101 protein-coding genes, 3 tRNA genes, 7 pseudogenes and 2 riboswitches (2 of these 113 running past the window's edge) are annotated in these 112,752 nt (G+C 64.8%); of the genes and pseudogenes, 51 read left to right on the plus strand and 60 right to left on the minus strand.

The features are described from left to right. Nucleotides 1-663: the 5' portion of a complex I NDUFA9 subunit family protein gene (locus JHW40_RS05005; protein WP_090611530.1), read on the minus strand. It extends 324 nt beyond the left edge of the window; 663 of the gene's 987 nt are visible here — the first part of the coding sequence; it begins with the start codon at nt 661-663; its stop codon lies off the left edge, out of view. A 217-nt stretch (nt 664-880) separates the two neighbouring features. Between JHW40_RS05005 and JHW40_RS05010 the strand changes: the two genes are divergently transcribed. The 8 genes from JHW40_RS05010 (at nt 881) to JHW40_RS05045 (ending at nt 6,315) form a co-directional block, all read left to right on the plus strand. Continuing rightward, nucleotides 881-965 (plus strand) — tRNA-Leu (locus tag JHW40_RS05010). A gap of 287 nt (nt 966-1,252) precedes the next feature. Further along, on the plus strand, nt 1,253-2,737 hold the full coding sequence (locus tag JHW40_RS05015; protein WP_090611527.1) for an alkaline phosphatase: 1,485 nt from the start codon (nt 1,253-1,255) through the stop codon (nt 2,735-2,737). A gap of 78 nt (nt 2,738-2,815) precedes the next feature. Further along, the gene (locus JHW40_RS05020) at nt 2,816-3,244 is read left to right on the plus strand and encodes a hypothetical protein (protein ID WP_090611525.1); all 429 of its coding nucleotides are present in this window, start codon (nt 2,816-2,818) and stop codon (nt 3,242-3,244) included. A 1-nt stretch (nt 3,245) separates the two neighbouring features. Then, a complete protein-coding gene (locus JHW40_RS05025) occupies nt 3,246-3,926 on the plus strand; it encodes an ABC transporter ATP-binding protein (protein WP_090611524.1) in 681 nt (226 codons plus the stop codon). Then, entirely contained in the window at nt 3,923-5,206 is a 1,284-nt protein-coding gene (locus tag JHW40_RS05030; RefSeq protein ID WP_090611522.1) for an FtsX-like permease family protein, read from the plus strand. The genes JHW40_RS05025 and JHW40_RS05030 overlap by 4 nt, the downstream gene beginning before the upstream one ends. Before the next feature lie 352 nt (nt 5,207-5,558). Next, a tRNA-Asp gene (locus JHW40_RS05035) sits at nt 5,559-5,635 on the plus strand. Between the two features lie 22 nt (nt 5,636-5,657). Next, nucleotides 5,658-5,734, plus strand: a tRNA-Asp gene (locus tag JHW40_RS05040). A 458-nt stretch (nt 5,735-6,192) separates the two neighbouring features. Next, a complete protein-coding gene (locus JHW40_RS05045; RefSeq protein WP_272849072.1) occupies nt 6,193-6,315 on the plus strand; it encodes a hypothetical protein in 123 nt (40 codons plus the stop codon). A gap of 145 nt (nt 6,316-6,460) precedes the next feature. Here the strand turns inward: JHW40_RS05045 and JHW40_RS05050 are convergent, their stop codons facing one another. Together JHW40_RS05050 and lysM are read right to left on the minus strand one after the other, a co-directional pair. Beyond that, a complete protein-coding gene (locus JHW40_RS05050) occupies nt 6,461-8,374 on the minus strand; it encodes an acyl-CoA synthetase (RefSeq protein WP_090611520.1) in 1,914 nt (637 codons plus the stop codon). A gap of 132 nt (nt 8,375-8,506) precedes the next feature. Then, nucleotides 8,507-8,989, minus strand: coding sequence for a peptidoglycan-binding protein LysM (gene lysM, locus JHW40_RS05055; protein WP_090611519.1), 483 nt, complete (start codon nt 8,987-8,989; stop codon nt 8,507-8,509). A 208-nt stretch (nt 8,990-9,197) separates the two neighbouring features. On the opposite strand from lysM, the gene JHW40_RS05060 reads away from it, so the two are divergent. Further along, nucleotides 9,198-9,758, plus strand: coding sequence for a CAP domain-containing protein (locus JHW40_RS05060; RefSeq protein WP_090611623.1), 561 nt, complete (start codon nt 9,198-9,200; stop codon nt 9,756-9,758). 3 nt (nt 9,759-9,761) lie between these two features. Here JHW40_RS05060 and JHW40_RS05065 read toward each other — a convergent pair whose 3' ends face one another. Together JHW40_RS05065 and JHW40_RS05070 are read right to left on the minus strand one after the other, a co-directional pair. Further along, on the minus strand, nt 9,762-11,594 hold the full coding sequence (locus JHW40_RS05065) for an ABC transporter transmembrane domain-containing protein (RefSeq protein WP_090611517.1): 1,833 nt from the start codon (nt 11,592-11,594) through the stop codon (nt 9,762-9,764). 82 nt (nt 11,595-11,676) lie between these two features. Further along, nucleotides 11,677-12,309 carry a 5'-methylthioadenosine/S-adenosylhomocysteine nucleosidase gene (locus JHW40_RS05070; protein ID WP_090611515.1) on the minus strand — a complete coding sequence of 211 codons (633 nt, stop codon included), beginning with the start codon at nt 12,307-12,309 and terminating at the stop codon, nt 11,677-11,679. A gap of 97 nt (nt 12,310-12,406) precedes the next feature. Here JHW40_RS05070 and zapE point away from each other — a divergent pair, with 97 nt between their 5' ends. Beyond that, nucleotides 12,407-13,507: a cell division protein ZapE gene (gene zapE, locus JHW40_RS05075; RefSeq protein WP_090611621.1), complete on the plus strand. Its 1,101-nt coding sequence runs from the start codon at nt 12,407-12,409 to the stop codon at nt 13,505-13,507. Nucleotides 13,508-13,569: 62 nt separating this feature from the next. On the opposite strand, the gene JHW40_RS05080 is transcribed toward zapE, so the two are convergent. Further along, entirely contained in the window at nt 13,570-14,841 is a 1,272-nt protein-coding gene (locus tag JHW40_RS05080) for a bifunctional folylpolyglutamate synthase/dihydrofolate synthase (RefSeq protein ID WP_090611513.1), read from the minus strand. Nucleotides 14,842-14,945: 104 nt separating this feature from the next. Beyond that, complete coding sequence (gene accD / locus JHW40_RS05085; protein ID WP_090611512.1) at nt 14,946-15,881, minus strand: acetyl-CoA carboxylase, carboxyltransferase subunit beta; 936 nt, start codon at nt 15,879-15,881, stop codon at nt 14,946-14,948. Between the two features lie 89 nt (nt 15,882-15,970). On the opposite strand from accD, the gene cls reads away from it, so the two are divergent. From cls to JHW40_RS05120, 7 genes are all read left to right on the plus strand, one after another. Then, nucleotides 15,971-17,398 (plus strand): cardiolipin synthase, encoded by a 1,428-nt coding sequence (cls, locus tag JHW40_RS05090; protein WP_090611510.1) that lies wholly within the window; start codon nt 15,971-15,973, stop codon nt 17,396-17,398. Nucleotides 17,399-17,412: 14 nt separating this feature from the next. After that, nucleotides 17,413-17,751 carry a 4a-hydroxytetrahydrobiopterin dehydratase gene (locus tag JHW40_RS05095; protein ID WP_090611509.1) on the plus strand — a complete coding sequence of 113 codons (339 nt, stop codon included), beginning with the start codon at nt 17,413-17,415 and terminating at the stop codon, nt 17,749-17,751. 135 nt (nt 17,752-17,886) lie between these two features. Continuing rightward, the gene (locus JHW40_RS05100; protein WP_090611507.1) at nt 17,887-18,672 is read left to right on the plus strand and encodes a DUF6478 family protein; all 786 of its coding nucleotides are present in this window, start codon (nt 17,887-17,889) and stop codon (nt 18,670-18,672) included. A 30-nt stretch (nt 18,673-18,702) separates the two neighbouring features. Next, on the plus strand, nt 18,703-19,086 hold the full coding sequence (locus tag JHW40_RS05105; protein WP_090611506.1) for a hypothetical protein: 384 nt from the start codon (nt 18,703-18,705) through the stop codon (nt 19,084-19,086). Between the two features lie 111 nt (nt 19,087-19,197). Next, nucleotides 19,198-20,298 carry a carboxynorspermidine decarboxylase gene (locus JHW40_RS05110; RefSeq protein ID WP_090611504.1) on the plus strand — a complete coding sequence of 367 codons (1,101 nt, stop codon included), beginning with the start codon at nt 19,198-19,200 and terminating at the stop codon, nt 20,296-20,298. Between the two features lie 35 nt (nt 20,299-20,333). Beyond that, complete coding sequence (locus JHW40_RS05115; protein ID WP_090611503.1) at nt 20,334-21,560, plus strand: saccharopine dehydrogenase family protein; 1,227 nt, start codon at nt 20,334-20,336, stop codon at nt 21,558-21,560. A 384-nt stretch (nt 21,561-21,944) separates the two neighbouring features. Beyond that, on the plus strand, nt 21,945-23,036 hold the full coding sequence (locus tag JHW40_RS05120) for a Hint domain-containing protein (protein ID WP_244519162.1): 1,092 nt from the start codon (nt 21,945-21,947) through the stop codon (nt 23,034-23,036). Between the two features lie 100 nt (nt 23,037-23,136). On the opposite strand, the gene JHW40_RS05125 is transcribed toward JHW40_RS05120, so the two are convergent. The 6 genes from JHW40_RS05125 to JHW40_RS05150 all read right to left on the minus strand — a co-directional run bounded on the left by JHW40_RS05125 (nt 23,137) and on the right by JHW40_RS05150 (nt 29,170). Next, nucleotides 23,137-24,021, minus strand: coding sequence for an alpha/beta hydrolase (locus JHW40_RS05125; protein ID WP_170851790.1), 885 nt, complete (start codon nt 24,019-24,021; stop codon nt 23,137-23,139). An 84-nt stretch (nt 24,022-24,105) separates the two neighbouring features. Next, on the minus strand, nt 24,106-24,774 hold the full coding sequence (locus tag JHW40_RS05130; RefSeq protein ID WP_170851789.1) for a helix-turn-helix transcriptional regulator: 669 nt from the start codon (nt 24,772-24,774) through the stop codon (nt 24,106-24,108). A gap of 226 nt (nt 24,775-25,000) precedes the next feature. Beyond that, nucleotides 25,001-25,777, minus strand: a complete 777-nt coding sequence (locus JHW40_RS05135; protein ID WP_090611499.1) for a MetQ/NlpA family ABC transporter substrate-binding protein — start codon at nt 25,775-25,777, stop codon at nt 25,001-25,003. Nucleotides 25,778-25,810: 33 nt separating this feature from the next. Continuing rightward, complete coding sequence (locus JHW40_RS05140) at nt 25,811-26,485, minus strand: methionine ABC transporter permease (RefSeq protein WP_090611497.1); 675 nt, start codon at nt 26,483-26,485, stop codon at nt 25,811-25,813. Then, nucleotides 26,475-27,536 carry a methionine ABC transporter ATP-binding protein gene (locus JHW40_RS05145; RefSeq protein ID WP_090611496.1) on the minus strand — a complete coding sequence of 354 codons (1,062 nt, stop codon included), beginning with the start codon at nt 27,534-27,536 and terminating at the stop codon, nt 26,475-26,477. Before JHW40_RS05145 ends, JHW40_RS05140 begins: the two co-directional genes overlap by 11 nt. Before the next feature lie 263 nt (nt 27,537-27,799). Then, nucleotides 27,800-29,170: a dicarboxylate/amino acid:cation symporter gene (locus JHW40_RS05150; protein WP_090611494.1), complete on the minus strand. Its 1,371-nt coding sequence runs from the start codon at nt 29,168-29,170 to the stop codon at nt 27,800-27,802. Nucleotides 29,171-29,379: 209 nt separating this feature from the next. Between JHW40_RS05150 and JHW40_RS05155 the strand changes: the two genes are divergently transcribed. Both JHW40_RS05155 and JHW40_RS05160 read left to right on the plus strand, forming a co-directional pair. Beyond that, nucleotides 29,380-31,080: a sensor histidine kinase gene (locus tag JHW40_RS05155; protein WP_090611492.1), complete on the plus strand. Its 1,701-nt coding sequence runs from the start codon at nt 29,380-29,382 to the stop codon at nt 31,078-31,080. Further along, nucleotides 31,077-32,414: a sigma-54-dependent transcriptional regulator gene (locus JHW40_RS05160; RefSeq protein ID WP_090611491.1), complete on the plus strand. Its 1,338-nt coding sequence runs from the start codon at nt 31,077-31,079 to the stop codon at nt 32,412-32,414. Before JHW40_RS05155 ends, JHW40_RS05160 begins: the two co-directional genes overlap by 4 nt. Nucleotides 32,415-32,430: 16 nt before the next feature. Here the strand turns inward: JHW40_RS05160 and JHW40_RS05165 are convergent, their stop codons facing one another. The 6 genes from JHW40_RS05165 to gcvT all read right to left on the minus strand — a co-directional run bounded on the left by JHW40_RS05165 (nt 32,431) and on the right by gcvT (nt 40,478). Beyond that, nucleotides 32,431-33,483, minus strand: coding sequence for a quaternary amine ABC transporter ATP-binding protein (locus JHW40_RS05165; protein ID WP_090611489.1), 1,053 nt, complete (start codon nt 33,481-33,483; stop codon nt 32,431-32,433). 11 nt (nt 33,484-33,494) lie between these two features. After that, nucleotides 33,495-34,538, minus strand: coding sequence for an ABC transporter permease (locus JHW40_RS05170; protein WP_090611488.1), 1,044 nt, complete (start codon nt 34,536-34,538; stop codon nt 33,495-33,497). Nucleotides 34,539-34,636: 98 nt separating this feature from the next. Beyond that, entirely contained in the window at nt 34,637-35,623 is a 987-nt protein-coding gene (locus JHW40_RS05175; RefSeq protein ID WP_090611486.1) for an ABC transporter substrate-binding protein, read from the minus strand. Nucleotides 35,624-36,013: 390 nt separating this feature from the next. Next, on the minus strand, nt 36,014-38,851 hold the full coding sequence (gcvP, locus tag JHW40_RS05180; RefSeq protein WP_090611615.1) for an aminomethyl-transferring glycine dehydrogenase: 2,838 nt from the start codon (nt 38,849-38,851) through the stop codon (nt 36,014-36,016). A gap of 128 nt (nt 38,852-38,979) precedes the next feature. After that, entirely contained in the window at nt 38,980-39,339 is a 360-nt protein-coding gene (gene gcvH / locus JHW40_RS05185; RefSeq protein ID WP_090611484.1) for a glycine cleavage system protein GcvH, read from the minus strand. 14 nt (nt 39,340-39,353) lie between these two features. Continuing rightward, entirely contained in the window at nt 39,354-40,478 is a 1,125-nt protein-coding gene (gene gcvT, locus JHW40_RS05190) for a glycine cleavage system aminomethyltransferase GcvT (protein ID WP_090611483.1), read from the minus strand. Nucleotides 40,479-40,625: 147 nt separating this feature from the next. After that, nucleotides 40,626-40,716, minus strand: a riboswitch (glycine riboswitch). A gap of 171 nt (nt 40,717-40,887) precedes the next feature. Here gcvT and JHW40_RS05195 point away from each other — a divergent pair. After that, nucleotides 40,888-42,630, plus strand: a complete 1,743-nt coding sequence (locus JHW40_RS05195) for a glycosyl transferase family 90 (RefSeq protein WP_090611482.1) — start codon at nt 40,888-40,890, stop codon at nt 42,628-42,630. Between the two features lie 3 nt (nt 42,631-42,633). Here JHW40_RS05195 and JHW40_RS05200 read toward each other — a convergent pair whose 3' ends face one another. The 9 genes from JHW40_RS05200 to JHW40_RS05240 all read right to left on the minus strand — a co-directional run bounded on the left by JHW40_RS05200 (nt 42,634) and on the right by JHW40_RS05240 (nt 52,094). After that, nucleotides 42,634-43,413, minus strand: a complete 780-nt coding sequence (locus JHW40_RS05200; protein ID WP_090611481.1) for an SDR family oxidoreductase — start codon at nt 43,411-43,413, stop codon at nt 42,634-42,636. 54 nt (nt 43,414-43,467) lie between these two features. Then, nucleotides 43,468-44,154 (minus strand): ribulose-phosphate 3-epimerase, encoded by a 687-nt coding sequence (gene rpe / locus JHW40_RS05205; protein WP_090611480.1) that lies wholly within the window; start codon nt 44,152-44,154, stop codon nt 43,468-43,470. After that, complete coding sequence (cbbX, locus tag JHW40_RS05210; RefSeq protein ID WP_090611479.1) at nt 44,151-45,083, minus strand: CbbX protein; 933 nt, start codon at nt 45,081-45,083, stop codon at nt 44,151-44,153. The genes rpe and cbbX overlap by 4 nt, the downstream gene beginning before the upstream one ends. Nucleotides 45,084-45,219: 136 nt before the next feature. Then, the gene (locus tag JHW40_RS05215; protein ID WP_090611478.1) at nt 45,220-45,612 is read right to left on the minus strand and encodes a ribulose bisphosphate carboxylase small subunit; all 393 of its coding nucleotides are present in this window, start codon (nt 45,610-45,612) and stop codon (nt 45,220-45,222) included. Nucleotides 45,613-45,626: 14 nt separating this feature from the next. Next, entirely contained in the window at nt 45,627-47,081 is a 1,455-nt protein-coding gene (locus JHW40_RS05220; RefSeq protein ID WP_419182469.1) for a form I ribulose bisphosphate carboxylase large subunit, read from the minus strand. Nucleotides 47,082-47,105: 24 nt separating this feature from the next. Beyond that, on the minus strand, nt 47,106-48,185 hold the full coding sequence (gene fba / locus JHW40_RS05225; RefSeq protein WP_090611476.1) for a class II fructose-bisphosphate aldolase: 1,080 nt from the start codon (nt 48,183-48,185) through the stop codon (nt 47,106-47,108). Then, nucleotides 48,185-50,176 carry a transketolase gene (gene tkt, locus JHW40_RS05230; protein WP_170851793.1) on the minus strand — a complete coding sequence of 664 codons (1,992 nt, stop codon included), beginning with the start codon at nt 50,174-50,176 and terminating at the stop codon, nt 48,185-48,187. Before tkt ends, fba begins: the two co-directional genes overlap by 1 nt. 20 nt (nt 50,177-50,196) lie before the next feature. Continuing rightward, nucleotides 50,197-51,075, minus strand: a complete 879-nt coding sequence (locus JHW40_RS05235; RefSeq protein WP_090611474.1) for a phosphoribulokinase — start codon at nt 51,073-51,075, stop codon at nt 50,197-50,199. Between the two features lie 20 nt (nt 51,076-51,095). Next, complete coding sequence (locus tag JHW40_RS05240; protein WP_090611473.1) at nt 51,096-52,094, minus strand: class 1 fructose-bisphosphatase; 999 nt, start codon at nt 52,092-52,094, stop codon at nt 51,096-51,098. 101 nt (nt 52,095-52,195) lie between these two features. On the opposite strand from JHW40_RS05240, the gene cbbR reads away from it, so the two are divergent. Then, the gene (cbbR, locus tag JHW40_RS05245; protein ID WP_090611472.1) at nt 52,196-53,116 is read left to right on the plus strand and encodes a LysR family regulator CbbR; all 921 of its coding nucleotides are present in this window, start codon (nt 52,196-52,198) and stop codon (nt 53,114-53,116) included. A gap of 20 nt (nt 53,117-53,136) precedes the next feature. Here cbbR and JHW40_RS05250 read toward each other — a convergent pair whose 3' ends face one another. Further along, nucleotides 53,137-53,289, minus strand: coding sequence for a flagellar hook assembly protein FlgD (locus JHW40_RS05250; protein WP_170851788.1), 153 nt, complete (start codon nt 53,287-53,289; stop codon nt 53,137-53,139). A gap of 103 nt (nt 53,290-53,392) precedes the next feature. Beyond that, a complete protein-coding gene (locus tag JHW40_RS05255; protein ID WP_026155396.1) occupies nt 53,393-54,325 on the minus strand; it encodes an IS5-like element ISPpa3 family transposase in 933 nt (310 codons plus the stop codon). Between the two features lie 94 nt (nt 54,326-54,419). Between JHW40_RS05255 and JHW40_RS24130 the strand changes: the two genes are divergently transcribed. From JHW40_RS24130 to JHW40_RS05270, 4 genes and pseudogenes are all read left to right on the plus strand, one after another. Next, nucleotides 54,420-54,626 carry a hypothetical protein gene (locus tag JHW40_RS24130; protein WP_419182459.1) on the plus strand — a complete coding sequence of 69 codons (207 nt, stop codon included), beginning with the start codon at nt 54,420-54,422 and terminating at the stop codon, nt 54,624-54,626. Between the two features lie 3 nt (nt 54,627-54,629). Then, nucleotides 54,630-56,150: pseudogene (gene tnpC / locus JHW40_RS05260) on the plus strand (IS66 family transposase); the annotation flags it as partial. Then, nucleotides 56,150-56,446, plus strand: coding sequence for a hypothetical protein (locus JHW40_RS05265; protein ID WP_090616778.1), 297 nt, complete (start codon nt 56,150-56,152; stop codon nt 56,444-56,446). The pseudogene tnpC and the gene JHW40_RS05265, both read left to right, overlap by 1 nt. A 120-nt stretch (nt 56,447-56,566) precedes the next feature. Further along, on the plus strand, nt 56,567-57,982 hold the full coding sequence (locus JHW40_RS05270; RefSeq protein WP_272848964.1) for an IS4 family transposase: 1,416 nt from the start codon (nt 56,567-56,569) through the stop codon (nt 57,980-57,982). Here JHW40_RS05270 and JHW40_RS24135 read toward each other — a convergent pair. Further along, nucleotides 57,962-58,357: a hypothetical protein gene (locus JHW40_RS24135; protein ID WP_090618115.1), complete on the minus strand. Its 396-nt coding sequence runs from the start codon at nt 58,355-58,357 to the stop codon at nt 57,962-57,964. The genes JHW40_RS05270 and JHW40_RS24135 overlap by 21 nt on opposite strands. A 223-nt stretch (nt 58,358-58,580) precedes the next feature. On the opposite strand from JHW40_RS24135, the gene JHW40_RS05280 reads away from it, so the two are divergent. The 4 genes from JHW40_RS05280 to JHW40_RS05295 all read left to right on the plus strand — a co-directional run bounded on the left by JHW40_RS05280 (nt 58,581) and on the right by JHW40_RS05295 (nt 61,821). Next, nucleotides 58,581-60,008, plus strand: a complete 1,428-nt coding sequence (locus tag JHW40_RS05280) for a hypothetical protein (protein WP_090618113.1) — start codon at nt 58,581-58,583, stop codon at nt 60,006-60,008. 210 nt (nt 60,009-60,218) lie between these two features. Continuing rightward, the gene (locus JHW40_RS05285) at nt 60,219-60,425 is read left to right on the plus strand and encodes a cold-shock protein (RefSeq protein WP_090618111.1); all 207 of its coding nucleotides are present in this window, start codon (nt 60,219-60,221) and stop codon (nt 60,423-60,425) included. A gap of 63 nt (nt 60,426-60,488) precedes the next feature. Next, nucleotides 60,489-60,713, plus strand: a complete 225-nt coding sequence (locus JHW40_RS05290) for a hypothetical protein (RefSeq protein WP_090618109.1) — start codon at nt 60,489-60,491, stop codon at nt 60,711-60,713. A 149-nt stretch (nt 60,714-60,862) separates the two neighbouring features. Beyond that, nucleotides 60,863-61,821, plus strand: a protein-coding gene (locus JHW40_RS05295) for an IS630 family transposase (RefSeq protein ID WP_272849073.1) whose coding sequence is annotated in 2 segments (ribosomal slippage) — nt 60,863-61,204 and nt 61,207-61,821 — 957 coding nt in all. Because the reading frame shifts where the segments join, the coding sequence is not laid out codon by codon here. 12 nt (nt 61,822-61,833) lie between these two features. Here JHW40_RS05295 and JHW40_RS05300 read toward each other — a convergent pair. Next, a pseudogene (locus JHW40_RS05300) lies at nt 61,834-62,301 on the minus strand (integrase core domain-containing protein); the annotation flags it as partial. A 67-nt stretch (nt 62,302-62,368) separates the two neighbouring features. Here JHW40_RS05300 and JHW40_RS05305 point away from each other — a divergent pair. Further along, nucleotides 62,369-63,291 (plus strand): annotated as a pseudogene (locus tag JHW40_RS05305) (IS5 family transposase). 57 nt (nt 63,292-63,348) lie between these two features. On the opposite strand, the pseudogene JHW40_RS05310 reads toward JHW40_RS05305, so the two are convergent. The 5 genes and pseudogenes from JHW40_RS05310 to JHW40_RS05320 form a co-directional block, all read right to left on the minus strand. After that, nucleotides 63,349-63,636 (minus strand): annotated as a pseudogene (locus tag JHW40_RS05310) (IS481 family transposase); the annotation flags it as partial. Nucleotides 63,637-63,708: 72 nt separating this feature from the next. After that, nucleotides 63,709-63,972 (minus strand): annotated as a pseudogene (locus tag JHW40_RS24310) (IS66 family transposase); the annotation flags it as partial. Next, nucleotides 63,952-64,581: pseudogene (locus tag JHW40_RS24315) on the minus strand (IS66 family transposase); the annotation flags it as partial. The pseudogenes JHW40_RS24310 and JHW40_RS24315, both read right to left, overlap by 21 nt. A gap of 205 nt (nt 64,582-64,786) precedes the next feature. Then, nucleotides 64,787-65,041: pseudogene (tnpB, locus tag JHW40_RS24140) on the minus strand (IS66 family insertion sequence element accessory protein TnpB); the annotation flags it as partial. Then, nucleotides 65,041-65,460 carry a transposase gene (locus JHW40_RS05320; RefSeq protein ID WP_272848951.1) on the minus strand — a complete coding sequence of 140 codons (420 nt, stop codon included), beginning with the start codon at nt 65,458-65,460 and terminating at the stop codon, nt 65,041-65,043. The gene JHW40_RS05320 and the pseudogene tnpB, both read right to left, overlap by 1 nt. Here JHW40_RS05320 and JHW40_RS05325 point away from each other — a divergent pair. After that, nucleotides 65,449-65,847 (plus strand): GNAT family N-acetyltransferase, encoded by a 399-nt coding sequence (locus JHW40_RS05325; protein ID WP_090617752.1) that lies wholly within the window; start codon nt 65,449-65,451, stop codon nt 65,845-65,847. The two genes, JHW40_RS05320 and JHW40_RS05325, sit on opposite strands and share 12 nt — an antisense overlap. A gap of 85 nt (nt 65,848-65,932) precedes the next feature. Here the strand turns inward: JHW40_RS05325 and rlmN are convergent, their stop codons facing one another. Together rlmN and JHW40_RS05335 are read right to left on the minus strand one after the other, a co-directional pair. Then, the gene (gene rlmN / locus JHW40_RS05330; protein ID WP_090617750.1) at nt 65,933-67,105 is read right to left on the minus strand and encodes a dual-specificity RNA methyltransferase RlmN; all 1,173 of its coding nucleotides are present in this window, start codon (nt 67,103-67,105) and stop codon (nt 65,933-65,935) included. A gap of 175 nt (nt 67,106-67,280) precedes the next feature. After that, a complete protein-coding gene (locus JHW40_RS05335; protein ID WP_090617748.1) occupies nt 67,281-67,802 on the minus strand; it encodes an invasion associated locus B family protein in 522 nt (173 codons plus the stop codon). Between the two features lie 146 nt (nt 67,803-67,948). On the opposite strand from JHW40_RS05335, the gene JHW40_RS05340 reads away from it, so the two are divergent. After that, entirely contained in the window at nt 67,949-68,938 is a 990-nt protein-coding gene (locus JHW40_RS05340; protein ID WP_090617746.1) for an asparaginase, read from the plus strand. Nucleotides 68,939-68,941: 3 nt separating this feature from the next. Here JHW40_RS05340 and JHW40_RS05345 read toward each other — a convergent pair whose 3' ends face one another. Next, a complete protein-coding gene (locus tag JHW40_RS05345; RefSeq protein ID WP_090617744.1) occupies nt 68,942-69,700 on the minus strand; it encodes a TSUP family transporter in 759 nt (252 codons plus the stop codon). A 132-nt stretch (nt 69,701-69,832) separates the two neighbouring features. Between JHW40_RS05345 and JHW40_RS05350 the strand changes: the two genes are divergently transcribed. Genes JHW40_RS05350 through JHW40_RS05365 form a run of 4 tightly spaced genes read left to right on the plus strand, consistent with a single transcriptional unit; the run spans nt 69,833 to nt 72,824 of the window. Then, nucleotides 69,833-70,534 carry a fumarylacetoacetate hydrolase family protein gene (locus JHW40_RS05350; RefSeq protein WP_090617742.1) on the plus strand — a complete coding sequence of 234 codons (702 nt, stop codon included), beginning with the start codon at nt 69,833-69,835 and terminating at the stop codon, nt 70,532-70,534. 21 nt (nt 70,535-70,555) lie between these two features. Then, nucleotides 70,556-71,230 (plus strand): lysophospholipid acyltransferase family protein, encoded by a 675-nt coding sequence (locus JHW40_RS05355; protein ID WP_090617754.1) that lies wholly within the window; start codon nt 70,556-70,558, stop codon nt 71,228-71,230. Further along, entirely contained in the window at nt 71,227-72,177 is a 951-nt protein-coding gene (locus tag JHW40_RS05360) for a phosphatidate cytidylyltransferase (RefSeq protein ID WP_090617740.1), read from the plus strand. The genes JHW40_RS05355 and JHW40_RS05360 overlap by 4 nt, the downstream gene beginning before the upstream one ends. Beyond that, nucleotides 72,174-72,824 (plus strand): CDP-alcohol phosphatidyltransferase family protein, encoded by a 651-nt coding sequence (locus tag JHW40_RS05365; RefSeq protein WP_090617739.1) that lies wholly within the window; start codon nt 72,174-72,176, stop codon nt 72,822-72,824. Before JHW40_RS05360 ends, JHW40_RS05365 begins: the two co-directional genes overlap by 4 nt. On the opposite strand, the gene JHW40_RS05370 is transcribed toward JHW40_RS05365, so the two are convergent. Further along, the gene (locus JHW40_RS05370; RefSeq protein ID WP_090617738.1) at nt 72,763-73,707 is read right to left on the minus strand and encodes a LysR family transcriptional regulator; all 945 of its coding nucleotides are present in this window, start codon (nt 73,705-73,707) and stop codon (nt 72,763-72,765) included. The two genes, JHW40_RS05365 and JHW40_RS05370, sit on opposite strands and share 62 nt — an antisense overlap. A gap of 197 nt (nt 73,708-73,904) precedes the next feature. Here JHW40_RS05370 and JHW40_RS05375 point away from each other — a divergent pair, with 197 nt between their 5' ends. From JHW40_RS05375 to JHW40_RS05400, 6 genes are read left to right on the plus strand one after another with little or no spacing between them, the layout of a single operon-like run. Further along, nucleotides 73,905-75,107 carry an ABC transporter substrate-binding protein gene (locus JHW40_RS05375; protein WP_090617736.1) on the plus strand — a complete coding sequence of 401 codons (1,203 nt, stop codon included), beginning with the start codon at nt 73,905-73,907 and terminating at the stop codon, nt 75,105-75,107. 10 nt (nt 75,108-75,117) lie between these two features. Further along, on the plus strand, nt 75,118-75,894 hold the full coding sequence (locus JHW40_RS05380; protein WP_090617734.1) for an ABC transporter ATP-binding protein: 777 nt from the start codon (nt 75,118-75,120) through the stop codon (nt 75,892-75,894). Then, complete coding sequence (locus tag JHW40_RS05385; protein WP_090617730.1) at nt 75,891-76,595, plus strand: ABC transporter ATP-binding protein; 705 nt, start codon at nt 75,891-75,893, stop codon at nt 76,593-76,595. The genes JHW40_RS05380 and JHW40_RS05385 overlap by 4 nt, the downstream gene beginning before the upstream one ends. Nucleotide 76,596: 1 nt before the next feature. After that, nucleotides 76,597-77,484: a branched-chain amino acid ABC transporter permease gene (locus JHW40_RS05390; RefSeq protein WP_272849074.1), complete on the plus strand. Its 888-nt coding sequence runs from the start codon at nt 76,597-76,599 to the stop codon at nt 77,482-77,484. Continuing rightward, a complete protein-coding gene (locus JHW40_RS05395) occupies nt 77,477-78,478 on the plus strand; it encodes a branched-chain amino acid ABC transporter permease (RefSeq protein WP_419182460.1) in 1,002 nt (333 codons plus the stop codon). The genes JHW40_RS05390 and JHW40_RS05395 overlap by 8 nt, the downstream gene beginning before the upstream one ends. 60 nt (nt 78,479-78,538) lie before the next feature. After that, on the plus strand, nt 78,539-80,137 hold the full coding sequence (locus tag JHW40_RS05400; protein WP_090612093.1) for a GMC family oxidoreductase: 1,599 nt from the start codon (nt 78,539-78,541) through the stop codon (nt 80,135-80,137). A gap of 47 nt (nt 80,138-80,184) precedes the next feature. Here JHW40_RS05400 and JHW40_RS05405 read toward each other — a convergent pair whose 3' ends face one another. Next, nucleotides 80,185-80,880, minus strand: a complete 696-nt coding sequence (locus JHW40_RS05405) for a cobalamin biosynthesis protein CbiX (protein ID WP_244519181.1) — start codon at nt 80,878-80,880, stop codon at nt 80,185-80,187. Beyond that, the gene (locus tag JHW40_RS05410; RefSeq protein WP_090612090.1) at nt 80,877-81,452 is read right to left on the minus strand and encodes a DUF4202 domain-containing protein; all 576 of its coding nucleotides are present in this window, start codon (nt 81,450-81,452) and stop codon (nt 80,877-80,879) included. Before JHW40_RS05410 ends, JHW40_RS05405 begins: the two co-directional genes overlap by 4 nt. 69 nt (nt 81,453-81,521) lie before the next feature. Here JHW40_RS05410 and JHW40_RS05415 point away from each other — a divergent pair, with 69 nt between their 5' ends. Next, nucleotides 81,522-82,043: an NnrU family protein gene (locus JHW40_RS05415; protein ID WP_090612088.1), complete on the plus strand. Its 522-nt coding sequence runs from the start codon at nt 81,522-81,524 to the stop codon at nt 82,041-82,043. Here the strand turns inward: JHW40_RS05415 and JHW40_RS05420 are convergent. From JHW40_RS05420 to JHW40_RS05435, 4 genes are all read right to left on the minus strand, one after another. Continuing rightward, complete coding sequence (locus JHW40_RS05420; protein ID WP_090612086.1) at nt 82,040-82,684, minus strand: response regulator transcription factor; 645 nt, start codon at nt 82,682-82,684, stop codon at nt 82,040-82,042. The two genes, JHW40_RS05415 and JHW40_RS05420, sit on opposite strands and share 4 nt — an antisense overlap. A gap of 105 nt (nt 82,685-82,789) precedes the next feature. Next, nucleotides 82,790-85,111 carry a cache domain-containing protein gene (locus JHW40_RS05425; protein WP_090612083.1) on the minus strand — a complete coding sequence of 774 codons (2,322 nt, stop codon included), beginning with the start codon at nt 85,109-85,111 and terminating at the stop codon, nt 82,790-82,792. 341 nt (nt 85,112-85,452) lie between these two features. Continuing rightward, nucleotides 85,453-87,108 (minus strand): energy-dependent translational throttle protein EttA, encoded by a 1,656-nt coding sequence (gene ettA / locus JHW40_RS05430; protein ID WP_090612080.1) that lies wholly within the window; start codon nt 87,106-87,108, stop codon nt 85,453-85,455. 57 nt (nt 87,109-87,165) lie between these two features. Further along, a complete protein-coding gene (locus tag JHW40_RS05435) occupies nt 87,166-88,017 on the minus strand; it encodes a sulfotransferase family protein (RefSeq protein ID WP_090612078.1) in 852 nt (283 codons plus the stop codon). 156 nt (nt 88,018-88,173) lie between these two features. On the opposite strand from JHW40_RS05435, the gene JHW40_RS05440 reads away from it, so the two are divergent. Then, nucleotides 88,174-88,953: a hypothetical protein gene (locus tag JHW40_RS05440; RefSeq protein WP_090612075.1), complete on the plus strand. Its 780-nt coding sequence runs from the start codon at nt 88,174-88,176 to the stop codon at nt 88,951-88,953. A 4-nt stretch (nt 88,954-88,957) separates the two neighbouring features. Here JHW40_RS05440 and rimO read toward each other — a convergent pair whose 3' ends face one another. Beyond that, nucleotides 88,958-90,334, minus strand: a complete 1,377-nt coding sequence (rimO, locus tag JHW40_RS05445) for a 30S ribosomal protein S12 methylthiotransferase RimO (RefSeq protein WP_170851812.1) — start codon at nt 90,332-90,334, stop codon at nt 88,958-88,960. A gap of 350 nt (nt 90,335-90,684) precedes the next feature. Here rimO and JHW40_RS05450 point away from each other — a divergent pair, with 350 nt between their 5' ends. Next, nucleotides 90,685-91,164, plus strand: a complete 480-nt coding sequence (locus JHW40_RS05450; RefSeq protein ID WP_090612070.1) for a hypothetical protein — start codon at nt 90,685-90,687, stop codon at nt 91,162-91,164. A 50-nt stretch (nt 91,165-91,214) separates the two neighbouring features. On the opposite strand, the gene JHW40_RS05455 is transcribed toward JHW40_RS05450, so the two are convergent. The 4 genes from JHW40_RS05455 to JHW40_RS05470 form a co-directional block, all read right to left on the minus strand. Next, a complete protein-coding gene (locus tag JHW40_RS05455; RefSeq protein WP_090612068.1) occupies nt 91,215-92,558 on the minus strand; it encodes an esterase-like activity of phytase family protein in 1,344 nt (447 codons plus the stop codon). 100 nt (nt 92,559-92,658) lie between these two features. Further along, nucleotides 92,659-93,429 (minus strand): ABC transporter permease, encoded by a 771-nt coding sequence (locus JHW40_RS05460; protein ID WP_090612065.1) that lies wholly within the window; start codon nt 93,427-93,429, stop codon nt 92,659-92,661. Beyond that, a complete protein-coding gene (locus tag JHW40_RS05465; protein ID WP_090612062.1) occupies nt 93,426-94,370 on the minus strand; it encodes an ABC transporter ATP-binding protein in 945 nt (314 codons plus the stop codon). The genes JHW40_RS05460 and JHW40_RS05465 overlap by 4 nt, the downstream gene beginning before the upstream one ends. Nucleotides 94,371-94,398: 28 nt before the next feature. Then, nucleotides 94,399-95,604, minus strand: a complete 1,206-nt coding sequence (locus JHW40_RS05470) for an MFS transporter (protein WP_170851810.1) — start codon at nt 95,602-95,604, stop codon at nt 94,399-94,401. Between the two features lie 171 nt (nt 95,605-95,775). On the opposite strand from JHW40_RS05470, the gene soxR reads away from it, so the two are divergent. Then, nucleotides 95,776-96,240, plus strand: coding sequence for a redox-sensitive transcriptional activator SoxR (gene soxR, locus JHW40_RS05475; protein ID WP_090612057.1), 465 nt, complete (start codon nt 95,776-95,778; stop codon nt 96,238-96,240). A 49-nt stretch (nt 96,241-96,289) separates the two neighbouring features. On the opposite strand, the gene JHW40_RS05480 is transcribed toward soxR, so the two are convergent. Beyond that, nucleotides 96,290-97,558, minus strand: coding sequence for a 4-aminobutyrate--2-oxoglutarate transaminase (locus tag JHW40_RS05480; protein WP_090612054.1), 1,269 nt, complete (start codon nt 97,556-97,558; stop codon nt 96,290-96,292). 128 nt (nt 97,559-97,686) lie between these two features. Here JHW40_RS05480 and JHW40_RS05485 point away from each other — a divergent pair, with 128 nt between their 5' ends. Together JHW40_RS05485 and JHW40_RS05490 are read left to right on the plus strand one after the other, a co-directional pair. Continuing rightward, entirely contained in the window at nt 97,687-98,112 is a 426-nt protein-coding gene (locus JHW40_RS05485) for an META domain-containing protein (RefSeq protein ID WP_170851809.1), read from the plus strand. 3 nt (nt 98,113-98,115) lie between these two features. Further along, a complete protein-coding gene (locus JHW40_RS05490; protein WP_090612050.1) occupies nt 98,116-98,841 on the plus strand; it encodes a rhomboid family intramembrane serine protease in 726 nt (241 codons plus the stop codon). Between the two features lie 45 nt (nt 98,842-98,886). Here the strand turns inward: JHW40_RS05490 and mnmC2 are convergent, their stop codons facing one another. Further along, nucleotides 98,887-99,573 carry a tRNA (5-methylaminomethyl-2-thiouridine)(34)-methyltransferase MnmC2 gene (gene mnmC2 / locus JHW40_RS05495; protein WP_090612109.1) on the minus strand — a complete coding sequence of 229 codons (687 nt, stop codon included), beginning with the start codon at nt 99,571-99,573 and terminating at the stop codon, nt 98,887-98,889. On the opposite strand from mnmC2, the gene JHW40_RS05500 reads away from it, so the two are divergent. Next, complete coding sequence (locus JHW40_RS05500; protein WP_090612048.1) at nt 99,564-100,631, plus strand: NAD(P)/FAD-dependent oxidoreductase; 1,068 nt, start codon at nt 99,564-99,566, stop codon at nt 100,629-100,631. The genes mnmC2 and JHW40_RS05500 overlap by 10 nt on opposite strands. A 9-nt stretch (nt 100,632-100,640) precedes the next feature. On the opposite strand, the gene JHW40_RS05505 is transcribed toward JHW40_RS05500, so the two are convergent. After that, on the minus strand, nt 100,641-100,814 hold the full coding sequence (locus JHW40_RS05505) for a hypothetical protein (protein WP_170851808.1): 174 nt from the start codon (nt 100,812-100,814) through the stop codon (nt 100,641-100,643). A 206-nt stretch (nt 100,815-101,020) separates the two neighbouring features. On the opposite strand from JHW40_RS05505, the gene JHW40_RS05510 reads away from it, so the two are divergent. Further along, complete coding sequence (locus JHW40_RS05510) at nt 101,021-102,118, plus strand: PA0069 family radical SAM protein (RefSeq protein WP_170851807.1); 1,098 nt, start codon at nt 101,021-101,023, stop codon at nt 102,116-102,118. A gap of 6 nt (nt 102,119-102,124) precedes the next feature. Here JHW40_RS05510 and JHW40_RS05515 read toward each other — a convergent pair whose 3' ends face one another. From JHW40_RS05515 to JHW40_RS05535, 5 genes are all read right to left on the minus strand, one after another. Next, nucleotides 102,125-103,282 (minus strand): CAP domain-containing protein, encoded by a 1,158-nt coding sequence (locus tag JHW40_RS05515; protein WP_090612045.1) that lies wholly within the window; start codon nt 103,280-103,282, stop codon nt 102,125-102,127. A gap of 113 nt (nt 103,283-103,395) precedes the next feature. Then, a complete protein-coding gene (carB, locus tag JHW40_RS05520) occupies nt 103,396-106,734 on the minus strand; it encodes a carbamoyl-phosphate synthase large subunit (protein ID WP_090612043.1) in 3,339 nt (1,112 codons plus the stop codon). A gap of 105 nt (nt 106,735-106,839) precedes the next feature. Beyond that, nucleotides 106,840-107,532, minus strand: coding sequence for a thiamine ABC transporter ATP-binding protein (gene thiQ, locus JHW40_RS05525; RefSeq protein WP_090612040.1), 693 nt, complete (start codon nt 107,530-107,532; stop codon nt 106,840-106,842). After that, nucleotides 107,525-109,069: an ABC transporter permease subunit gene (locus tag JHW40_RS05530; RefSeq protein ID WP_090612038.1), complete on the minus strand. Its 1,545-nt coding sequence runs from the start codon at nt 109,067-109,069 to the stop codon at nt 107,525-107,527. The genes thiQ and JHW40_RS05530 overlap by 8 nt, the downstream gene beginning before the upstream one ends. Beyond that, complete coding sequence (locus JHW40_RS05535) at nt 109,045-110,025, minus strand: thiamine ABC transporter substrate-binding protein (RefSeq protein WP_090612104.1); 981 nt, start codon at nt 110,023-110,025, stop codon at nt 109,045-109,047. Before JHW40_RS05535 ends, JHW40_RS05530 begins: the two co-directional genes overlap by 25 nt. Before the next feature lie 33 nt (nt 110,026-110,058). Then, a riboswitch (TPP riboswitch) is annotated at nt 110,059-110,160 on the minus strand. Between the two features lie 69 nt (nt 110,161-110,229). On the opposite strand from JHW40_RS05535, the gene mutS reads away from it, so the two are divergent. Further along, nucleotides 110,230-112,752 carry the 5' portion of a DNA mismatch repair protein MutS gene (mutS, locus tag JHW40_RS05540; RefSeq protein ID WP_090612033.1) on the plus strand. Its footprint extends 114 nt past the window's final position, so only the first 2,523 of its 2,637 coding nucleotides appear in the window; its start codon is at nt 110,230-110,232; the stop codon falls past the right edge of the window.

The raw sequence follows: 112,752 nt of genomic DNA on the forward strand, positions 1-112,752 counted from the left end.
TTCGCGCACGGTCAGCACATTCGGGCCGCCCAGTTCATAGATACCCGAATCGACCCGGCCTTCGACGGCCATCGCCGCGACCTCGGCCACGTCATCGACATGCACCGGCTGGATGCGGGTCGAAAGGCCGGGCACGGGCATCAGCGGGCCAAGCCGGGTCAGGCTGGCGAAACGGTTATAGAAGTAATCCTCGTTCCCGAAGATCACCGAGGGGCGCAGCACGACGGCAGCGGGGAAGTGCTGCAACACGGCGGCCTCTCCCTTCGCCTTGGCTGCGACATAGCGGCTGGGCGATCCGGCATCGACGCCGATGCCCGACAGATGCACAACCTGCCCGACGCCGGTTTCCGCCGCGATCCGGGCGATGTTCCCGGCGCCGCCGACCAGCACATTGTCGAAATTGCTTTTGCCTTCGCGGCCCAGCAGGTTGACGCAGTTCACCACCGCATCGGCCCCCGCCATCGCCGCCCGCACCGAATCGGCATCGCGGATATTGCACAGCACCGGCACGACCTGCCCGACCGCGCCATAGGTGCGGGTGAACAGGGCCTCGTCCGGGCGCCGGACCGCGATGCGCACACGCCAGCCGCGGGCGGCCAGACGCCGCGCGACCTGTCGCCCGACAAAGCCCGACCCGCCATAGATCGTGACAAGTTTCGACATAGGCTTCGCGCCTCCTTCATGCCCCGCATTATCCGATCAATACCCAAGCTGACAGCGCGCCACAAGCCGCACGGTCCAGCCGGCACCCCGCGTAACGCCATGCCGATCACGGTTTCAGGGGTCGCAAATGATCCGGCGCAAAAATATCCGCAGATTTTCGGCATCACCCCATTGACGCCCCCCGAGACTGGCATTAATCACCCCGCTCACACCACCTGCCCAGGTGGCGGAATTGGTAGACGCGCACGGTTCAGGTCCGTGTGCCGCAAGGCGTGGAGGTTCGAGTCCTCTCCTGGGCACCATTGAACGACAAGAAGCCGCGCGACCGTAACAGGTCGCGCGGCTTCTGTCTTTTCCGGCCGTCGGTTCCGGGGATGAGGGCTGGTCGCGGGGGCTGTCTGCCCCCGCCGCCTTCCGGTTCGCGAACCGGAAGGCCCCCCGAGGATATTTCAGCACCAAAGATGGGCAGGGCGGTTCTGGCTGTGCGGATTTTTCGTGACGGCCAAGGAACTGTTACATTCCGGGCCTATGAGGCCGGTGTTGCCGCCGGAATATTTCGTGCGGCGTGACACCGATGTTAGGACGTGACATGAAAAAAGCCTTCGTCAGCAGCGTTTCGTTGCTTGCCCTGTCGTTGCCGGTCCATGCGCAGGACGCCGTGCAGCAGGCGGATGATTCCTATTTCCTGGAGGCGCAGGAGCAGCTTGCCAGACAGATCGCGCTGGAGCCGAATACGGGTCAGGCGAAGAACGTGATCTATTTCGTCGTTGACGGGCTTTCGATCCCGACCATCACCGCCGCCCGGATCCTGGAAGGGCAGATGCGCGACGTGGACGGCGAATCGAACCGGCTGTCCTTCGAGGATCTGCTGCCCTGGTCGGCGTTGTCGCGGACCTATACCCATGATGCGCAGGTGGCCGACTCGGCGCCGACCGCCACCGCCATGTTCTCGGGGGTGAAATCGGTCAATGGTACCATCGGCGTGACGCAGGGCATCGAGCTGGATGTCTGCGCCAGTCAGGAAGGCAACGAGGTCACCACGATCTTCGAGCAGGCCGAAGCGGCCGGGCTGGCCACTGGCATCGTCTCGACCGCGCGGATCACCCATGCGACCCCTGCGGCGACCTTTGCCAAGGTGGCCGGACGTGACTGGGAGAACGACACCAACCTGACCGACGAAGCGCGCGAGAACGGTTGCAAGGATATTGCCGCGCAGCTGATCGACTGGCCCGCCGGTGACGGGTTCGAGGTCGTCTTTGGCGGTGGCCGCGGCAATTTCATGACCGCCGAGCAGGCCGATCCGGAGGATGAGACGCAGACCGGCTCGCGCGCCGATGGCCGTGATCTGGTCGGTGAATGGCAGGCGAAGCATGATGATGGCATCTATGTCTGGGACCAGGAGGGCTTCGATGCCATCGACCCGGCCAATGTCAGCCGCGCCTTCGGTCTGTTCAACCGCAGCCACATGCAATACGAGGCCGACCGCGAGACCGATGCCGGGGGCGAGCCGTCGATCGCCGAGATGACCGTGAAGGCCATCGAGCTGTTGCAGAAGAACGAGAACGGCTTTGTGCTGATGGTCGAGGGTGGCCGTGTCGATCACGCCCACCATGCCGGCAACGCCTATCGCGCGCTGACCGACACCATCGCCGTGGCCGAGGCCGTTACCGCCGCGATGGAGGCCGTTGATCCGCAGGAAACGCTGATCGTGCTGACCGCCGATCACAGCCATGTGTTCAGCATCGCCGGCTATCCCGAGCGCGGCAACGACATCCTTGGCATTGCCGGCGCGGCCGATGACGGCAAGCCCTATACCACGCTGGGTTACATGAACGGCCCCGGCGCCCGTCTGGACGAGCCGCGCGCCGATCTGACCGATGTCGATACGACCGACCCGGACTTCCTGCAGCAGGCTCTGGTCCCGCTGGGGGAAAGCGAAACCCATGCCGGTGACGACGTGGCCATTCTGGCGCAGGGCCCCTGGGCGCATCTGTTCACGGGCATCCTTGACCAGCAGGTGATCTATCACGTGGTCAATCACGCGCTGCAACTGGATCAGCGCGCCGCGAACTGATCGCCGGCAACCCTGTCGCGACCGCCGGTTCATCCCCGGCGGTCGTTCATGTTTTTCGCCTGACACAGGAGGCCGGTCATGGACCGCCGTGATTTCCTTGCCGTCGCGGGCGCCAGCCTTGCCATGCCCTCTCTGGTGCGGGCCGATGGGGCGACGGTGCTGCGCTTTGCCGATCTCTATGTCCGGGGGCGTCAACTGACCGATGCCGCCGCCGCGCTGGAGGGGCAGGCGGTCCAGATGACCGGCTATATGGCGCCGCCGCTGAAGCCCGAGATCGATTTCTTCGTGCTGACCCGCCGTCCGATGTCGGTCTGCCCCTTTTGCGAGACCGAGGCCGAATGGCCCATCGACATCGTGCTGGCGTTTTCGGAAAAGCCGGTCGAGGTCGTGCGCTATACCGATCTGATCCGGGTCACCGGCCGGTTCGAGACCGGCTTTGACACCGACGAGGAAACCGGCTTCGTCAGCTTTCTGCGCCTGCGCGACATCAGCTATCGCAGGCTGTGACATGAGCGGAGTTGTCATTCACGATCTGCGCTTCGAGACCGGTCCGGCGGCAAGGCGGCAAAGCATCATCCGGGTCGATGCGCTGTCGCTGGCGCCCGGGCAGATGGTCAGTCTTTCGGGAAATTCGGGGTCGGGCAAATCGACGCTGCTTTATCTGTTGTCGGGGCTTCTGGTGCCGACATCGGGTTCGGTTGTCTGGGGCGGCACCGATCTGACGAAACTGGGCGAGGCCGGTCGCGACCGCTGGCGGCGCGGGAATGCGGGTTTCGTCTTTCAGGGCTTTCACCTGATCGAAGAGCTGTCGCCGCTGGACAACGTGCTGGCGCCGGTCTGGTTCGGTCATCTGCGGACAGCCAAATGGCGAAAGCGGGCGCAGGAATTGCTGGACCGTTTCGGCGTGCCGCAGGATCGGGGCCGCGCCGGGCTGTTGTCGCGGGGCGAACAGCAGCGGGTGGCGCTGGCCCGCGCGCTGATCTTCGATCCGGCGGTGATCTTTGCCGACGAACCAACCGCCAGTCTTGATGCGGAATCGGCGCGCAAGGTCGCGCGGGCCCTGTCCGATCTGGCACGGACGGAAAACCGGCTGGTGATCGCCGCCAGCCATGACGAAGAGATGCACCGTCTGGCCGACCGGCGCATCGCCATCAGCCGTGGCCGCCTGAGCGAAGGGATACCGGCATGAACCCCTTTCCCCTGATCCTTGCCGCGTTTCGCCGCAGCAGGCTGAGCGCCATCGTCTTTATCGCCGTCATCGCGCTGACCGTGACGATGGGCATCGCGATTTCGGCGCAGGAACGCGCGCTGCGCAAGGGCAGTGGCACGGCGGCGGACGGTTTCGACCTGATCGTCGCCGCGCCGGGCAGCCATACGGACACGCTGTTTTCGGTCGTCTATCTGGACCCGGTGGCGGGCGGATTGCTGCAACCCGGCACTCTGGCCGGGCTGATGGCCGAGGACAGGGCGGATTTCGCTGCCCCCGTGGGGTTCGGCGACAGCTTTCGCGGCGATCAGGTGGTGGGCACGACCGCCAATCTGGTCGGCCATCTGAGCGGCGATCTGGCCGAGGGCCGCATGTTTGCCGACCGGTTCGAGGCGGTGGTGGGGGCGCTGTCTCCGTTGCAGACAGGCGCGGTGATCGAGATCGCGCATGGTGACGCGGGCGAGATGGGCGACGCGGATCATGCCGGGGATCACGGGCACGACCATCACGACCATCACGAGGGTCACGCCCATGATGAGCATGACGATCACGCCGATGAGCATCTGCACGATCCGGTCACCGTGGTCGGGCGGATGCAGGCAACCGGCACGCCCTGGGATCACGCCATTGTCGTGCCGATCGAATATACATGGTATTCGCACAACCTGCCGCTGGGGCATGCGCCGGGGGATCAGGACCGGATCGGCCCGCCGTTTTCGCCCGATCATCTGCCGGGGGTGCCGGCGGTGGTGGTCAAGCCGCAGAACTTTGCCGCCGCCTATGAGTTGCGGACACGTTATCGCGACGAGGGCAGCACCGCGTTTTTCCCGGCCGAGGTTCTGGTCGAGCTTTATGCCGTTCTGGGTGACGCGGCGCGGATCATGTCGGCGCTGACGCTGGCGGCGCAACTGCTGGTGGTGGTGGCGATTCTGGCCGGGTTGTTGGCGGTGCTGGACCTGCAACGCCAGCGGTTCGCGGTGTTGCGGGCGCTGGGGGCACCGGGAGGTTTCATCTTTCTGACCGTCTGGCTGTATGTCTGGCTGCTGGTGATGGTCGGCACCGTTCTGGGGCTGCCGCTGGGGATGCTGGCGGCGCAGGTGGTGTCGGGGCTGATCACCGCGCAGACCGGGGTGTCGATGGCGCCCGAGATCCGGCTGGCGGAACTGCGCCTGATCGGCGGGCTGATCGGGCTGAGCCTGCTGCTGGCCGTCGTTCCCGCCGCGCTGATCTATCGCCGTCCGGTGGTCGAGGCGCTGCGGTAAGCCGGTGGACAGAGGCTGTCACCTTGTCTTTTCCACCAGACCTTAACGGCAATCAGAGTTTCGGGCTGGGATGGCCAGAGCAGGGCCGCGAAAAAGACAGGTTCTGGCGCAGATGATCGGCATCGACATCTCAAAGGCGACGCCTGATGTAAATGCCCATCCTGAAGGTGACGATCTCTGCAGCCATGACTTGGCACCGATCTTTCATCTGATCGCGACCGGATCGTTTTGGACGCTGCCAGCGGGCTCTGCACAGAGTGGATGTTTTTTGCGTATCCGACTTGACGGGCGCGCGCGGTCTGCGTAAACCCCGCTCACCCCGGCGGGCGATCGGCCGGGGCAAGGTGAGTGTGCGGTTGTAGCTCAGTTGGTTAGAGTACCGGCCTGTCACGCCGGGGGTCGCGGGTTCGAGCCCCGTCAACCGCGCCACCACCCTTCGCCCGATAAATGCGCGGTTGTAGCTCAGTTGGTTAGAGTACCGGCCTGTCACGCCGGGGGTCGCGGGTTCGAGCCCCGTCAACCGCGCCATTTATCCCTGATTATGCGAACAAGGCATAAAAGCGTACGAACCCGAGGCTTGTCGGGCACTCCCCTGTTCAGAGGAAGCTTTGGGAAGGCGACGGGTGAATGCTTGCGTTGTTTGTCAATGATCTGAATGTCCAGATTGGTTGATGTTCAGGATTCGGGGCTACGAGTTCTCTGATTCTGATGTCCAGACCTTGCAGATGTATTCGCAGGGCGTGAGGGCCAGCCAGGATCCGCCATCGGTGCGAGGACCATGGCTGGCGAGAGTTTTGAGGCGACCGGCAAAGTTACAGGCGGCGATGAAGCGCCATTCCTGCGGGTCCGAACAGAATGATCTGTTGCCGTCGGCGCTCAATCTGTCAGACGAGGCGGTTGTCGTCCGCTGGATCAAGAACCCCTGCTGAACTGCATTTCACCGACGGGACGCCCTTTCCGCATCGTCCATCTGACGGACGCCCGGCTTGAGATGTCGGATTTGGGCGCTGCTGGTCGGCCTCGCAAAGAAGGCCGGGATCGATCTGCGCCAGGGCTACGCGCTGGTCACCTGCTTCGGCAACACCGCCGCGCGGATCCATCCGTTCTGACCGTGCAGACCTGAAAGCGCCCCCGACGCCAGATCAATGGCCAGCCCCCCGGCCTCGGACCGCTATGCACCTTCGATGCGGCTGAAGGCGGCAGCCATCGCATCGGTTCAAAATGCTGGGCGCAGGCGGTGCGCGGCGTCAACCGTTATTGACCACCATCGGCAGACCCGTCCGCATCGTCCCATTCCCAGGGACGTGTCAGCTCGCCCAGTCGCTTGCGCACCTGATCCTCGTCGGCCGTGCCGTCGCGCCCCAGACGGGCGACAAGACCGCGTTTCTTGTCCTCATAGACCTCGGTCACATGGGCGCCGGTGCCTTGCAGCGTGGCGTCATAGACGCGGCGGATCGCCAGTTTGCGCAACTCGGGCTTGAAGATCTTGCCGACGGCGGTCTTGGGCAGTTCGGGCAGGATCTCGATATGTTTCGGGATTGCGGCGCGTTCGTGGATATGGCTGCGGGCATGTTCGGTCAGTTCCTCGACCGTCACCCCGGCGCCCGAGATCAGTTCCACATAGACGCAGGGCAATTCGCCCGCGAAACTGTCGGGCTGGCCGATGGCGCCGGCGAAGCCGACGGCGGGATGGGACAGCATGCCGTCCTCGATCTCGGCCGGGTCGATATTGTGGCCGCCGCGGATGATCAGGTCCTTGGCGCGGCCGGTGATCCACAGATAGCCGTCCGGGTCGATCCGCCCCAGATCGCCGGTGCGCAGATAGCGGTCCTCGGCGAACAGGCGGTGGTTCTTGTCGGCCTCGGTATAGGTGCTGCCGGGAAAGACGCCGGGATTGGCCACGCAGATTTCGCCCACCTCGTCGGTGGCGCATTCATGGACCTTGCCCGCATCGTCATGCCTGAGGATGCGCACATGGGTATAGGGCAGGGGCAGGCCGACCGAGCCGACCTTCTTCACCCCGTCGGGCGGGTTGCAGCTGACCAGACAGGTGGCCTCGGTCAGCCCGTAGCCCTCGGCGATCTCGACCCCGGTGGCCTGTCTGAAGCGGTTGTAAAGCTCGATCGGCAGGGGGGCGGAACCCGAAATCGCCGTGCGCAGCGATGACACATCGGCATCGACGGGCCGCTGCATCAGCGCCGAGATCGCGGTCGGCACGGTAATCAGGAACGTCGCCTGCCAGCGTTCGATCAGCTTCCAGAAATTGTCGAAGACGCCGTCGCCGCGATAGCCTGCGGGCGTCGGCATCACCACCTGCGCGCCGGAATCGATGCAGGACATCAGGATCGGATAGGCCGCGAAGACGTGAAACATCGGCAGCGGGCACATCAGCACATCGGTTTCGTCGAACAGCAGCGAGCCGCCCAGCCAGCCATTATAGATCATGCCGGAATATTTGTGCTGCGCGACCTTGGGCGTGCCGGTGGTGCCGCCGGTGTGGAAATAGGCGGCGACGCGATCCTGCCGGACATCCTCGAAATCCAGCCGGGTGTGGTTCATGGCACTGGTCGCGGCCTCGAAATCCAGCACCTTGGCGTGATGGGCGGTTTTCACCTTTGGCCGGATCAGTGGCACGATATAGTGCTTCAGCCCGCGCAGGTGCCGGTTCAGGTCGATCTCGATGATATGGGTGATGTCTGGGCACATGGCGACGGCCTCGGCCGCCTTCTGCGCCACGTCGGTCTTTGGAAAGGCCTTCAGCGTCACCAGCACCTTGGCGCGGGTCTCGCGCAGGATGCCTGCGATCTGCTGCGGGTCCAGCAGCGGGTTGACCGGGCTGACCACGCCTGCGGTCGCGCCCGCCAGCAGCACGACCGGGGTCTCGATGCTGTTGGGCAGCATATAGGCGACGGTATCGGAAGGACCGACCCCCAGACTGCGGAACAGGTTGGCGGTTTCCGTGACACGTTCCAGAAATTCGCGCCAGTTCAACGTGGTGGCGTGATCGCGCGGACCGGACAGCAACTGAAAGCTGATGGCGGGGCGTTCGGGAAAGCGCGAGGCCGTTCGCGACAGGAATTCATGAATGGTGACCGGCAGGTCGCGATCTTCATAGGCCATTTCGGCTTCGAATCGCCGCAGGTCGTCACTGTTCTCGAATCTTGCCATTGTCTTCTCCCCTCAGGGCATGTCTCCGCCCTGTTCCCTGACCACCAGAATGAGACAAAGGTCGGAAGCGGGGCAAGACCCAAGGGCCCGCCCCGCTTCAGAAACGCCGCGTCAGAGCGGGTTTGCGTCGGGTCAGACGGGGATGCGCAGCACCTGACCGGGATAGATCTTGTCGGGATGAGTCAGCATCGGGCGATTCGCCTCGAAAATGGCCGGATATTTGTTCGCGTCGCCCAGATGTTTCCTGGCGATGGCCGACAGGGTTTCACCCTTGGCGACGGTGTGAAAGACCGGCTCGGCGGGCAGATCGGCATCGACCTTGGCGATGCCTTCGATATTGCCCACCGCAAGGACCAGCTTTTCCATCGTCTCGCGGTCGGCGCCGCGCGATTCGATCCGCACGGTATCGCCGCGCAGGGTCAGGTGCACATCGCCGCCGTCCAGCCCCAGACCGCGCAATTCGGCCTTGAGCGCATCGACCTTGCGCTGCGTATCGCTGGGGGCGGCGGCCGCTTCGGCGGTTTTCAGGGCCTCGGCAGGGGCGGTCGGCGTGGCGGCTTCCGCCTTGCCGAACAGGGATTTTCCCGCGTCCTTCACGAAATCGAGGATTGCCATGATGATGTCCTTTCGGGCTGATCCATGCCTTCACAATGCAGGCTAGAGGATGGCGGTTCCCTTGCACAAGGCGCAAGTTGCACCGCCCGCCCGGGGCAGGGCGATGGCGCCGATCCGCCGCATTTTACACAGCCTTTGGTTGAGCCTGCCGCGCATGGCCACTAGGTTGCCCGCGACCGACAACAAGCCGCAGGATATTGACCCCACGATGACACGCCTTCGAACCCTTGCCGCCCTTGGCTGTGCCCTGCTGGTCACGGCCTGCGCCACCACCACGACAACGACCGATGAAAGCGCGGCACCCGGCACCAGGTTCAGCGACAGCGACATTCAGGCCACCGCGCCCGGAACCGCCCAGTGTATCGCCAGCAGTCAGGCCCAGAACGCCGCCGGGGTGCAGGCGACCAACACGGTCCGGCGCGGGGCGGGGCTGCCGCCGGTCCGTTCCAGCACCGTGCTGGCCGAGGCAGCCGCGCGTCATGCCTGCGACATGGCGCAGCGCGGGCGCATGGCCCATCACGGCAGCGGCAGCAAGGGGCCGTCGGACCGGGTGAAGTCACTGGGCTATCAGCCGATGATCACGGCGGAAAACATCGCCGCTGGCCCCTATGGGCTGGAACGGGTGCTGGCGGAATGGAACGGCTCGTCCGGGCATCGCGCCAATATGCTGATCCCGCAGGTCAGCGAGTTCGGCATCGGTCAGGCAATCGGGCCGGACGGGCGGACGCGGTTCTGGGCGGCGGTCTATGCCGCGCCGCGCGGGCGATAGGGCTCAGGCGGGCGCAATTGCCGCATCGGGCTGATCCGCCGGTTCGGGCCGGGCGGCGGGGGTGCCGTCCATGAACTGCATTCGCGCCAGCCGCGCATACAGCCCGTCCTGTTCGACCAGCTGTTCATGCGTACCCTGCGCGACGATGCGGCCATGTTCGAACACGACGATCCGGTCGGCCTTTTTCACCGTTGCCAGCCGGTGGGCGATGACGATGGTCGTGCGCCCCTCGGCCAGCCGGTTGACGGCGGCCTGCACCAGCGCCTCGGATTCCGCATCCAGCGCGCTGGTCGCCTCGTCCAGCAGCAGCACCGGCGCATCGCGCAAGATGGCGCGGGCGATGGCGATGCGCTGGCGCTGGCCGCCCGACAGCATCACCCCGCGCTCCCCCAGCGGCGTGTCATAGCCCTGCGGCAGCGCCGAGATGAAGTCATGCGCATTCGCGGCGCGGGCGGCGGCCTCGATCTCGGGCGCATGGGCATCGGGGCGGCCAAGGGCGATATTGTCGCGGGCCGAGGTCGCAAAGATCACCGGATCCTGCGGCACCAGCGCGATCTCTTGCCGGAAATCGTCGCGGCGCATGTCGCGCAGGTCGATTCCGTCCAGCGTGATCCGCCCCGCCAGCGGATCCCAGAAGCGCTGGATCAGCTGGATCACCGTGGTCTTGCCCGCGCCCGAAGGGCCGACCAGCGCCACGGTCTCACCCGGCCGGATCAGCAGGTCGACACCTTCCAGCGCCGACACATCTGCGCGGGTCGGGTAATGGAAGGTCACGCCCTCCAGCGCGATATGCCCGCGGGCCGGGCGCGGCAGGGCCACCGGTTGGGCCGGATCGCCGAGGTCGTCGCGGGCGGTCAGCAGTTCGGCCAGCCGTTCGGTCGCACCGGCGGCGCGCTGCAATTCTCCCCACACCTCGGACAGGGAACCCGCCGAACTGGCCACAAGGATGGAATAGATCACGAACTGCACCAGCTGCCCGGCCGACATCACGCCTTGCTGAACGTCGCGCGCGCCCGCCCACAACACACCGATCACGCCGGCGAAGATCAGGAAGATCACGATGGCGGTCATCGTGGCGCGGGTGCGGATGCGGGTCTGGGCGACCTCGAACGACTGGTCGGTCACACCGTCGAACTGCGCGATGCTGCGGATTTCGTGGGTATAGGCCTGCACCGTCTGCGCCGCCAGCAGGCTTTCCGATGCCGTGCCCGACGATGCCGCGATCCAGTCCTGATTGGACCGTGACAGCCGCCGCAGCTTGCGCCCGAAGATGATGATCGGCAGCAGCATGACCGGCACGATCAGCAGCACCAGCCCCATCAGCTTGATCGAGGTGATGGCCAGCATCGCCAGCCCGCCCGCCAGGATCATCATGTTGCGCAGCGCCAGCGACAGGGTCGAGCCGATCACCGACTGGATCAGCGTCGTGTCGGTGGTGATCCGCGACAGGATTTCCCCGGTCATGATCCGCTCGAAAAACGCCGGTGACAGGCGGATCACGCGGGCAAAGACGGCCTTGCGGATATCGGCCACGACGCGTTCGCCCAGCCGGGTCACGAAATAGTAGCGCAGCGCCGTTCCCAGTGCCAGCAGCGCCACGATCAGCAGCGCGGCGGCGAAATATTCGTCCAGCAGCCCGGCGCCATCGTCGAAATTGTCCACCACGCGCCGCGCCGCCAGCGGCAGGATCAGGCTGATCCCCGAGGTCAGCACCAGCGCCAGCAGCGCCAGCGTCAGCTGCCGCCGATAGGGGCGGATAAAGGGCCACAGCGCCCGCAGGGCGCCCACGCGCTTGCTGGAGGCGCGGTCTTCCGTGATCGTGTTGCGGCGTGCCATGGCGTGGTCCCGTTTGCTTGCGGCCTCGGGTTTAGGCGGCGGGACGTGCCGAAACAAGGGCCGCGAGGGCAAAGCGGGACGTTCAGATGGACAGCAGCCCGTCGGACAGCGCCGTCTCCAGCAGATCCAGCGAGGCTGCCAGCCGCTGGTCGATCACATCCAGATACTGTGTCCAGTCCGAGATATGCCCCAGTTCTGCCACCCCGTCCGAGATCCCCCTCAGACCGATCAGCGGGATGCCGAAATGCTGGGCCACGCGCAGATGGGAAAATGTTTCCATATCCACCATGTCCTCGGCAATGCCATCATAGCCTGCCCCGCTGACGATATTGGCGCCGGTGGACAGGCTGGCCCGTTCGATGCCCGGCACGGCGTGGTCCAGCGCGATCCGGGCGGGCAGGTCCAGCAGCGGGGTGCGCCCCTTCTCGAAGCCAAGGGCCGAGGCGTCCATGTCGCGCCAGGCGACGGTGCTGACCTGATAGACTTCCGTCTGCCGCAGCCGCGCCGATCCCGCCGACCCCAGTGAGACGATCAGTCGCGGCCTGTCGGCCATGCCGGCCAGCGCGGCGGTCAGTTGCACCGCGGCCTCGATGGGGCCGATGCCGGTGATCAGCGGATTGATCCTTGCGCGCAGATGCGGGCCGTATTCGGCCTCGGCCGCCATGACGAACAGCACGGGGAGGCGGGCGATCAGGTCGGGTGTGGCATGGGGCATCGGACGCTCTGGCTATGGGCGGGTCAGAACTGACATGCGGCGGGCGGGCGGACAACCCCTCTTGCGGTCGGATCGGGGCCTGTGGCAGGTGGCAATCATGGGCAAGGTTTCCGAACTTTATCACCAGTATGTCGCGCAGGGGCGGATCGGGGCCGATGCCGCCCAGCAGGCCATCCTGCCGCAGCTGGACCGTGTCATCGCCGAACTGGCCGCGCTGCCGCCGCCCGCGAAGCCGCGTTCCGGCTGGCGCGGGCTGTTCGGCGGCGGGCAGGCTGGGCCGGTGACGGGCGCGCGCGGGCTGTACCTGTGGGGCGGGGTCGGGCGCGGCAAGTCGATGCTGATGGACCTGCTGGCCGCCTGTTCGCCGGTGCCGACGCGCCGGGTGCATTTCCACGAATTCATGCAGGAAATCCAGATGCGGCTGGAAGCCGCGCGCAAGCGGGGCGATCAGGACATCGTCCGCCCCGTCGCGCTGGAGGTGGCCGCGCAGGTCCGTCTGCTGTGCTTTGACGAGATGCAGATCACCGATATCGCCGATGCGATGATCGTGGGACGGCTGTTTCAGGTCCTGTTCGAGCAGGGGGTGACGGTGGTCACCACCTCGAACCGGGCGCCTGAAGATCTGTACAAGAACGGGCTGAACCGGCAGCTTTTCCTGCCCTTCATCGCGCTGATCGGCGAAAGGCTGGAGGTGGTCTGTCTGGACAGTGCCACCGATCACCGTCAGGGCCGCGATCCGGGCGGGCAGGTCTGGTTCGTGCCCGCCGATGCCGTGGCTCATGCCGCGCTGGACGCGATCTGGAACGACCTGACCGGTGGCGCGCTGCCCGAGCGGGGGGAAATCCGCATGAACAGCCGCAGCTTTGCGCTGGATGCGCTGTCGGGGCGCGTCGGGCGGGCAGAATTCTGGGCATTATGCGGCCAGCCCCTGGGGGCCGCGGATTATCTGGAACTGGCGCGGCGGGTCGATGCGCTGCTGATGGATGGGGTGCCGCGGCTGGGCATGTCGAATTACAACGAGGCCAAACGCTTCGTGACGCTGATCGATGCGCTTTACGAGGCCCGGGTCCGGCTGTTCGCCAGCGCCGCCGATGAGCCCGAGCAACTGTATAACGAGGGCGAGGGCAGCTTTGAATTCGAGCGCACGGCCAGCCGGCTGCGCGAGATGCAGGATGCGGCCTGGGGAAACAAGGGCTAGGGCGCTTGGGTCGGTGTCCCCTCCGGGGGGGATATTTGTACACCAAAGATGGGGCTGGCGGGTCAGCCGTTGTCGCGCAGCACCCGGCCTGCCAGATAGAGAGAGCCGCAAATCAGGATGCGGGCATGGGGGTCGGCGGTGGCGATGCGGGTGATGGCCTCGGCGGCATTGGCGGCGGTGCTGGCGGGGATGCCTGCGGTCCGGGCGGCGGTGGCGGTATCGGTGGCGGGCAGGGTGTTCGGCTCTTCGGGGATGTCGATGGCGATCAGGCTGGCGACCTGCGGGGCCAGCGGGCGCATATAGCCGGTGATGTCCTTGGTGTTCAGCATGCCGCAGACGAGGTGGGTCTGGCGCGGCGGCAGGGTGGCGAGGGTTTGCGCCACGGCCTCGGCCCCGGCGGGATTGTGGCCGCCATCCAGCCAGAGTTCGGCTTGCGGGCCTGCCGCGCGGATCAGCGGGCCGTGGCCGAGGCGCTGCATCCGGGCGGGCCATTCGGCGCGGGTGACGGCGGCGACGGCCTGCGCATCGGTGGCGCCAAGCTGGCGCAGGGCGGCCAGTGCCGTTCCGGCGTTCTGGATCTGGTGGGCGCCGATCAGCTTTGGCAGCGGCAGGTCCCAGAGCCCGTGATCGTCCTGATAGATCATCCCGTCGCGGTCGGGTGCGGCCATCCAGTGCTGGCCGTGAACGAGGAGCGGCGCAGTCAGGCCCGAGGCGCGGGTCTCGATCACCTGCAGGGCCGCATCGGGCTGCGGGCCGACGATGCAGGGGACGCGGGGCTTGATGATGCCGGCCTTTTCCGCCGCAATTTCGGGCAGGGTTTCGCCCAGATACTGGGTGTGGTCGATGCTGACCGGGGTGATGACCGTCAGCCGCGGCCGGTCGATGACATTGGTCGCATCCAGCCTGCCGCCGAGGCCGACTTCCAGCAGGGTATAATCCGCCGGGCTGCGCGAGAAGGCCAGCAGGGCGGCCGCCGTGGTGATCTCGAAGAAGGTGATCGGCTGGCCTTTATTGGCGGTTTCGCATTCCTGAAGCAACGCGGCCAGATCAGGTTCGGCGATCAGGTCGCCCGCCAGCCGGATGCGTTCGTGGAACCGCGCCAGATGCGGCGAGGTATAGGCATGGACGCGGGCGCCCCCGGCCTCCAGTCCCGCGCGGATCATCGCCTGTGTGCTGCCCTTGCCGTTGGTGCCCGCGATATGGATCACTGGCGGCAGGTTGCGTTCGGGATGGCCAAGTGCGGCCAGCAGGCGGTGCATCCGGTCCAGTGACAGGTCGATGATCTTCGGATGCAGCGCCATAAGGCGGTCGAGGATGGCGTCGGAATGGCTCATCTGGGGCACTTGTGTTGAAGGAGGGGCGACCGGGGGCTTGTCCCCCGAGCGATGGCGGACCCCTCGATGGGGTCCGTCGGCGCTGCCCCCTGATCCCGGGGCGGTCAGTCGGGTTTTTGCGACGCGGCTTCGGCGGGTTGGGGCTGTTCGGCGGCCTGCTGAGGGGCGGGCAGTTCGCCCGCGACGGGTGCCGGTTGCAGCGTCAGCATCCGCAGGATCGAGACCAGTTCATCGCGCAGTTTCGTGCGATGCGTCACCCGGTCCAGCATCCCGTGCTCCAGCAGGTATTCGGCGCGCTGGAAGCCCTCGGGCAGTTTTTCGCGGATGGTCTGTTCGATCACGCGCGGCCCGGCAAAGCAGATCAGCGCGTTGGGTTCGGCGATATGGATGTCGCCCAGCATCGCATAGGATGCGGTGACGCCGCCCGTCGTCGGATGGGTCAGCACGACAATATAGGGCAGGCCTGCCTCGCGCAGCATCTCGACCGCGACAGTCGAACGCGGCATCTGCATCAGCGACAGGATGCCTTCCTGCATACGCGCGCCGCCCGCGGCGGAAAACAGCACCAGCGGGCGTTTCGTTTTCACAGCGCGTTCAGCCGCCGCGACGATGGCATTGCCGACATACATCCCCATCGAGCCCGCCATGAAGCTGAAATCCTGCGCGGCAGCGATGATGGGGGTGCGGCCCATTTCGCCCTCGGCGACCAGCATCGCCTCTTTCTCGCCGGTGGATTTCTGTGCCGCCCTCATCCGGTCGGGATATTTCTTCTGGTCGCGGAACTGCAACGGATCGGTCAGCGGTTCGGGCACCTTCACCTCGACGAAGGCGCCGCCGTCGAACAGTGCGGCAAAGCGTTCGCGCGGGCTGATCGCCAGATGGTGATCACAGCTTGTGCAGACATTGAGGTTGTCGGCAAGCTCGCGGTGAAACAGCATGGTTCCGCATTCGGGGCATTTGGTCCACAGATTCTCGGGCACTTCACGGCGCGAGAACAACGAATTGATGCGCGGGCGGACGTAGTTGGTGATCCAGTTCATTCGCGGGCGGCCTTTGGCTGTGACAGCCCCCCAGATATGCCGGACGGGGGGGAATTGCAATTGTGGCCCCGCGCGCGGATGATGCGTGGATGTGGGCAACCTTCGTCGTCGTCAGTCATGCAGTCGCCGCCCTGGCGGTCATCGTCCGGGTGCTTTTGCGCCCAAGGATGGAGCCTGCCGTCCGGCTGGCATGGATCATGGTCATCGAGGCGGTCCCGCTGGTCGGCATCATCGCCTATTTCCTGTTCGGCGAGGTTCGGATGAACCAGGCCGAGGTGCAGCGCATGGCCGATGTGCGCGACCGGCTGACCGGATTGCGGGTCACCAGCCCGGATGTGGTGACGGACCCGCCCGACCGGCTCAGCCGGGTCATTGCCACCAACCATGCCGTTGGCGGCATGACCGCCCTGCGCGGCAACCGGATCGCGCTTCTGGACGAAAGCGACGAGGCCATCGACCAGATGATCGACGTGATCGACGGTGCGCGCGATCATGTCCATGTCCTGTTCTATATCTGGCTGCCGGATGACAGCGGTACCAAGGTTGCCGATGCCATCATGCGCGCCGCCCATCGCGGCGTGACCTGCCGGGTCATCGTCGATGCGCTGGGGTCGCGGCTGCTGGTGCGCTCGCATCTGTGGGGGCAGATGCAGGAGGCAGGGGCGGAATGCGTCACCGCCTTTCCGCTGGGGCTGCCCTTCGTCAGCGCGCTGTTCAGGCGGCTGGATCTGCGCAATCACCGCAAGGTGCTGGTCGCGGACAACCGGCTGGCCGTCACCGGCAGCCGCAACTGCGCCGATACCGCATTCGAGATCAAGGCGCGTTACGCCCCCTGGATCGACATGATGGTCCGGGTCGAGGGGCCTGCGGTGCGGCAGTTGCAGGCGGTGTTTCTGGCCGACTGGATGGCCTATACCGGGCGTGATCTGGGCCATATGCTGGTGCCGGTTCCGGCGGCGGACACGCCCGGCGCGACGGTTCAGGTTCTGGCGACGGGTCCCGACCGGCGCGTGGGTTCGGTATCCGACAGCATGGTGGCAATGCTGCATGCGGCGCGCGACTGCGTGACCATTACCACGCCCTATTATGTGCCCGACAACCCGCTGGATGCCGCGATCCGGGCTGCCGCGCGTCGCGGGGTGCGGGTGACGATGATCCTGCCCGAGCATAACGATTCGATCGTCGTCGGCGCGACCAGTCAGGGCTTCTATCACGGCTTGCTGAGTGCGGGCGTCGATCTGATGCTGTTCCAGCCGGGGCTGCTGCATTCCAAGATCATGACCATCGACGGCGATATCGCCATGATCGGCAGCGCCAATCTGGACCGCCGCAGCTTCGAGTTGAACTATGAGGTGAACATGGCCGTCTTCGACCCCGCGCTGATCGCGGAACTGGATGCGCGTCAGGCCAGCTATGTCCGCCGTTCGCGCAGGATCACACTGGACGAGGTGCGTGGCTGGAGCCTGCTGCGCCGCCTGCGCAACAATCTGATGGCGCTGGCCTCGCCATTGCTGTGACAAAGGAGGATGTGATGACCGGAAACGATCTTGCCAGTCAGGACTGCGAACCCTGCAAGGGCGGCGCGCTGCCGATGCCGCAGGATCAGGCGCGGCAGATGATGGCGCAGCTGCATGATTGGGACCTGAGCGATGACGCCACCACGATCCGGCGCCGCTTCGCGTTCAAGGGCTTTGCCAAGGCCGTCGAGATGGCCAATCTGGCCGCATGGCTGGGCAACAAGCAGGGCCATCACCCCGATATCGCCTTCGGCTGGGGCTATTGCGAGGTCAGCTTTACCACGCATGACGCCGGGGGGCTGACACGAAACGATTTCATTTGTGCGGCAAGACTGGATGCGCTTGTCGCCTGAGGGTTGTTCGGGACCTTGACCCGGTCTATCCCCGACGGGGTTGCGGATTGCCGGCCCGGATGGGAAACCTCGCGCGTGGCAGGCGTGGCCGGGCGGCGGTTTCACGACCGGGAATGGACGAAGAGGAAGGGTGGCATGGCGGTAAACCCCTCAAGCTGGCTGGGCAGGCGGATCAGGCATCGCGCGGCCGAGCAGTGGCATCTTCTGGCGCAGCGCATCCAGCAGGGCGACCGGCGCAGCGCCCGGCGGCTGCGCGACGAGGCGCAGGCATTGCGTCAGGATCTGAACCTGTTTTTGCAGGGCAGCGACGCGCAAACCAATGCGGCCGGGACTTCGGTGCAGGCGTTGCAGATGCCGCCCGGCACCGACTGGCGCTGGCGGCCGCTGATCTTTCAGGGGGCGATGCAGGATTCCTCGATGACCGCGCCCGACAACGGCCAGCGGCTGGGCGAAGAGGTGGCGCTGTGGCACGACTGCGCCAACCGCTCGCTGATCCTGCGCCAGAAGATCAACCGCCGCGCCACCGATCTGGCCCCCTATGGTCTGCGGCTGGAGGTGATGGGCTTCAGCGGCAGCTATCTGTCGCTGTCGCTGGACCTGCCCGAACCGGCGCGCGAGGGGCTGGACGGGCACCACATCCTGCGCCTTGCCGCGACGCTGCGGGCGGAACGTCCGATCACCGTCTATGGCCGGTTGAATCTGGCGCAGGGGCCGAATTCCGAAACCATCCTGCGGCAACTGGGCGATCCGGTCGGCGGCCAGCGCGATGAACGGGTGGTCGAGTTCGATCTGGGCTATGCCGAGCTGAGCGACCGCCCGGTGGACAAGCTGTGGCTGGACCTGATCTTCGAATCGCCGCGCATGAATGCAGTGACGCTGTCCGATATGGTCATGTCCCGCCATGCCCGCGCCAGTATCTGATCCGACACCAGACCCGACGGAGCCGAAAGAATGAGCGATTTCGAAAGCCACGGCCTGCGCGCCGGTAAATGGAGCGGCCTTCTGCGGGCCGACAAGGCACCGGCGCGGGTGGTGGTGACGCATCTGTCCGAGATCGTCGCGACCGCCCGGATCACCGACACAGCCGAGGGCGAATGGCTGATCGAGGCTCAATTGCCCGCCGATTCCCTGTCCGAGGGCATCCACAGCTTCGTTCTGGTGGCCGATGACGGCGAGGGCGAAGAGGTCGTGCGCCCCGGCGCGGTGCGGCTGGCGCAGCTGCCGGTTCTGGCCGGTTCGGTTCTGGCCGACGACCTGATTGCCGAAATCGGCCATATGCGGTCCGAGCTGGAACTGCTCAAGCGCGAATTCCGGCGGCTGGCCAGCGAGGAATAGCCGTCATCCGACTGTCATGTGATTGTCAGCCTTGCTTGCGAAAAGCGGGGCAGGGTCCTATATCGTCCGTTCCGTTTTCCCGCCCCCGGCTTGCTTATGTAAGGTTGCGCCATGACCGATCTGCAGACGCCCTATTACCTGATCGACAAGGCGGCCCTGCGCCGGAACATGGAAAAGGTCGCATGGCTGCGCGAACGCAGCGGCGCCCGGGCCTTGCTGGCGCTGAAATGCTTTGCGACATGGCCGGTCTTCGATTTCATGCGCGATTTCATGGACGGCACCACCTCTTCCTCGCTGTTCGAGCTGCGGCTGGGGCATGAGGAATTCGGCAAGGAAACCCACGCCTATTCCGTCGCATGGGCCGATCACGAGATCGACGAGGCGATTTCCTATGCCGACAAGATCATCTTCAACAGTCTTGGTCAGCTGGACCGTTTCGGCGACAAGGCGGCGGGCATCACCCGTGGTTTGCGCCTGAACCCGCGCTTTTCGACCAGCGGCTTCGATCTGGCCGACCCGGCGCGGCCCTTCAGTCGCCTTGGCGAATGGGACGTGACCCGGCTGGATGCCGCGCTGGACCGCATCAGCGGCGTGATGATCCATTACAACTGCGAAAACGGCGATTTCGACCTGTTCGACCATCAACTGACCCGGATCGAGACCGAATTCGGCGATATCCTGAAACGGCTGGACTGGGTCAGCCTTGGCGGCGGCATCCATTTCACCGGCGAAGGCTATCCGCTGGACCGGCTGGCCGACCGGCTGCGCGCGTTTCAGGACCGTTTCGGCGTGCAGGCCTATCTGGAGCCTGGCGAGGCCAGCATCACCGGCTCGACCACGCTGGAGGTCACCGTGCTGGACATCATCAACAACGGCAAGGACGTGGCCATCGTGGACAGCAGCATCGAGGCGCATATGCTGGATCTGCTGATCTATCGCGAGACGGCCAAGCTGCCGCAGGACGGCCGCCACGAATACCAGATCGCGGGCAAGACCTGCCTTGCGGGCGACATCTTCGGCGACGGGCGCTTTCCGCACCCGCTGGCCATCGGCGACCGGATCAGCATCGCGGATGCGGCGGGCTATACCATGGTCAAGAAGAACTGGTTCAACGGCGTCGCCATGCCTGGAATCGCGATCCGCGACGAGGATGGAACGATTCGCACGGCGCGCAGCTTTTCCTATGACGATTACAAAGGCAGCCTTGGTTAAGGCGCCCCAACCTCTGCCACCTGAAGGAGACAGAATTGGCCCAGAAGAACGTCCTGATCATCGGCGCGGGTGGGGTCGCGCAGGTTTCGGCCCATAAGGTCGCCCAACGCGCGGCTGAATTCGGCGATCTGCACATCGCCAGCCGGACCGTCGCCAAGGCGGATGCCATCATCCAGACCCTGCGCGACAAGGGCCACGACATGCCCTTCACCAGCCATGCGCTGGACGCGATGGATTCCGATGCGGTCGAGGCGCTGATCCGTCAGCTGGATGCAAAGATCGTCATCAATGTGGGCTCGGCCTTCATCAACATGACGGTGCTGGAGGGCTGCATCCGCGCTGGTGCCGCCTATATCGACACCGCGATCCACGAGGACCCGGCCAAGATCTGCGAAACGCCCCCCTGGTATGCGAATTACGAATGGAAGCGGCGCGAGGATGTCGCGGCGGCAGGTATCACCGCCATTCTGGGCGCCGGGTTCGATCCGGGTGTGGTCAATGCCTATGCCCGCTTTGCCGAGGATGAATATTTCGACAAGATCGACAGCATCGACATCGTGGACATCAATGCCGGCTCGCACGGTCGCTGGTTCGCCACGAATTTCGACCCCGAGATCAATTTCCGCGAGTTCACCGGCACGGTTTACAGCTGGCAGGGTGGCGAGTGGAAAGAGAACGCCATGTTCGAGGTCGGCCGCGAATGGGATCTGCCCGTGGTCGGCAAGCGCACCGCCTATCTGTCCGGCCATGACGAGGTCCACAGCCTTGCCGCCCGCTATCCCGCCGCCGATGTGCGCTTCTGGATGGGCTTCGGCGATCACTATATCAACGTCTTCACCGTGCTGAAAAACCTTGGCCTGCTGTCGGAACAGCCGGTGACCACCGCCGAGGGGCTGGAGGTCGTGCCGCTGAAGGTCGTCAAGGCCGTGCTGCCCGATCCCGCCAGCCTTGCGCCCGATTACGAGGGCAAGACCTGCATCGGCGATCTGGTCAAGGGCAGTCTGGACGGCAAGCAAGGCGAGGTGTTCATCTATAACGTCGCCGACCACAAGGAAGCCTTCAACGAGGTCGGCTCTCAGGGCATCAGCTTTACCGCGGGCGTGCCGCCGGTCGCTGCCGCGATCCTGATCGCGCGCGGGGTCTGGGACGTGAAGAAGATGGTCAATGTCGAGGACCTGCCCGCGCGACCCTTCCTCGAATTGCTGGGTGAAATGGGCCTGCCCACCCGCGTCATCGACGCCACCGGCGACCACCCGATCTGAACCGCGCTGAAACGGCGTATGCTTCAACCGGCGACCCCGAGGTCGCCGGTTTTTTGCACGTCATGCGGGTTCCAGGGTTGGCGTTCGATTGCGGAGGCGGGTGCCGAATCCTACGATTTCTGATAATTTGTGATGCTTTTTTAGTCAGTTGTGGCAGGTGAACTGTAACGCTTATGCGATATTTCATCCACTCCCGCGTGTTTCTTCTGTTTGGCGGTTGACCCCATCAGAGAGCATGATATTCCTCGATCATCCGGTCAAATCTGCCCGGATTCGATGTGCGAAAGCCGTCTGTTTTTAGAAAGATCGCATCCCCTTCATCTATTCATCGGCGAGGCCTCGCAAGGGGCGCGTCTGTTACTTGTGTCGTGAAAGGACGCCGGAATGGCTGAATATACGATTTCTTTCTTTACCGCGGACGCTTTTCAGGGCGGCACACTGCCTCCGCAGTGGGAAAACGTTACTGCTAATGGCACCGGTCAGCAATGGAACGAGGACTGGGTCACCAAAACATTCACTCTTGACTATGATGCCGATGGGCTAAGCACGATTACCGTGAATGATACCGATGCGGAAGACGATACGCTCAACGATTACGAGGGCGAGACCACGGGGCAAGCGGTAACTGCGTCCACGGATTCCGCTCTGGTCGGCGCGAATGTAGAAAATGAGTATGAATTTTCGTTCGAGGACGCAGAGGGAAATGTGTTCCGCCTTGTCGCGCTGAGCGACGGCACCTACATCTTCGGCTATACCTTTGATGGGGCTTGGCCCCCGTCTGGAACTGAACTGACGGTCATTCCGGGACAGGATATTTCCACCACCGACGATCAATCGCTCAACTCTGCCGACATGAGAGCACCGTGCTTTACGCGAGGCACCATGATCGCCACTCCGCACGGAGAGGTTGCCATCGAGGATCTGCGCGAAGGTGATCTCGTTCTGACCAAGGACCACGGTCCGCAGCCGGTGCGCTGGATCGGTTCCACGAATGTCAACGCGATGCAGATGGCGTTGAACGAAAAAATCCGCCCCATCCGTATCAAGGCGGGCGCGCTTGGCGACAACAGCCCGGCTTCCGATCTGGTCGTTTCGCCGCAACACCGTGTTCTGGTGCGCTCGAAGATCGCTCAGCGGATGTTCGGGACCAGTGAAATTCTGGTTGCCGCCAGACAGTTGCTGCAACTGGACGGTATCGACATTGCCGGGGATCTGGCCGGGGTCGAGTATTTTCACATGCTGTTTGACCGGCATGAGGTGGTCGTCTCGAACGGCGCGGAAACCGAGTCGCTGTTCACCGGCCCGCAGGCGCTGAAGGCGCTGGGGCGTGCCGCGCAGGAAGAAATCTTTACGATTTTCCCCGAATTGCGCGATGCGGGGGCCGTGATCGAGGCCGCGCGGCCGATGGTTTCGGGCCGCAAGGGCCGCAAGCTGGCGCTGCGTCATGCGCAGGCCGGTCGCGCGCTGGTCGCCTGAAGCGCAGGGCTTTGCGGCCCGGTCTAAAATCCGCTGAAATGGGCAGGGCGGCGCATCCGGTGCGTCGCCCTTGTCATCGGTGCCCCATTTTCAAGCGGTGTCAGGCCCGCAGCCCTTCGGCCATCTGCAAGGCCGGATCGAACGAGGCGCGGAAGGTCGCGCCGTGGGTCAGCCCTTTCAGCACCTCGACCCGCAGGGACAGGTCGTCGCGGCTGCGCAGCCGTTCCGCCAGCGCCATCGTCTGCGGAGAGGGGCGCGGTTGGACCGGGGGTTCCGAGCCGTGGCGGTGTTCACTGTCGCCCAGCATGATCAGCACCCCGGCCCGGCCAGCGGGAATGGGCGCGGCCTCGGCCTCGATGCCGTCCAGCGCGTTGCCGCCAAAGCCGGTCGAGGGGCTGACCGGGATATAGCCGCGAAACAGGTCAGGGCGGCGGAACAATGTGGCCAACGTGAACAGCCCGCCAAAGCTGTGCCCCCACAGACTGCGCCGCGCCGGGTCCAGATAGACCCCGTCCGAACCCGCCTGCATCAGCGGACCCGCCAGCCGGTCGCGAAAGGTGTCATGGCCACCGGTCTGACGATCGCGGGCGCGCGGCTCGGACGCGCCCTCGGTAGGGGCGGGGGTATAGTCCAGCGTCCGGGCCTCGGGCGCCAGTTCGGTCGCCACCTGATAACCCAGGCAGATGATCGCCAGCCCCGGATGCCGAGCCAGTTGATCTGCCGTCAGCCGGTTGAAGGCCGCATTGCCGTCCAGCATCCACAGCGAGGGCCAGCCTCCGGCAGGCGCGGCACCACCCGGCAGGGCGCGGAACAGGCGATAGCCATGCCCGTCCACGGTCACATCCTGCACGGATGTCCGATGCGTCGGCGGCGGTGCCGTCAGCAGTGGATAGGTCGCGATCGAGGGCGCCGGGCGCGATTGTCCCGACAGCATCGTGACGGCGGCAATACCCGCCAGCAGGCGGCGACGGTTCAGCGTGATCATGGATCCCCTCCTGTTGGCCTGCGGTCCCGCCCTTGGGTCAGGTCTGTTCGCGCGCATAGATGACGATGGCCTGCACGCGCGATGTCACCCCAGTTTGCGGGTGATTTCGCTGATGTGATAATCGATGCCGCGCTTGGTCTGGTCCATGATGACGGCGATTTCGGCATTCGACTTGCCCATGGCCGCCCAGTGCAGGATTTCCCTCTGCCGGTTGCTGAGCGTGCGAAACGCCGCTGCCGAAGAACCCGTGCCCGCATGCAGCAGGCCGGTCGCCGCCAGCCTGCTTTGCGCGACATTGGCAAGGATCTGCGTGGCGGCCAGTTGATCGCCGCTGATCTCGGGCGTCAGAGTCAGCAACGTCATCGCGTTGAAGCGCCCGGTCGAGGAGGCCAGCGGAACCGTGACCCCGCCGCCGATCCCGACACCATGCACATATTCACTATAATCGTGATACGGCGTCTCAAGCCAGTCGGTGCTGCACCAAGTATGTGCCGCCGGCTCCCGACCCTCAAGCCGTTGCAACAGCGGATCGCGTCGCCCCCAGCGGTCGCGGTCATAGGCCTCCAGCTCATGTGTGGTCCATGATGTCAGATCGGGATCGGTCATGAAATCCTGTGGGTTCAGCTTGCCGCAGGACAGGTTATAGCTGACGAAATTCAGGTCCTGCACCGCCCGAGCCAGCACCGTATCGATCTGGGCGCTGTCTTCAGCCGCACAGATATTGGCGACGTATAATGACAGTTTTTGCAGCATGTCACGACCCGGATTCATGATGAATTATGTCAACTGTGCATATGCACAGTTGCGCAGGATCGGGGCAAGAGCCAAAGAACAGATGACCACGCGGGTGTGCCGGCGTGGTTACGGTTGACGAAGTCCCGCTGGCGTCAATCGGGTTTTCCAGTATATGTTTTTTGTAGTGCGGGACTACAGGCGCCGGATCTTCCGGCGCCTGTGCGCATAAAACCCGGGCCGCAGCTTACCAGGACGTCAGGACAGCGCCGTCGTATTTTTCATCGATAAAGGCTTTGACCTCGTCGCTGTGATAGGCGTCGACCAGCTTTTTCGCCCAGTCCTCGTCCTGATCGCCCTGGCGCACCACGATGATGTTCACATAGGGGCTGTCGGCCTCTTCCATTGCGATGGTGTCGTTGCGCGGGCTCAGCCCGGCGGCCAGCGCATAGTTGGTGTTGATGATCGAGATATCGGTATCGGCCAGCGAACGCGGCAGCTGCGCGGCGTCCAGTTCAAGGAAACGCAGGTTCTTGTCGTTCTCGCTGACATCCAGCGGGGTCGGCACCAGCCCGGTGCCCTCGGCCAGCGCGATCAGCCCCAGATCCTGCAACAGCAGCAGCGCCCGGCCGCCATTGGTGGGATCGTTCGGGATGCCGACGCGGCCGCCATCGGGCAGTTCGGCGAGGTCCTCGATCTTGTCGGAATAGATGCCCATCGGCGTGGTGATGGTGGTGCCGATCTCGACCAGATCAAAGCCGCGATCATTCATCTGGTTTTCCAGATAGGGGCGGTGCTGAAAGCTGTTGGCTTCCAGATCGCCATCGGCCAGCGCCTGATTGGGCACGACATAATCCGAAAACTCGATGATCTGGATGTTCAGGCCCATCGGTTCGGCGACCTTGGCAACCTCTTCCATGATCTCGCCATGTTCGCCGGGCGAGACGCCGACCTTGATATCCTGCGCCATGGCGGCGGCGGCCGACAGGGCCAGGGCGGAAACGACGGTGGTAAAACGCAGCATCGGATGACTCCTTGTCGTAATCTGCGAAGAAACTCAGTGGCCGCGATTGCGCGGCGCGCGCTTGTCGAAACGGGCGGCGATCCATTCGCCGATGGATTGCACCAGCTGCACCAGCACGATGAGGATGACCACGACCGCCAGCATCACATCGGGCATGAACCGCTGATAGCCATAGCGGATACCCAGATCGCCCAGCCCCTCGCCGCCGACCGCGCCGACCATCGCGGAATAGCCGATCAGGCTGACCACGGCCAGCGTCAGGCCAAGGGCAATGCCCGGCAGCGCCTCGCGGATCAGCACCTTGCGGATGATCTGCAAAGGGGTGGCACCCATGGCGCGGGCGGCCTCGATCAGCCCGGCATCGACCTCGCGGATGGCATTCTCGACCAGCCTTGCGATAAAGGGGATGGCGGCGATGGTCAGCGGCACGATGGCGGCATTGGTGCCGATCGAGGTGCCCGCGATCATCCGCGTGAACGGAATGATCGCCACCACCAGAATGATGAACGGGACCGAGCGCGTGGCATTGACCACCAGCCCCAGCGCCCGATTCAGCATCGGCGCAGACAGCAATTCCCCACGCTGCGACGTGGCCAGAAACACACCCAGAGGCAACCCGCCAAGCGTGCCAAGGATGGCCGAAACCGCCACCATATACAGCGTTTGCAGGCTGGCCTGATAAAGCAGCGCGATCAGGTTAGCGGACATAGCCCAGAACCTCCGTCAGCAGCCCGTGACTTTCCAGAAATCCTCGCGCCTGCTCGCCCCGGTCGGCATCCAGCGACAGCAGCAGGTTGCCGAAAGGATGCGGCCCGATCTCCTCGATGGCACCGGCAAGGATATTGACGCTGATCCCCAGATCCGCATTCAGCCGCGCCAGCATCGGATCGGTGGCGTGATCGCCCGAAAAGGTCACCCGGATCACCTCTTGCGAGGGGCCCTGCGGGCGGTCCGCCTGCATGCGGTTGGCGACGAAACGCGGCAGGGTGATGCCGGTGACGCCCGACAGGAACGACCGCGTCGTGGCATGGCGCGGGTGGACGAAGACATCATAGGTCGGCCCCGCCTCGACGATCCGCCCGCCATCGATCACCGCCATGTCGCTGGCAATGTCGCGCACCACGGCCATCTCATGGGTAATCAGCAGGATGGTCAGCCCCAGATCGCGGTTGATATCGGCCAGCAACCGCAGCACCGTCTGCGTGGTCTCCGGGTCCAGCGCCGAGGTCGCCTCGTCCGACAGCAAAACCTTGGGCTGCGTCGCCAGCGCCCGCGCGATGCCGACGCGCTGCTTCTGCCCGCCCGACAGTTCCGCCGGATAGCGGTCGCGCAAACCGTCCAGACCGACCCGCGCGATCAGATCCTCGACCCGCGCCCGGATGCTGCCCGAGGCCATGCCGGCGATCTCCAGCGGCAGCGCGATATTGCCGAAAACGGTGCGCGAGGCCAGCAGGTTGAAATGCTGGAAAATCATTCCAACCTCGCGCCGGATCGCCCGCAGCGCCGAACCCCGCGCCCGGCCCACATCATGCCCGGCCACGGTGACGGTGCCACTGGTCGGACGTTCCAGCCCGTTGACCATGCGCAGCAGGGTGGACTTGCCCGCCCCCGAACGACCGATGATGCCGCAGATCGCGCCCGGCCCGATCCGCAGGGTCACGTCCTCAAGCGCGGTGACCGCCTGGCCGCCGCTGCCCGCAAAGGCCTTGCCCACCTTGTCAAAGGTAATGGCCGCCCCGGTTTTCGCGCTGTCGGTCATCCTCTTTTCCCAGGAAATCCAAACCTGACCGTTTGTGCTGCCGGGGTGCCTGAAACCGCGCAGCGATGCAAGCCCGCAGATATCCGCCACGACTGCGGTGACGCCGGGTCGCCGCCGCCAGACGCAGAACCAAAAAGGACATGGCCGCCCGCTACGGCAGCCATGTCCCGGCACATTACCCATCTCTGGTGTATAAATATCCATCCGCGGTTGCCGGCTGGCGCATCACTGGCCGGGACACCAGCCGGCAACCCCGGTCGATCTCAGTCCGCGCTTGCCTCGTTCAGTTGCAGCCCGGCAGGCGCGGCGTTCAGATGCCCCACCGGCCGCACCGCTCCTTCGAACAGATCGCCCGCCATGGCGCGGTCGAACTGGTCGCGGTCCAGCGCGTTCTGCCAGCGGCTGACGACCACCGTGGCGACCGCATTGCCGATGAAATTGGTGATCGAGCGGCATTCCGACATGAACCGGTCCACCCCAAGGATCAGCGCCATGCCCGCCACCGGCACCGTGGGCACCACCGACAGCGTCGCCGCCAGCGTGATGAAGCCCGCCCCGGTCACCCCGGCCGCCCCTTTTGATGACAGCATCGCCACCAGCAGCAGCAGGATCTGCTGTTGCAGCGACAGGTCGGTATTGGTTGCCTGCGCGATGAACAGCGCCGCCAGCGTCATATAGATATTGGTGCCATCCAGGTTGAAGCTGTAGCCGGTGGGCACGACCAGCCCGACGACTGAACGCTTGCAGCCCGCCTTCTCCATCTTCTCCATCAGCGAGGGCAGCGCCGATTCCGACGACGAGGTGCCCAGAACCAGCAGGATCTCGGCCTTCAGATAGGAAATCAGCCGAAAGATCGAAAAGCCCTGCATGGCACAGACGGTGCCCAGAACCACGATGATGAACAGCGCCGAGGTCAGATAGAAGGTCCCCACCAGCGTCGCCAGATTGACGATCGAGGCGATGCCGTATTTGCCGATGGTAAAGGCGAAGGCCCCGAAGGCGCCGATGGGCGCGGCCTTCATCAGGATATCGACGACGCGGAAGATGGCGTGGCTGGCGGCCTCGAACACATGCAGCACCGGCTTGCCCTTGTCGCCGACCATGATCAGGCCGATGCCGAAAAGGATGGCGACGAACAGCACCTGCAGGATATTGCCATCTACAAAGGCCGAGGTCAGCGTCGTCGGAATGATATCCATGACAAACCCGGTCAAAGAGCTTTCATGCGCCTTGGCGGCGTAATCCGACACCTTGCTGGCATCCAGCGTGGCCGGGTCGATATTCATCCCGGCGCCGGGCCGCACGACATTGGCCACGATCAGGCCGACGATCAGCGCGAAGGTCGAAAAGAACAGGAAATAGCCGAATGACTTGCCGACGACCGACCCCACGCCCTTCAGCGTGCCCATCCCGGCCAGTCCGGTGACGATGGTCAGAAAGATCACCGGGGCGATGATCATCTTGACCAGCTTGATGAAGCCATCGCCAAGCGGCTTCAGCGCCTCGCCGGTTTCGGGATAGAAATGGCCGATCAGCGCACCGGCGACGATGGCGCAGATCACCTGAAAATACAGGTGACGATAAAAGGGGCGCGGTGCGTGAATGGCAGGCTGTGCCTGTGTGTCGATCTGCATGGGGTCTCCTCCAACCGGGTCGCATGACAACAATGTGACCATTCTAAAGCCCGCGATCCCTGCGCCCGGATTTTCGGCAGAATGGTGACGCCCGTTGTTTTTCCATGATTTCATCGTGGGGGCGGGCGAATATCTGTGTGGATTTCCGCACGGTGTTCTGGCACAAGTGCGAATATTCACACAGCGCGTGGGAGCGGATGAAACAGGCAATGCAGGTTGATTCGCGGGACGGGGTCGGGCGGGCGGCCCTGCTGCGCCGCGTGGCGCTGTCGGCGGGGCTGACCCTGCTGGCGGTGGCCGCTCTCGCCGCGATCTTTGCCATCAGCCGGGGCATCGCGGTCGAAAGGGTGCGCGAAAGCGCGCAGGCGACGCTGGGATCGCGGGTGCAGGCCATCGAAAGCGTCCTGGAAAAGCAGCGCGCCGTCGCCACCGTTCTGGCCTCGGACGAGTTGGTGCGCCGCGCCGTCGCCGACCCCGACAGCCACCACCGCGAGGTCTCGCGCAAGCTGGAACGGCTGCAACAGGAAACCCGCAGCGCGGTGATCTATCTGGTGGATGCCGGGGGGCTGGCCTTCTCGGCCTCGAACTGGAACCAGCCGGACAGTTTCGTCGGCAATGACTATGGCTTTCGCGACTATTTCACCCAGGCGCTGCGGCAGGGCGAGGCCACGCAATTCGCGCTTGGCACCGTCAGCCACCGGCCCGGGCTTTATCTGTCCCATGATGTGCAGCCTCTGGGCGGTGACACGGCGGCAGGGGTGATCGTGGTCAAGTTCGAATTCGACGATCTGGAGCAGAACTGGGCAAGATCCGATGCCCGGGATCGGCAGCTGACCTATGTCGCGGATGGCACGGGGCAGGTGGTGCTGACCTATCGGGACGCCATGCGCTTTCGGTCCGAACCCGCGCCGGATGGCGGGCTGATCCCGGTATCGGTGCCGGTGCCGGGGATCGACTGGCGGATGGTGCAACTGGTGCCGATGCGGCTGGCCGATCAGAATGCGGCGCTGGTCACCGGCACGGCGGGGTTCGGGCTGACGCTTCTGGCCGGGGCCGCGGGCTGGGGTCTGCGCGCCCGCCGCCGCAGCGCGCGCCGCGCCGCGCAAGAGGCACGCTATCGCGCCGATCTGGAAGCTGCCGTCGCCGCCCGCACCCGCGCGCTGTCCGACGAGATGCGCGAACGCCGCGCCGCCGAACAGCGCCTGACCAACCTGCAATCCGAGATGGAGCAGGCCAATCGGCTGGCAACCCTGGGCCAGATCACCGCAGGCGTGGCGCATGAGGTCAACCAGCCGCTGATGACGATCCGCCTGCTGGCCGAAAACGCCCATGACATGGCGGGCGGCACCGTCACCCAGCTCCTGCGCGACAATCTGGCCCGGATCCTGCGCATGACCGACCGGATCGGCCAGATCACCACCGAATTGCGCGGTTTTGCCCGTAAACCCACCGGCGCGGTCGGCCCGGTCGTTCTGCGCGACGCGCTGGAGGCCGCCTTGCTGCTGACCGCCAGCGGGCGGCGCGGCGACGGGATGCGGCTGGTCCTGCCCGACATCCTCGACGATCTGACCGTGCAGGCCGAAACCGTCCGGCTGGAGCAGGTTCTGGTCAACCTGATCCGCAACGCGCAAGAGGCTCTGGCAGACCATCCCGATCCAGAAATTCGCATCGACCTGACATTGGGCGGCGACAGCCTGCGCCTGTCGGTCTGCGACAACGGGCCGGGTCTGTCGCCCGAGATGGCGCAGCAGCTGTTCACCCCCTTCGCCACCTCGAAACCCGAGGGGCTGGGGCTGGGGCTGGTCATCTCCGAAGAGATCGCGCGATCCTTTGGCGGGCGGTTATGGGCCATGCCGCCGCAACCGGGGCAGGGCGCGACATTCCATCTTGAACTGCCGAGGGTCACATGAACGACGCATTGGTCATGCTGGTCGAGGATGACGAAGACCTGCTGGCGGCGCAGGTCCAGACGCTGGAAATGGCCGGTTTCCGGGTGCAGCCCTTTGCCCGCGCCGCCGACGCGCTGGAGGCGCTGGACACAGAGTTTCCCGGCGTCGTGCTGTCGGATGTGCGGATGCCGCAGATGGACGGGTTGCAGTTGTTCCGCCATATCCACGCGCTTGATCCCGATCTGCCGGTGATCCTGCTGACCGGGCATGGCGATGTGCAGATGGCGGTGCAGGCGCTGAAACAGGGGGTCTATGATTTCCTGACCAAGCCCGCGGGCCGGGACGAGTTGCAGGCCGCGCTGCATCGTGCGCTGTCGGCGCGGGCGCTGGTGATCGAGAACCGCCGCTTGCGGGCGCAGGCGCTGGAACCCGTGGCCTCGGACATGCTGATCGGGCAAAGCCGCTTCATGCTGGATCTGCGCGAAACGCTGGACCGCGATCCGCTGGCGGCGGGAGATCTGCTGATCACCGGCGGGCCGGGCAGCGGCAAGCAGACCGTCGCCCGCGCCATCCACGCCCGAAGCCAGCGCCGCGCCCGCCCCTTTGTCGCCATCGCCTGCGCCGCGCTGGACGAGGCGCGGTTCGATGCCGAACTGATGGGCGCCGGGCCGGGCGACAGCCGCCTGCCCCGTCAGGGCGGCAGGCTGGAAAAGGCCCATCGCGGCGTTCTGTATCTGGACGAGGTCGATGCGTTGAGCCCGGTCCTTCAGGCCCGTCTGCTGGCGCTGATCGAGGCGGGCGAGATCTGGCCCGCAGGGGCCGTCGCGCCACGCCCGCTGGATCTGCGGATCATCGCCTCGACCATGCGCGATCTGTCGCGGCTGGTCGAGGCGGGCGCGTTCCGGGCCGATCTCTATTACCGCCTGTCGCGGCTGGTGATCGAGATGCCGCCGCTGTCGGCCCGGCGCGAGGATATCCCGGCGCTGTTCAGCCATTTCCTGCTGGCCGCCTGCCAGCGGCTGAGCCTGCCGGTGGCGCCTGTCACCGGGGCGGTCAAGGCGCGGCTGTCAGGCTATGGCTGGCCCGGCAATCTCAGCGAACTTAGGCAATTCGCGGAAAGCCACGCGCTGGGGCTGACCCCCGCTGGCGGGGGCGGGTCGGCGGCGGATCAGCCCTCGCTGGCCGATATGGTCGCCGGATACGAGGCCGAACTGATCCGCGACGCGCTGCGGCAGGCCGAAGGCAATGCGACGCAGGCGATGGCGCGGCTGAAGCTGCCGCGCAAGACCTTCTATGACAAGCTGAACCGCCACGGCATCCGCCCGTCGGATTTCCGCGCCGCTGACGGCGCGTGACCGGCCGCAGCCTGTTTCAGGCGCTTTCGCTTTGGGCAGAGCCGGGCTGGCGGGGCGCCAATGCGCGGACCACGGCGGGCATTTCCAGAACGCCGACGCCACGGCCGTCCTTCGTCACGCGATAGCGGTGGTTCAGCGCGCCCCCCGACATGGCGATGATGCTTTCCAGATTGGCGTTGTGATCGACCTCGCCCGAGATTTCGCCGCCGCTGTCGCCCTCGGTCATGACCGAGCGCACCCGCAGCACCCGCGCGCGGTTGATGTCGCTGACGAAGGCCTCGATATAGGGGTCGGCGGGGTTCAGCAGGATATGCTGCGGCTCTCCTTGCTGGACGACCTGACCGTCCTTCAGGATCACCAGATGATCGGCCAGCTTCAGCGCCTCGTCCAGATCATGGGTGATGAAGATGATGGTCTTGCGCAATTCGTCCTGCAACTCGTTCAGCAGATCCTGCATGTCGGTGCGGATCAGCGGGTCCAGCGCCGAAAACGCCTCGTCCATCAGCATGATGCCGGAATTCGAGGTCAGCGCGCGGGCGATCCCCACGCGTTGCTGCATGCCGCCCGACAACTGGTGCGGGTAGCGCGCGCCATAGCCGCCCAGACCCACGCGTTCCAGCCATTTGTCGGCCTCGGCCTCGTAATCCTTGCGCGCGATGCCCTGCGTGGCCAGCGCCATGCCAGCATTTTCCCGCACCGTGCGATGCGGCAGCAGGGCGAATTTCTGGAACACCATCGACATGGTCTTGCGGCGCAGTTCCCGCAGCCGGGACTGACCCCATGTCAGGATGTTCTCGCCATCCACCAGCACCTCGCCCGCGGTGGGTTCGATCAGCCGGTTCAGGTGCCGGATCAGCGTCGATTTGCCCGAACCCGACAGGCCCATGATGACGGTGGTCTGCCCCTCGCGCATGTCCACGTTGATGTCGCTGAGGCCCAGAACGTGGTTGCGTTGCGCCAGCAGTTCGGGCTTGGTCATGCCCGCCCTCACATCGGCCAGCGCGGCTTTTGGATTATCCCCGAAGATCTTGTAGAGATTGCGGATCGAAACCTTGACGTGATCGTTCATGCCGCTCTCCCTCAGTTATGCGATTTGCTGGTATCGATGCGTGCCAGCGATGCCTTGGTGACGCGGTCCAGCACGATGGCCAGCAGCACGATGCCAAGGCCCGCGATCAGCCCGACCCCCAGTTCCAGATTGCGGATGCCGCGCAGCACCAGCACGCCCAGCCCCGGCGCCGAGACCAGCGAGGCGATGACGACCATGGCAAGGCTCATCATGATGGTCTGGTTCACGCCCGCCATGATGTTGGGCAAAGCCAGCGGAATCTGCACCCCGAACAGCTTTTGCCGCCCGGTCATGCCGAAGGCGTCGGCGGCCTCGATCACGTCGCGATCCACAAGGCGGATGCCCAGATCGGTCAGCCGCACGATGGGCACGATCGCGTAAAGGATGATCGCGATGCCATACAGCTTGGGTTCGGTAACGCTGAACAGGAAGATCAGCGGGATCAGATAGACGAAGGCGGGCAGGGTTTGCAGCATGTCGAGGATCGGGATGACGATCCGCTGCAACCGGTCGCTGCGTGACATGGCGATGCCAAGCGGTACCCCGAACAGCACGCAGATGAAGGCGCAGACAAAGATGATCGCCAGCGTCTGCATGGCGGCGGTATAGTGATCGACGAAGGTCAGGAACCCCAGCGACAGCACCACCAGCAGCACGACCCGCCACGACCGCGACACCAGCCAGGTCAGCAGAAACAGGATCGGCAGCATGATGAACCACGGCAGCGAGGTCATCAGCCACAGCATCTCGCGCAGCATCCATGACAGCGGTTGCGTCGCCGGGTCCAGCACGATGCGCAGCGTGTCGCGGGCAGACAGGAAGGCGCGTTCCAGCCCCAGCGTCAGATCGCGGGTTTGCGGGATCGCGCCGCAGGCCTCGTGCAGGTTGTTCAGCGACGGCATCGGCAGATCCCACCAGCTGCCACCGCCGGTATCCGCGCCACCGCGCGTGCGCGCCAGCAGATCGGCCATCGACATCGGACCATCCTGCCCGCTGCCGCCGTCGCACCATTCCCTCAGCCCAAGGCTGTCGAACAAGCCGTCATATCGTGCCATCCTATCCCCGCTGTCCTGTCTGTTTTTTGCTTAATGTGAGGCGAAAAAGAGCCGGAGCCGATAACGGCACCGACTCCTTTCAGCCATTTCGCGGCAGATCAGTTCTGTTCCAGCAGCGCCGACAGGTTTTCCCGCGCCTCATCGCTCAGCCAGCCGGACCACTCGTCGGTGTGGTTGGTCAGGTAATGGACCGCGACTTCCTGCGCCGAAGCGCTGTTTTCATCCTGCCATGCCAGCAGCGCGCTCATGTCGTCGGTGTTGAAGGTCATGTGGCGCAGGAATTCGACGACCTGCGGTTTTTGCTCTTCCAGCACCGAGGTGACGGCGGTCACGCTGGGGGCGACGGGGAATTCGGACACCTGCGGATCGGGCGCGTTGGGGTTCTGCAGGGGCGTGAATTTTTCCTCGTCATATTCGCCCAGCTCGATCCGGGTCATGTCGTATTTGCCCAGAGGCACGGTCGGACCCCAGTAATAGCCGAACCACGGTTCCTCATTGGTCACCGCCGAACCCATCGAGGATGCCAGCGTCTCGCCCGAGCCGTGGTTGAACACCTCGATCCCCGAGGATTCCAGATCCAGCGCCCGGATCAGGTTGTCGCTGACCACACGGCAGCCCCAGCCTTCGGGACAGTTGTTGAAGCGCCCGCCGACCAGTTCGGGGTTTTCCATGACACCTTCGATGGTGGCCAGTTCGGGATGCGCCTCGACCAGATAGGTCGGCAGCCACCAGCCCTCGACCCCGCCGGGTTCCAGCACATTGGCCAGCGTGACCATGGTTCCGGCCTCTTCCAGCTTGGTATAGGCCTCGCCCGCCGAATTCAGCCACAGGTCGGTGACGACATCGGGTTCACCGTTTTCCGCGACCGAGGTGATCGCCGGGATGGTGTCCGAGTTCACCAGACTGACATTGCAGCCATAGCCCTGTTCCAGCAGGAACTTGGCGACTTCGGTGATGACCTCGGCCGAGGCCCAGCCCATTTGCGCGATGGACACGTCGCCGCATTGTTCGGCGTCCTGCGCCATGGCCGGGGCGGCGAAGGCCATCCCCAATGAAAGGGCGGCTGCTGATGCAATGGCTTTCATGCCATTTCCTCCTGTTGCTGCTTATTGTTCAAGTCTGAGACATTTTTCAGACATGAGGCGATACGAATGCGTCACTTGATGCCGCATTTGCGATCTGACTCGGGGTGGATATGCCAGTCCGCTGACCATATCCCTTTTGTTAACAAGCCCCGGCCCGCGCCGCAACCGCCGTGAACCGGTCAATTCCGGGTCGAGTCGCCGCGAGGGGCGGCCATGTCGGCAGTCACAGCCCGACGCAGGCGCGTCAGAGCGTGTGACCACCACATGGAACAGCCCGAAGGCCAGCAGCGTGGTAGAGAGGATCGACACTCAGGGTGTCCGGAACCAGCTCCAACCCATGCGGCAGCGGGCCCCGCCACGCCGTCGCGACCCGCCGATGCCCATGTCGCGTTATTCCGCCGCCTCGGCGTAGTCCTCCAGCGGCGGGCAGGTGCAGATCAGGTTGCGGTCGCCATAAGCATTGTCCACGCGCCCGACCGGCGGCCAGTATTTGTCCACCCGGAAGGCGCCCGGCGGAAAGCAACCCTGCTCGCGGCTGTATGCGCGGTCCCATTCGGCCACCAGATCCTCGACCGTATGCGGCGCGTGGCGCAGCGGGCTGTCCTCGGCACTGATGCGGCCCTCGGCCACCTCGGTGATCTCGTCGCGGATCGCCAGCAGGGCGGTGATGAAGCGGTCGATTTCGGCCTTGGTTTCGGATTCCGTGGGTTCCACCATCAGCGTGCCGGAAACCGGCCAGCTCATCGTCGGCGCGTGGAAACCGTTGTCGATCAGTCGCTTGGCGATATCGTCCACGGTGATGCCATGTTCGGCAAAGGGGCGGGTGTCCAGAATGCACTCATGCGCCACGCGGCCGCGATTGCCCATGAACAGGATCGGATATGCCCCCGACAGGCGCGACGCGACATAGTTCGCGTTCAGGATCGCGACCCGCGTCGCCTGCGTCAGCCCGGCCCCGCCCATCATCAGGATATAGGCCCATGAAATCAGCAGGATCGAGGCCGAGCCATAAGGCGCCGCACTGACCGCGCCACTGTCATCCTCGCGCGGATCGCCGGGCAGGAAGGGCGCCAGATGCGCCTTGACGCCGATGGGCCCCATGCCGGGGCCGCCACCGCCATGCGGGATGGCAAAGGTCTTGTGCAGGTTCAGGTGGCTGACATCGCCGCCGATATCGCCCGGTTTCACCAGTCCGACCAGCGCGTTCATGTTCGCCCCGTCGATATAGACCTGCCCGCCATGTTCATGCGTGATCCGGCAGACCTCGCGGACCGTATCCTCGAAAACGCCATGCGTGCTGGGATAGGTGATCATCACCGCCGCCAGCCTGTCCCCGGCCTTCGCGGCCTTGTCGCTGAAATCCTCAAGGTCGATATCGCCATTCGGCGCCGATTTCACCACCACGACCTTCATCCCGGCCATCTGCGCGCTGGCCGGGTTGGTGCCATGGGCGGACACCGGGATCAGGCAGATATCGCGATCCTCCCCGCGCGCGCGGTGATAGGCTGCAATCGTCAGCAACCCCGCATATTCCCCCTGCGCGCCGCTGTTGGGCTGCATGGAAAACGCGTCATAGCCGGTGATCGCGCACAGCTTGTCCACCAGATCGCCGATCGCCTCGGCATAGCCCGCCGCCTGATCGCGCGGGGCAAAGGGATGCAGCGCGCCGAATTCGGGCCATGTCAGCGGCATCATCTCGGCCGCCGCGTTCAGCTTCATCGTGCAGGACCCCAGCGGGATCATCGCCCGGTCCAGTGCCAGATCGCGATCCGACAGACGCCGCATATAGCGCATCATCTCGGATTCCGCCCGGTTCATGTGAAAGACCGGATGGGTCAGGTAATCGCTGTCGCGCAGCAGATCGTCGGGAATGGCGGGCAAGGTCGCAGGCGCCGCCGCCTCGTCGATGCCAAAGGCGTCCAGCAGCCGCGCGATCACGCCCGCATCGGTGGTCTCATCAACGCTGATCCCGACGCGGTCGCGACCCACCTTGCGCAGGTTGATGCCGCGCTGCTCGGCGGCGGCCAGAATCCCGGCCTGCCCCACGCCCACCCGCACGGTGATGGTGTCGAAAAACGCATCCGGCGCCACCTCGGCCCCGGCGGCACGCAGCGCATTGGCCACCGTCACCGCGTTCAGATGGACCCGCTGCGCAATGGCGCGCAGACCCACCGGCCCGTGAAACACGGCATAGAACGATGCCATCACCGCCAGCAGCGCCTGCGCGGTACAGACATTGCTGGTCGCCTTCTCGCGCCGGATATGCTGCTCGCGGGTCTGCAGCGACAGCCGATAGGCGCGGTTGCCGCTGGCATCGATGGACACGCCGACGATCCGCCCGGGCATGGCGCGCTTCAACTCATCCTTGCAGGACATGAACCCGGCATGCGGCCCGCCATAGCCCATCGGCACCCCGAACCGCTGCGCCGAACCCACGGCGATATCGGCCCCCATCGCGCCCGGCTCCTTCAGCAGGCACAGCGCCAGCAGATCGGTGGCGATCACGGCCAGCGCCCCGGCGACATGCAGCGCAGCGATATCGCCGCTCAGATCGCGGACATGGCCATAGGTGCCGGGATACTGGAAAATCGCGCCAAAGACCTGCGCCGGATCCAGATCCTCGGCGGCACCGATGACGACTTCGATCCCCAACGGCGCGGCGCGCGTCTCGATCACCGCGATGGTCTGCGGATGCAGGCCACGGTCCACAAAGAACGCCCCGGCCTTCGACTTCGCCTGCCGCTTCGCCATGGCCATCGCCTCGGCCGCCGCCGTCGCCTCGTCCAGCAGGCTGGCATTGGCGACGGGCAGGCCGGTCAGATCGCTGACCATGGTCTGGAAATTCAGCAAGGCCTCCAGCCGCCCCTGCGCGATCTCGGGCTGATAGGGCGTATAGGCCGTGTACCAGGCCGGGTTTTCCAGGATATTGCGCTGGATCGCGGGCGGCGTGACAGCGCCGTAATAGCCCTGACCGATCAGGCTGGTCATCACCCGGTTCTTCTTCGCGACCTCCTCCATCCGGGCCAGCAACGCGGCTTCGGACAGCGCCGGCCAGTCCAGCGGCTCGCTTTGCCGGATCGCGGCGGGCACGGTCTGCTCGATCAGCGCATCAAGGCTGTCCGCCCCCACCGCCTTCAGCATCTCGGCCATCTCCGCCGGAGAGGGGCCGATATGGCGGCGATTCGCAAAATCATCGGGGTTATAGTCGGTCGGGCTCCAACGGGTCATACGCGCCATCCATTATCATTGGCAGGACAGCTGCAACGCCGCCCATCTCTGGTGTGCAAATATCCTCTGGGGGTCCGGGGGGCGAAGCGCCCCCGGCCTCCGCCGGGCCGCAAGGCCCGGCAAAACGCTCAGCCGATCAGCGCGTTATAGGCGGCCTCGTCCAGAAAGCCCTCCATCACGCCCGCGTCGGTCGGCTTGACGCGAAAGAACCACGCCGCCAGCGGGTCGGCATTCACATCGCCCGGATTGTCGGCCAGCGCCGAATTCACCGCCGTGATCACGCCCGCCACCGGCGCGGTGATGTCCGAGGCCGCCTTGACCGATTCGATCACCACGATCTCTTCGCCGGCCTCGACCTCGCGGCCCTCCTCGGGCAGTTCGATGAAGACGACATCGCCCAATTGCTCGCTGGCATGTCCGGTGATGCCGACGACGATCTCGTCGCCCTCGGCGCGCAGCCATTCATGGTCTTCGGTATATTTCAGCATCGGGTAAAGGCTCCTCAGCGTTTATAGGAGGGGGGAAGGAAAGGCAGCGGCGCGATGGTCACCGGGATGCGCTTGCCGCGCAACTCGGCCCACAGGCGGGTGCCGTCGGGCAGGCTCGGGTCCAGCAGCGCCATCGCCACCGGCCCGCCGACCGACGGGCCGAACCCGCCCGAGCGGATATGGCCCAGGGGCTCACCGCCCTGTTCGGCCTCGAAGATCGCGACGCCCTCTCGGATCGGGGCGCGACCCTCGGGACGCAGCCCGCGACGGATGCGCCGGGGTCCGTCCGTCAGTTCCGCCAGAACCGCATCGGCGCCGGGAAAACCACCCGCCCGCGCCCCGCCCTGACGGCGGATTTTCGGGATCGACCAGCCCAGCCCGGCCTCGGCCGGGGACACGTCGGGGTCCATGTCGTGACCATAGAGCGGCAGCCCGGCCTCCAGCCGCAGGCTGTCGCGGGCGCCCAGACCAACCGGCAGCACTTCGGGATTGTCCAGCAGCGCCTCGGCAAAGGCGCGCAGATGCGTATCGGGGATCGAGATCTCGAACCCGTCCTCTCCGGTATAGCCCGCGCGGGAAATCCACAGCACCGCATCCTGCCAGTCGAAATCGCGCAGATCCATGAAGCGCATGTCATCCACGCCGGGCACCAGCCGCGCCAGCACGGTTTCGGCGGCGGGGCCCTGCAGCGCGATCAGCCCGCGATCGGTGACGGGCCGGACCGTAACGCCAGACAGGCCGCCCAGATGGGCGATATCCTGATCGGCGCAGGCGGCATTGACCACCAGCAGGAAATGATCGCCGCGATTGGCGAACATCAGGTCGTCCAGAATCCCGCCGCGTTCATTCGTGAACAACCCGTAACGCTGCCGTCCCTGCGCCAGACCCAGCACATCGGCGGGGATCAGCGTCTCCAGCGCCTTCGCGGCGGTTTCGATATTGCCATCCTCGGGGATGACCAGAACCTGACCCATATGGCTGACATCGAACATCCCGGCCTGCGCGCGGGTATGCAGATGTTCGGTCAGCACTCCGGCGGCGAATTGCACCGGCATGTCCCAGCCCGCGAAGGGCACCATTCGCCCGCCTTCCTGAATATGCAGATCGTAAAGCCCGGTCCGGCGATTGCTGTCGGACATATTGCCCCCTCATCCTCTCTGCCGAAGGTCCGGCATCGTTTGACGGGCCGATGCCCGCGTTTCGATGCCCCCTCTGTCCGTGCCCGCAAGCGGGTGCCTGAGATCGTTATCCCTTCGGCGGGCCACAACGGCCACTCTCCAGAGTTCTTGCGAAAGCCGGTCCTTTTACCTGAGAGTTCGCCGGGGCGGCTGCTCCTTCGGTCCCGGCGCGATGTCCGGCTTCTCCCGATTTCCTGAATCACAGCTAGCCGCAGCGCAGCCCCAAGGCAAGCCTTTTGTCGTAGATGCGCCCCACCCCCGACCGGCCCCCTTTCGCCACCCCGGCGCGGGTTTCATTGACACCGCGCGCCCATTGCCCGACACAGGCCGCCGCTTTGCCCCGGCATGGGGCCGTGGATCGGGGTCGGTTGTGACACGAAAGCTTTTCCAGATTGGTTTCAACAAATGCGCGACGACCTTCATCGCGCGCCTGTTCCAGATGAACGGCATCCCCACCGTTCACTGGCTGGAGGGCGCGCTGGCCGAGGATATCGCCTATTCCCGCCTTGCAGGCCGCGCGCCGCTGCAACGATGGGCCGACAAGGTGGTGGCCTTCACCGATATGGAATCGGTGCGTTATCTGAACATGCCGGTGGTTGAGGCGTTCAGGGATTACGCCTTTCTGGACGCCAGCTTTCCCGGCTCGATCTTCGTGCTGAACACCCGCAATGTCGAGGATTGGGTCATCAGCCGCTATATGCATCGTGGCGGCAGCTATGCGCGGGCCTATGCGCAGATTCTTGGCGTCGGTCCGGGAGATCTGGCCGATATCTGGGCCGACGCATGGCAGCAGCATCTGGACGGCGTGCGCGCCCATTTCGCGGGCCGCCCCGAACTGGTCGAGATCGATATCGACACCGCCACGCCCGAAGATTACCGCCGCGCCCTGTCGCCGTGGTTCGATCTGCCGCTTTGTCCGCCGCTGCCCTCGGGCAGGGTCCGCAAGGCGCGGGATGGCTATCTGATCCATCTGGGGCGGATGCTGGACGCCCCGCTGCCCGGCGAAGGCGTGTCTCCGGCCCTGCGCCAACAGACGGCGACGGCGCTGGCTGTCGCCGCGCGACCCGCGACCGTCCAATGCGGTGCAGGGGCGTTCAGCGCGGCATCGGATCTGTTCGCCACATTCGACGCCGCCCGACAAGAGGTCCGCGCCCGCGACGGCAGCCGCCTGCCGCTGATCCGCGGCGACAGCGGCAAATACCATCTGGACCCGGCGCAGGGCAGGCTGCTGCGGCTGGCCACCACCGTCAACGACATTGCTGATGTCGCGGATCACGGCATCTATCATCTGGACATGGCGCCGGTCTGCCCGCTGGGGCAGGGCGATCATGCCATCCCCGGCCCGGTCATCGCGGGCAGCCGCAGGGCAGGGGCGGCGAATGTCTTTCTGTGGCCGATGCCGTGGATTCACCGGCTGGGCAATGACGGCTTTCTGGGCACACCGGGCCGGGTCGATCCGGCCTTTGCCGACAAGCTGGACCGGGCCGTCTGGCGCGGCGGCTTTGCGGGCTATGAGCGCAGCACCGATGGCCCGGACCTGAACCGGCGGCTGGATGCCGCGATCGGGGTACTGTCCACGGCGGACCCCGATACCCCCGGCTTTGACCGCGCCGCCGCCAGCCTGCGCGACAGTGCGCGCCTGGCCTTCGTGCTGGCGGCGCAGGGAAACCCCGATATCGATGCGGCTTTCCTGCCCGATGAACGTGCAGGCAAGGCGCTGACCCGCGCCGGGATCGCCGATGTCTTTGCCCGCGACCACGACGAGGCATTCCTGCTGAAACACCGCTATCTGGTCTGTCTTGGCGGCAATGCGGGCCCCGAGGATTTCCTGCCGCTGGCCAACAGCCATTCGGTGGTCCTGAAGGAAGAGGACGGCTGGGAACTGTTCGCATCCGACCTGTTCCGCCCGTGGGAACATTACATTCCGCTGGCCCCGGGCGGCACCGATCTGGCCGAGGCGCTGGCATGGGCGCGGGCCCATCCCGACCGCTGTGCCGAAATCAGCGCCGCCGCCCGCCAGCTTTGCGCCGTGCTGGCCGATCCCGAATGCCGCCGCCTGCACCTGATGCAGGTGCTGCGCGATTATCGCGCAGCCAGCGGGCAAGGGGCATAGCCCTCAGATCGTGGCGTTCAGCGCCCCGCCATCCAGCAGGATGTTCTGACCGATGATGAACCGCGCCTGCTCGCTGCACAGGAAGGCGCAGGTGGCGCCGAAATCCTCGGGCCGGCCATAGGTCCGCGCCGGAATGGTGGCCTCGCGCCGGTGCCGCGCCTCGTCCATGTCGATGCCTTTCTGGCTGGCGACGCCCCTGTCCAGACTGTCGGCGCGGTCGGTGGCATGGATGCCCGGCAGGATGTTGTTCACCACCACGCCGTGCGGCGCGACCTGCCGCGACATGCCCGCGACAAAGCCGGTCAGCCCGGCCCGCGCGGTATTCGACAGACCCAGCACCGACACCGGAGACCGCACCGAAGCCGAAGTGATATTGACCACCCGGCCCCAGCCCCGCTCGATCATCCCCGGCACCAGCGCCTGCATCAGCGCGATGGCCGACAGCATGTTGGCATCGATGGCGCGGATGAAATCGTCGCGGTTCCAGTCGGTCCAGTTGCCCGGCGGCGGCCCACCCGCATTGGTCACCAGAATATCGGCCTGCCCGACCGCTGCCAGCACCTTCGCGCGACCCTCATCCGTGGTGATGTCGGCGGCCACCGGCGTGACCGAGACCCCGTAACGGTCGGCGATCTCATGGGCGGTCTGGGTGATCTCGGCCTCGGTGCGGCTGTTGATGACCAGATCGACGCCCGCTTCGGCCAAAGCCTCGGCGCAGCCGCGCCCCAGCCCTTTCGATGCCGCGCAAACCAGCCCGCGCCTGCCCTTGATCCCCAGATCCATGCTGTCCTCCTGCGTTTCCTGTTGGGGGCAGGAAACGCAGGAAGCCCGGAAAAGTCAAATAGCCGCTTCGGCAGCCGCGCGGATGGCGCGGATATTGTCGCCATAGACCTGCGGCGCATCGACCGAGCCGCCCCGGAACACGGCCGAACCCGCCACCAGCACATCCGCCCCCGCCGCCGCGACGATGGGCGCGGTTGCCGGATCGACGCCGCCGTCGATCTCGATATGGATGGGCCGGTCGCCGATCAACTCGCGCAAGCGGCGGATCTTGGTGGTCATGTCCAGGAACTTTTGCCCGCCGAAACCGGGATTGACCGTCATCACGCAGATCAGATCGGCCAGATCCAGCAGATGCGCGACCGAATCGGCCGGCGTGCCGGGGTTCAGCGCCACACCCGCCTTTTTGCCGGTGGCACGGATCGCCTGCAGGGTGCGGTGGATATGCGGACCGGCCTCGACATGGGCGGTGATCAGATCGGCCCCCGCCTCGGCATAGGCCTCGATATAGGGATCGACCGGCGCGATCATCAGGTGAACGTCCATGAAGGTCTTCACATGCGGGCGGAACGCCTTCACGGCGGGCGGGCCGAAGGTCAGGTTCGGCACGAAATGTCCGTCCATCACATCGACATGGACCCAGTCGGCGCCCTGATCCTCGATGGCCCGGATCTCGCGGCCGAAATCGGCAAAATCGGCGGACAGGATCGACGGCGCGATCCTGATCTTGCGGTCGAATGTCATGGCTGGTCCCTTTCCACGCGGCTGCCATCTATGTCCAGCCCGCCGCTGAATACGCGACTGGGGCGGATGTCGGCTTCGGTTATGGTCGAAAGCGCATCGGCGTCAACCTTGCCCTGAGCCTCGAACAACCGGTTGGCCTGCCGCAGCTTGGCCCGGTCCAGCGCATTGCGGATGCTGCGGGCATTGGCGAAATGCGGCTGCTCGCGGCGCAGATGGATATATTCCTCCATCGCCGCCCGCCCGGCCTCGTCAAAGCGGTAATTCTGCGTCTCCAGCATCGAATCCGAAATCCGGCCCAGTTCCTCGCCGGTATAGTCGGGGAACTCGATGTGATGGGCGATGCGTGAACGGAAACCCGGATTGGCGGCAAAGAACCGGTCCATCCGGTCGGCATAGCCCGCCATGATCACGACCAGATCGTCTCGGTTGTTCTCCATCACCTGCAACAGGATCTCGATGGCTTCCTGCCCGTAATCGCGCTCATTATCCGGCTTGTACAGATAGTAGGCCTCGTCGATGAACAGCACCCCGCCCATCGCCTTCTTCAGGACTTCCTTGGTCTTGGGCGCGGTATGTCCGATATATTGCCCGACCAGATCGTCGCGGGTCACCGACACCAGATGCCCCTTGCGGACATAGCCCAGACGATGCAGCAGCCCGGCCATCTTCAGCGCCACCGTGGTCTTGCCGGTGCCCGGATTGCCGGTAAAGCTCATATGCAGCGTCGGTGTTTCATGGGCCAGCCCCAGATCGCGCCGCGCCCGGTCCACCAGCAACAGCGCGGCGGTCTCGCGGATCCGCTGCTTCACCGGCGCCAGCCCGATCAATTCGCGGTCCAGTTCGTCCAGAACCTCGCGCACGCCCGAGCTTTCATATTCCGCCTTCAGATCGACCGCCCCCGGCCTCTGCTCGCTCACATCGCCATCCATCGCGCCATACCCCATCTTTGGTGTTCAAATATCCTCGGGGGTCGCCGGGTGGTGCGCCATTGGTTCGGGCACCACCCGGCGACGGGGGGCCAAGCGCCCCCGGGCCTTCGCCGGGTCGCAAGGCCCGGCGACCGTCTCAGCCCGTGACCATCTCGTGCGTGTAACGCACCGAGCGGCCATCGACCTCCTGCCGCCAGGTGCGGAAGGTCGGCTCGGTCTTCGGGCGGTTGACGATGAAGGACATCATCACCGTCTCCCATCCGCGGGTGCTGTCGAAGGCGTTGATGCGGATATAGCTGTCGCCATGCGCCTTGCGGCACTCGTCCAGCTCCATCATCACGCCCTTGGCGTCCTTCAGGTCGAACATGGGATGGCCCCACATTTCCCAATAGGTATTGCGCGGATGCGGCTCGTCGGTGAACTCGATGCCGACGGCCCATTCCCTCGACAGGATATATTCGATCTGCGCGCTGATCTGGCTGTCATCCAGATCGGGCAGAAAGGAAAAGCAACCCTGAGTGATACGCATAAGATGATCCTCGCTTAGCTGACGGACGCGGTCGGAACGAAGTCCGAGGTGTCGGTCGAGGTATAGTTGAAGGTGATGTTGCCCCAGGTATCCAGCGCGGCTTCCAGCGGCTTGCACCACTTGGCGGCCTTGCGCAGGACTTCGGGGCCTTCGTTCTTGATGTCCACGCCCTCGTTGCGGGCCAGGATCATCGCTTCCAGCGCCACGCGGTTGGCGGTCGCACCGGCCTGGATGCCCATCGGGTGGCCGATGGTGCCGCCGCCGAATTGCAGCACGACGTCATCGCCGAACAGGTCGATCAACTGGTGCATCTGGCCGGCATGGATCCCGCCCGACGCGACCGGCATCACCTTCTTGAGGTTGCCCCAGTCCTGCTCGAAGAAGATGCCACGCGGCAGATCGACCTCGTTCACCATCTCGCGGCAGACGTTATAGTAACCCTGCACGGTCAGCGGATCGCCCTCCAGCTTGCCGACGGCGGTGCCGGTATGCAGGTGATCGACCCCGGCCATGCGCAGCCATTTCGCGATCACGCGGAAGCTGATGCCGTGGTTCTTCTGCCGGGTATAGGTGCCGTGACCGGCGCGGTGCATGTGCAGGATCATGTCATTGGCGCGGCACCAGTTGGAAATCGACTGGATCGCGGTCCAGCCGATGATCAGGTCCACCATGACGATGGTCGATCCCAGCTGCTTGGCGAATTCCGCGCGGGCATACATCTCTTCCATGGTGCCGGCGGTGATGTTCAGGTAATGGCCCTTGACCTCGCCGGTGGCGGCGGTGGCCTTGTTCACGGCCTCCATGCAGTACAGGAAACGGTCGCGCCAGTGCATGAAGGGCTGGCTGTTGATGTTCTCGTCATCCTTCATGAAGTCGAGACCACCCTTCAGCCCCTCATAGACCACCCGGCCATAGTTCTTGCCCGACAGGCCCAGCTTGGGCTTGGTCGTGGCGCCCAGCAGCGGGCGGCCGAACTTGTCCAGACGCTCGCGCTCGACCACGATGCCGGTGGGCGGGCCGTTGAAGGTCTTGATATAGGCGACGGGGAAGCGCATGTCCTCCAGCCGGGCGGCCTTCAGCGGCTTGAAGCTGAACACGTTGCCGATGATCGACGCGGTGACGTTGGCGATCGAGCCTTCCTCGAACAGGATCAGGTCATAGGCGACATAGCAGAAATACTGCCCTTCCTGCCCCGGCACGGGTTCGACCTTATAGGCCTTGGCGCGATACTGGTCGGCGGCGGTCAGCCGGTCGGTCCAGACCACGGTCCAGGTCGCGGTCGAGCTTTCGCCCGCCACGGCCGCCGCCGCCTCGATCGGATCGACGCCTTCCTGCGGGGTGATACGGAACAGCGCCAGGACATCGGTGTCCTTGGGCACATAGTCGCCATCCCAGTAACCCATCTGGGCATATTTCAGCACGCCTGCGGTATAGCGCTTTTTCTTGTCGGTGATTTCGGTCTGGGACATCTCGTTCATGTCGTCTCCTCCTCCTCAGGCGGCTTTTGCGCCGGTGATCGCCGGGTTCAGCGACCCCGACGCATATCGTTTTGCCATCTCGTCCATCGGGATGACGCGGATCTTGCTGGCATTGCCCGCGGTGCCGAACGCCTCGAAACGCTCGCGGCACAGGTCGCGCATGGCGTCCATGGCGGGTTTCAGGAATTTGCGCGGATCGAATTCCGCCGCATTCTGCTGCGCGATCTTGCGGAACTGGCCGGTCATCGCCATGCGGCAGTCGGTGTCGATATTGACCTTGCGCACGCCGTGCTTGATGCCGCGCACGATCTCTTCGACCGGGACGCCGAAGGTCTGGGGCATCTCGCCGCCGAACTCGTTGATGATGTCCTGCAATTCCTGCGGGACCGAGCTGGAGCCGTGCATGACCAGATGCGTATCCGGCAGCTTGCGGTGGATTTCCTCGATCACACCCATCGCCAGAATGTCGCCATCGGGCTTGCGGCTGAACTTGTAGGCGCCGTGGCTGGTGCCGCAGGCGATGGCCAGCGCATCGACCTTGGTGCGGGCGACGAAATCCACCGCCTGATCGGGGTCGGTCAGCAGCTGCGAATGATCCAGCTTGCCCACCGCGCCGTGACCGTCCTCGGCCTCGGATTCGCCGGTTTCCAGCGATCCCAGCACGCCCAGCTCGCCCTCGACCGATGCGCCGACCCAATGGGCCATGCGGCTGACACGTTCGGTAATGGCGACGTTATAGTCGTAATCGGCGGGGGTCTTGGCATCGGCTTCCAGCGAGCCGTCCATCATCACGCTGGTAAAGCCGTGGCGGATCGCGGTCATGCAGGTGGCCTCGTCATTGCCGTGGTCCTGATGCATGCACAGCGGAATCTCGGGATAGATCGCGGCCAGCGCCTCGATCATCTTCGACAGCATGATGTCATTGGCATAGGACCGCGCGCCGCGGCTGGCCTGCATGATGACCGGCGCGTCCACCGCGCGGGCGGCCTCCATGATCGCCAGACCCTGTTCCATATTGTTGATGTTGAAGGCGGGCACGCCATAGCCATGTTCGGCGGCGTGGTCCAAAAGCTGTCTCAGCGTGATCAATGCCATCATTTTCCTCCTTCGATCAGCGATTTGGCCAGTTCGGCGACTTTTTCAGCCGTGATGCCGAAATGGGCATAGAGTTGCGGGGCCGGGGCCGAGGCGCCAAAGCCGGTCATGCCCACAAAGCCGTCATCGGGGCGCAGGAACTGGTCCCAGCCTTGCCGGATCGCGGCCTCGACGCCGATGCGCGGCGCGTCACACAGCACGCCCTGGCGATAGGTGCGGTCCTGCGTGGCGAACAGCTCGAAGCAGGGGGCCGAGACGACGGCGGCGTTGATCCGGTCGGCGCGCAAAAGATCGGCGGCGGCCAGCGCGATCTCGACCTCTGAGCCGCTGGCGATCAGCGTCACATCGCGTTCCACCGGCGTCGAGCGCAGCACATAGGCCCCGCGGCGGGAACGGTTTTCCGCGTCATCCTCGATCCGCACCGTGGGCAGGTTCTGCCGCGACAGGCACAGAACCGAGGGCGTGGTGGGCGCGGTCAGTGCGATTTCCCACGCCTCGGCGGTTTCCACCGCATCGGCGGGACGGAAGACCATCAGGTTCGGGATCGCACGCAGCGCCGCCAGATGCTCGACCGGCTGGTGGGTCGGGCCATCCTCGCCCAGACCGATGCTGTCATGGGTCATCACATGGATGACCGGCACCCCCATCAGCGCCCCCAGACGGATCGCGCCGCGCGAATAATCGGCAAAGGCCAGGAAGGTCCCGCCATAGGGCACGAAGCCGCCATGCAGCGCGATGCCGTTCATCACCGCCGCCATCGCATGTTCGCGGATGCCGTAATGGATATAGCTGCCCGTATAATCGCCCGGCGTGACGGATTGCTGCCCCTTGCTGCGGGTGTTGTTCGAGCCGGTCAGATCGGCGCTGCCGCCGACGGTGTTGGGCAGGGTGGCGTTCACCACCTCCAGCGCCATTTCGCTGGCCTTGCGGGTGGCGACCGAGGGGCGCTCGGATGCGATCCGGGCGCAATGGGCGGCGATGGCGTTGCGCAGCGCCCCCGCATCGGGGCGGTTCTGTGCCTCAAGAAAGGCGGCGCGGTGGGCCGAGCCTTCCAGCCGCGTGGTCCAGTCGGCCCGCGCCTGCGCCCCGCGCTGGGCGATGGCGCCCCATGCGGTCATCACATCCTCGGGCAGGGTGAAAGGGTCATAGGGCCAGTTCAGCGCCTTGCGCGCGGCGGCGATCTCTTCGGCTCCCAAAGGCGCGCCGTGCACGTCATGGCTGCCCTGCTTGTTGGGCGCGCCAAAGCCGATCACGGTCTTGCAGGCGATCATCGACGGGCGGTCATCGGCGCGCGCGGCCTCGATGGCGGCGGCGACGGCGTCGCGGTCATGGCCGTCCACCGCCTGCACATGCCAGCCGGCGGCGGCGAAGCGCGCCTTCTGGTCGGTCGAGGTGGACAGGTCGGTCCCGCCGTCGATGGTGATGCCGTTATCGTCCCAGAACAGGACCAGCCGGCCCAGCTTCAGATGCCCGGCAAGGTCGATGGCCTCGTGGCTGATCCCCTCCATCAGGCAGCCGTCGCCCGCGATCACATAAGTCCAGTGGTCGGCCAGATCATCGCCCCAGCGGGCATTGGCCATACGCTCGGCCAGCGCCATGCCGACGGCGGTGGTGATGCCCTGACCCAGAGGGCCGGTTGTCGTCTCGATCCCCTTGGCATGGCCGTATTCGGGATGGCCCGCCGTGCGCGCGCCCATCTGGCGGAAGTTGCGCAGCTGGTCCATGTCCATGTCGTCATAGCCCAGCAGGTGATTGATGGCGTAAACCAGCATCGAGCCGTGACCAGCCGACATCACGAAACGGTCGCGGTCGGGCCATTGGTGATCGGTCGGGTCCACCCGCATGAAGCGGTTGAACAGCACCGTCGCCACGTCGGCCATGCCCATCGGCGCGCCGGGATGGCCGGATTTCGCGGCCTCGACCGCGTCCATGGCCAGCGCGCGGATGGCATTGGCCATGCGGGTTTCCAGCGCGGGATCTATCCGTGTCATCTGGTTCATCTGTTCCTCCGTCAGGCGCGTTTCGATTCGCTGATCATCCGGTTGACCATCGGGGTCAGGATCAGTTGCATCGCCAGATCCATCTTCGGCCCCGGAATGACGATCGAGTTGGCCCTGCTCATCCACGAGCCGTCGATCATCTGGGTCAGATAGGGAAAATCGATCCCCCGCGGGCTTTTGAAGCGGATCACCACAAGGCTTTCGTCGGCGGTGGGAATCCAGCGGGCGATGAACGGGTTCGAGGTATCGACCACCGGCACGCGCTGGAAATTGATGTCGGTATGGGTGAATTGCGGGCAGATCACATGGGTATAGGCATGCATCCGGCGCAGGATGGTGTCGGTCACGGCTTCGGTCGTGTAACCCCGCGCGGCCTTGTCGCGGTGGATCTTCTGGATCCATTCCAGGTTGATGACCGGCACGACGCCGATCTTCAGATCGGCATGCTGCGCCAGGTCGAGGCCGTTGGCCTCATCCACCACCGCGCCGTGCAGGCCCTCATAGAACAGCAGGTCCGAGCCATCCTCGAACGGCGCCCATTCGGTGAAGGTGCCGGGGGCGGCGCCCCATTTCTCGGCCTCCAGATCGTCATGGACGTAATGGCGCGTCTCGCCGCCGCCGGTTTCGCTATAGACGCGGAAGACATCTTCCAGCTTGGCCAGTTCATTGGCGTCGATGCTGAAATGGCTGAAGGTGTGGTCACCGGTCTCTTGCCGGCGGGTCAGTTCGGCCTTCATCGCGGCGCGGTCGAAACGGTGGAAGGCGTCGCCCTCGATGCTGACAGCGGTGATGCCTTCACGACGGAAGATCTGGTCGAAAGTGTTCTTGATCGTGGTCGTGCCCGCGCCCGAGCTGCCGGTGACCGAAATGATGGGATGCTTCTTGCTCATGTCACTTATCTTCCGAAGTTTCAGGCGCGGAACAGGCCGCGGTTTCCGAACAGGGCCGAGACCTCGCTCTCGGGCAGGTCGTGATAGGCCGCGACCCGGTCCACCTTGTCGGGCGATCCGAAGATCAGCGGGGTTCGGCCGTGAAGCTGGGTGATCGTGGCGTCCAGAATGGGCAGCGCGCCATCGGTCGCATGTCCGCCCGCCTGTTCGATCAGCATGGCGATGGGGGCGCATTCATACAGCATCCGCAGCCTGCCCCGCTCGTATCCCTCGCGGGCATCGGCGGGATACAGAAAGATGCCGCCGCGCATCAGGATGCGATGGGCCTCGGCCACCAGCGACGCGATCCAGCGCATGTTGAAATTCCGTTCGCGCGGCCCGTCCAGCCCGGCCAGACAATCGTCGATATAGGCCCGGACCGGCTGCTGCCAGTGACGGTAATTCGAGGCGTTGATGGCGAATTCGAACGAACAATCGGGCAGGGTGACGCGCGGGTTGGTCACGTCGAAACAGCCGGTATCGGGGTTCAGCGTATAGAACTGGGTGCCATCGCCAAAGCTGACCATCATGGAGCAGCGCGGCCCATAGATGATATAGCCCGCGGCGATGATATCGCGGGCGGGGCGCAGAAAGCTGGCCTCGGCCGGGCCGTCCTCGGCGGGATAGACGGCAAAGATCGTGCCGATCGAGACGTTCGTATCAATGTTGGATGATCCGTCCAGCGGGTCGATGGCCAGCGCCATCGTCCCTTGGTCCTGCATCGGGATCGGATCTTCCTGCTCTTCGCTGGCATACCAGCGCAGGCCTGCATCTTTCAGCGCATCCTGAAACAGCGCATCTGCCTGAACATCCAGCTTTTTCTGTCCGTCGCCGTCACTGTTCGTGCCGACCTCTGCCCCCAGATTCGCCCCGCCGCGGCGAATGACGGCTGCCAGCGCCGCGCCGCCACGGGCCAGAGCCAGCATCAGCGGACGGAAATTCTGTGGGATATGCGTCGTGTCTATGGCTGGCGCGGTCATCGGCCCCTCCCTTGGCGTCTGCTCGTCTTGAGGAGGAACTTGACAGCGAATGATCTTCGGGAAAATTTAATAATCTGGAAGATCACTTAAGGAAAATTTAAATGAGGCTGGATTCCCTGACCCTGCGGCAGCTGCGCAGTCTGCGTTCCGTGGCCGACAATGGCAGCCTGACGGCAGCGGCCGGGCAGTTGGGCCTGACGCCCCCCGCCGTCCATAGCCAGTTGAAGGCATTGGATGATCTGGCAGGCTGCGCGCTGCTGGAACGGACCGATCAGGGCGTGTTCCGACCGACCGCAGAAGGGCAGGCGCTGTTATCGGCCCATGCGCGAATCCAGACGGCGCTGGATCGGGCCTCGCGTCAGATATCGGCGCTGCGTCACGGGCAGATCGGCAGTGTCACGTTGGGCGTGGTCTCTACCGGAAAATATTTCGCGCCGGGTCTGGTGGCACGTCTGCTGCGGCGCTTGCCGGAAATCGATGTCACCCTGCGTATCGGCAACCGCGATACCATCATTTCGTCGTTGGCGGGGGATGAACTGGATCTGGTCATCATGGGCCGCCCGCCACGCGAACCCGCCGTGACCGCCGATTCGATCGGCCCGCATCCGCATATCATCATCGCCCCACCCGACCACCTGCTGGCCGACGCCGATCCGGTCATGCCGGGCGATCTGCTGGGGCAGACCTTCCTGTCACGTGAGGAAGGGTCCGGCTCGCGTATCCTGATGACCCGCTTTCTGGACCGCATCGGCGAAGGCCTTCCCTGGCGGGCGGTCGATATGGGCACGAATGAGACGATCAAGCAGGCGGTCATTGCCGGGCTGGGCATCGCGCTGATCTCGCAGCATACGGTGACCGAGGAATTGCGGGCGGGGCGACTGGTCGCGTTGCGCGCGATCGGCCTGCCGATCCAGCGCAGCTGGTATCTGATGCACCGCAGCAACCGCCAGATGAATCCGGCGACCACCCGGATCCACGCGGAAATCCTGTCGATGCGCGGCAGCTTCCTGCCGGTGGTCTGAAGGTGCGGTGGCATCTGACCCTAACGCGCCTCGCGCAGCGATTCGACCGCGCTGGCGGGGACCGATACCCCGCCCGTCAGGACCAGAACCGCGCCCTCATCGCCCATCTCGGTTTCGGTTACGCGGGAATAGGCCGCGACGGCGCGGGTTGAAATGATCTCTCCGTTAAACATGCTCTCGGTGCGGAAGCTATATCGCCCCTCGGGCAGTTTATCCCCGGCGGGCGTTGTTGCAGAAGTCAGTGTGTGAGCGCAGTTTTCCCTTTCCGCGTTGAGTTCATGCCACGCGTTTGATCTCGGCGGATCCGAGGGCATTGAAGCGGTTCATGAGGGCGATGCGGATATGGATTTCGGCGGTCTGGCGGTCCGGGTCTCGTGATGAGATGCGTTCACCGAAGGCCTTGAGGCAGCGCATCCTTGCCTCGATCCTGCTTCGGACGTGATAACCTGACCAGCGCTTCCATATGGCCCTGCCCAAGCGCTGGGTTGCCCGGAGGATCTCGTTGCGCGCCCTGGCTGCGGGGCAATCCTCCTTCCAGAGACGGCCATTCCTCCGGATCGGGATGATAGCGGTGCCGCCTCGATCCAGGATCGCGGTGTGGCAGCGTCGGGTGTCAAAGGCACCGTCGCCGGTGACGGTGCCGATCTGTTCATCCTCTGGGATCTGGTTGAGCAGGTCGGGCAGAACAGGGCTGTCGCCTTCACGGCTTGAGGTGAATTCGACGGCGCGGATGTCACCTGTAGCCGTGTCCATCGCCAGATGAACCTTACGATATTGGCGTCGGCGATGCGGGCCATGCTTGCGGGCAAGCCATTCCCCATCACCAAGAAACTTGATCCCGGTGCTGTCCACCAGCAGGTTCAGCGGCCCCGGCGCACGGCGGCTCGTGATCTGAACCGTGATGCGCTTCTGCCTGCGGCTCAGGGTCGAGAAATCGGGCACCCGCCAGTCGAGCCCGGCCATCGAAAGGATGCTCGCCACCATCCCTGTCGTTTGCCGGAGAGGCAGGCCGAACAGAACCTTCACCATCAAGCAGAACTGGATCGCGGCATCAGAGAAGACCGGCGGCCGACCATTGCATCCGGATTTGGGTGCGCGCCAAACCATGTCCTTGTCCAGCCAGATCAGAAGGGACCCGCGCCGCTTCAAGGCATCGTTGTAGGACTTCCAGTTCATCGTGCGGTAGCGGGTGGGCTCAGGCTTGCTCATACTCGCCCCTTAGCCCACTGGATTCGCAGTGTGAATCCCTCAGAAAACGGAGTTCTGCAACAACGCCCAACACATCTATCAGTGGCGCCAGGAGATGCGGCGCAAGGGGCTTTGGCCTGTCTCGGGTTCGGCGCTGTTTGTGGCGGTTGACGAAGATGCCGCTGGCCGCAGCCAGCCCCTGGCACCCGGGTCGGTGCCGATGATCGAGATATTGCTGCGCAACGGTCGGCATGTTCGTTGCGCCGAGACGATCGATGACCGATCTCTTGCGCGGCTGATCCGTGTGCTGGAGGCCGTATGATCGGACCAGTTGATCCAGGCCCTGCGGTTACGCATCGCCAGGCTGAAGAAGCAGGTGTTCGGCCGGTCCTCGGAAAAGATCGAGCGCGAGATCGAGCAGCTTGAGCTGGCGCTGGAGGATCTGCTGATCGCGACGGCCGAAAGCGAGACTTCGGTCCCGGCTGACGGTCAGGGCGATGATACGCTGGAAACGTCAGCGACCGATGGCGTCTCTGACCGCCCCTCCCGCCGCCGCCCTCGGGTCTCGGACAGCACGCCGCGCGAGCGGCAGGAACTGGACCCCGGCAGGTGCTGCCCCGATTGCGGTGGCGATCTGCGTCTGGTGGGCGAGGATGTCAGCGAGATGCTGGATCTGATCGCGGCACAGTTGAAGGTCGTGCAGATCGCCCGGCTCAAGAAATCCTGCCGCCGCTGCGAACGCATGGTGCAAGTTCCGGCCCCCAGCCGCCCGATCCCCGGCAGCGTGGCAGGCGCGGGCCTGCTGGCGCATATCCTCGTCTCCAAGTTCGACGACCATCTTCCCTTGTATCGCCAGCACGAGATCTTCGCCCGGATGGGAGCGGATATCCCCGACAGCACACTGGTCGACTGGTGCGGTCGCGCCATGAAGGTGCTGGCCCCGTTGATCGAACGGATCGAGGCGGACGTGATGACCAGCGACCTGCTGCATGCCGACGATACACCGATCCGGGTGCTGGATCGTGTGGGCCGGGACAAGGGGCTGGGCAAGGGCGTGAAGAAGGGCCGGATCTGGGCCTATATCCGTGACCAGCGGCCTTGGTCGGGTGCCTCGCCCCCCGGTGCTGTCTATGCGTTTGCGCCGGATTGGAAGGAAGAACACGTCCATCGCCATCTGGCCAACACCCGCGGCATCCTGCAGGCCGATGGCTACAAGGGATATGCAAAGCTCTATGCTCCACAGCCGGATGGGGCGCACCGCCTGCAAGAGGCAGCGTGTTGGGCCCACCTGCGGCGCGACTTCCATGACGAATGGGACAAGACCAGATCCGCGATCGCCCGCGAAGCGCTCGACCGTATCGGCGCGCTCTACGACATCGAGCGGGAGATCACCGGTCATCCCGCCGCGATCCGTCTTGCCGCGCGCCAGAAGCACAGCGCCCCGAAGGTCGAGGCCTTCTTCGCCTGGTCAGAGAGCCAACTCTCGCGGATCCCCGGCAAGGGGGATCTGGCCAAAGCCTTCCGTTATGGGCTGAGCCGTCAGGACGCCTTCAGCCTGTTCTTGTCCGATGGGCGCGTGGGCATCGATAACAATCCGGCCGAGCGCGCCCTGCGCCCGATCGGCGTTGGCCGCCGTAACTGGCTCTTCGCGGGGGCCGATACCGGAGCCGAAACGTTGGCCCGGGCCATGACCATCGTTGAGACCGCCAAAATGAATGGCCTGGACCCGCAGGCCTATCTGGCCGACATTCTGGCCCGTATCCATGATCACAAGATCAACCGGCTCGACGATCTGCTGCCCTGGAACTGGTCGCCGCTGCCCTCCGCCCAGCACGAGGCCGCCTGATGGCAACCGTCACCCACGTCTGCACCCTCGACTACGTCGCAAAGATGCTGGGCGAGGACCCCGAGCTTCTCGAAGCCATCGTCTACAACGATGACAACCTGACCTACGGCGCGATCATCAGCGTCTATACCGGCCCCGATGACACCGTCACCGCCCTGACCGATGACGGTATCGACGAACTGAAAGACATGCTCAGGGACGCGCGCATCACCACCGAAACCTGGCACGCGTTCCTCGACGACCTTGTCGATGACACAGAACTCGTCGCCCGCATCAAAGCCCAATCGCTGCGGTAACAATCGGCTTGCAGTTACCCACAAGTGGTGCGGCGAATTGATTCACCCACCAGACTTGGCCTTGCCTGAGCACAAGCGATCATGATTCGTCATGTGGCACCGAATAATTGAGGTGCAGACATGGGACAGAGTTGGGTGGAAACGGAAACGGCCGGATGCGATCTGGGAGATGTCAGGCTGAACAGGCGGCTTGAGGCAATGCTCGAGGCCCTCGGGGAACGGCCGGGAAAATCGCTGCCGACGGCATTCCAGGACTGGTCGAATACCAAGGCCGCCTACCGCTTCTTTGCTAACGGCAATGTCAGCGAGGACAAGATCCTCGAGGGCCATTTCGCTGCCTCTGCCCTGCGCATCCGGGCAACCGATGGTCCCATCCTGATCCTGCAGGACACCACGGAATTCTCCTTCAAGCGTTCGGCTCCGGAGAAGGTGGGGTTCACGACGGTGTCGACTGGACGCAAACTGAAGGAAGGTCGCTATCAGAAACATGCGGTCTGCGGGCTTTTGATGCATGCCAGCATGGCCATCACGCCGGATGGGCTGCCGCTCGGCCTGACGGCGGCCAAGTTCTGGTCGCGCAGCAAGTTCAAGGGAACCGCCGCTCTTAAACGGAAGATCAATCCGACCCGGGTGCCGATCGAACAGAAGGAAAGCATGCGCTGGCTCGACAATCTGCGCCTGTCCACCGAACTGACAGGGGTGCCAGAGCGCTGCGTGCATATCGGTGATCGGGAAAGCGACATATACGAACTCTACTGCCTGTCCGAAGAACTCGGGACCGGGTTCCTCGTCCGCAGCTGCGTCGACCGTCTGGCGGAGGATGGCGGCACGACCATTGCCAAGGTGATGGCAGAGGTGCAGTCCAGCGGCACCCACGAGGTCCGGTTCCGCGATGCGCAGGGCAAGGATCATTGCGCCGTGCTCTCGGTCCGGCACGCTACAATGACGGTCCGCCCGCCGATCGGAAAGCAGCGGAAATACCGGCATCAGAATCTTCAGATCATCCATGCCGAGGAGCTTGACCCGCCGGAAGGCCGGGTGCCCGTCTTCTGGAAGCTGATCACGAACTTGCCGGTGGCGACCCACGCGGACGCAATCCACAAGCTCCAATGGTATGCGCTGCGCTGGAAGATCGAGACATTCTTCCGGACCCTGAAGACCGGGTGCCGGATCGAAGAGCTGCGCCTGGCCACGGCTGATCGACTGGCAAACTGTATCGCGTTGTGCTGCGTCGTGTCCTGGCGCGTGTCATGGATGACGATGCTCGGCCGAGAGGTGCCGAAAGCATCGCCTGCTGCCGTCTTCACCGACGCCGAACGCCAACTGCTCGAGCGCACAGCGCCCGAGAGCAAGCAAAAGCTTCCGCGTGACCTCGATTTCTATGTCAGACTCGTCGCGCGGCTCGGCGGCTATCTCGATCGGACCTCCGATGCGCCACCAGGAACCACCGTCATATGGCGCGGCCTCTCCCGCCTCGCCGATCTTGTCGAAGGCGCTCGCATCGCCGAAACACCATCATCCGAGACATATGGGTAACTGCAAGCCGATTGTTACCGCGGCGACAGTGCCTTGATGCGGGTGTCGATTGTCGTTCGCAGCACTTTTCATGGAAGCAGCGCGTTGACCGTTGTCTGGGGGTTCTGACGATAAAACAGCTACTGGCCACTTTTCCAGATCCGCGTCGGCCTCAAGCAATCCGGTGCCCGCGCAGCTGCCCGTGAATGCCGCGCGCCCTGTTGCGACCGGCACTCGGTAGGCCGACGACAGGCACTGGAAACCCTCCAGTGTGTTGACGATCATCCTGCGACGACGGCGCGTCTTGCCCAAGATGGCTATCAGCACCTCGTGATGGTGCTTGGAAATGTCGATGGCGACCAGCACGGTCACGGCAGTAAGGTGATTGGTGGTCATGGCCGGTCTCCTCAGCGGTGTGGTCCTGCAAAACCGCTGTTGAGACCTGAGATCCGGTTATGGCCAACCGCTGCGCTATCTGAGGGCCGCGCGTGTGGCCACAACCTCTCTGCAGCGCTTAATGTCTTCTGTCGCAACAAACAATGGTCCCGGTTTTCTTTCTGCATTCTCCTTCCTCCGCGATCAGGGTAGAAAGGCAGAAAGTCACCCCGAACGGATCCAGATGCCCAACGGTTTCGCCTATCTCGCGCTGTTCGCCTGGCCTTTGGTGGCCTGGGCGTTGTTTCGGGCGCTACCACTCCATAAGGCGTTGATCTGGACAATGCTGGGTGGTTATCTGATTCTGCCTTCGGGAACCGGTATCAAGCTGCCGATGATTCCAAGTCTTGATAAGCATTCCATTTCAGCCGTCAGCGCCTTGATTTTCTGCCGCATCTATGCGCCGCACCCAGTTGGAACATCAGGCAACACCCAGGTCTGGACTGTAGGGCGGACAGCAGTTACGGCGCTTGTGGTGCTTCTGGTGAGTTCACCCTTCCTGACGGTGCTGACCAACCCTGAGCCACTCTTTTACGGGCCTCGCTTCATTCCCGGTTTGCGCCCTTATGATATACTGTCAATGATCTCATGGGCGGTAATGTCTATCCTTTCCTTTTTTCTCGCCCGGCGCCACTTGAATACACCCGAGGCTCACCGCGAATTCCTTCGTGTTTTCGTGTTTGGCGGACTGGTCTGCTCGCTCCCCGCTCTGGTCGAGGTGCGGTTAAGTCCACAATTACATACGTGGATCTATGGATTTTTCCCGCACGACTTTGCTCAGCATATCCGCGCGGGAGGATTTCGGCCCATTCTCTTCTTGAGCCATGGCCTGATGGTCGGGATCTTCTTTTGCCTCTCTACCCTTGCCGCGCTGGTGCTGTGGCGCGAGGCCCGACGTGAGAACAAGCCTGCCTTCCGCTGGCTCTGTGCGTCGCTGTGGTTGATGGCCATACTCGTGATGGTTAAAAGTGTTGGTGCACTTGCGATTGCATTGATGCTGGGGCTTGTCGTCGGCTTGATGGGGAGACGGCTGCAAGTTCTGCTCGCGGTCATTGTGGCAGGGGTTGTCCTGTTTTATCCGATGATGCGAGGGGCCGGCTATGTCCCGGTCGATGAGATCTACGATCTTGCCCTGTCCTATAGTGAAGATCGGGCACAATCGTTCAAATTCCGCCTCGACAACGAAGACGTTCTGCTCGCCCGCGCCAACGAGAAGCCTTTTTGGGGCTGGGGCGGATGGGGTCGTAATCAGATCTTTGACCCCGTGACGGGCAGGATGACCAGTGTGACCGATGGTATCTGGATCATCCTGATCGGGGTGTATGGCTGGGCCGGCTATATTGCCTATTTCGGCCTGCTGACGCTACCGATTCTGCTATTTTCACTGCATCAGCGCCGCTTTGGACCATCCCTGATCACACCGGGGCTGATAATCCTGCTCAGCGCTGTGTTGATTGACTTTCTCCCTAATGCCGGCTTGGTTCCCTATGTCTGGATGATGGCCGGAGCATTGGCCGGATTTGTGATGCAGCCTGTCAGGGAGGCAGGAAAAGCTGTCTCTCCCCAACATCGCATGACATCTGCGCCACGATGGCGACCACTCCTTGGCTGATCTCCCGGCATCTGGCGAACCGGATATGCCTCATATCCGACCGCTCCGGAAGCAGCGCGCCCTTGTATCGGCGCAGACAGCATCCATATATGCAGGGCAAACGTTCTTCTTTCGACCCTCTGTCTCCATCCGGCTTCAGACGTTCCAATGACGACGCTGAGCCGGGCTGCCGCATGTTGTGGGCAGCAAATATTTTGAGGAGACTACACGATGGCCAATGGCACCGTGAAATGGTTCAACGCAGACAAAGGTTTCGGCTTTATCGCCCCCGCGAATGGCGGACGTGACGTTTTTGTGCATGTATCCTCGGTCGAGCGGTCCGGCGTGGGCCAATTGAGCGACGGACAGGCGGTCACCTACGATATCGAATCCGGTCGGGATGGTCGGGAATCCGCCATCAATCTCGCTCTGGCATAAGCTTGCTTCCCGCGCATTTTTCCGGCCTGTGATGGGCCGGATTTCGTTTCTAAGGAGCTGAAAATGACCGCCAGGAAGTCCCCGAATGCACGTTACAGCACCCTGGGCATCGCTCCGAAAACACCCCACGAACGAACCGCCGAGGCCGCAAAGCAAGTCATTTCGGATGACCTGAAGCAGCGCGACGAAAATATCGCCCGTTTGCGGGCCCTGCGTATCGCCAAAGAGGCACAGGATGCGGCGACCGATGCCGCGACTGCGCCCGCCAGGAAAAAGCGACCGACCTGAAGGCCTGATCCTTTGGGGCCAGACAATGATACTGGCCCTCGATTTGCGGCGGCGCAAGCAACACCTAAAGCATTTCTACTGAACCCTGAATCGTTTGGGGTTCCGTCGCAGCGCGGATCGTGATTCCCTTCTGTCTGGGAGGATAGATCATGTCAGCACCATTGCCGTCGGCGCTCCGGACGCGGTTTCAGCGATATATCGAGGAAGGTTTAAGCGGTCGGGCGGCGGCGCTGCGGCTGAAACTCTCGCCGGCGACCGGAGCAAGTTGGGGCCGGGCGATCAGGACCAGGGGGCATGCCGAACCATTGCCCCAGGGACGTCCCAAAGGGCATGGAAAGCTTGCCCCGCACCGGGCCTTTTTCGAGGAACTGCTCGCACAGGATCCCGACATCACGCTGTTCGAACTCAGGGACGCGCTGGTCGCAGCGGAAGGCGTTCGTGTCCATCACTCGTCCATTGCCAGTCTGCTGTCGCGGCTTGGGTTCACCTATAAAAAAAGTCGCTGGTGGCCGCCGAACGCCGTGGTGCCAGGGTAAGACAGCGGCGAACCGACTGGTTCGAGCATCGCTTGCCAGCCATCGCGGATCGGCCGGAACGCGTGGTTTTCATAGACGAGACCTCGGTGAAGACCAATCTCACCCGTCTGCGGGGTCGTGCCCTGCGCGGCACACGCCTGACCATGGATGCGCCCTTCGGCAGCTGGGGAACACAGACCCTGATCGCCGGGCTCACACCGGATGCCCTGATTGCGCCCTGGTGCATCCGGGGCGCAATGGACGGCCCCGCCTTCGCAGCCTGGGTTCGCGAGGTCCTGATCCCGGAGATCGAGCCGGGAACCGTGGTGATCCTCGACAACCTTGCCACCCACCACAACAAGCAGGCTGCTGAGGCTCTGCGTGCCCATCGCTGCTGGTTTCTCTATCTGCCGCCATATTCGCCGGACCTGAACCCCATCGAAATGGCATTCGCAAAACTCAAGGCGCACCTGCGCAGGATCGGGGCAAGAACATTTACCGACGTCTTCAAGGCCATCGGCGAAGTCTGTGATCTCTTCGATCCCGGCGAATGTTGGAACTACTTCAAGGCCGCAGGATATGTCGCAGGTTAAAACAGAAATGCTTTAGCTGTTCAGTCCCGGCATCCGGTGTATCGGATTTAAGATGAATCGATTTGGCTCTGAAGTCCAGATTTTGCAGATGTATTCGTAGGGCGTAAGACCGTTGAGGGTCTTGAGCCTGCGTGCGAAGTTGTATGCGCCCATGAAGTCGACGAGGTGCGTGCGCAGCTGATCATGGCTGTCATAATGGTATTTCTTTACCGTCGCCTCCTTGATCGTGCGGTTCATTCGTTCGACCTGGCCGTTGGTCCAAGGGTGGTTTGGCTTGGTCAGCCGGTGCTCGATTTCATTGGCCTCGCATATCATGTCGAAGCGCATCTGCCGCGAATATGCCGTGTTTCGGTTGCGAGGCTGCTCAGCAGACTGGATGCCGTTATCGGTCAGGATCGTTTGGATGCGATATGGGACGGCCTTGAGCAGGTGTTCGAGGAATTCCCACGCGGTCTTGCGATCCGCTTTGCCCACGAGCTGGGCGTTGTTGCAGAACTGATCATCATCCGGGATTCACGGCGTGAATCTGGTGGGTTAAGAGCCTGCCATGAGCAAGCCCGAACCTGCCCGCTACGGTACGACCAACTGGCAATCCTATAACGACGCGCTGAAGCGGCGCGGATCTCTGCTCGTCTGGCTGGACCGGGACATGGACTGGCCTGCGCCGAAGGCAGGCAAGCCCGGACGTCCGCCGGTCTTCTCCGATGCCGCCATCCAGTTCTGCCTGATGATGAAGGTGCCCTTCGGCCTGCCGCTTCGGCAAACGACCGGACTGGTCGCCAGCATCCTCGAGATGGCTGGTCTGGACTGGCCGGTCCCGCGCTCAGCCGCCGCCAGAAGGCAATCGCGGTCCAGCTTTCGTCGCGCCGGGCTCCGGGCCCTCTGAACCTGCTGGTGGATAGCACCGGGATCAAGTTCCTGGGCGACGGAGAGTGGCTGGCGAGGAAGCATGGCACCCACCGCCGGCGCCAGTACCGCAAGGTCCATCTGGCGATGGACACGGCGACCGGCAACGTCCGGGCGGTGGAATTCACCTCCAGCCGTGAGGGCGACAGCCCCGTTCTCCCTGATCTTCTGGACCAGATCCCGGAAGACGAGGAAATCGGCACCGTTACCGGTGATGGCGCCGAAGGCACCCGCCGTTGCCATTCGGCGATCCTCGCGCGCGGTGGCACAGGGATCATTCCCATCCGCAGAAATGGCCGCCTCTGGAAAGAAGATTGCCCCGCTGCCCTGGCCCGCAACGACATCCTGAGGGCAACCCGGCGTCTCGGCCGGACGATTTGGAAAAGATGGTCCGGCGACCATGTCCGCAGCCGGGTCGAGGCCCGGATGAGGAACCTGAAATCCTTCGGCGAGCGGATCGCCTCGAGGGACCCCGACCGTCAGACAGCCAAGATCCACATCCGCGTGGCCCTGATGAACCGCTTCAATGCCCTCGGCACCGCCCAGATCGAACGCGTGGCATGAACTCAGCCGGGAAAAGCGGCATTATGTCCTGAAAACGACTTCTGCAACAATGCCCACGAGCTGTGTGACTGCAAACTTGCTGCTCCGGTCAATGCCTACAAAGAGATAGAGCTTGCCTTCGACCGTCTGCACCTCAGCGATATCGATATGAAAGAAGCCGATGGGATAACGCTTGAACTTCTGGCGCTTCGGCTTGTCTCCCTCGATTTCCGGCAGACGAGAGATGCTGTGCCGCTGAAGGCAACGATGGAGCGCTGACCGTGTCAGATGCGGTATCGATGGCTGAAGGGCGTAGAGGCAATCATCCAGTGGGAGTAACGTATGCCGTCGGAATGCGACGATCATTGACGCTTGGTCGTAGCACCAGGACATGAGGTCGTCGATGCGGGATCTGGGGTGTCCGTCGAGGATGGCCCGGAGGGTATCGGCGAGGTAGCCGACGGGGTTCACGCCGGACAGCTTGCAGGTGGCAACCAGCGAGGCGAGCATGGCCCAGTTCTCGGCGCCGATTTCGTTCCCTGCGAAGAGGGCGTTCTTCCGGGTCAGCGCGATCGGACGGATCTGGTTTTCGACCGGGTTGGTGTCCAGCTCGAGGGTGCCATCGTCGATAAAGCGGGTCTCGTCGACGAAGATCCGGTCGGCGGCGCGCAGGTGGACCTTCATGTGGTCGATCACGGGCATCAGGTGGAAGCAGGCGCGGCCGGCCCAATTGCCGAATGTGCCGCGGTCGAGGTGGAGCCCCTGCCGCTCGAAGATCCCCGCCTGGCGGTAAAATGGAAGGTGGTCGCCGAACTTCGAGATGATGATCCATGCGATCAGCCGCTCGGTGGGCAGGCCGCCCGGCACGACGTGCTCGGGCGCATGAGCCTGCACCACGGCCTGCGAGCAGCGGCGACAGGCATATCTGGGGCGCCGCGTCACAAGAACCTGGAACTGCGCTGGGATCACGTCGAGCCGCTCGGAGACATCCTCCCCGATCCGGGCCATCTCACTACAACCGCAGGGGCAAAGGGTGCTGGCCGGCTCGATCACGCGCTCGACCCGGGGCAGATGCCCACGGTTGCGCGCGGGCTTGCGAGGTTCTTCTCCTTGCGCCCGGGCAAGCGCGGCTTCAGCCTTCTCCTGTGCGGCCTCAAGCACGCCCTGGGCCAGTTCGGCGTCCTCGAGCGGCAAATTGAACTGGTCGGGTGACAACTTCTCGGAACTCTTGCCAAAGCGCTCGCGCTGCGAGGCGCGCAGGATACCCTCCAGCCGGCGGTTGGCCTCCTGCACCTCCGCGAGGCGGGCCTTCAAATGAGCGTTCTCGCGGCTGGGAATGTTGGCATCCATGCCTGAAGTGAATCACGCTGATGCCGTTCTGGCCAGTAAAAGCGGGGCCTCCACTGCGTCGGCCGCACTTACCCTGCAACCAGCGGGCGGCGACCCGCTCGGGTCTTGCCAGTCTCCAGTCCAACCCCTCGAACAGCGCCGCCAGCTGCGCCGAGGACATGCGCATCACCCCATCCCGCACCTGCGGCCAGAAGAACTTGCCGCCCTCGAGGCGCTTGTGAACCAGCACCATCCCGGTCTGGTCCCAGACCAGCATCTTGATACGATCTGCCCGCTTCGCCCGGAAGACGAAGATCGCCCCGCAGAACGGGTCGGGCCCGAACATCTCCTGCACCGCCAGCGCCAGCCCGTCGATGCCCTTGCGGAAGTCCACCGGCCGCGTCGCCACGTAGACCTTCACCGGCCCGCCCTGACCGAGCATCACGACGCCCCCGCCCGCGCCGCTCGGATCGACCGCGTAAGCAGAACCTCATCGGTATCTGCGCCGACGCGGATCACGACATCACCCACAACGATCTCCACGCCGGTGCCGGCCTCTGTCTCTGCCGGCATCTCCGCTGCGGCGCCCTCGACGACCAGTTCTGCAAACATCGGCAGTGCCGCCATGCTCTCGGGCACGACAAGCTGTCCGTCCCGTAGCTTCTGCCGCCAGTCATAAACCTGCCAGCGCGTCGCACCGTGCCGCCGCGCGACTTCGGTCACCGAAGTTCGCCGCACCAAGCTCTCCGCCGCAATCCGCGCCCGCTCCGCCTTCGTGCGTCGCTGACGCCCGGTCGGCCCCTCCATCACTTCCAGCCGCGAAACCCCACCATCCGAGAAGCCGTCCAAATGGCCGCCCATCTTGCCGTCTCGTTCCAAGCCAACACCTCCGACGTTCATGCGCACGGAGATTGGCCCGTTCAGAGCACCAGCGGCAGGAGGGGATCAGCGGCGCGCTTACTCAGAATCGAAGCGACATCCAAGATAAAGCACATCGCCACAATTTTGGGTGTGTATTTATCTTCGGATAATCATGGCACAGGTCTTGCAAAGGGGTTGGTGCAAGCGGCAGTCGCGGAAGCGCGTAGCAACTGCGTAACGGTTCGGCTTTCAGTTGTTACATCCAACGAGCCAGCCATCCGGCTCTACAAGCGCGCGGGTTTCAAGACTTGGACCGTGGACACAAACGCGCTTTACGTCAACGGTGCTTTCCTTGACGAGGCCTTGATGCGCGTAGACTTCGTTTGATTGCTTTCGACCCGCAAACCGGCCACCAGCCAGACAAGCTTGGAAAACCCACGGACTCACCCCAGACATGCGGGCATGGGCCCTGTCACCCCGCCGCTTCGGCCGCGATCTCCGCCCGCGATTTCCGCCCGCGTTCGGTCGCGGATTTCAGCTGCCCGCAGGCGGCCATGATATCCTCGCCGCGCGGCGTGCGGATGGGGCTGGCATAGCCGGCCTTGTGAACGATATCGGCGAAAGCCTCGATCCGCTCCCAGCTTGACCGCTTGTAGGGCGCGCCGGGCCATTCGTTGAACGGGATCAGGTTGATCTTGGCGGGAATGCCGCGAATCAGGCGGACCAGGCGGCGCGCGTCCTCGTCGCTGTCATTCACCCCGTCCAGCATCACATATTCAAAGGTGATCCGCTCGCTGTTCGACAGACGCGGATATTCGCGCAGCGCGTCCAGCAGGGCGGCGATGTTCCAGCGCCGGTTGATCGGCACCAGACGGTCGCGCACCTCGTTGGTGGTGGCGTGGAAACTGACGGCCAGCAGGCAGCCGATCTCCTCGGCCGTACGCGCGATCTCGGGCACCACGCCGCTGGTGGACAGCGTGATCCGGCGGCGCGACAGGCTCAGCCCCTCGCCATCCATCACCACCCGCATGGCATCGCGCACCGATTCGAAATTATACAAGGGCTCGCCCATGCCCATCAGCACCATATTGCTGATCAGCCGGGTCTCGTCCTTGGGGGCGCCCTGCACCGGCCATTCGCCCAGATCGTCGCGCGCCACCATCAACTGGCCGACAATCTCGCCCGCCGTCAGGTTGCGCACCAGCTTCTGCGTGCCGGTATGACAGAAGGAGCAGGTCAGCGTGCACCCGACCTGAGAGCTGACGCACAGCGTCCCGCGCCCTTCTTCGGGGATATAGACCGCCTCGACCTCATGCCCGCCCGCGATACGCAACAGATATTTGCGCGTCCCGTCGGCGCTGACCTGCCGGGTCACCACCTCGGGCAGGGCAATCTCGAACTTCTCGGCCAGCAGGGCACGGTAATCCTTGGCCAGATTGGTCATCCGGTCAAAATCGCGCAGCCCCCAGTGATAGATCCACTGCCAGACCTGCCCGACCCGCATCTTCGCCTGTTTCTCGGGCGTGCCCGCCTCGATCAGCGCATCGCGCAACTGCTCGCGCGTCAGCCCGACGATATTCATCCGGCCACCCTGAGGCAACTGGCGGGGAATGGTCAGCACATCCTGCGTGATGGGGGCGTTCATTGGGCTACCGGCGCTTGGGCAAAGCCTGCAAATAAGCGAAACGTGCCGGCAATTCAACCGACGCCATCATCTTTGGTGTGTCAAATATCCCGGGGGAGCGAAAACCGCCCCCATCGAGGGGGCGGTTTTCGCGGGGGCAGAGCCCCCAGGTCCCGCCAAAGGCCGACCGATCAGCTTACTGGCAACGCTCGCGCGCGGCGTTGGTGGCCGCGGTGATGCCCATCAGGCTGAACGTGTCCTTGGTGGTGGTGCCGCGCGAAGACCGCCCGGTCACGACCACATTCGCGCCGCTGCGCAGCGCCGCGACCAGCCGCTCGTCATCCGAGGGGCTGCCGGTCCAGGCGCTTTCGCCTTCGGTGAACAGATTGAACTTCTGCCCGCCGACATCGACCTCGACCGTCGAATCCGGCGCGAAGGGATAGCCGCCGGTAAAGGAGACCTCGCCGTTCTGGCCGGGGCGATAGGCGACATACAGGCGGATATCGCCGCGCGTCACCTCGACCGTGCTGCCATCGCGGGTATTGACCGTCGATTTCGGCGGCGACACGGCCCAGCATTCCTTGGGGTTGTCGGCGGCGAAGACGGTCCAGTCTCCTTCCGTCGCCACCACATTCGTTGATTCCTGTGCACCGGCTGTCCCCAGTCCGGCGACCAGTACTGCGATGGCGCACATGCCGCGCAGCGCGTTTGTCTTCATGCTCTGGCCTCCTGCCATGTTTCGCCACTTCGCAGGGCGTCGTTCCCGTTTGATGTGGTCTTTTCAACCATCTGCGGCCACGATAGCGAAAATCACCGCCTGCAAAAGAGCACAAGCCCTAAAATCGCGCAATTGTCAGGGAAAAAATGTCGAAGGGAACAGAACTGGTCGAATTGTGGCGCGGAGAACTGCGCGAAAGCACCCATTGCGGCCATGCGGTGATCTGCGACCGCTCGGGCGTGCTGCGCGCCTGGGGCGATCCGGGGGCGGTGATCTATCCGCGATCCTCGTGCAAGATGATCCAGGCGCTGCCCCTGATCGAAAGCGGCGCGGCTGATGCGGCGGGTCTTGGGACAAGGCAACTGGCGCTGGCCTGCGCCAGCCACAGCGGCGCGGCGTTGCATGTGCAGGGGGTGGGCGACTGGCTGGCGGCGCAGGGCATGGCCGAATCCGATCTGCGCTGCGGTTGCCACATGCCGCGCGACCGCGACGAATCCTGCCGCCTGATCCGCGCCGATGCGCAGCCCTGCCAGTTGCACAACAACTGCTCGGGCAAGCATGCCGGATTCCTGACGCTGAACAGGCATCTGGGCGGCGGCGCGGAATATGTCGCGCCGGATCATCCGGTGCAGCAGGCGATCAAGGCCGCTTTCGAGGATGTCACGGAGGAGGCCAGCCCCGGTTTCGGCATCGACGGATGTTCCGCCCCCAATCACGCCTGCACTCTGGCGGGACTGGGCCGGGCCATGGCCGCCTTTGCCAATCCCGGCACCGACCTGCGCGGGCAGGCGATGCGCCGTCTGACCGATGCCATGCGCCGCCATCCCGAACTGGTCGCCGGAGAGGGGCGCGCCTGCACCATCCTGATGCGGGCCACCGGCGGCCGGGCAGTGGTCAAGACCGGGGCCGAGGCGGTTTTCGTCGCCATCCTGCCCGATCAGGGTCTGGGCATCGCGCTGAAGGTCACCGATGGCGCCACCCGTGCCAGCGAGGCCGCGATCACCGCGCTGCTTCTGGATCTGGGGCTTTTGTCCGCCAACGATCCCGCCGCGCAGCGTTTCCTGCCGCGTCCCATCCGCAACTGGCGCGGCATTGCCACGGGCGATCTGCGCGCTGCGCCGGGCTTTCCGGGCTGACGCTCAGATCAACTGCCAGATCAGCCGCAGCGCCAGCAGGGTCGAGGTCACCACCAGCAGCGGCTTGATCAGCCTTGCGCCGATGCGCGTGGCCAGCCGGGTGCCCAGAATCGCGCCGCCGATCTGGGCCACGCCCATGACCAGCCCCAGCAGCCACAGCGGCTGGCCGATCAGCGCAAATGCCAGCAGCCCGCCGATATTCGAGGCGAAGTTCAGCAGCTTGGTATGGGCGGTGGCCTTCAGCACGCCGTAACCGGCCAATGAGATGAAGGCGATCATATAGAACGACCCGGCCCCCGGCCCGACCAGCCCGTCATAGAACCCGATCAGCGGCGCGGCGGTCAGCGCGAAAATGGCGGGCGTCAGCCGCTGCGTGCGGTCCAGATCGTCCAGTCCCGGCTTCAGCGCGAAAAACGCCGCAATGCCGATCAGGATGACTGGCAGCAGGATGCGCAGCCCCTCGGTCGGGATCTGGGTAATCAGTGCGGCTCCGGCCATGCCGCCCAACCCGGCCAGCAGCGCCGGTTTCCACTGGCGCCGCAGATCGACCAGCCCGCTTGCGGCATAGCCGATGGCGGCGGTCGCCGCGCCGAACGCGCCCTGCACCTTGTTCGTGGCCAGTGCCTGCGCGGGCGGCACCCCCGCCAGCATCAGCACCGGCAGGGTGATCAGCCCGCCGCCGCCCGCAATGGCATCAATGACGCCTGCGACAAAGGCCGCCGCCACCAACATCAGGACAAGTTCGAGCGAGAGTTCCAGCATGGCGCGCCGATGCGCCTTTCGCCGCCGATTGTAAAGACCTGCCGACGGGGGGGCGGGCCGTTCCCGCTTGACCCCCGCTGCCGTTGCCGAAACACTTGACGGATTCCGCACGGCATATGGACCACAGACGCGATGACGCAATATATCCTTCCCCCCCAGCCGCAGCCTTCGCTTCCCGTCAGCGGCAGCGAGGCGCGCTTTCCGGTGCGCCGCATCTATTGCGTGGGCCGCAACTATGCCGAACATGCGCGGGAAATGGGCCATGATCCCGAACGCGAGCCGCCGTTCTTCTTTTCCAAACCCGCCGATACGCTGCTGGCCGACGGGCGGGCGCTGCCCTATCCGTCGATGACGGCCGATCTGCATTACGAGGCCGAACTGGTCGTGGCCATCGGCAAGCCCGGCGCGGCGATCCGGCCCGAGGATGCGGCGGATCACATCTGGGGCTTTGCCACCGGCAACGATTTCACCCGGCGCGACCTTCAGGCGGTGGCCAAGAAGATGGCGCGACCCTGGGACATGGCCAAGGGCTTCGATCTGTCCGCCGCCTGCGGCACGCTGCATCCGGTGTCGCAGACCGGGCCGATGCGATCGGGCTTCATCCGCCTGTGGGTGAATGACGATCTGCGTCAGGATGGCGATCTGGACCAGATGATCTGGTCGGTCCCCGAGGTGATCGCCCATCTGTCGCGTTTCGTGGCGCTGGCGCCGGGCGATCTGATCTTTACCGGCACCCCCGCGGGCGTCGGCGCGGTCGAGGCCGGACGCCGCGTCACCGTCGAAATCGAGGGGCTTGACCCGCTGGTGACCGAAATCACCGATTCCGCCACCTGAACGCCGGACCCCAGGATGACGATGCCGGATCACAAAAACGCGGGCCATGCCGGACGACATCTGGCCGCGCATGTCGTGGGCCGCTCGATCAACATGTTCGCGCGGCTGCTGACGGCGGTGCGGCCCTTGTGGCAGGGGCTGGACCCGGCGGACCGGCGGCAGCGGGTCTATTTCGCCAATCACGCCAGCCACGGCGATTTCATCCTGATCTGGTCGGTGCTGCCGCCGCGCCTGCGCGACGCCACTCGCCCGGTTGCCGGGGCGGATTACTGGGGCGGCGGCGGGCTGCGCGGCTTTATCGGGCGCGATGTGTTCAATGCGCTGCTGATCGACCGCCAGCGCAGCGATCCGGGCAGCGATCCCATCGCGCAGATGGCCGGGGCGCTGGACCGCGGCGCCTCGCTGATCCTGTTCCCCGAAGGCACGCGCAACCTGACGGATGAGGCCCTGCTGCCCTTCAAAAGCGGGCTTTACCATCTTGCCGCCGCGCGTCCCGATGTGGATCTGGTGCCGGTCTGGATCGAGAACCTGAACCGCGTCCTGCCCAAGGGCAGCTTCATCCCGGTGCCGTTGATGTGCCGCACGATCTTTGGCGCGCCGCTGCATCTGGCGGCGGATGAGGACAAGGCGGCCTTCCTGACCCGCGCCCGCGATGCGCTGCTGGCACTGCGCCCCAACCCGGAGAGTGGCCGATGACCGCCTTTCATTCCGACCTGCTGGCCGTCATCGCCGGGATCGGCGCGGTGCTGTTGCTGGCATCCGCCGTCGGCTGGGTGCTGCAACGCCGCCTGTCGCCGAACGGCGAAAACGCCGCCATCGAGAACCTGAACGACCGCATCCGCGCCTGGTGGATCATGGTCATCGCCATGTCGCTGGCCTTTCTGGGCGGGCGAACCGGGGTGCTGCTGCTGTTCCTGATCTGCTCTTTCGCGGCCCTGCGAGAGTTCATGACGCTGACCAATGCCAGCCGCGCCGATCACTGGACGCTGGTCGGTGCGTTCTTCGTCGTGCTGCCGGTGCAGTATTACCTGATCTGGATCGGCTGGTATGGGCTGTTTTCCATCTTCATCCCGGTCTGGGTGTTCCTGCTGCTGCCCATCGTCTCGGCCCTGCGCGGAGAGGTGCGGAATTACCTGATCCGGGTGGCGGAAATGCAATGGGCGCTGATGATCTGCGTCTTTTGCGCCTCGCATGTGCCGGCGCTTCTGAACCTGAACATCCCGGGCTTCGAGGGGCGCAACGTGCTGCTGATCGCCTTTCTGGTCGTGGTGGTGCAACTGTCGGACGTGCTGCAATATGTCTGGGGCAAGCTGATCGGACGGCACAAGATCGCGCCGAAGCTGTCGCCCTCGAAAACCGTCGAGGGCTTTGTCGGTGGCAGCCTGTCGGCCACGCTGATTGCGGCCAGCCTGTGGTGGATGACGCCGTTTTCGCCGCTGGAAGCCGGGCTGATGGGGTTCGTCATCACGATGATGGGCTTTTGCGGCGGGTTGGTCATGTCGGCGATCAAGCGTGACCGGGGCGTCAAGGACTGGGGCCATTCCATCGCCGGGCATGGCGGCTTTATCGACCGCCTGGATTCGGTGGTGTTTTCCGCCCCGATCTTCTTCCACCTGACCCGCTATTACTGGAGCATGGGATGAGCGGGCCTGAAAACCGCCGCCCTCTGGCCAGCCGCCAGACCGGCTGGGCCGCGACTGTGACCCGTTGGCTGGCAGGAACGGCGGTTACGCCCAACCAGATTTCGCAGGCGGGGATGATCGCGGCGTTGCTGGCCGGGGCGGCCTTCTGGGCGTCGGGCAGCGTCGGGGGTGGCGCGCGCGTGGCGCTGCTGATCGCGGCGGGGTTGTTGGTGCAGCTGCGGCTGCTGTGCAACCTGTTCGATGGCATGGTCGCCATCGAGGCCGGACGCAGTGCCCCCGATGGCGGCTTCTGGAATGAATTTCCCGACCGGGTGTCGGACCTGCTGATCCTGATGGGGGCGGCGCTGGCGGTGGGCGAACCCGCACTGGGTTGGGCGGCGGCCGGCATGGCCTTTCTGACCGCATATTTGCGCGAACTGGGCGTGAATTGCGGCGCGGGCGCGGATTTCAGCGGGCCGATGGCAAAACAGCACCGCATGGCGGTGATGACGGCGGCGGCGGGTCTGTCGATATTCGAGCCCCTTGCGGGCTGGCACGGACAGGTTCTGACGGCGGCGCTGTGGCTGGTGGCGATTGGCGCGGCGTTTACGGTTCTGCGCCGGGCGGTGCGGCTGGTGCGGGTTCTGCGGGCGGGCCGGGGCGGTTGAGGATCGCCTCGCGTTCGCGCAGGCTGTCGGTCAGAAAACCGATCACGGCGGATTCGCGGCGCATATGGCGTATGTCGCGATGGCAGGTCATCCAGTAGCTGCGTTGCAGGCGGACCTGATCGGGCAGCACGATTTGCAGGTCGGAATGGCGGTTGGCGATGTAATGGGGCAGCACGCACAGCCCCAGCCCGCTGCGCGTCGCAGCCAGCTGGTTGAAGATGCTGGAGCTTTTGATAACCGGCCGGATCGCCGGATGGATCTCGCCCAGATAGTCCAGCCCCGGCGCGACGATCATTTCCTCGATATAGCCGATGAAGCGGTGGCCGGGCAGGTCGTCGCGGCTGCGGATCATGGTGTTCTGACGCAGATATTCGCGCGAGGCAAAGATATGCAGCGTGTAATTCACCATCTTTTCCGACCGATAGGGGCCACTGGTCAGCGGGTCCAGCGTGACCGACAGTTCCGCCTCTCGCCGCGACAGGGACAGGATCTGCGTCATTGTCATCAGTTCCAGCGAGATCAGCGGAAAGCGGAGGGTGAATTCGGGCAGCAGCCGGGTTGAAAAGAAGGTGCCGAAGCCTTCGGGCACCGCCAGCCGCAGCGGGCGGGACTGGCCCCATGTGCTGCTTTGATCGACGGGGATGCGCAGGGCGGCCTCTTCCATGCGCTCGGCGGTCTCGATCAGGCGGCGCCCGGCGGCGGTGGGCTCATATCCGCGGGGGTTGCGCTCGAACAGGCGCAGTTTCAGCGCCCGTTCCAGCCGGTCGATCCGACGCGACACCGTCACATGCGACGTGCCCAGCCTGCGCGCTGCGCGCGACAACTGACCGTCACGCGCAACCGCAAGAAAGAAATGAAGGTCGTCCCAGCTGAAATCGGCCATATCTGTTCGAAAATGTACAGAACCTGTAAGAAATTAATCAGCTCTGAACGCTTGTGTCAAACTGGGAATGGGTTCATCCTTTCGTCATGCCCGGCAGGCCAGAGGAGACCTTCCGGGACATCAAGAGATATCCGGCTGTCTGTCACCGGCGCATCAGATGCCGGACGCGGGCTGCCCACCCCAGGGAGGAAACCTGAATGCGCAAGTTGCTTCTGTCCACGGTCTCGCTTGGCCTGCTGGCCGCCCCGGCGCTGGCCGAGATTTCCGATGGCAAGGTCAAGATCGGCATTCTGAACGACCAGTCCGGCGTCTATGCCGATTTCGGCGGGCGCTATTCCTATGAGGCCGCGCGGATGGCGGTCGAGGATTTCGGCGGCACGGTTCTGGATGCACCCATCGAGGTCATCACCGCCGATCACCAGAACAAGCCCGACATCGCCTCGAACATCGCCCGGCAATGGTATGACACCGAGCAGGTGGACACGATCATGGAGCTGACCACCTCGTCGGTGGGTCTGGCGGTGCAGGCGCTGAGCCAGGAAAAGCAGAAGATCACCATCAATACCGGCGCGGCGACGACGGAACTGACCGGCGAGCAATGTTCGCCCTATGGGTTCCACTGGGCCTATGACACCCATGCGCTGGCCGTGGGCACCGGCGGCGCGCTGGTGAAGGAAGGCGGCGACAGCTGGTATTTCCTGACCGCCGATTACGCCTTTGGTTATTCGCTGGAAGAAAATACCGGCGATTTCGTCAAGTCGCAGGGCGGTGAAGTGGTCGGCGCGGTGCGTCACCCGCTGGCCACCACGGATTATTCGTCATTCCTGTTGCAGGCGCAGGCCTCGGGCGCGAAGGTGATCGGGCTGGCCAATGCTGGTGCCGATACCCAGAACGCCATCAAGCAGGCGGCGGAATTCGGCATCACGCAGGGCGGTCAGCGTCTGGCGGCGCTGCTGTTCACGCTGGCCGAGGTGCATGGCATCGGCCCCGAGGCGGCGCAGGGCCTGACCCTGACCGAAAGCTTCTATTGGAACCGCACTCCGGAATCGCGCGAATTCGCGGAACGCTTCAAGGAACGTGCGGGGGTGATGCCGAACATGGTTCATGCGGGCACCTATTCCGCCGTGACCTCTTACCTGAAGGCGATCGAGGCGGCGGGCACCGACGAGACCGAAGCCGTCGCCGCCAAGCTGCACGAACTGCCGGTCGAGGATTTCTTTGCCGAAAGCGGCAAGGTCGCGCCGAATGGGCGGATGATCTCGGATGTCTATCTGCTGGAGGTGAAGGCCCCGGGCGACATCACCGAGGAATGGGACTATTTCAACGTGCTGGCGACCATCCCCGGTGACGAGGCCTATCTTGATCCTGCGGCCAGCGGCTGTTCGCTGGTTGGCGGTTGAAGGCGGGGCGATGACGGCTTCTGCGGCTGCACAGTCCGGTCCGCGGGTGGTTCTGACCGCCCGCGGTCTGGGCAAGGATTTCGCCGGGTTCAAGGCGGTGAACAATGTCGATCTGGATGTGCGCCACGCGCAGATCCATGCGCTGATCGGGCCGAACGGCGCCGGCAAGACGACGGTGTTCAACCTGCTGACCAAGTTCCTGCAACCCACGCGGGGCCGGATCGAACTGCTGGGCACCGACATCACCCGCACGAAGCCCGACAAGGTGGCGCGGATGGGGCTGGTGCGGTCGTTCCAGATCTCGGCGGTGTTTCCGCATCTGACGGTGCTGGAAAACGTCCGCGTCGCCTTGCAGCGGCCCGGCGGGCTGTCAACGCAGTTCTGGCGGCCGCTGTCCTCGCTGGACCGGCTGAACGGCCGCGCCGATCAGCTGATCGACGATCTGGGGCTGTCTGAATACCGCGATGCCCGCGCCGCCGACCTGTCCTATGGCCGCAAGCGGGTGCTGGAGATCGCCACCACCCTGGCGCTGGAGCCGCAGGTGCTGCTGCTGGACGAGCCGATGGCCGGCATGGGCCAGGAGGACGTGCGCATGGTCGCGGGCATTATCCGCGACGTGGCGCAGGACCGCGCCGTGCTGATGGTCGAGCATAACCTGAACGTGGTCGCCGATATCTGCGACCATGTCACCGTGCTGCAACGCGGAGAGATCATCGCCAGCGGCGATTACGCCCGGGTCTCGGCCGATCCGCGGGTGCGCACCGCCTATATGGGAAATGAGGAATGAACGCGCCGCTTCTGGACGTGGCCGGGCTGCAGGCCTGGTATGGCGAAAGCCATGTGCTGCATGGCGTCGATCTGCATGTCGATGAAGGCGAGATGATCTGCATCCTGGGCCGCAACGGCATGGGCAAGACCACCACCCTGCGCACGATCATGGGGATCCTGCGCAAGCGTCAGGGCCGGATCACCTTTGCCGGGCGGGACATGATGTCGCTGCCGCTGCACAGGACCGCCCGCACCGGGCTGGGCTTCGTGCCCGAGGAACGCGGCATCTTCGCGACGCTCTCGGTCGAGGAGAACCTGCTGCTGCCGCCGAAGGTGGCCGAGGGCGGGATGTCTGTGGCCGAGATCTATGAGCTGTTTCCGAACCTGTCGGAACGGCGCAATTCGCAGGGCACCAAGCTGTCGGGGGGCGAACAGCAGATGCTGGCGATGGCGCGGATCCTGCGCACCGGCGCGCGCTGCCTGCTGCTGGACGAGCCGACCGAGGGTCTGGCCCCGGTCATCATCAACGCCATCGGCGACGTGCTGCGCAAGCTGAAGGGACGCGGCATGACCGTGGTGCTGGTGGAACAGAACTTCCGTTTCGCCGCCAAGGTCGCGGACCGCTTCTATCTGATGGATCACGGGCGGATGGCGGCCGAGTTTCCGGTCTCGGACCTGCCGGCGCAGATGGACATGCTGCATCGGGAACTGGGGGTGTGACATGACGATGATCTTCGGCATTCCGGTTCAGGCCCTGATGGGACAGCTGCTGGTCGGGCTGATCAACGGGTCCTTCTATGCGCTGCTGAGCCTTGGCCTTGCGGTCATCTTCGGCCTGCTTCGGGTGATCAACTTCGCCCATGGCGCGCAATACATGCTGGGCGCCTTTACCGCGCTGCTGCTGCTGACGGTGGGGGGCGTGAACTACTGGTTCGCGCTGATCCTGGCGCCGCTGCTGGTGGGCCTGTTCGGGGCCATCGTGGAACGCACCATGCTGTCGCGGCTCTATAAGCTGGACCACCTTTACGGGCTGCTGTTCACCTTCGGGCTGGCTTTGGCGATCGAGGGGACGTTCCGTTACTTCTATGGCGCCTCGGGCAAGCCCTATGCGGCGCCGGGGGCGCTGACCGGGGCGGTCAATCTGGGCTTCATGTTCCTGCCGATCTATCGCGGCTGGGTGGTGGTGGCCTCGATGGTGGTCTGTTTCGCGGTCTGGTTCATGATCGAGAAGACCCGGCTGGGCGCCTATTTGCGCGCCGCGACCGAGAACCCGGTGCTGGTCCAGAGCTTCGGCATCAACGTGCCCTTGCTGCTGACGCTGACCTATGCGCTTGGCGCCGGGCTGGCGGGTTTCGCGGGGGTGCTGGCGGCGCCGGTCTATCAGGTCAGCCCGCTGATGGGGTCGAACCTGATCATCATCGTCTTCGCGGTGGTGGTGGTCGGCGGCATGGGCTCGATCCTCGGCGCCATCGTTACCGGCTATATGCTGGGCGTGGTCGAGGGGCTGACCAAGGTCTTCTATCCCGAGGCCTCGAATATCGTGATCTTCGTCATCATGGCGATCGTGCTGATCCTGCGCCCCGCGGGCCTTTTCGGAAAGGATGTGTGACATGGCAGGCAATTCCCAGGCTGTCACCACCGGGGCCGTCCATGCGCGCTCCGGGCAGATCAGGATCGCCTTTCTGGCCGTCGCGCTGATCGCGCTGGTGCTGGCGCCGCAGTTTCTCTATCCGATCTTCCTGATGAAGCTGTTGTGCTTCGGCCTGTTCGCGGCGGCCTTCAACCTGCTGCTGGGCTATACCGGCCTGCTGTCCTTCGGCCATGCGACCTTCTTTGGCGGGGCGGCCTATTTCACCGCCCATGCGGTCAAGGTCTGGGGCTGGTCGCCCGAGGCGGGGATCCTGCTGGGCGTTCTTGGCGCGGCGGCGCTGGGGCTGGTGATGGGGGCCATCGCGATCCGCCGTCAGGGGATCTATTTCGCGATGATCACGCTGGCCTTGTCGCAGATGTTCTTCTTCTTCTGCCTGCAGGCCGGCTTTACCCATGGCGAGGATGGCATCCAGTCGGTGCCGCGCGGGCGGCTGTTCGGGATCATCAACCTGAACGACACGATGAACATGTATTTCTTCGTGCTGGCGGTGTTCATCATCGGGCTGCTGATCATCTGGCGCTTCATCAATTCGCCCTTCGGGATGATCCTGAAATCGATCCGCGAGAACGAGCAACGCGCGATCTCGCTTGGCTATTCGGTCAGCCGCTACAAGCTGGGGGCCTTCGTGATGTCGGCGGCGCTGACCGGGCTGGCGGGGGGCGTCAAGGCGCTGGTCTTTCAGTTCGCGACGCTGACCGACGTGCAATGGCAGATGTCGGGCGAGGTGATCCTGATGACGCTTCTGGGTGGCATCGGCACGCTGACCGGCCCGGTCTTCGGCGCCGGCCTGGTGGTGACCTTGCAGAATTACCTCGCGACCTCGGATTTCCCGGTGACGATCATCACCGGCGTCGTCTTCATGGTCTGCGTGCTGCTGTTTCGCCGGGGACTGGTGGGCGAATTCTTCGCCAGCAAAATCGGAAGAAAACTCGGCTTCCGGACAGACTCGTGAAAATAAAAAACTGAGCGGAAAAAAGGCCGCAACCGGCCCGGTCCTGCGTGGAGTGTTGCTATGGAAAGCTATGATTACATCGTGATCGGGGCGGGCAGCGCGGGTTGTGTGCTGGCCAATCGTCTGTCCGCCGATCCGGCCACGCGGGTGCTGCTGCTGGAGGCGGGCGGGCGCGACAATTACCACTGGATCCATATCCCGGTCGGCTATCTCTATTGCATCGGCAATCCGCGCACCGACTGGGGTTTCCGGACCGAGCCAGAGCCGGGGCTGAACGGCCGGGAGCTTGGCTATCCGCGCGGTCGGGTGCTGGGCGGTTGTTCGTCGATCAACGGCATGATCTATATGCGCGGGCAGGCGGCGGATTACGATCACTGGCGGCAGCTGGGCTGCACCGGCTGGGGCTGGGACGACGTGTTGCCGCTGTTCAAGGCGCAAGAGGATCACTATCGCGGTGCATCCGACGCCCATGGCGCGGGCGGTGAATGGCGGGTGGAAAAGGCCCGCGTGCGATGGGCGGTGCTGGATGCCTTTCTGGATGCGGCCGAGCAGGCGGGCATCCCGCGCACCGAGGATTTCAACAAGGGCGACAACGAAGGCGGCGGCTATTTCGATGTGAACCAGCGCTCGGGCATCCGCTGGAACACCGCCAAGGCCTTTCTGCGCCCCGCGCGCGCACGCCCCAACCTGCGCATCCTGACCGGCGCGCAGGCCGAGCGGCTGGTCATCGAGGAAGGCGAGGTTCGCGGCGTCGTCTTCCATCACGAGGGAAGCCGCAAACAGGTCCGCGCCACCCGCGAAACCGTCCTGTCGGCCGGTGCCATCGGCTCTCCGCATCTGTTGGAGCTGTCGGGCATCGGCCGGGGCGAGGTCTTGCAGGCAGCGGGCATCACCCCGCAGGTCGAGGTGCCGGGCGTGGGCGAGAACCTGCAGGACCATCTGCAATTGCGGCTGGTCTATAAGGTCACCGGCGTGCCGACGCTGAACGAAAAGGCCTCGCGACTGATGGGCAAGGCGGCGATCGGGCTGGAATATCTGCTGAAACGCTCGGGCCCGATGTCGATGGCGCCCAGTCAGGTGGGGATCTTCACCCGCTCTGGCCCCGACAAGGCGACGGCGGATCTGGAGTTTCACGTCCAGCCGGTCAGTCTGGACAAGTTCGGCGACCCGGTTCACCCGTTTCCGGCGATGACCGCCTCGGTCTGCAACCTGCGGCCCGAAAGCCGGGGCTCGGTCCATGTGAAGGGCCCGGATTTCCGCGCCCATCCGGCGATCCGCCCGAATTATCTGTCCACGCCGGGCGACCGGCAGGTGGCGGCCAGCGCCATCCGGCTGGCCCGCAATATCGCCGCGCAACCGGCTTTTGCCTGTTTCGATCCGCAGGAATATCTGCCCGGCCCCGCCTTCCAGACCGAGGAAGAGCTGATCTCGGCCGCGGGCAATATCGGCACCACGATCTTTCACCCGGTCGGTACCTGCCGGATGGGCACGGACGATCAGGCGGTGGTCGATCCCCGGCTGCGTTTCCGCGCGCTGGGGCGATTACGCATCGTCGATGCTTCGGTAATGCCGACGATTACCAGCGGCAACACCAATTCACCCACCATCATGATCGCGGAAAAGGCGTCGCGGATGATGCTGGAGGACGCCAGACCCTGACGCGCCGGTTCATTGCTTCAGCCGTAAACGCTGGCATGGGTTTTGTATTACTCCAAGCTTAAAATGTATTTGCGGATGGCGGCGGCGATCAGGCCGGGAACTTCGGGGGCAAGCCCGATGGGATCAAGGCGCGCGCCGGTAAATCCGGCCTTGTCCAGCGCCGTGGGCAGGTCGTCCAGCACATGATCGGCTTGCAGGGCGAACAGCGGCAGGCTGACGGCGCGGCTCAGCCCCCGCGCGGCATCGGCGATGAACGGGGGCTGTTCAACAAAGCCGGTGACGGTGCGGGCGAAATGCGGCGCGATCTGGGCGGCCAGCGCCGAGGTGATGGTAAAGCTGGCCTGTGAACGCCCCGAGCCGTGGGCGGTCAGCAGCAGCGTGGTGTCCTTTGGCTGCCAGCCCTGGGCGATGGCGGCGGCATGGGCCTTGGCGACGATCAGGCCGGGCAGGGCGGGGTCGGTGCCGAAGGGGCGCAGGATGCGGGCGCGGGGGGCACCCGCCTGCACCAGACGGCGCGGCAGTTCGGTGCCGGTGAACCAGCCCTCGGCCATGAACATCGGATAGATCAGGCTGTCGTCATCCGCGACCGAGGCCAGTGCGCCGGGCATGGCCAGCGTCGCGCCGTGAACCGCGATGCCGGGATCCGCATGGGCGACGGTGGCCGCCAGAGCCTCTATGGCCTGCTGCTGCGGGCCGGGATCGCCGGGCTGTCCGTGCGAGACGATGACGGCGTTGCGGATCATGCGTCGCGGAAATATTGCGCAAAGACCGGCGGCATGGCGAAGTCCTGCAAGGCGCGGGCGCGGGCCGTGGCGGACATCTTGCGGGCGGTTTTCTCGATGATCCGCTCCATCCGGTCGTCGGGCTGTTCGGCGGCGAAATCGCCCAGATACCAGCGGATGAAGGTGAAGCAGGCGACATCCTCCAGCGCCTGCACCTCGTCGTCGCGCTTGATGCCCTGTTTGGTCAGCATCCGGCGGGCGTGGTCGATATCATCGGCATCATAGCCCGCGTCAGCCATGATCCCCGCCACCCGTTCGGCATGGCGGCGGCCCTGTTCCTGCCGCCATTGCAGATAGCCCGCCCGATCCATCGGATAAGCGTTGCGCGGCAGCATCCAGCGCTCGATATGCTGGCCCCGGCAGGCGATGCGCAGCGGTTCCGAGGCGTCGGGATACAGAAGCTGCTGCTGATCGGTCATCCGCTGACCATAGAGCAACGCGGCGGGCTGGCCGTCCTCTTGCGTCGGGTCCTTGGCGTTGGCGGCGTCGATGGCCGCAAAAGCTGCGGGCAGGCCGGGGGCTGGCTGGGTCATGGCACTCTCCTGTTTTGTCGCACCTTCACCCGCTGGCGTGTTGCGCTGCAAGCGGCTATCGCTTGGGGTATGGGTGGATGGGTCGAATATCTGGCGGCATCGGCCGCGTTTCTGGGCGCGCATGTGATCCCGGCGATGCCGCGTATCCGGGGCTGGCTGGTCGCGCATCTGGGGCGGCGGGCCTATCTGGCCGGGTTCAGCCTGCTGTCGGTCATGCTGCTGGCATGGCTGATTCGGGCGGCAGGGCAGGCGCCCTATGTCGCGCTGTGGGATGCGGGCAATGGCGGGCGCTGGCTGATCAATCTGGCGATGCCGCTGGCGATCCTGTCGGGCTGTCTGGCGCGCGGGCTGTCGGGGCTGGTGCTGGCTTTCGCGATCTGGGCCGGGGCGCATCTGCTGGTGAATGGCGATCTGGCCCATGCCGGGCTGTTCGGCGGGATGCTGGCCTTCGCGCTGACCGGGCTGGCGCGTTCGGGCCTGCCGTCGCAGTTCCGTCCGACCGTCCCGAGGCTGGGGCTGGCGCTGCTGATCTGGGCAGGGTTCCTGCATCTGCATCCGCTGGTGATCGGTGCCTCGCCGCTGCCGTTCTAGCCTTCGCCGACGCAAAGCCGGTCCAGATCGGTGCGCCGGGCCATATCGACCAGTTCCACGACCGAGCTGATCTCCAGCTTTTCCAGAATCCGCGCCCGGTGGTGATCGACGGTGCGCGGACTGATATCCAGCCTGCGCCCGATATCCTTGCTGGAAATCGCCGAGGGGTCCGCAAGGATCAGCCGCACGATCTCCAGTTCCCGCGCCGTCAGCCGGCCAAAGCGGTCCAGCAGCCTGCGGTTCTGCGCGTCCGTTTCGGCCTGATTGCGGGCCAGTTCCAGCGCCGCCTCGATCCGTTCGATCAGCACCGTCTGGCGAAAGGGCTTTTCCAGAAAGTCGATCGCGCCGCGTTTCACCGCCTGCACCGATTCCGGCACGCCGCCGTGGCCGGTGATGAAGATGATCGGCAGCCCGTGCCCGGACTTCAGCAGATGGTCCTGCAATTGCAGCCCGGTCATGCCCGGCATCCCCTGATCGAGGATCAGACAACCCGGCCTGCCGCCGTCATAGGCGTCAAGAAAATCCTGTGCCGAGGCAAAGCTTTGCACGTCATATCCGCGCTTGCCCAGGGCCCGCGACAGTGACCCGCGGATGGCGTCGTCGTCATCGACGATAAAGACCGTATGCGGCCGTTCAGTCATGGGCACCCTCCTTGAAGGTGGCGCGACCGACGCCGGACCGGCAGGGAGGTTCCAGCCCGGTCACGAGTCGTTTTGCCTCAACCCTCTGCATTCCGTATAGAATTGTCACGCGATTTTGGCAAAAGGTAAGGTGAACCGGAAGCAGGCGCCACCGGTGACCTGCGGGTCCTGCCACAACTGGCCGCCATTCGCCTCGACCATCGTGCGGCAGATCGACAGGCCCAGACCCATGCCGTCGGGTTTGGTGGTCTCGAACCGGCTGAACAGCTTGACCCCCTCGGCCACCCCCGGCCCGCTGTCGTGAACCGAGACCTGCAAGGCCCCATCGACGGGCAGGGCCGAAACGGTGACGCGGCCCGCGCCGCCGGGATTTTCCGAGGCGATGGCCTCGATGGCGTTGCGCAGCAGGTTGACGATCACCTGCGCGACCTGAATGCGGTTGGCCTCGACCATCGGCGGCTGACCCAGATCGGCGATGATCGAGACCCCGGCCCGATGCGCCTCGGGCTGCACCAGCCGCTGGGTCTGCTCGAACAGCTCCACGAAGCTGAACCTGTGACGCGCCCCGCCATCCTTGAGGATGAAGCCGCGAAGCGCGCGGATGATGTCGGCGGCGCGATGCGATTGTTGCTCGATCTCGGTCAGGATTTCGCGCAGTTCCGGGTCGTGATCGGCGTCCTGTTCCAGAATCAGCCGGGCGGTATCGGCATCCTGCGCGATGACGGCCAGCGGCTGGTTCAGTTCGTGCGCCAGACCGGCGGCCATCTGGCCCATCGTGTTGCCCCGCGCCAGATGCGACAGATCGCTGTTGAGCTGCGAGATCTGGGCCTCTTTCTCTTTGCTTTCGGTCACGTCGTCCAGCGTCAGCACCGCATGCAGCGGCCTGCCGTCATGGTCGCGGATGACGATGGCGTTCAGCGTCACGCAGATCGCGCTGCCATCCTTGCGCTGGAACCATGCCTCTTGCGTGGTGGCAAAGGATTCGTCCAGCGCCCCGGCATCCAGCGCCAGCGACAGGTTGCTGCCCGGCTGCACCAGATCGGCGATGCGCATGTCCTTCAGCTCGTCCGCGCCATAGCCCATCATCGCGCAAAGCTGGGCATTGACGCGCAGGAACCGCCCGCTGGCCCAGTCCGTCTGCGCCATCCCGCGCGAGGACAGATCGAAGGTCTGGCCATATTCCTGTTCGGTTTTTTTGCGCGCCACGATCTGCTGGACCAGCGTTTCATTGGCATGGGCCAGTTCGCGATAAGTGCTCGGCTGCGGCTCGGACGGGTCGATTTCCCCCTGAGAGATCAGCGCCGAGCGGACGGCGAAGGCCTTGACCGGCTGGTGGATGAACTCTGCCAGCAGCAGCCCGACCAGTCCGGTGATGATGGCCACGACGGCGGCGATCCACAGGTTTTCCGTCCGGTTGCGCTTGATGACGCCGGTAAAGTCGTCCTCGGGGGCATAGACGGCGATGGTCCAGGGCAGGATCTCGCTGATGATCGGCATCAGGGTCGAGACATAGACCGCGCCGTTATGGGTGAACTGGAAAGGCCGTTCCGAGCCGACAAGGAAATCGAAATCAGGCTCGGCATCGGTATCGCCAAAGGCGGCGCGGGCGATCGGGTCCTCGATCTCGTTGATGCTGGTAAAGCGCAGGGTGCCGTCGCTGTCGCGGGTCTTGATCAGTTCCGGCTGGGGGTGGGCGATGACGTCGCCGTTGCGGTTGATGATCAGCGCCTTGCCGGTATTGCCGATCTTCAGCCGCGCCAGAAAATCCGAAATGTCGCTGATCTCGATATCCACGCCGACGACGCCCCGGATGCCACCCTCACCGTTCAGCACCGGCGCGGCCAGCGTGATGCCGGGCTGTTGCGACGAAAAGAAGATATAGGGGTCGGTCCAGATCGTCCCCAGCGTATCGCGGGCGCGTTCATACCAGGGCCGGGTGCGCGGGTCGAAGGTGTCTGCGGGATCGGTTTCCCGGGTGATGAAATTGAACTTATTGTCGCGCCAGATCATTTCGACATGCCGGCGCGGACCATCGACGATCACGAATTTCGTGCGGAACGGGCCGGGGCCGTCGCTGCGCATGACATAGATGAAATCGCCATTCTCGCTGCCGTAATACAACCCGGCGAACTGCGGCGCCAGTTGCAGCTGCTGGAACAGCAACTGTTCCAGCGCGCGATGGTCGTCGCTGGCCACGATATGGTTCTGCGCCAGCCGCGCCGCCAGTTCCGCCGCCCCGCGGGCCGGGTTCAGAAAGCCCTTGGAATGTTCGATGGTGTTGAAGCCGACATCGCTGAGCAGGCCGCGCGCATGGTCCATCAGCGCCCGTTCCGAGGTCAGATAGGACGAGAACACGATCGCCAGAACCGCAATGAATTGCAGCCCCGCCAGACCGATTGCCAGCATTGCCCCCAGCGAGTTCCTCATGGCCTTGATCCTTCGCAGGCAGGTCCGGCCGCGCGGGCCGGGACGGAGCTAGGCAGAATTGCCTAGGTAATCACACCAATTTACGCACAGCTTCCGATTGGGCACAAAGGAGTCAATCGGATCGGACGACAGATCTGGATGTGTTTTAACAAGTTATACCCCGCTGCAGGTACCGTATCCTTCGGTCTGATTCTGACCAAAGACCTGTAGCACGATTTGAACAAGATACTTTTAATGCGCTGGCATGTCGGGTTGTCCTGACATGCCAGTTTTTTTTGTTGTCGTGACGGTAGTTGTCGCGGTTGTCGCGGCGGCTGGCGCGAACCAGCCGCCATCAACCCTCAGCGGGTGAATTTCTTGTATTTGACGCGCTTGGGTTCGATGGAATCGGGCCCCAGACGGCGCACCTTGTCGGCCTCATAGGCCTCGAAGTTGCCCTCGAACCACTCGACATGGGCATCGCCTTCAAACGCAAGAATATGCGTGCAAAGACGGTCGAGGAAGAAGCGGTCGTGGCTGATGATGACCGCGCAGCCGGCGAAATCTTCCAGCGCGGCTTCCAGCGCCTGAAGCGTCTCGACATCCAGATCGTTGGTCGGTTCGTCCAGCAGCAGCACGTTGCCACCGGATTTCAGCAGCTTGGCCATATGGACGCGGTTGCGTTCACCGCCCGACAGCTGGCCCACCTTCTTCTGCTGGTCGCCGCCCTTGAAGTTGAAGGCGCTGCAATAGGCGCGGCTGTTCATCTGTGCGTCGCCCAGCACGATCTGTTCGGCGCCGCCGCTGATTTCCTCCCACACGGTCTTGTCGGCGGCCAGCGCATCGCGCGACTGATCAACATAGGATAACTGCACCGTGTCACCCAGCGTGATGCTGCCCTCATCGGGCTGTTCCTGCCCGGTCAGCATGCGGAACAACGTCGATTTACCGGCGCCGTTCGGGCCGATCACGCCAACGATGCCGCCGGGCGGCAGGGCGAAATCAAGGTTCTCGATCAACAGCTTGTCGCCCATGGCCTTTTTCAGCCCCTCGACCTCGATCACCCGGTTGCCCAGACGTTCGCCGTTCGGGATGATGATCTGGGCGCGCGCCAGCTTTTCGCGCTCGGACTGACCGGCCAGTTCGTTATAGGCGTTGATCCGGGCCTTCTGTTTGGCCTGACGGGCCTTGGCACCGGCGCGGATCCATTCCAGTTCGCGCTCCAGCGTCTTTTGCTTGGCCTTGTCCTCGCGGGCCTCCTGCTCCAGTCGTTTGGCCTTCTGTTCCAGCCATGCGGAATAGTTGCCCTCGTAGGGGATGCCCCGGCCGCGATCCAGTTCCAGAATCCAGCTGGTGATGTCGTCGAGGAAATAGCGGTCGTGGGTCACGGTCAGGATCGTGCCCGGATATTCGATCAGGTGCTTTTGCAGCCAGGCGATGGTTTCCGCGTCAAGGTGGTTGGTCGGTTCGTCCAGCAGCAGCATGTCGGGCGCCTCAAGCAGCAGCTTGCACAGCGCCACCCGGCGGCGTTCACCGCCCGACAGGCTTTCGACATCGGCATCGTCGGGCGGGCAGCGCAGGGCCTCCATCGCGACATCGATCTGGCTGTCCAGATCCCACAGGTTTTCCGCGTCGATCTGGTCCTGCAACGCGGCCATCTCCTCGGCGGTTTCGTCCGAGTAGTTCATCGCCAGTTCGTTATAGCGGTCCAGCTTGGCCTTTTTCGCGGCCACACCCAGCATGACGTTTTCGCGCACGTTCAGTGACGGGTCCAGTTGCGGTTCCTGCGGCAGATAGCCGACGGTCGCGCCCTTGGCCGCCCATGCCTCGCCCGAGAAATCCTTGTCGAGGCCGGCCATCACGCGCAGCAGCGTCGATTTACCGGCGCCGTTGACGCCGACCACGCCGATCTTGACGCCCGGCAGGAAGTTCAGGCGGATATTTTCAAAAACCTTCTTGCCGCCGGGATAGGTCTTGGACACGCCGTCCATGTGATACACGAACTGATAGGACGCCATCGGAATCTCCTGAAATCTTTAGCTGCTATGTAGGCGAAACGACGCGGGCTGAAAAGGTCAGCGGATTTCGGCGGTAAAGGCCTCGCCCATATGGTCCGCCAGAAAGTCCAACTGCGGTTGCAGCCGCCTGTTCAGCGCCTCGATCGCCTCGGGCGGCGGGTTCAGCCCCGCGGGCGAGGCAAAGACCTTCTGGCGCAGGTTCATATAGGGGAAGGGACCGATCCCCAGATAGGCCTCGACCTGATCCATCACCGCGCCGGGATCGCGGGCGATGCGGCCGAAGGGCAGGATCAGCATGTCGGGATAGCGTTCGCGCCAGCGCGGCAGATAGCTGGCGTAATCGCCGCGGTCGAACAGCACCGGGTTCCCGACCTCGGCCATCCAGTCGGCGACCGTGGCGGGCGTGCGCTTTTCGCGGCGCAGGTTCATGCGCAGTTGCGACACCGCCCGGTCAACCGGATGCCGGATCAGATAGATGATCCGGGCCTTCGGCAGGAATTTCGCGACGTAATCCACGCCCTCGGGCGGCAGGGTCGAATATTCCGGCGTGAAATCCATCGGTTGCGCGATGGCGGGGGCGGGGGCGAAGATGCGTTTATACCACTGGTTATGGAACATCTTGCCGCTGATGATCCGGTCCAGATAGGCGTCCAGTTCCGGCGGCAGCGGGATGTTGCGGCGCTTGTGGCGTTCGCGCACCTCTTGCGGCTTGTTGCGGTAATGCCAGCCGATCCAGCGGCGATGCTCGGGGATGAACAGGTGGTTGAAATACTGGACTTCCTTGAAGGGCGGGATCCAGATCTGCGGATGCTGGCCCAGCATCTGCGCCAGCCACGAGGTTCCTGCCTTCTGCGCGCCGATCCCCAGAATTTCGGGTTTGCGCGGCTGGCCGTCGGGGTCCCAGTTCATCCGTTCCGCTCTGCCTGTGTTGGTGTCTGCCCGGCCTTCCTAGGTCAGCGATCCGGCAAATGAAAGCCGCCCGGCCGATTTCCGCGCGGCTGGACCGTGGACAGAGCCTTGCGGTTTCGATTAGCTTGGATTCCGACCAGAATGGGGACTGAGGCCATGGCCACCGCCAGTGACATCTATCGGCGCCACCATCTGACGCCGCCGCAAAGCTGTTCGACGCATATCGACAAGATCGCCAGCCTGTCGCGCCATATGGCCGCGATGGAAGAAACGCATCGGGAACTGATGCTTGTTCAGGACCGGCTGGATTTCGCCAACAAGGCCTATACCTTCGCGCGGCTGGTCAAGGATACCTGCGTCGGATTTCTGGAACTGGCAGGCGCCATCGGCGGTCCGCAGGCAGCGCGGGTTTCAGGGCTGGCGACAGCGGCGGTGGATACGGCGCAATCGGCATCCGAGGTCGCGCATGGTCAGGCCGATACGGCCGAGGTCGTGCGCCGGTCGCTGGGGACGCTGAACTCGATGGGCGAATCGGGGCCGGGCGGGACCTTCATGCGCATGAAGATCCAGCAGGGCATGGATATCGAGAAGATGGCCAACGACATCCGCAACGCCGAATCCCGCAGCGAGGCGCAGCGGCGCTTTATCAACGGCATGTTCCAGACTCTGGCCAATACCGTCGCCAGCATGGCCGAACTGGCGGAAAACCAGACCCTTGGCCGGGCGGTGGCGCTGGTGAAGGCGGTGCAGAACTATCGCTCGTCGCTGAATGACAGCTTCGATCAGCGGATTCAGACCGAATACGACATTGCCAGCGCAAGACAACGCTATCTGGCCAATAATGCCGAATTCATGCGCCGCGCGCGCAACGACCTGAATGAGGCAATGGACTTGCTGAACGCCTGTCAGGGGCGCGAGGTGCGGCCTCAGCGGTAAGCCGTTACAGCCGCCCCCAGAGGTCGTATTCCCCGGCCTCGTCCACGGTCACGGTGACGATATCGCCGGGGCTCAGCGCCTCGAATCCCTGATCGATGAACAGGTTGCCGTCGATTTCCGGTGCGTCGGCCTTGGTCCGGCAGGTGGCGCCCTGATCGTCAACCTCGTCCACGATCACCTCGATACGGGTGCCGACCTTGGCCGCCAGCTTGGCCTCGGAGATCGCCTGCGCCTTCTGCATGAACCGTTCGAAACGGTCCTGCTTGACGTCATCGGGCACATGGTCGGGCAGGTCGTTGGCGCGGGCGCCGCGGACGTTTTCATATTGGAACGCGCCGACGCGATCCAGCTGCGCCTCGTCCAGCCAGTCCAGCAGGGTCTGGAACTCTGCCTCGGTCTCGCCCGGATAGCCGACGATGAAGGTCGAGCGCAGGGTGATCTCCGGGCAGATCGCCCGCCATGCCGCGATCTCGTCCAGCGTCTTTGCCGCTGCGGCGGGCCGGGCCATGCGGCGCAGGGTCTCGGGGTGGGCGTGCTGGAACGGGATATCCAGATAGGGCAACACAAGGCCATCCGCCATCAGCGGGATCAGCTCGCGCACATGCGGATAGGGATAGACGTAATGCAGCCGCACCCATGCGCCCAGACCGCCCAGATCGCGGGCCAGATCGGTGATATGGGCGCGGTGGCCGCGTTCCGTCTCGAATTTCCGGTCCACGCCATAGGCGCTGGTATCCTGGCTGATCACCAGCAATTCGCGCACCCCGGCGGCGACCAGCTTTTCAGCCTCCCGGACCACGGCATGGGCCGGGCGGCTGACCAGACGCCCGCGCATGTCGGGGATGATGCAGAATTTGCATTTGTGGTTACAACCCTCGGATATCTTGAGATAGCTGTAATGGCGCGGGGTCAGGCTGACGCCGCTGGCGGGCAGCAGGTCGATGAACGGATCGGGCGAGGGCGGCACGCTGGAATGTACTGCGTCCAGCACCGATTCATATTGATGCGGGCCGGTGACGGCCAGAACCCTGGGATGGGCGCCGGTGATGTATTCGGGTTCCGCCCCCAGACAGCCGGTCACGATGACGCGGCCGTTTTCGCGGATGGCCTCGCCGATGGCATCCAGCGATTCGGCCTTGGCGCTGTCCAGAAAGCCGCAGGTGTTCACGATCACCGCATCGGCGCCCTTGTAATCGGGGCTGATCGCATAGCCCTCGGCCCGCAGGCGGGTCAGGATGCGTTCGCTGTCCACCAGCGCCTTGGGGCAGCCCAGGGAGACCATGCCGATGGTCGGCTGGCCGTCGCGGCGGTCGCCCGGATTGTCGGCGGGGATGCGGGCGCGCGCGAGGTCGGGGCGCAGGTCTGGCGGGTTGGCTTGCATCCGGCGCAAATAGGTGATTCGGTCCCGCCAGAAAAGAGGTTCCGTAGGCCCGGCATGCGAATTCCGCAGGCGCAGGGCTGGAAAACGACAACCCCCGGCGGGAAAATCTGCTGACGATCGCGTGACCGCGCCGCCGCCGGCCTTTTCCCGGCCCACCGATGCGGCAATATGGGGACCATGAAAAAGATTGTCGGATGGATTATGGTCGCGATGATTCTGGGCTCGATGCTGCTGGCGGATCTGGCGCTGGCAGCCGGGGGCGGGATTGGCTGAGGGCTGGCGGGCCGGTCCGGCCGTGATATCCCTGAATGTGATGTTTCCCTGATCCGTTTTCCCGGAAAGTCCCGCGCATGAGCCATTTGACCCTTCGCCTGATCCTGCCGCTGGTTGCGGTGCTGATCGCCGCCGCGCCCCTGCCCGGACAGGCCGAGATCGTCCAGCGCGGCCAGTTCATCGACGTGTCGAACAATCGCGGCGGCAATGTGATGCAGATGGTGCGCACGCGCGAGCAGTTGGCGCGGTCGGGCAAGACGGTACGGATCCGGGGCTATTGCCGGTCGGCCTGCACCATCCTGATTACCATGCCGAATGCCTGTCTGGGCCCGAAGGCGCGGATCGGCTTTCACGCGCCACGCCTGCCCGGCACGCAGATCATCCCGCCCTATGTCGATCAGATCATGGGCAGCTTTTATCGGGGCGGCATCCGCGACCGCTGGTTCGGCGGCTGGAACCGGTCCCATCAGATGAACGTGATCTCGGCCAGCGATTATGTCCGCCTGGACCCGCAGACGAAGATCTGCGACAGCCTGCAAACCGGACGGCGCGGCTGACGCATGTGACAGCCCCGCAGCCGGGATGATGGCTGCGGGGCGTGCCGCCCTTATTCGGCGGCCAGCAGTTCCGGCACCGACAGCAGGATGAATTCGTTATCCGCCGCGCGCCCGATCTCTCGCCCGCCCGAGAAGGGCAGGTTGTTGTCATTGGCGACGATGATATGGGTGTCATCGACGCGGGCCACATCCTCGATGGTGAAGAAGGGGAAGGTGAAATTGCCCTCGGCGGGCTTCAGCCCCTCCAGCGCCTTGCCGTCCGGGTCGGCGATGTCCAGCAGGTCAATATGGCCGATGCGGCGGATATAGCCTTCCTCGTCCATGCTGGCGGTATCGACCAGCACCACATTCTTGACCAGCGCGGGCTGCGGATAGCAATCGGCCTGATCGGTCGCGCCTTCGGCGCAGGCAAGGGCGGCGTCGCCTTCGCCGTTGTCACGCTCGATCACCAGCGCGCGGGTGTCGTCGATGAAGTTGAAATCGCCGATAGCGGTCGCGCCTTCGGACAGCGCAAAGCGGAAGCTGTCACCGGTCCAGTCGGCATTGGCGGTGTCGAAGGTGATGACGCGCAGGAAATCGCCCTCGGTCCCGCCGCCTTCGACCAGCAGCGGCTTTTCCATCATCGCCCACAGCAGATCGGTGCCGGGTTGCAGCGCCATGCCCTCATACCCGCCCGAGCGTTGAACGCGGAAATCCGCGCCGGGCTGGGCCGGAACCACGGTGCCGGGCGTGTCGGGTCCGGTCAGGGCCGCGCCGTCCAGCATGGTCTGATGCACCGACAGGATGCGGCCATCGCGGGCCACGCGCAGGATGAACGGGCCGAATTCGTCGCCGATCCAGATCTCGTCGTTCAGGAACTGGATGCTTTCGGGGTCGAAATCCGCGCCGGTCAGATAGCGCAAGTCGGTGCCCTCATTGGCGATGCGGAACGGCACCTTGCCGTCGGGATCACGCAGGAACACGGTCTCCAGACGTTCGACCCTGCCGGTTTCGAAATCGGGGGCCAGACGGTGGAAGAACAGCATCGCGTCGGGGCTGTTCACCTTGTTGCCAAAGCCGTTATCGGTCAGGGCGAACCAGCTGCCGTCCTCGTCGCGGTTCATCGCCAGACCCGACATGCCCTGCACCGGCTGGCCGATGAAGGGCAGCGAGATCCCGGTCTTGTGGCCGCCATAAGCCGCGCCGACATCGCCCTCGACGCTCATCGGGGCATCGTTTCGGGCCGGCCCGGTGAACTTGCCCGACACCCAAAGATCGCGCGGCGCGTCGGCCGGCGGCGTCACCAGCGTATGGGCGGGCAGAACGGCATGACCGGCCAGCGTGGCCGGAAAGGTCTGTTCCGCCGCGACGGGGGTTGCGATGAAACAGGCAAGTATCGCCAGATTGCGACGCATGGACAGGCTCCTTGGAAAGCAGATGATCCGCACCTGCTAAGGCGTCCATGTGACGGTGATGCGGCAGTCATGTGGCAAGTTCGTGACCGCCGCCAAGGCGTCATTCCCGCAGCCGCCAGCCCGTCGCAAAGATCCAGCGGATGATGGCAAGGCAGACCACGATCATGATCCCGACCGCCACCAGCGACACCCCCACCGGCACATCTGCCAGCCCGAAGAACGACCAGCGAAAGCCCGAGATCAGGTAAAGCACCGGGTTCAATTTGGCCACCGCCTCCCAGAAGGGGGGCAGCATGCTGGCCGAATAGAAGGCCCCGCCCAGAAAGACCAGCGGCGTGATGACCATCATCGGCACCAGCTGCAACTGCTCGAACGTGCGCGCCCAGAGGCCGAGGATGAAGCCCAGCAGGCTGAACCCCAAGGCCGTCAGGAACAGGAAGGCCAGCATCCAGAACGGGTGCAGGATATGCACGCCGACGAAGAAGAAGCTGGTCAGCAGGATCACCAGTGCGATCAGGATCGCCTTGGCCGCCGCCGCGCCGACAAAGCCCATGGTCACCTCGATCCAGCCCACCGGCGAGACGAGATATTCATAGATGGTGCCGCTGAATTTCGGGAAATAGATGCCGAAACTGGCATTGCTGACCGATTGCTGAAGGATGGTCAGCATCATCAGCCCCGGCACGATGAAGGCGCCGTAAGCCACACCCTCGACCGACTGGATGCGCCCGCCGATGGCCGCGCCGAAGACGACGAAATACAGCACGGTCGAGACCACCGGCGACAGCAGCGATTGCATGATGGTGCGGAAGAACCGCATCATCTCGTGATGGAAGATGGCCCAGATCCCGGCCCAGTTGACGCTGTTCATGCGGTCTCCTCCTCGTGCTGCGGTTCCGATACCAGCGACATGAACACCTCTTCCAGGTTGGACTGGCGTGTGGACACGTCGCGCACCGTCACCCCGGCGCGTGCCAGATCGCCGATCAGCCGGGCGATGCCGGTCCGTTCGGCGCGTGTGTCATAATCATAGGACAGCGCCCGGCCATCCGCCGACAGCCGCAATTCGCGCCCCTCCAGTTCAGGGGGGATCTGCGACAGCGGCGTGTCCAGTTCGATCGTCAGGGTCTTCTTGCCGAATTCGCCCATCAGTTCCGCCGTCGGCTTGATCAGCAGCAGTCGCCCGCGGTCGATGACGCCAATGCGGTCGGCCATCTCTTCGGCCTCTTCCAGATAATGCGTGGTCAGGATGATGGTGACGCCATCGCGGCGCAACTGCTCGACCACCTGCCACATCTCGCGGCGCAGGGCCACGTCCACGCCCGCCGTCGGCTCGTCCAGAAACAGCACCTTGGGCCGGTGCGCCAGCGCCTTGGCGATCAGCACCCGCCGCTTCATCCCGCCCGACAGTTCTTTGGTGGGGGTGTCGCGCTTGTCCCACAGCGCCAGGCTGCGCAGCACCTGTCCGATCCAGGCATCGTCCGACCCTTCGCCATAAAGGCCACGGGTAAAGCGGACGCTGTTCATCACCGTCTCGAAGGGTTCCAGCGCGATTTCCTGCGGCACCAGCCCGATCAGCCTGCGTGCCGCGCGCCAGTCGGTGGCGATGTCATGGCCGCCGACGCGAACTGCGCCGCCGGTCGGCACGACAAGCCCGCAGATGATCGAGATCAGCGTCGTCTTGCCCGCGCCATTGGGGCCCAGCAGGGCGATGATCTCGCCCTCCTCGATGGTCAGGCTGACATCGTTCAGCGCCTTCGTGCCGCCGCGATACTGTTTCGACAGGTTCTCGATTTCGATGATGGCGGCCATGATGGTCTCCTTGTCGGGGCGCGGGCGGTCAGCCCTTGCGCGGCGGATGGGCAGGGACGCTGCCGGGCTGGCGGCGCATGGTCAGGAACAACAGCGCACCCAGCACCACATAGCTGACCGCAGCCACATGGAAGGCACCGGAATAGCCCAGATAGGTAACCAGAGGCTGCGTTGCCAGTGGCGACAGGAACTGCCCCAGAAAAATCGCCGAAGTGATGATGCCCGACACCGTCCCACGGCGATGGGCGGGGGTCACGTTCAGCGCGGTGGTCACGAAGGCGGGCATGGTCAGCCCCAGCCCCGCGCCGTTCAGCGCGGCAAAGCTCATCTGCGTGACCATGGTCTGGGCCTCGGCCATGCCCCAGAACCCGGCGGCCAGCAGCATGAAGCCGGTGACCGGCGTGCCGACCCGGCCCAGCCAGCGCCGCAGCGGACCCGAGGCCACCGACAGCACCGCCGCCGCCAGCATCGTGGCGCCCAGCACCAGCCCGGCCTGTTGCGGCTGGTCCAGCCCGACCGAGGCCATCAGATAGGGCAGCTGCGTCGGCACCGCGTAATACATCACGAAGGTCGCCCCCGCCGCCACGGCCATCAGCCCGACATTCAGCTGCCAGCCCGGCTCGGCAGGCGCGCGCGGCTCGCCCAGGATGCCGTCATGGATGGTGCGGGCCGGTTCGTGCAGGCAGCGAAGGGCGGGCAGGATCAGGATCAGGCCCAGCCCATAGATGGCAAAGGGCAGGCGCGGATCATGTGCCGCCATCGCCCCGGCGGCGGTGACAAAGATCAGCCCGCCCAGATTGACCGCCGCCATCTGATAACCCATCAGCCGCGCCCGCACCGGCCCCTCATAGTAATCGCCGATCAGCGCCGCCTGCGCGGTCATGATGCAGGCGACCCCCAGCCCCAGCGCCAGCCGGCTGGCCAGAATCGCCTCCAGCGAGCCCAGATAAAGCCCCGCCGTGCCCGCCACCGAAAACAGCACCAGCCCCCAGCACAGCGGCCTGATCCGCCCGATCCGGTCGGTAATCGACCCCGCGATCGGCGCGGTGATCGCCACCAGCAAGGACGGCGCGGTAATCAGCAACCGGGTCATCAGCGCCGCATCGGGATTGGCGGCAAACATCTGCTGCAACCCCGGCAAGGCGGGCGTGATCGTCGCATTCGACATGATCGTCAGCATCGCCGCAGCCATCAGCACCCAGATACGGCGATCGCGCAGAACCGGATCCATCATGCCCTCCACTCCCTTCGCAGGGACCGCGCCAGCGCGCATATCCGGTAATTCCGCCATGTCACATTCCTTGCGTTTTGCTTGTCGGAATGCGACCCTACGGCCTCAAGCATGGTTGAGGACAAGGCAAAAGTGTCCAATAAAATCAATTCAACGCCTCCTTCGACGCCCTATATGTCGGTTGGCGCCCTGTCCCGCCGCAGCGGGATCGCGGTCTCTGCCATCCATTATTACGAACGCGAGGGGCTTCTGCGCGCCACCCGGAACTCAGCAAATCACCGTCGCTACAACCGCGCCAGCCTGCGCATTCTGGCCATCATCAAGGCCGGTCAGCGCGCCGGTCTGCCACTGTCCGAAATCCGCACCGCCCTTGGCCCGGCCCTGTCGGGCGATCCGCTTGGCCGCGAGGAATGGCGGCGGATCTCGGAAGGGTGGCGCGATGATCTCGATCAGCGGATCGAGACCCTGAAGCGTGTCCGCGACCGTCTCAGCATCTGCATCCGCTGCGGCTGTCTGTCGCATGAGCTGTGCCGGATGTTCAACCCCGAGGATGCCGCCGCCGCCGAAGGCCCCGGCGCCCCCGGCCTCGAGGCCGACCTGCCGCCCCGCCCCGACGCAGCCGCACCCTCGCACTCCTGAAAAATACCTTCCGGGGGTCCGGGGGTGGAAAACCCCCGGTCCTGCCGTCTCATCCCCGCGCCGCCAGCAGCGATTCGTCCAGAATCCCCATCGCTTCCTCGAACACCTCGTCGGGAATGGTCAGCGGCGCAAGAAAGCGGACGACATTGCCATGCACGCCGCAGGTCAGCAGGATCAGCCCGCGCGCCAGGGCCTCTTCGCGCACACGACCGGCGAAATCGGGGGCGGGGCTGTCGGTGCCGGGCAGGTTGAACTCGACCGCGTTCATGAAGCCGGGGCCGCGGATATCGACGATCTCGGGCACCTGATCGCGGATCGCGGCCAGACGCTGCTTCAGCCTCTGGCCCAGCCGGATGGCGCGGTCGCACAGCCCCTCTTCCTCGATCACGTCCAGAACCGCATGGGCGGCCGCCACCCCCAGCGGATTGCCTGCATAGGTGCCGCCCAAGCCCCCCGGATTGGGGCTGTCCATCACCTCGGCCCGGCCGGTGACGGCGCTGATCGGCAGACCGCCGCCCAGACCCTTGGCCATGGTCACCAGATCGGCGGCCACGCCGTGATGCTCCATCGCGAACAGCTTGCCGGTGCGGGCAAAGCCGGTCTGCACCTCATCGGCGATCAGCAGCATGCCGAACTTGTCGCAGATGCCGCGCAACTGCTCCATGAAGCCCGGCGGCACCTCATAGAAACCGCCCTCGCCCTGAACCGGCTCGACGATGATGGCGGCCACGCGCTCGGGTGACAGATCGGCCTTGAACAGCCGGTCCAGCGCCTTCAGCGCGTCCTCGGCGCTCACTCCATGCAGCGGGTTCGGGAAGGGCAGGTGCCAGATATCGGGCATCATCGGCCCGAAACCCGCCTTATAGGGCTGAACCTTGCCGGTCAGCGCCATGCCCATGAAGGTGCGGCCATGAAACCCGCCGGCAAAGCTGATGATGCCCGGCCTGCCGGTGGCGTGACGGGCGATCTTGACGGCGTTTTCCACCGCCTCGGCGCCGGTCGTGGCAAAGATGGTCTTTTTGGCGAAATCGCCCGGCACCAGCGCGTTCAGCCGCTCGGCCAGCGCGACATAGCTCTCATAGGGCACGACCTGATGACAGGTATGGGTGAATCGGTCCAGCTGGGCGCGCACGGCCTCGATCACCTTCGGATGGCGGTGACCGGTATTCACCACCGCGATCCCGGCGGCAAAGTCGATATAGCGGTTGCCGTCCTTGTCCCAGATCTCGGCATTTTCGGCGCGGTCGGCATAGATCTGCGTGGTCATCCCGACACCGCGCGAAATGGCGGCATCCTTGCGGGTGGTCAGATCGGTCATGGCGTCTCTCCTGTCCTGATGCAGGTGGGGATCCTATCTCTAGCGCGGGGAGGCGCCTGCGAACAGGGGGCTGCTTGCCAGTCCCGCGCGGCTCGGCCATGATCCGGGCGCAAACCAAAGGATCACCGATGCGTAACGCCCTGCTGGCCAGTGCCGCCATTTTCGCCCTGTCCGCCTGCCTGTCCGGCAGCGACGATTCCGGCACCGATCCGCTGCCGCCCGGCAGCAACTTTGCCGTTCTGGCCATCGACGGCGAAGCCGCCCCCGACGGTACCACATTCGAGTTGGGCCCGGATGACGCCATCGCCGGGCAGGCGCCCTGCAACCGTTTCATGGCGCAACTGAGCCGCACGGATGCGGGGATATCGATCAGTCCCGGCGCCTCGACCCGGATGGCCTGTCTGGACGAGGCGCGATCAGAGGCCGAGACCCGCTTTCTGGCCGCGCTGCCCGAGATCACCGCAGCCAGCCCCGGACCCGAGGCCGGGCAGGTCGCGCTGACCGATACGGATGGTGCCACGCGGTTGCTGCTGGGGCCGCTGGCTGCCGAATAACCGATGTTCCCGATCCGCGATCACAACCCCTCGCATCGGGTGCCTTATGTCACCTATGCGCTGATCGCGGTGAATGTGGGTATGTATCTGCTGACGCTTCCGGTGTCCGAGGGGGCGGACCAGTTGTGGGTCAGCCTGGCGCTTTATCCGCTGGCGGTGGTTCATGGCGATGCCCTGTCCGGGCTGCTGACGCATATGTTCCTGCATGGCGGATTCATGCATCTGGCCGGGAACATGCTGTTTCTGTGGATCTTCGGCGACAATCTGGAAGAGAGGATGGGTCACGGCGGTTATCTGGCCTTCTATCTGGCCTGCGGTCTGGCCGCAGCCGCCGCGCAGATCGCGGCAGAGCCGTTCTCGTCCATTCCGATGGTCGGGGCGTCGGGGGCGATTGCCGGGGTGATGGGCGGCTATCTGCTGCTGTTCCCGCGAGCGCGGGTCGATATCCTGCTGATCCTGATCGTTTTCTTCAAGGTGTTCACGGTGCCGGCATGGCTGATGCTGGGACTGTGGTTCACCTTTCAGCTGCTGGGCGGCTTTACCGTAGCGGGCGGAGAGGGCGGCGTTGCCTATTGGGCCCATGCGGGGGGATTCATCGCCGGGCTGGTGCTGGTCGCGCCGCTGTTCCTGCGTCTTGGCGGGCCGCGTTTCTGGCAGGTGACCCACGGCGTGCCGCCCCATCCCGAGGCGCGCTACAGCGCCAGCCGCATTCCCCGCATCCGCCGCTGACGGCAGGGGGGGTGCGCTGATCCCGACCCCATCGAGAGGCCGGTATCAGCGGCGGGCTTCGCCCGCGATGCGCCCCACGCTCATATGTCGCTTGGTGCCGAAGCCGGGGCGGCGCTGGACCGAGAAGCCTGCCTGTTCCAGCGCCCTGCGCACATGGCCGGCGGCGGTATAGGTCGCGAATGTCCCGCCCGGCGCGGTATGTTCACCGACTGCCGCCATCACCGGCCCGGACCACATTTCGGGGTTCCTGGCCGGGGAAAACCCGTCCAGAAACCACGCATCTGCGCGGCCCGGCCAGTCCGGCAGGGTCTGGCGCACATCGCCCGCGATCACGGTCAGTTCCACCTGCCCGATGCGGATCACCGGCTGGCCCCAGCCCGCGCGCAACCCCGCCGCCAGATCACCCAGTTCGGGAAAGGCGGCATGGGCGCGGGCCATCTGGTCGCGATCCATCGGAAAGGCCTCGAAACTGGTCATGCGGACCGGCACCTGCGCGATCTGCGCCAGCGCCAGACAGTTCAGCCCGGTGCCGAAACCCAGCTCTGCGATGTGAAAGCCGGGATGCAGCCGGTCCGGCAGATCGTTGCCGGCCAGAAACACATGCCGCGTCTCGGCCAGCCCGCCCGACAGGCTGAAATAGGGATCGTCGAACCGGGTCGAGACCGGCACCCCGCCATCCCGCCATTCAAGCTGTGGCTGGCCGGGGCCGCCGCTATCGGATAATGCGCTCATGGTGGACAGCTAGGGGAAAGGGTTGCGCCTTGGCAAGCATCACCATCGTCGGCGGCGGCATTTTCGGCCTGTGCTGCGCATGGGAACTGACCCGGCGCGGCGCCACGGTGCGGGTGGTCGAGGCGCGCCATATCGGGGCGGGATCCTCGGGCGGCACCGTGGGGGCGCTGGCCCCGCATGTGCCCGACAACTGGAACGAGAAGAAGGCGTTTCAGCTGGACAGCCTGCTGATGGCGCCGGGTTTCTGGGAAGGGGTCGAGGCCGCGTCGGGCATCCCGACCGGCTATGGCCGCCACGGGCGGTTGCAGCCGGTGCCGGATATGGCAACGGCGGACAAGCTGGCAGAGCGGATCGCGGCGGCGGGGCAGCAATGGCCCGCCGGGATCGGGATGCGGCTGATCCGGGACGCCGGGGCGGTGCTGCTGCCGCAGTCGCCAACCGGGCTGTGGCTGCATGACGATCTGACCGCGCGGATCGCACCGCGCGCGGCGCTGGCCTCTGTGACCGCTGCGCTGCGGGTCAGGGGGGTGCCGATCGATTTGGGCCAGCCCGCCGGGCAACCTGACGGGACCGTCATCTGGGCCACGGGGGCCGAAGGGCTGGCCGATCTGTCCGCCGATCTGGGCCGCAAGATCGGGCAGGGGGTCAAGGGGCAGTCGGTCCTGCTGGGTTTCGACGCCCCGGGGCAGCCGCAGATCTTTGCCGACGGGCTGCATATCGTGCCGCACGCGGATGGAACGGTGGCCATCGGCTCTACCTCGGAAAACAGCTTTGAACATGCGCTGCCCGACGATCAGGCGCAGGATCTGCTGGCGCGTGCCCATGCCATTTGCCCGGCACTGGCTGACGCGCCGGTGCTGGATATCTGGGCGGGCATCCGTCCGCGCGCGCAGTCGCGGGCGCCGCTGCTGGGGGCGTGGCCGGGGCGTCCGGGGCATTATGTCGCGAATGGCGGCTTCAAGATCGGCTTCGGCATGGCACCCGGGATCGCCCATGTCATGGCCGATCTGGTCCTGACCGGCAGCGCCGACATGCCGGACGGTTTTCGCCTGACCTGAACGGCGGCGTCAGCTTTCGGAATCGTGGTGGTTGCGCACCGACATATGCACCAGCGCCGCACCGGCCAGCGCCAGAAGCGCCAGCATGATCTCGGGCATCCCGATGGCGAAGGACAGCCAAAGGGTCAGCGCGGCGGCAAGGATGACCGCCATGAGCAGCAGCAGGAAATGCGGCAGGGGCATGATTTTGGTTCTCCTTCCTTTCAATATGAGCAGCCGCAGCCCGAAAGAAAAGCACTCTGAGGGAAAGAAAGCAGAATTGTGCCGTGTTTTGGGCGGATTTGACGCGGCGGCATCCGGTTTGGCGGCGAACCCGGTCGGATATTCAGCGCGATGGCTTGCCCGACCGGGTGGGTTGACGTCGCGAATCACTGGCAAATGTTCTGGTAATGTTCTATCGTGGAGCCATGTTGCCGCCACGCGATCCAGATGAACGGCTGAAGGCCCGGGGGGCCGACACACGGCCTTCGGGCCGGTTCGAGGCGCAGGACCGTATCCGCGAATCCGATGGCTGGGACATGCCCGAAGAACAGGCCCTGCTGCGGACCGAGGTGGTTCAGGAACGCCCGCGTTCGATCATCACCCGCAACAACTCTCCGGATATTGCGTTTGACCGCTCGATCAATCCCTATCGGGGGTGCGAACATGGCTGCATCTATTGCTATGCCCGGCCCAGCCATGCCTATCTGGGCCTGTCCCCGGGGCTGGATTTCGAGACCCGGATCACCGCCAAGACCGGCGCGGCCGAACTGTTGCAGCAGGAAATCGGGCGCCGGTCCTATCGGGTGGCGCCGATCGCATTGGGCACGAATACCGATCCCTATCAGCCCATCGAGGCGCGGTTGCAGATCATGCCCGGCATCCTGCGCGTGCTGCGCGACTGGAATCACCCGGTGACGCTGGTAACGCGCGGCCATACGGTGCTGCGCGATCTGGACCTGTGGGCGGAACTGGCGGCCAAGGATCAGGCGGCGGTGGGGGTCAGCGTGACCACGCTGGATGCCGCGCTGGCAAGGGCGATGGAGCCGCGCGCGCCTGCGCCCCTGACAAGGCTGAAGATGATCGCGGCGCTGTCCCAGGCCGGGGTGCCGGTCCGGGTGATGGTGGCGCCGGTCATTCCGGTGCTGACGGAAGCCGAGATCGAGACCATTCTGGGTGCCGCCCGCAAGGCCGGGGCCAGCCATGCCAGCTATATCCCGCTGCGTCTGCCGCATGAGGTCGCGCCGCTGTTTCGCGACTGGTTGCAACGACACCGCCCCGGCATGGCGCAGCATGTGATGAACAGGTTGCAGGCCATGCGCGGCGGGCGCGACAACGATCCCCGCTATGGCCACCGCTTTCGCGGCGAGGGGATCGAGGCGCAGTTGCTGCGCCAGCGTTTCCGGCTGGCGCGGCGCAGGCTGGGCTATGGCGAGGGTTCGCCGCCGCTGGATTGCAGCCGCTTTGGCCCGCCCGCCCGCAAGGGCGATCAGCTTTGCCTGTTCTGACGGGTCTCAGAAGGTGAAGATATCGTCGGCGATATCCTGAACCGTCAGCCGTTCGCCCACAAAGACGATGCGGTTGCCGTCCAGCAGGTCGATCACCACGCCATTCGCCGTCTCGCGGATGTTATCCTCGACAAGCTGGGTGACATTGCCCTGAAACGCGCGTTCGGCGATCAGGATCCGGTCCGTGCCGGGCTGGAAGTCGGTCACCCGGTCGATGCCGGAATTGCGCTGGAAAACAAAGGTGTCGGCACCGGCGCCCCCGGTCAGCGTGTCGTTCCCGGCACCTCCGATCAGCGTATCGGCACCGGCCCCGCCGAACAGCCGGTCATGTCCGGCATTGCCGTGCAGCCAGTCATTGCCCGCGCCGCCGCGCAGCGTATCAGCGCCCGCGCCGCCCGCCAGCCAGTCATGCCCGGCATCGCCTTGCAGCAGGTCGTTTCCGGCCCCGCCGCGCAGCGTATCATTGCCCGCGCCCCCTGCGATCCAGTCATGTCCGCCGCCGCCATCGACGACGTTGTCGCGCCCGCCCAGCCGGATATCGTCGGCCCGGGCGCTGCCCTGAACCGGCGCCGATCCTGCCTGACTGGTGATGGTCAGGCCCCTGTCGCCATAGGTCGAGACCCATTCGCCACGCGCCGGTTGCGCCGCCGACATAAGGCTGAAATCCATACTGTCGATGGTGATTCCCGGCGCCACATCGACGCGCACATTCCCCTGCGTAGAGGCGAAATTCTGCGTCACCATGGCCGCGTTGAAGCTTTGCCCGTCATAGCGGAAATTGCCGGTCTGCAAGCCGATGCCGATAAATTCCAGTTGCGGATTCAGGATGTTGGCGCGATGGCCCTCGCTGTTCATCAGGTTGCGGTGCAGCGCCGCCACCTCGTCCAGCAGGCTGCCATCGCGGTTGTTGCTGATAAAGGCGACGTTCTCGGCCACCATCCAGGTGCCTGACAGATCGAACCCGGCATTCTCCATACGATCCCGCGGGCTGGTGCCATTCCGGCCCGTATGCGAGAATTCGTTGTTGTTCAGCATCCAGCGCGAATGCGCATCGGAACTGCTGTTGAGATGGGTTTCAAGCTGAACCGGCGACAGCCCTTCGGCGGCGCGGGCCTGATTGACAAGATCAAGGAAATGCCGCTCTGCACGGGTGGCGATGGCCATGGGAAACTCTCCGACTGTTCACGTTGCGCGGCATCCTAGCACAGGCGCCGCGCCGATTCCCGATCAGTTTCCGACAGTTTTACCGGACGGGGCCGGCCGCGGCACGAACCCGCTTAAGCCTGCAAGGACCGGACGCCGACCTCGCCCTCTTCGCGCGACTTGATCGCCGCCACAGCCGCGATGCTGCCCGCAGCGGTGGTGAAATAGGGAATCTTATCATAAAGCGCGACCGCCCGGATGTCGCGCGAATCGGCGATCGCCTGCGCGCCTTCGGTGGTGTTCAGCACCATGGCGATATTGCCATTCTTCAACTGGTCCACGATGTTCGGGCGGCCCTCATAGACCTTGTTGACCCGTTCCGTCTGAACCCCGGCAGCCGACAGGAAATCGGCGGTGCCGCTGGTGGCAAGAAGGGTGAAGCCCATTTCGGTCAGGTCGCGCGCGGCATCGGCCATGCCCTCGGTCTTGTCGGCATCCTTGATCGAGACGAAAATCCGCCCCTCGGTCGGCAGATGCGTTCCGGCGCCCAGTTGCGCCTTGAGGAAGGCGCGGGCAAAGTTGCGGTCCCAGCCCATCACCTCGCCGGTCGAGCGCATTTCCGGGCCAAGCAGCGTATCGACGCCGGGGAAGCGGGCGAAGGGCAGCACGGCCTCCTTGACCGAGAACCACGGCGTGATCGGATCGGCCAGCGTCAGCGGATCGGCAAAGGGCAGGTCATCCTCGGGGCCGGCATCGGCGGGATAGGGGTCGCGTGTGGGAAAGTTCGACATCGGCTCGCCTGCCATCAGCCGCGCGGCGATGGACGCAATCGCGCTGTCGGTGGCCTTGGCGACGAAGGGCACAGTGCGGGATGCGCGCGGGTTCACCTCCAGCACATAGATATCCTCGCCTTTCAGCGCGAATTGCACGTTCATCAGCCCGACCACCTTCAGCGCGCGGGCCATCTCGACCGTCTGGCGCTTCAGTTCCTCGATGGTGGCGGCGTCCAGCGTATGCGGCGGCAGCGAGCAGGCGGAATCGCCGGAATGGACGCCCGCTTCCTCGATATGTTCCATGATGCCCGCGACATGGACGTTCTCGCCATCCGACAGCGCGTCCACATCGACCTCGATGGCGCCCGACAGATAGCTGTCCAGCAGCACCGGGTTCTTGCCGGAAACGCTGACCGCCTCGGTGATATAGCGTTTCAGATGGTCCATGTCGCGCACGATCTCCATCGCGCGGCCGCCCAGGACATAGGACGGGCGGATCACCAGCGGAAAGCCGATGCGTTCGGCGATTTCAATGGCCTGCGCGTCGGAATGGGCGATGCCGTTGATCGGTTGCTTCAGCTCCAGATCGTGCAGAAGCTGCTGGAACCGCTCGCGGTCCTCGGCCAGGTCGATGGCGTCGGGGGTGGTGCCCAGAATCGGGATGCCCTCTTCCTCCAGCGCATTGGCCAGTTTCAGCGGCGTCTGGCCGCCGAATTGCACGATGACGCCGTGCAGGGTGCCGTTTTCCTGCTCGACCCGCAGGATCTCCAGCACATGTTCCAGCGTCAGAGGCTCGAAATACAGCCGGTCGCTGGTGTCGTAATCGGTCGAAACCGTTTCCGGGTTGCAGTTGACCATGATGGTCTCATAGCCCGCGTCGGTCAGTGCGAAACAGGCGTGACAGCAGCAATAGTCGAACTCGATCCCCTGACCGATCCGGTTCGGGCCGCCGCCAAGGATGACGACCTTCTTGGCATCCGTGGGGCGTGATTCGCATTCCACATCGCCCATCGCCGGGGCCTCATAGGTGGAATACATATAGGGGGTCTGGGCCTCGAATTCGGCGGCACAGGTGTCGATGCGCTTGAAGACGGGCTTGATGTCCAGCGCGCGGCGCGCGCGGCGGATATCGGATTCACTGCCATTGGTCAGGATCGCAAGGCGGGCATCGGTAAAGCCCATCATCTTCAGCGCGCGCAGCCCTTCGGGGTCACTCGGCAGGCCCTGATCGCGGATGCGGGCCTCGACCTCGACGATCTCGCGCAGGCGGGCAAGGAACCACGGGTCGAAATGGGTGATGCGCTGGATTTCGTCGTCGCTCAGCCCAAGGCGCATGGCCTGCGCGATCACGCGCAGCCGGTCGGGCGTGGCGCGCGACAGTGCCGCGACGATGGCGGGCCTGCCCTGTTCGGCGGCGCCCTCGATGGCTATCTCATCCAGCCCGGTCAGGCCGTTTTCCATCGAAGTCAGCGCCTTTTGCAGCGATTCGTGGAAGCTGCGGCCGATTGCCATCACTTCGCCCACCGATTTCATCGCGGTGGTCAGTTCGGGCTTCGATCCGGGGAATTTCTCGAAGGCAAAGCGCGGGATCTTGGTGACGACATAGTCGATGGACGGCTCGAAACTGGCGGGTGTCACGCGGGTGATGTCGTTGTCCAGCTCGTCCAGCGTATAGCCGACGGCCAGTTTCGCGGCGATCTTGGCAATCGGGAAGCCGGTCGCCTTCGAGGCCAGCGCGGAAGAGCGGCTGACGCGCGGGTTCATCTCGATCACGACCATGCGGCCATCGGCAGGGTTCACCGCCCATTGCACGTTCGAGCCGCCGGTTTCCACGCCGATTTCGCGCAGCACGGCGATAGAGCCGTTGCGCATCATCTGATATTCGCGGTCGGTCAGGGTCAACGCCGGGGCGACGGTGATCGAATCGCCGGTATGGACGCCCATCGGGTCGATATTCTCGATGGCGCAGACGATGATGGCATTGTCGTTGCGATCCCGCACGACCTCCATCTCGAACTCTTTCCAGCCCAGCAGCGATTCGTCGATCAGCACCTGCGCCATGGGCGAGGCATCGAGGCCCGAGCGCACGATACGTTCGTAATCGTCGCGGTTATAGGCGACGCCGCCGCCGGTGCCGCCAAGGGTGAAGGCGGGGCGGATGATGGCGGGCAGGCCGATCTCTTCCAGTGCCTCCATCGCCTGCGCGACGCCTGCGGAAATGTCGTATTTGCCGCTTGCGGCCTTGGGCGCGGCGATGATCGTGGCCTTGGGGTTTTCCAGCCCGATCCTGTCCATCGCCTCGCGGAACAGCTTGCGGTCCTCGGCCATCTCGATGGCGGCGCGTTGCGCGCCGATCAGCTCGACCCCGTAACGGGCCAGCGCGCCATTGTCGGCCAGCGCCAGCGCGGTGTTCAGCCCGGTCTGCCCGCCCATCGTCGGCAGCAGCGCGTCGGGACGTTCCTTGGCGATGATCTTTTCGACGATTTCGGGGGTGATCGGCTCGATATAGGTGGCGTCGGCCATTTCCGGGTCGGTCATGATCGTCGCCGGGTTCGAGTTCACGAGGATGACCCGATACCCCTCTTCGCGCAGCGCCTTGCAGGCCTGAGCGCCGGAATAGTCGAATTCGCACGCCTGCCCGATGACGATGGGCCCCGCGCCGATGATCAGGATCGATTTGATATCGGTTCTTTTGGGCATGATACGGTCCTTGGGGGCTGGCGGCAGGTAAATCGTCCGGGGTTATAGCCATGCGCGGCTGGCGCGCAAGGTGGCACGGGGGTCTTTTGGCCGTGTTTCTTGCGCTCAGCCCAGATAGGCGCGCAGACCGGGCGGCGGATTGTCCAGCAGCGGGCCGGTCGGCTGCGGCGGATGGGCGCGGCCATCCTCGATCACGATGGTCAGGGGCGCAAAGCGGCGCGCATCGGCGGGATCGTGGCTGACCATCAGCACGGTGGCATCGGTTTCGCCCGCGATCCGGGCCAGCAGGTCCAGCATCTCGGATTTCAGCGCCGGACCCAGCGCGGCGAAGGGTTCGTCCAGCAGCAGGATCGGCCGCGCCCGCAGCAGCACCCGCGCCAGCGCGACTCGGCTTTGCTGACCGCCCGACAGGCTGGCGGGCTTGCGATCCTCCATCCCCTCCAGCCCGACCTCGGCCAGAACCTGCGACACGCGCGTCCGTTGCCCGTGATTCAGGCGCAGATCGGGGCGCAGTCCCAGCCCGACATTCTGCGCCGCCGTCAGATGCGGAAACAGGTTCTGGTCCTGAAACAGCACCGAGACCGGGCGCTGACCCGGCAGGGCGGCGGTGATGTCCTGCCCCTGCCACCGCACCTGCCCCCGGTCGGGCGCCAGAAAGCCCGCGATCAGCGACAGCAGCGTCGATTTGCCCGAGCCCGAGGCCCCGATGATGGCCACCCGGCTGCCCGCATCTATCGACAGATCGGCGTGCAGGTGGAAATTGCCCAGGGTGACGGACAGGTTTTTCAGCTCAAGCAAGGCGGCCTCCGCGGTCGAACAGCCAGAACAGCGCGAAACTGATCGCCATCAGCAGCACCGCGCAGGCCGAGGCATCGGCCATGCGATAGGAGTTCATCAACTGATACATCTTCAGCGGCAGGGTCGGCTGATCGGTGGCGAACAGCGTGATTACGCCCAGATCGCCCATCGCCAGCGCCGCTGCCAGCCCGGCGGCAAAGCCAAGCGGACGCGCCAGCCGGGGCAGCACCAGCAGCCGCAGCCGCCCCAGCCCGCGCAGGTCCAGAGAATCGGCCAGCCTGCCGTAATCGCTATGCAGTTCCCGGGCCGCCGGGATCAGCGCGCGCAACCCGAAGGGCAGCGCCATGATCGCATTGATCGCCACCGTCAGCGGCAGGGCCAGCGCCTGTGGCGATATCGTGCCGCGCAGCAGGATGAACAGCCCCGTTCCCAGCACCAGCGGCGAGGCGACCAGCGGCAACATCCCCGCCGCCTCGATCCAGCGGGCGGGATGGCGCGCCAGCGTCAGCGCCAGAGCCAGCGACAGCACCACCGCCAGCAGGGCCGAGATCAGCGCCATCACCACCGACCGCGCGGCGGCGTCCCAGACCTCGGGCGGCAGGGCGGGGATGCGGGGCAGGCCGCGCAGGGTGACGGCAAGGATCGGCCACAGCAGGAACCCGGTGGCCAGCGCGATGGCCAGCGTATCGGCCCCCCTCCGCCAGCCGCCCGGCCCGCGCAGCCGGTGGGGGGCGTCCAGCCCCGCGCCGAAGGCCGCCGGGATCGCGATCCGTCGCGCCAGCACCATCGCCGCCACGCAAAGCGCGATCTGCACCAGCCCCAGCATCGCCGCCCGGCCCAGATCGAAGTCAAAGCGGAACGCCTGATAGATCGCCAGCTCGACCGTGGTGGCGCGCGGCCCGCCTCCCAAAGCCAGCGCGACGGCGAAACTGGTCAGGCAGACCAGAAACACCGCCAGCCAGACACCGGGCAGCACCGAACGCAGCATCGGGCGTTCCAGATGCCGGGCAATGTCGCGGGGGCCGAAGCCCAGGCTTTCGGCCAGCCGGAACCGTTCCGCCGGGATCGCCTGCCAGCCTTGCAGGATCAGCCGCACCGACAGCGGCAGGTTGAAGAACACATGCGCAAGGATCACCCCCTGCCAGCCATAGATGCTGACCTCGGGCAGCCCGAACCCGCGCAGCCCCTCGTTCAGCACGCCGTTGCGGCCAAAGACCGAGATCAGCCCCATCACCGCCACGATCACCGGCAGGATGAATGGCGCGCCCAGCAGCGTCACCAGCGCCATCCGCCCGCGAAAGCGCCGCCGGGCCAAAGCCCGCGCCACCGGGATCGCCAGCACCGCCGACAGGCTGGCGGATACCGTCGCCTGCCAGATGGTGAACCAGACCGCCCGCCAGTCCCACGGCCCCAGCGCCGACAGCCCGCGCGCCTGCCATGCCACCGCCGCCAGCGTGCCGAGGATCAGCGCCGCCAGCGCGGCCGCGACCCATGCGCCCGGCTGCGGGCGCGTTATCGCGAGAACGCCCGCAGCCATTCGTCCAGCGCCGGCTGACGCAGCGCCTCGGCCTCGTCCTCGGTGTAAAGCAGGGTCGTCTCGGCGCGCGGCAGATCGCGCAGCACCTGCGGCCAGTCAGCCTCGGGCAGTCTCGCGGGCAGCGACCAGTTGGCCAGCGGGACGGTGGACTGGAAATCCGGCGTCAGCACCCAGTCCATGAAGGCCTGCGCCAGTTCCGGCTGATCGGTCGTGGCGATCTGCGCGGCCAGTTCGGTCAGGAAGTAATGACCTTCGGGGAAAATGGCGGCCTTCTTGGTCAGGTCGTCCTCTTCGGCGATGTGATAGGCGGGCGAGGTGGTATAGGACAGGACCATATCCGCCTCTCCTTCCGTGAACATGCCATAGGATTCCGACCAGCCGCGCGTCACCGTCAGGATCTTCGGCGCCAGCTTTGCCCATGCGTCGGGCGTGTCGTCGCCGTAAACCCCCTTGACCCACAACAGCAGCGCCAGCCCGGAAATCGAGGCGCGGGGGTCCTGAATGACGATCTTCAGGTCGTCGGGCGCGTCCAGCAATTCGGCGAAGCTGGCGGGCGGGTTTTCCAGCCGGGTCTCGTCATAGATGAAGGCGGTCTCGCTCCAGTTATAGGGCAGGAAGATCTCGTCGCTCCATTCGACGGGCAGCGACATGTCGGATGTGTCCTGCCCATGCGGCGCGAACAGGCCGGATTCGCGGGCGCGGGCGGTCAGGTCGGGGGTCAGGCCGAAGACGATATCGGCCTTGGTTCCCTCGCCCTCCATCAGGATGCGGGGCAGGATGTCGCCGGTCACAAAGCGCAATTCGCATTCGCAGAAGGCCTCGAACCCTTCCTTGATCTTCGGGCCGGGACCCCATTCGCTGGCGACGTAATCACCGGCATAGACGGTCAGCACCGGACGATCCTGTGCGGCGGCGGGGGTGGCGGCCAGAAGGGCCAGTAACAGGTATTTCTTCATCGCGGCCTCACTTTCATTCAGGTTTTCGAAAGAAAGGACCAAGGCCACCTTCCCTCCGCCGGGGTCAGCCGGATCAGGTTCGACGGGTCCGCGTCATGCGTCTCAGCCCGAAACAGGGCACCCCGAGGTCAGGAATGAATGTAGTGGTTTCACAGTCCGGTGCAAGCGGCTAGAAACACGCCAGACCACAGCCGAAGGACCGACATGAGCGATCAGCCCACCCCGATGATGGCGCAGTATCTGGCAATCCGGGATGCCAATCCCGGCGCGCTGCTGTTCTATCGCATGGGCGATTTCTACGAGATGTTCTTTGACGACGCGGTGGCGGCGGCGGCGGCGCTGGATATCGCGCTGACGAAACGCGGCACCCATCAGGGCCAGCCGATCCCGATGTGCGGGGTGCCGGTCCATGCCGCCGAATCCTATCTGCTGACGCTGATCCGCAAGGGCTTCCGCGTCGCCATCGCCGAGCAGATGGAAGACCCGGCCGAGGCGAAGAAGCGCGGCAGTAAATCGGTCGTGGCGCGCGACGTGGTGCGGCTGGTCACGCCCGGCACCCTGACCGAGGAATCGCTGCTGGAGGCGCGGCGGCACAATTATCTGGCGGCGTTTTCGCAGGTGCGCGACGAGGGCGCGCTGGCATGGGTGGATATCTCGACCGGCGCCTTTCAGGTGATGGACTGCCCGCAGGTGCGGCTGGCCCCGGAACTGGCGCGCCTGGCGCCGCGCGAGTTGCTGGCCGTCGATGGCTCGGGTCTGGACGATCTGGCGGCGGATGCAGGCGCGGCGCTGACCGATCTTCATGCCGGTGCCTTTGACAGTGGGGCGGGGGCGCGGCGGTTATGTGCGCTTTATGGCGTGGAAACGCTGGACGGTTTCGGCAGCTTTACCCGCGCGGAACTGTCGGCGATGGGGGCCATCGTCGATTATCTGGACATGACGCAGAAGGGCAAATTGCCGTTGCTGCGTCCGCCCGGCCGCGAACGCGCAGGCGGCGCGATGCAGATCGACGCGGCCACACGGCGCAATCTGGAACTGACGCAGGCGCTGTCGGGGGGGCGCGATGGCTCGCTGTTGGCGGCCATCGACCGGACGGTGACGGCCCCGGGCGCGCGGCTGCTGGAGCGTCGCATCAGCGCGCCAAGCCGCGATCTGGCGCTGATCCATGCGCGCCACGATGCGGTGGCGATGCTGGTCGATGATCCGCGCCTGTCGGCCGATCTGCGCGATGCGTTGGCCCGCGTGCCGGATATGGACCGGGCGCTGTCGCGGCTGGCGCTGGAACGCGGCGGGCCGCGCGATCTGGCCGCAATCCGCGCCGGGCTGACGCAAGGCGCGGCGATTGCTGCGCGGCTGCCTGACGACGCCGCCCCCGTGCTGCGGGACGCGGCGCGCGATCTTGTCGGCCATGACGCGCTGACCCGTCTGCTGGACGACGCGCTGGTGGCCGAGCCGCCCCTGCTGGCCCGCGATGGCGGTTTCGTGGCCTCTGATTACGATGCGGATCTGGACCAGACCCGGCGGCTGCGCGACGAAGGGCGCGGCGTCATTGCCGGGATGCAGGCCGATTATGCCGCGCTGGCCGGGGTGCAAAGCCTGAAAATCAAGCATAACAACGTGCTGGGCTATTTCATCGAAACGACCACCACCCATGCCGAGCGGATGATGGCCCCGCCCTTGTCCGAGACCTTCATTCACCGCCAGACCACCGCCAACCAGATCCGTTTCACAACGGTTGAACTGTCCGAGCTGGAAACCCGCATCCTCAACGCCCGCGACCGCGCGCTGGAGATCGAGCGCGGCATTTTCGACCGCCTCCGCGCGGCCATTCTGGACCAGTCCGCGCAGATCGGGCAGGCGGCGCGGGCGCTGGCCGAGATCGACCTTGCCAGTGCCTTTGCCGATATCGCCACGGGCGAGGGCTGGACCCGGCCCCGCGTCGATGACAGCCGCGCTTTTGCGATCACAGGCGGGCGGCATCCGGTTGTGGAACGCGCGCTGCGGCGCAAGGCGCAGGCCTTCGTGGCCAATGACTGCGATCTGACGGCGGGCGAGACTCCGGCGATCTGGCTGCTGACCGGGCCGAACATGGCCGGGAAATCGACCTTTCTGCGCCAGAACGCGCTGATCGCGGTGCTGGCGCAGGCGGGGGCCTTCGTGCCCGCGCGGTCGGCCCATATCGGCATGGTCAGCCAGTTGTTCAGCCGCGTGGGCGCCGCCGATGATCTGGCGCGGGGCCGGTCCACCTTCATGGTCGAGATGGTGGAAACCGCCGCGATCCTCAATCAGGCCGACGACCGCGCGCTGGTGATTCTGGACGAGATCGGGCGCGGCACCGCGACATGGGACGGGCTGTCCATCGCCTGGGCGGTGATGGAGCATCTGCACGAAATCAACCGCTGCCGCGCCCTGTTCGCCACCCATTACCACGAAATGACCGCCCTGACCGCGCGTCTGGATGGGGTGGAAAACGCCACCGTCACCGTGCGCGAATGGGAAGGCGAGGTGATCTTTCTGCACGAGGTGCGCAAGGGCGCGGCGGATCGGTCCTATGGCGTGCAGGTGGCGCGGCTGGCGGGGTTGCCCGGCAGCGTTGTGGACCGCGCGCGCGAGGTGCTGGACGCGCTGGAATCGGGCGAGCGTGAGGGTGCCGCCCGGCCCGCCGCGCTGATCGACGATCTGCCGCTGTTCCGCGCCGCCGCCCCGGCCCCGGCGCCGGTCCGGGCC

This window comes from Paracoccus alcaliphilus, from assembly GCF_028553725.1.
Taxonomy (GTDB): Bacteria; Pseudomonadota; Alphaproteobacteria; order Rhodobacterales; family Rhodobacteraceae; genus Paracoccus; species Paracoccus alcaliphilus.

Bases quoted from the DNA above. Each gene is read 5' to 3' on its own strand.
- JHW40_RS05435 (WP_090612078.1), bottom strand. From the start codon at position 88,017: ATGAACTGGGACCCCGACGGCCAGCCGCGCAAACCCGAAATTCTGGGG.
- JHW40_RS05405 (WP_244519181.1), bottom strand. From the start codon at position 80,880: ATGATCCGCAACGCCGTCATCGTCTCGCACGGACAGCCCGGCGATCCC.
- JHW40_RS05080 (WP_090611513.1), bottom strand. From the start codon at position 14,841: ATGAGCCATTCCGACGCCATCCTCGACCGCCTTATGGCGCTGCATCCG.
- gcvT (WP_090611483.1), bottom strand. From the start codon at position 40,478: ATGTCCGACAGCAATCGCCGGACCGGGCTTTACGATCTGCATATTCAG.
- rlmN (WP_090617750.1), bottom strand. From the start codon at position 67,105: ATGAACGCCCCCATCACGCAGGATGTGCTGACCATTCCCCGCCAGTTG.
- JHW40_RS24130 (WP_419182459.1), top strand. From the start codon at position 54,420: ATGCGGCGCAAGGGGCTTTGGCCTGTCTCGGGTTCGGCGCTGTTTGTG.
- JHW40_RS05455 (WP_090612068.1), bottom strand. From the start codon at position 92,558: ATGCGTCGCAATCTGGCGATACTTGCCTGTTTCATCGCAACCCCCGTC.
- JHW40_RS05165 (WP_090611489.1), bottom strand. From the start codon at position 33,483: ATGAACGATCACGTCAAGGTTTCGATCCGCAATCTCTACAAGATCTTC.
- fba (WP_090611476.1), bottom strand. From the start codon at position 48,185: ATGGCATTGATCACGCTGAGACAGCTTTTGGACCACGCCGCCGAACAT.
- cbbX (WP_090611479.1), bottom strand. From the start codon at position 45,083: ATGGATGGCGATGTGAGCGAGCAGAGGCCGGGGGCGGTCGATCTGAAG.
- ettA (WP_090612080.1), bottom strand. From the start codon at position 87,108: ATGGCGTCCTATCAGTTCGTGTATCACATGGACGGCGTGTCCAAGACC.
- JHW40_RS05070 (WP_090611515.1), bottom strand. From the start codon at position 12,309: ATGCCCCATGCCACACCCGACCTGATCGCCCGCCTCCCCGTGCTGTTC.
- JHW40_RS05400 (WP_090612093.1), top strand. From the start codon at position 78,539: ATGGAAAGCTATGATTACATCGTGATCGGGGCGGGCAGCGCGGGTTGT.
- JHW40_RS05130 (WP_170851789.1), bottom strand. From the start codon at position 24,774: ATGCTGCAAAAACTGTCATTATACGTCGCCAATATCTGTGCGGCTGAA.
- JHW40_RS05470 (WP_170851810.1), bottom strand. From the start codon at position 95,604: ATGATGGATCCGGTTCTGCGCGATCGCCGTATCTGGGTGCTGATGGCT.
- JHW40_RS05355 (WP_090617754.1), top strand. From the start codon at position 70,556: ATGCCGGATCACAAAAACGCGGGCCATGCCGGACGACATCTGGCCGCG.
- lysM (WP_090611519.1), bottom strand. From the start codon at position 8,989: ATGGCAATCCTCGATTTCGTGAAGGACGCGGGAAAATCCCTGTTCGGC.
- JHW40_RS05360 (WP_090617740.1), top strand. From the start codon at position 71,227: ATGACCGCCTTTCATTCCGACCTGCTGGCCGTCATCGCCGGGATCGGC.
- soxR (WP_090612057.1), top strand. From the start codon at position 95,776: ATGTCGGTTGGCGCCCTGTCCCGCCGCAGCGGGATCGCGGTCTCTGCC.
- JHW40_RS05385 (WP_090617730.1), top strand. From the start codon at position 75,891: ATGAACGCGCCGCTTCTGGACGTGGCCGGGCTGCAGGCCTGGTATGGC.
- JHW40_RS05100 (WP_090611507.1), top strand. From the start codon at position 17,887: ATGGCGGTAAACCCCTCAAGCTGGCTGGGCAGGCGGATCAGGCATCGC.
- JHW40_RS05030 (WP_090611522.1), top strand. From the start codon at position 3,923: ATGAACCCCTTTCCCCTGATCCTTGCCGCGTTTCGCCGCAGCAGGCTG.
- JHW40_RS05140 (WP_090611497.1), bottom strand. From the start codon at position 26,485: ATGTCCGCTAACCTGATCGCGCTGCTTTATCAGGCCAGCCTGCAAACG.
- JHW40_RS05365 (WP_090617739.1), top strand. From the start codon at position 72,174: ATGAGCGGGCCTGAAAACCGCCGCCCTCTGGCCAGCCGCCAGACCGGC.
- JHW40_RS05150 (WP_090611494.1), bottom strand. From the start codon at position 29,170: ATGCAGATCGACACACAGGCACAGCCTGCCATTCACGCACCGCGCCCC.
- JHW40_RS05065 (WP_090611517.1), bottom strand. From the start codon at position 11,594: ATGGCACGCCGCAACACGATCACGGAAGACCGCGCCTCCAGCAAGCGC.
- JHW40_RS05420 (WP_090612086.1), bottom strand. From the start codon at position 82,684: ATGACTGAACGGCCGCATACGGTCTTTATCGTCGATGACGACGACGCC.
- JHW40_RS05510 (WP_170851807.1), top strand. From the start codon at position 101,021: ATGTTCTATCGTGGAGCCATGTTGCCGCCACGCGATCCAGATGAACGG.
- JHW40_RS05410 (WP_090612090.1), bottom strand. From the start codon at position 81,452: ATGACCCAGCCAGCCCCCGGCCTGCCCGCAGCTTTTGCGGCCATCGAC.
- JHW40_RS05160 (WP_090611491.1), top strand. From the start codon at position 31,077: ATGAACGACGCATTGGTCATGCTGGTCGAGGATGACGAAGACCTGCTG.
- JHW40_RS05490 (WP_090612050.1), top strand. From the start codon at position 98,116: ATGTTCCCGATCCGCGATCACAACCCCTCGCATCGGGTGCCTTATGTC.
- JHW40_RS05170 (WP_090611488.1), bottom strand. From the start codon at position 34,538: ATGGCACGATATGACGGCTTGTTCGACAGCCTTGGGCTGAGGGAATGG.
- JHW40_RS05280 (WP_090618113.1), top strand. From the start codon at position 58,581: ATGCCCAACGGTTTCGCCTATCTCGCGCTGTTCGCCTGGCCTTTGGTG.
- JHW40_RS05290 (WP_090618109.1), top strand. From the start codon at position 60,489: ATGACCGCCAGGAAGTCCCCGAATGCACGTTACAGCACCCTGGGCATC.
- JHW40_RS05335 (WP_090617748.1), bottom strand. From the start codon at position 67,802: ATGAAGACAAACGCGCTGCGCGGCATGTGCGCCATCGCAGTACTGGTC.
- JHW40_RS05125 (WP_170851790.1), bottom strand. From the start codon at position 24,021: ATGATCACGCTGAACCGTCGCCGCCTGCTGGCGGGTATTGCCGCCGTC.
- JHW40_RS05050 (WP_090611520.1), bottom strand. From the start codon at position 8,374: ATGGCAAGATTCGAGAACAGTGACGACCTGCGGCGATTCGAAGCCGAA.
- JHW40_RS05135 (WP_090611499.1), bottom strand. From the start codon at position 25,777: ATGCTGCGTTTTACCACCGTCGTTTCCGCCCTGGCCCTGTCGGCCGCC.
- cbbR (WP_090611472.1), top strand. From the start codon at position 52,196: ATGAGGCTGGATTCCCTGACCCTGCGGCAGCTGCGCAGTCTGCGTTCC.
- JHW40_RS05155 (WP_090611492.1), top strand. From the start codon at position 29,380: ATGCAGGTTGATTCGCGGGACGGGGTCGGGCGGGCGGCCCTGCTGCGC.
- JHW40_RS05375 (WP_090617736.1), top strand. From the start codon at position 73,905: ATGCGCAAGTTGCTTCTGTCCACGGTCTCGCTTGGCCTGCTGGCCGCC.
- JHW40_RS05440 (WP_090612075.1), top strand. From the start codon at position 88,174: ATGGCCACCGCCAGTGACATCTATCGGCGCCACCATCTGACGCCGCCG.
- zapE (WP_090611621.1), top strand. From the start codon at position 12,407: ATGGGCAAGGTTTCCGAACTTTATCACCAGTATGTCGCGCAGGGGCGG.
- JHW40_RS05465 (WP_090612062.1), bottom strand. From the start codon at position 94,370: ATGGCCGCCATCATCGAAATCGAGAACCTGTCGAAACAGTATCGCGGC.
- mnmC2 (WP_090612109.1), bottom strand. From the start codon at position 99,573: ATGAGCGCATTATCCGATAGCGGCGGCCCCGGCCAGCCACAGCTTGAA.
- JHW40_RS05105 (WP_090611506.1), top strand. From the start codon at position 18,703: ATGAGCGATTTCGAAAGCCACGGCCTGCGCGCCGGTAAATGGAGCGGC.
- JHW40_RS05215 (WP_090611478.1), bottom strand. From the start codon at position 45,612: ATGCGTATCACTCAGGGTTGCTTTTCCTTTCTGCCCGATCTGGATGAC.
- JHW40_RS05450 (WP_090612070.1), top strand. From the start codon at position 90,685: ATGAGCCATTTGACCCTTCGCCTGATCCTGCCGCTGGTTGCGGTGCTG.
- JHW40_RS05145 (WP_090611496.1), bottom strand. From the start codon at position 27,536: ATGACCGACAGCGCGAAAACCGGGGCGGCCATTACCTTTGACAAGGTG.
- JHW40_RS05340 (WP_090617746.1), top strand. From the start codon at position 67,949: ATGTCGAAGGGAACAGAACTGGTCGAATTGTGGCGCGGAGAACTGCGC.
- JHW40_RS05460 (WP_090612065.1), bottom strand. From the start codon at position 93,429: ATGAACAGCGTCAACTGGGCCGGGATCTGGGCCATCTTCCATCACGAG.
- JHW40_RS05480 (WP_090612054.1), bottom strand. From the start codon at position 97,558: ATGACCGATCTGACCACCCGCAAGGATGCCGCCATTTCGCGCGGTGTC.
- rimO (WP_170851812.1), bottom strand. From the start codon at position 90,334: ATGCAAGCCAACCCGCCAGACCTGCGCCCCGACCTCGCGCGCGCCCGC.
- JHW40_RS05345 (WP_090617744.1), bottom strand. From the start codon at position 69,700: ATGCTGGAACTCTCGCTCGAACTTGTCCTGATGTTGGTGGCGGCGGCC.
- JHW40_RS05250 (WP_170851788.1), bottom strand. From the start codon at position 53,289: ATGTTTAACGGAGAGATCATTTCAACCCGCGCCGTCGCGGCCTATTCC.
- JHW40_RS05235 (WP_090611474.1), bottom strand. From the start codon at position 51,075: ATGAGCAAGAAGCATCCCATCATTTCGGTCACCGGCAGCTCGGGCGCG.
- JHW40_RS05485 (WP_170851809.1), top strand. From the start codon at position 97,687: ATGCGTAACGCCCTGCTGGCCAGTGCCGCCATTTTCGCCCTGTCCGCC.
- JHW40_RS05380 (WP_090617734.1), top strand. From the start codon at position 75,118: ATGACGGCTTCTGCGGCTGCACAGTCCGGTCCGCGGGTGGTTCTGACC.
- JHW40_RS24135 (WP_090618115.1), bottom strand. From the start codon at position 58,357: ATGACCACCAATCACCTTACTGCCGTGACCGTGCTGGTCGCCATCGAC.
- gcvH (WP_090611484.1), bottom strand. From the start codon at position 39,339: ATGCTGAAATATACCGAAGACCATGAATGGCTGCGCGCCGAGGGCGAC.
- JHW40_RS05240 (WP_090611473.1), bottom strand. From the start codon at position 52,094: ATGACCGCGCCAGCCATAGACACGACGCATATCCCACAGAATTTCCGT.
- JHW40_RS05015 (WP_090611527.1), top strand. From the start codon at position 1,253: ATGAAAAAAGCCTTCGTCAGCAGCGTTTCGTTGCTTGCCCTGTCGTTG.
- JHW40_RS05270 (WP_272848964.1), top strand. From the start codon at position 56,567: ATGGGACAGAGTTGGGTGGAAACGGAAACGGCCGGATGCGATCTGGGA.
- JHW40_RS05285 (WP_090618111.1), top strand. From the start codon at position 60,219: ATGGCCAATGGCACCGTGAAATGGTTCAACGCAGACAAAGGTTTCGGC.
- JHW40_RS05395 (WP_419182460.1), top strand. From the start codon at position 77,477: ATGTGTGACATGGCAGGCAATTCCCAGGCTGTCACCACCGGGGCCGTC.
- JHW40_RS05425 (WP_090612083.1), bottom strand. From the start codon at position 85,111: ATGAGGAACTCGCTGGGGGCAATGCTGGCAATCGGTCTGGCGGGGCTG.
- JHW40_RS05415 (WP_090612088.1), top strand. From the start codon at position 81,522: ATGGGTGGATGGGTCGAATATCTGGCGGCATCGGCCGCGTTTCTGGGC.
- JHW40_RS05390 (WP_272849074.1), top strand. From the start codon at position 76,597: ATGACGATGATCTTCGGCATTCCGGTTCAGGCCCTGATGGGACAGCTG.
- gcvP (WP_090611615.1), bottom strand. From the start codon at position 38,851: ATGACCCGTTGGAGCCCGACCGACTATAACCCCGATGATTTTGCGAAT.
- tkt (WP_170851793.1), bottom strand. From the start codon at position 50,176: ATGACACGGATAGATCCCGCGCTGGAAACCCGCATGGCCAATGCCATC.
- JHW40_RS05220 (WP_419182469.1), bottom strand. From the start codon at position 47,081: ATGTCCCAGACCGAAATCACCGACAAGAAAAAGCGCTATACCGCAGGC.
- JHW40_RS05370 (WP_090617738.1), bottom strand. From the start codon at position 73,707: ATGGCCGATTTCAGCTGGGACGACCTTCATTTCTTTCTTGCGGTTGCG.
- JHW40_RS05500 (WP_090612048.1), top strand. From the start codon at position 99,564: ATGCGCTCATGGTGGACAGCTAGGGGAAAGGGTTGCGCCTTGGCAAGC.
- JHW40_RS05515 (WP_090612045.1), bottom strand. From the start codon at position 103,282: ATGGCCATCGCCACCCGTGCAGAGCGGCATTTCCTTGATCTTGTCAAT.
- JHW40_RS05200 (WP_090611481.1), bottom strand. From the start codon at position 43,413: ATGGATCTGGGGATCAAGGGCAGGCGCGGGCTGGTTTGCGCGGCATCG.
- JHW40_RS05020 (WP_090611525.1), top strand. From the start codon at position 2,816: ATGGACCGCCGTGATTTCCTTGCCGTCGCGGGCGCCAGCCTTGCCATG.
- JHW40_RS05060 (WP_090611623.1), top strand. From the start codon at position 9,198: ATGACACGCCTTCGAACCCTTGCCGCCCTTGGCTGTGCCCTGCTGGTC.
- JHW40_RS05505 (WP_170851808.1), bottom strand. From the start codon at position 100,814: ATGCCCCTGCCGCATTTCCTGCTGCTGCTCATGGCGGTCATCCTTGCC.
- accD (WP_090611512.1), bottom strand. From the start codon at position 15,881: ATGAACTGGATCACCAACTACGTCCGCCCGCGCATCAATTCGTTGTTC.
- JHW40_RS05095 (WP_090611509.1), top strand. From the start codon at position 17,413: ATGACCGGAAACGATCTTGCCAGTCAGGACTGCGAACCCTGCAAGGGC.
- JHW40_RS05530 (WP_090612038.1), bottom strand. From the start codon at position 109,069: ATGGCTGCGGGCGTTCTCGCGATAACGCGCCCGCAGCCGGGCGCATGG.
- JHW40_RS05025 (WP_090611524.1), top strand. From the start codon at position 3,246: ATGAGCGGAGTTGTCATTCACGATCTGCGCTTCGAGACCGGTCCGGCG.
- JHW40_RS05320 (WP_272848951.1), bottom strand. From the start codon at position 65,460: ATGGGCGGCCATTTGGACGGCTTCTCGGATGGTGGGGTTTCGCGGCTG.
- JHW40_RS05265 (WP_090616778.1), top strand. From the start codon at position 56,150: ATGGCAACCGTCACCCACGTCTGCACCCTCGACTACGTCGCAAAGATG.
- cls (WP_090611510.1), top strand. From the start codon at position 15,971: ATGTGGGCAACCTTCGTCGTCGTCAGTCATGCAGTCGCCGCCCTGGCG.
- JHW40_RS05325 (WP_090617752.1), top strand. From the start codon at position 65,449: ATGGCCGCCCATCTTGCCGTCTCGTTCCAAGCCAACACCTCCGACGTT.
- JHW40_RS05110 (WP_090611504.1), top strand. From the start codon at position 19,198: ATGACCGATCTGCAGACGCCCTATTACCTGATCGACAAGGCGGCCCTG.
- JHW40_RS05175 (WP_090611486.1), bottom strand. From the start codon at position 35,623: ATGAAAGCCATTGCATCAGCAGCCGCCCTTTCATTGGGGATGGCCTTC.
- carB (WP_090612043.1), bottom strand. From the start codon at position 106,734: ATGCCCAAAAGAACCGATATCAAATCGATCCTGATCATCGGCGCGGGG.
- JHW40_RS05535 (WP_090612104.1), bottom strand. From the start codon at position 110,025: ATGAAGAAATACCTGTTACTGGCCCTTCTGGCCGCCACCCCCGCCGCC.
- JHW40_RS05120 (WP_244519162.1), top strand. From the start codon at position 21,945: ATGGCTGAATATACGATTTCTTTCTTTACCGCGGACGCTTTTCAGGGC.
- JHW40_RS05350 (WP_090617742.1), top strand. From the start codon at position 69,833: ATGACGCAATATATCCTTCCCCCCCAGCCGCAGCCTTCGCTTCCCGTC.
- rpe (WP_090611480.1), bottom strand. From the start codon at position 44,154: ATGACATTCGACCGCAAGATCAGGATCGCGCCGTCGATCCTGTCCGCC.
- JHW40_RS05255 (WP_026155396.1), bottom strand. From the start codon at position 54,325: ATGAGCAAGCCTGAGCCCACCCGCTACCGCACGATGAACTGGAAGTCC.